This is a genomic window from Xanthomonas boreopolis, from assembly GCF_046529185.1.
GTDB classification, from domain to species: Bacteria; Pseudomonadota; Gammaproteobacteria; order Xanthomonadales; family Xanthomonadaceae; genus Pseudomonas_S; species Pseudomonas_S boreopolis.
Genome location: NZ_CP097162.1, coordinates 2214351 through 2324419 on the forward strand (window position 1 = coordinate 2214351; position 110069 = coordinate 2324419).

The window sequence follows — 110069 nt, forward strand, 5'->3', positions numbered from 1 at the left end:
GGATGCGCTGGAACAGCATCGTGGTGTACTCGACCAGGTGCGCCAGCAGCATCGAGCCGGTGGCGAACAGCAGGACCGTCAGCGCGACCGCCTTGGAGACGAAGGCGATGGTCGGTTCGTTGAGCTGGGTCGCGGCCTGCACGATGCCGACGACGATGCCGACCACCAGGATGGCGAGCAGGATCGGGCCGGCGATCCACAGCACGGTGACCAGCCCGCCGCGGAGCTCGGTGAGAGCGATTTCGGGACTCATGGTTCGGGACTCGGGATGGGAAACCCGGGAAGGACGAGCTGCCGGGTCGCGCCCGGGGCCGCGGCCTCACACCGCATTGAAACTGGCCGCCAACGTGCCGACCACCAGCACCCAGCCGTCCACCAGCACGAACAGCAGGATCTTGAACGGGGCCGACACCAGCATCGGCGACATCATCATCATGCCCATCGACATCAGCACGCTGGCCACGACCAGGTCGATGATCACGAAGGGGATGAAGATCAGGAAGCCGATCTCGAAGGCGGTCTTCAGCTCGCTGGTGACGAACGAGGCGACCAGCACCGGGAACGGCACCGCGTCCGGGCCGGCGTACTTGCCGTCGCCGGCCATGCCGGCGAAGGTCATCAGGTCGGTCTCGCGCACCTGCGCCAGCATGAAGGCGCGCAGCGGCTGGGTGGTCAGCGTCCAGGCGGTCTGGAAGTCGATCCGGCCGTCGAGGTAGGGCTGTAGGCCGGCGCTCCACATCTTCTGCCACACCGGCATCATCACCAGCGCGGTCAGGAACAGCGCCAGGCCCAGCAGCACCTGGTTGGACGGGGTCTGGCCGGTGCCCAGCGCCTGCCGCAGCAGGCCGAGCACGATGGTGATGCGGGTGAAGGCGGTCAGCACCAGCAGCATCGACGGCAGCAGGGTGATCGCCGTCATCAGCAGCAGCGTCTGCAGCGGCAGGCTCACCGGCTGGTTGCCGATGCGCCCGACGTTGACGTTGGGCAGCGAAGGTATCTGGTTGGCGCCGGCCGCCGGCGCGGGTTCTATCGAGGCCGGCTGCGCAGCGGCCGCAGCGGCCTGCGCCATCGCCGGTACGGCCGCCGGGGCCGCCATCGCGGCGGGCGCCAGCATCGTCGCCAACAGGATCAGCACCAGCCTGAGGCTGCGCCTCCAACGGTTCCAGCGGAGCAGCATGTCAGGAATCCTTGCGCAGCTTCTGCGACAGCAGGCGCGCGAAATCGGGGAGTCGTTTCAGGTCCGGCAGCGCCGGGGCCGGGGCCTGCGGCAACGGCTCGGGCAGGGTGTGCAACGTGCGGATGCCGCCCGCGGCGACGCCCAGCAGCAACTGCTCGCCGTTGACCTCGACGACCACCACGCGTTCCTTCGGGCCGAGCGGCAGGCTGGCGACCAGCTTCAGGCCGGCGGCGGGACGGAAGCCGCTGCCGGGCATGCGCTTGAGCAGCCAGCCGAGGCCGACGATCAGGCCCAGCACCAGCAGCAGCGCGAACACCGCGCCGAACACGCCGGGCGAGGACGGCGCCTGGCTGCCGACCTTGGCCGTCTGGGCGCCTGTCGCCACCGTGGCCAGGAGCCATGCGCTCACCGCAGCCTCCGGATGCGCTCGCTCGGGCTGACCACGTCGGTCAGGCGGATGCCGAAGCGGTCGTTGATGACGACCACCTCGCCGTGCGCGATGAGCGTGCCGTTGACGTACACGTCCAGCGGCTCGCCGGCGCCGCGGTCCAGTTCCACCACCGAGCCCTGGTTGAGCTGCAGCAGGTTGCGGATCGGGATGCGCGCGCGGCCGACTTCCAGCGACAGCGTCACCGGCACGTCCAGGATCACGTCCAGGTTGAGGTCGGCCGCGGCCGGGTCGTGCTCGGCCTGGAGGTTGTCGAACTGCGCCGCGGGCGCTTCGGTATGGTTCATGGCAGGGAGTCCTGTGGAACGGCGGCACGCGCCGGGGCAGTGGCGGCGGGCGGTTTCACCGCGGTGATCTTCACGGCGTTGTTGCCGTTGGCGACGCCGAATTCGCCGGTGAACACGGGGATGTCCTCCACGCACAGCGGCACCTGCGCGGGCAGCTCGATCGGCAGGATGTCGCCGACCTTCAGCCGGGTGAGCTGGCGCAGGCTGATGCGCTTGCTGGCCAGCACGCTGGAGAGGGTGACCTCGGCGATGTCGAGCTGCTCGCGCAGCGACACGTTCCAGCTCTCGTCGCGGTCGTTGCGGTCGCTCTGGATGCCGGCGTCGAGCACGTCGCGGATCGGCTCCAGCATCGAGTAGGGCAAGGTGACGTGGATCTCGCCGCCGCCGCCTTCCAGCTCGACGTGGAAGCGGCAGACCACCACGTACTCGCGCGGCGTCACGATGTTGGCGAAGTGCGGGTTGATCTCCGAGTTGATGTACTCGAAGTCCACGTCCATCACCGGGGCCCAGGCTTCCTTCAGGTCGGCGAAGGTCTGCTTGAGCAGCAACTGGATCACCCGCATTTCGGTGGCGGTGAACTCGCGACCCTCGATGCGGGTGGGGTAGCGGCCGTCGCCGCCGAAGAAGTTGTCGACCACGGTGAACACCAGGGTCGGCTCGAACACGATCAGGCCGGTGCCGCGCAGCGGCTTGAAGCGGATCAGGTTGAGGTTGGTCGGCACGTACAGCGAGTGCATGTACTCGTTGAACTTGATCAGGTCGATGCCGCGCACCGACAGGTCGGCCGAACGCCGGATCAGGTTGAACAGGCCGATCCGCCACAGGCGCGCGAAGCGCTCGTTGACCATCTCCAGGGTCGGCATGCGGCCGCGAATGATCCGGTCCTGGCTGGACAGGTCGTACGGCCGGGCCTCGCCCGGGGCAGGCTCCGGCTCGGTGCTGACCGCGCCGGAATCGACGCCGTGCAGCAGGGCGTCGATCTCGTCCTGGGAAAGCAGGTCGTTGATGCTCATTACTGGGTCACGAAGCTGGTGAACAGCAGGTCTTCAACGCACTTCTTGCCGGTCTCGGCGGTCATCACCCGCTGCGCCTCGGCCAGCGCGGCCTTCTGCAGCTTCAGCCGCCCCGCGACGTCGGCGATCTCGGTGGATTGCACGCCCGACAGCAGCATCAGCAGGTGGGCACGGATCGCCGGCGCGTTCTCGACGATGGACTTCATCTGGTCCGGATTGCGGGTCATCAGCTGGATCTCGACCTGCAGGTAGCGCGGGCCGTCGATCGGCCCGTTGAGATTGACCACGAACGGCGGATCCATCGGGAAGTACTGCGCCGGCGCCGGCAGCGCGGCGGCTTTCCCGGCGGCCTTGGCCTGGCCGGCCTTGCCGTCCTGCTGGGCGTAGAACCACGCGCCGCCGCCCGCCGCGGCGGCCGCGACGACGGCCGCCGCGGCGACCAGCACGAGGGTCTTGCCGCTTCCTTTGGGCTTGTCCTGGGCGTCGGTCTTCTTGTTCTTGTCGGCGGCAGTGGCCACGTGCAGGTTCCGGAAACAGTCTGCCGTGGCGGATGCAATCCGCGTGCCAGCGCCGGCGCGTCGGGTTTCCGGCGTCGCCATGCCCGCCGCCGCGGGTATGACGGACGACGAGCGGGTGGCCGCGGCTCAGCGCCCTTCGACCAGGATCGCGCGGAAGTCGTTGACGTTGGTCAGGGTCGGGCCGGTGGCGACGGCGTCGCCCAGGGCGCCGAAGAAGCCGTGGCCGTCGTTGGCGTCCAGGTGCTGCTTGGGACGCAGGCCCAGCTCCCAGGCGCGGGCCAGGGTGTCCGGGGACAGGTAGGCGCCGGCGATCTCCTCCTGGCCGTCCACGCCGTCGGTGTCGCCGGCCAGCGCATGGATGCCCGGCAGCCCATCGAGCGCGATGCCCAGCGAGAGCAGGAATTCCACGTTGCGGCCGCCGCGGCCCGGGCCGCGCACGGTGACGGTGGTTTCGCCGCCGCTGATCAGCACGCAGGGGGCGGCCATGGGCTGGCCATGGCGCTGCACCTGGCGGGCCAGGGCCGCCAGCACCTTGCCGACCTCGCGCGATTCGCCTTCGATGCTGTCGCTCAACAGGTAAGGGGTGACGCCGGCTTGACGGGCGACCTCGGCGGCCGCTTCGAGCGCGCGTTGCGGGGTGGCGACGATGTGGGATGCGTGGCCGCGCAGGCGCGGGTCGTCCGGCTTGACCGATTCGCCGGCGCCGCTTTCCAGCGCGGCCAGGGCGGCCGGCGGCAGCGCGATGCCGTAGCGGCGCACGATCGCCAGCGCATCGGCGCAGGTGGTGGGATCGCCGAGAGTGGGGCCGGAGGCGATGTCCTCGGGGTGGTCGCCGGGGATGTCGGAGATCATCAGCGTCACCACCTTGGCCGGATGGCAGGCCGCGGCCAGGCGTCCGCCCTTGATCGCGGACAGGTGGCGGCGCACGCAGTTCATCTCGCGGATGGTGGCGCCGGACTTCAGCAGGTCCTGGTTGATGCGCTGCTTGTCCTCCAGCGTGATGCCGTCGAGCGGCAACGCCAGCAGCGCCGAGCCGCCGCCGGAGATCAGGCACAGCACGGTGTCGTCGGCGCCCAGGCCCTCGACCAGCGCCTTGATGCGCCGCGCGGCCTGCATGCCGGCCGCGTCCGGCACCGGATGCGCGGCCTGGACGATCTCGATGCGCTCGCACGGCACCTCGTAGCCGTAGCGCGTGACCACCAGCCCGTCGAGCGGGCCGTCCCAGTGGGCTTCGACCGCCTGGGCCATCGCCGCGGAGGCCTTGCCGGCGCCGATCACCACCAGCCGCCCCTTCGGCGGGGACGGCAGGTAGGCGGGAATGCAGTGGGCCGGCTGGGCGGCGGCGATGGCGGCCCGGAACATGCGCTCGAGCAGCACGCGCTGGGGCGTTGCATGCCGTGGCATCGGATCGATCATGGTGGCAGGCGCTCCCGGCGGTTCAACGGTTGACGGTATTGGCCGGCACGCGCAGCACCAGCAATGCGCCCAGCAGCAACACGGCCGAGAGTATGTACAACGCCACGTCGGTGCCGCCGGTGGCGTCCTTGATCCAGCCCACCAGGAACGGGCTGACGAACCCGGCGACCTGGCCCAGCGAGTTGATCAGCGCCAGCCCGCCGGCGGCGGCCGCGCTGCCGAGGAAGGCGGTAGGCAGCGGCCAGAACATCGGCAGGCCCGACAGCGCGCCCATGGTGGCAAGGGACAGGCCGACGATGGCGAGCACGGCATTGCCGTCGGCCTGGGTGGCGAGCATCAACCCGCACAGGCCCATCAGCAGCGGACCGCTCAGGTGCCAGCGCCGTTCCTTGCGCGCATCGGCCGAACGCCCCACCCAGATCATGAACAGGCATGCGCAGAAGTACGGGATGGCGCTCACCCAGCCGACCGCCAACGGGCTCTGGAAGCCCAGCGACTTGACGATGGTGGGCAGCCAGAAGTTGATCGCGTACACGCCCATCTGGATGCAGAAGTACACCAGCCCCAGCATCCACACGCTGCCGTTGCGCAGCACGCTGGCGAAGGAATCGGTCGATTGCGTGGCCTGGCGGCGCTGGCGCTCGTCCTCGGCGAGTTCGGCCAGCAGCAGGCGTTTCTCGTCCGGGCGCAGCCAGTTGGCCTTCTCGATGCCGTCGTTCAGCAGCAGGTAGACCAGCACGCCCAGCGCCACCGTGGGCAGGCCCTGCAGCAGGAACATCCACTGCCAGCCGTCCAGGCCGTGGTGGCCGGCGAAGGTCTCCATCATCCAGCCCGAGAGCGGGCTGCCGAGCACGCCGGAGATCGGGATCGCCGACATGAACAGGCCCATTACCCGGCCGCGCCGCGAGGACGGGAACCACTGCGTGAAGTACAGCACGATGCCCGGGAAGAAACCCGCCTCGAACACGCCGGTGACGAAGCGCAGCACGTAGAACTCGAGCGGCGTGCTGACGAACATCAGCGCCGCCGACGCCGCGCCCCAGGCCACCATCAGCGTGCCGATCACCTTCCGCGCGCCGAGCCGGTGCAGCAGCAGGTTCGCCGGTACGCCGCTGAGCACGTAGCCGATGAAGAAGATGCCCGCGCCCAGGCCGTACACCGTCTCGCTCCATTGCAGCGCGTCGAGCATCTGCAACTTGGCGAAACCGACGTTGACCCGGTCCAGGTAGTTGAACAGGTAACAGACGAAGATGAAGGGGATCAGCCTCAGGGTGATCTTCCCGTAGGCCGCGTCGAGCGTTGCCGGGTCGGCCGGCCGCGACGTGCCGACACCCTCCTCGCGGATGTGCATGGTGGTCTCCTCCCAGAGAATGTGCCGCCCGGTCCGGATGGCGGGGCGGGCACGGGCCATCATAAGGAGGATGGTCGGCGCCTCCATCGGTCGCATGCACAAATAAACATGCCATCATCGGCTAATGATTGTGCATTTCGACGATGACCGCCTGGCCGTGCGGGAGCCCGCCCCGGAGGGGAGCGCATGACCATCGACCCGCAGATCGCGCAGGAAGTCGTGGCGCGCACCATGAAGATCATCCCCTACAACATCAACGTGATGGATGCGCGCGGGATCATCATCGCCAGCGGTACGCCCGAGCGCGTGGGCACCTTGCACGCCGGCGCCCAGCAGGCGCTGGCCCGCGGCGAGGCCGTGGAGATCGGCAACGGGTTGGGCGCCGACGCGCGGGGTACCAAGCCGGGCATCAACCTGCTGATGCGGGGCAGGGGCGAGGTGTGCGGCGTCGTCGGCATCACCGGCGACCCGGACGAGATCCGGCACTTCGCCGAGTTGGTGCGGGTGACCGCGGAAATGATCGTGGAGCAGGCGCTGTTGACCGGCGAGTTGCAGAAGCAGCTGCGCTACCGCGAGGAATTCGTCTTCCAACTGCTGCGGCCGACCGGCGTCTCCGCCGGGCACATGCAGGCCTGGGCCGCCCGGTTGAAGGTGGACCTGGGCACGCCGCACGCCGTCACCGTGCTCAGCCTGCAGGACGGACCGGCCGCGCCCGATGCGCAGCTCGCCAGCCTGCAGGCGGTGCAGGCTGCGTTGTCCGCACGCTGGCTGGGGCTGTTGCTGGCCGTCACTTCACCGCGGGAGCTGGCGCTGGTGGAGCCATGCGATGCCTCGGGCACGCGCGCGCAGTGCGCCGCGCGCGCGGCGGCGCGGCTGGCTGCGCTGGACAAGGTCGTCGCGCCGCTGCTGCCGCAAGGCTATTCACTCGGCATGGGCGCCGCGCTGGCGGGCTTGGAGGGCGTGGCCGTTTCCTGCCGCACCGCCCGCGACGTGTTGGCAATCGCCCGGGCGCGCAAGCTGAAGACGCACCTGGTCACCTACTACGACCTCAGCCTGCCGGTATTGCTGGCCGACCTGGATGCAGGGTGGAAACATGAGCAGTTGCGCCAGCCGATCGAGCTGCTGGCGCATGGCGACCAGAAGTCCGGCCAGCTGATCAAGACGCTGCGCAGTTGGCTGGCCCACAACCAGAACATGGCCCGCACCGCCGAGGCGCTGCGCATCCATCGCAACACGCTCAACTACCGGCTGCAGCGGATCCAGGAGATCACCGGGCTGGACCTGGACGACATCGACGATCTTTTGCTGCTGTATGTGGGGCTGGCGTTGAGTGTGGAGGGGCGGAGGCGATAAGAGCAGCGCTTGGGTCGGTCTCTTGGGTCTTTGCAGGCGCGGCCCGAGCCGCGGTGAGGCTTTCCCAGGGACGTGCCGATCGCGTCGCCGATGCAGATGCGGCGTCGATCATGCCGACGTCGCCACCACGAGCGGCGCACTGAGACATTTATTGCACTCGCAACGGGATCAGCCGCAAAGCTTCAGCTTCGATCTTTGGATAGCTTCGCTGGACGCCACGGACGTGGCGGACGCCGCCTCTCGCTCTGCGGGGGAATGCCGTTAATCCCAGAGAAGGAATCAAAATGAATCGCAAGAACGCGCTCTACCTTGCTTTGTTCTCCGCACTGTCCGGCACCGCGCTGGCGGCACCGCAGGAGATGAATACCGAACCGGTCACCACCGCGCCCCAGGCCGCCCGGCTTGGCGCGGCCGAGCTGAAGTCCACCACGCTGACCCGCGGCATCATCGCCACCCAAGCGGTGAACCTGGCTGCGCCTTCCAACGCTGAACTGTCGGCGGTCAAGCAGCGCCGTATCCAGCAGGTCAAGCATGGCCAACCGCTGCAGATCGGCTTTGCGCGCGCCCTAGCCCAGCCCACGGTCGCGCTGGGCAAGCTCGACTGGCAGATCGCCGCGGACGGTTCGCGGGTGGCGACGCTGAAGATCACCTCGGCCAACGCCGCCTCGCTGCGCGCGGCGCTGCAACTCAAGGGCACCGGCGCGGGGCGGCCCGAGTTGGTCACGCTGCGCTTCGCCGGTGATGATGGCCGAGTGTTCGAGCAGTCCGGCGACAGCTTCGCTGGCGACGAGACAGGCTGGTCGCCGGCCGTGGCCGGAGCGACCTTGCTGGTGGAGATCGAGCTGCCGGCCGGGCAATACCCGGAGAACTTCAGCCTGAGGATCCCGCAGCTCTCGCACCTGGACATCAGCCCGACCGCCAGCACGCGCGACATGCTGCGCATCGCCATCGGCGAGAGCGATTCGTGCCAGAACGACGTGGTCTGCCGCAGCAATCCCAGCACCGGGTTCACCAATGCCGCCAAAGCGGTGGCGCGGATGGTGTTCACCCAAGGCGGCAGTTCCTACCTGTGCACCGGCACCCTGCTCAACAACGGCAACTCGCCCAAGCGGGCGCTGTTCTGGACCGCTGCGCATTGCATCAGCACCCAGACCGTGGCCAATACATTGCAGACCTATTGGTTCTACGATGCGGCCACCTGCAACGGCAACACGGTCAGTTCGGCGGCGGTGACGCTGTCGGGCGGCGCCTACCTGCGGCATGCCAACACTACCCGCGACACCGCGCTGCTGGAACTCAAGAGCGCGCCGCCGAGCGGGGCCTTCTACGCCGGCTGGAATAGCGCCGCGATCGCCGCCACCGGTACCGCGATCGAGGGCATCCACCATCCGTCGGGCGACGTGAAGAAGTACTCGCTGGGCAGCGTGACCGGGTTGTCCACCTCGATCGATGGCAAGTCGCCGCTGTACCGAGTGGTGTGGACCGACGGCACTACTGAAGGTGGTTCCTCCGGCTCGGCCCTGTTCACTACCGCCTCGGGCAACTACCAACTGCGCGGCGGGCTATACGGCGGCTATTCGTATTGCAGTGCGCAGAGCGATCCGGACTACTACTCGCGCTTCTCGGACGTCTACTCGACGATCCAGAGCTACCTGGCGCAGTAGCGCGCGACCGCCTGGAATCCGGTCCGATGCATGCGCGCCGGACCGGGTTCCATGTCACGCGTAGGCGTCGAGCAAGCCGTGCTGCCGCAGCGTCGCCGCCGGGATCGCGATGCTGGCGACGCCGTCCAGCGCGATGTCGTCCGGATGGGGAGGGGCATCGCCGCGTGCGTCCGCCGGGCGCCCCTGCGACTGCTGCCCGCCGACATCGGCGTGCGCGAGCTGGAAGCCGTGTTGCCCCAGCATCTCGCGCAGGCGCGGGATGCTCTGCTCCAGCGCCTGGCGCACGTCGGCGTGGGCACTGGTGAAGTTCGCCTGGACCTTGTCGCCGTCGAGCTGCAGGCGGACTTCGACCGGGCCCAGGTCGTCCGGGGCGATCTTGATATGGGCATGGCCGATCTTCTGGTCGGCCAGCCAGCTCAGGCGCGTGCCGATCGCATCGTCGAAGCCTTCGTGCAGGTGCGGCGCCGGAGTGGGCGAACCGTCGAACACGGCCGCCTCGCCGCGGACCACGCCCGCGTGGCCGGCCGGCGCATGCAGGGCGAACAAGGTGCCGGCATCCGGCGCCTGGACGCCGCTCGCCTGGCCAGCGACCACGGCATCCGGCTTGCCCGGCGCGAGCTCGGGAACGGCATTCGCCAGCGTGGCGGCGAAGTCCCCGGTGCCCGGCGCGACTGTCGCACCGTGCGCGGGAGTGGGCGCAGCGACGGCCGGGCCGGCCTGCAGCGCAGGCGACGCGGGCGCCCGCGCGCCCGTGGCCTGGACGACCGCCGCCTGGGCATCTCCCGGCGGCGTGCCGATGGCACCTGCCGGGGAGGGCTGCACGGCCTGGGGTGCCGCCAGCAGGTTCTCCAGGCCGCCCAGCCCGGCCGGTGGCCAGGGGGCGTCCGCGGCTTGCGAGTCCGTATCGGGGCGGGTGTCGCCCGGCACGTCGCCATCGGCCGGCGCCTGCGGATCCTGGGCGCGCTCGGTGGTCCGGCGAGGGGAGGCGGTGCGTGCGTCCTCCCGGGCGGAAGCGGCGCGGTCGGGTTCCTGGCCGCGTTCGTCCGGGCGCGACGGACGCGCATCCGTGCGGGAACGGGAGGGAGCGTCGCGCTCGGTGCCGGCCATTTCGCCGCGGGCCTGTTGTGCATCGCGCGGCGTGCCGGGCGTGGGCAACGTGCGCGGCCGTGGCGCCAGGGGTTGCCGCGGTGGCGCGGGCGACTGCAGCAGGGCCGAGAAATCGCGGCCGTCGTCGTTATGGCCGGCATCGCTCCCGAGCAGGGAACTCGTCCCGAGCCCGGCGATTCCCAACGGCAAGGTCTTCATGGGCCTTCTCCGGTTTCGTTGTCGCCGTCGCGGGCGGCGGCGCGGGCACGGCGTGCGCCCAGGTCGTCCAGTTCGCGCTGCTCGCGCCGCCCCATCGCCTGCGCTTCCTGCGCGCGGTAGCTGGCAGCCAGCTGCTCCAGCACCTGTTTCTCGCGGCTGGCCAGCAGCAGCCGGGCGCGTTCGGCCTCGACCTTGCTGCGGTTGAGGTCCACGGTCTGCATCTGCTGCTGCACGGCGCTGTCCAGGCGGTCGAGGAAGGCGCGGCGGTTGGACAGGGCGGCGGCGCTGGTGGCCGCCATCTGGCCGTTGGCGTATTCCTCGGCGTAGCGGCGCAGCTCTTCCAGGCGCGCCACGTGGGTCTCCAGCACGCGCTGGCGCTCGGCCAGGTCGCGGGCGACCTCGTCCTCGTGTTCCTGCGCGCGGCGCAGCAGCGGATCGATGCGGCGGGATTGCATCATGGCGGTGTTTCCTCGTTACGCGACTTCACGTTCGACCAGTTGCTTCAAGGCAGCCAGGCTGTGGGGCAGGTCGGCGGCGCGGGCGACGTCCTGCCCCAGGAACTCGACGATCTCCGGCCAGCGCAGCAACGCTTCGTCGGTGGCCGGATCGTTGCCGCGCTGGTAGGCGCCGATCGCGATCAGGTCGCGGTTGGCGCTGTAGGCCGAGACCAGCCGCTTGAGCTTGCGGATGCGGCCGCGCCAGGTCTCGTCGGCGATGTCCTGGACCACGCGGCTGACCGAGGATTCCACGTCGATCGCCGGGTACAGGCCGGAGTCGGCGACCCGGCGCGAGAGCAGGATGTGGCCGTCGAGGATCGCGCGCGCGGCATCGGCGATCGGGTCCTGCGGGTCGTCGCCCTCGGTCAGCACGGTGTAGAAGGCGGTGATCGAACCACGGCCCTTGGCGCCGTTGCCGGCGCGCTCGACCAGCGCCGGCAGCTTGGCGAACACCGACGGCGGATAGCCGCGCGTGGTCGGCGGTTCGCCGACCGACAGGCCGATCTCGCGCTGGGCCTGGGCGAAGCGGGTCAGCGAGTCCATCAGCAGCAGCACGTTGAGGCCCTGGTCGCGGAACCACTCGGCGATCGCCGTGGCGCGGTAGGCGCCGTGCAGGCGCGCCAGCGGCGGCCGGTCGGCCGGCGCGGCGACCACCACGGCGCGGCGCAAGCCTTCCTCGCCGAGCGTGGTCTCGACGAAGTCGCGCACTTCGCGGCCGCGCTCGCCGATCAGGCCGACCACGATCACGTCGGCGGCGGTGTAGCGGGTCATCATGCCCAGCAGCGTCGACTTGCCGACGCCGGAGCCGGCGAATAGGCCGACGCGCTGGCCGCGGCCGATCGGCAGCAGCGCATTGATCGCGCGCACGCCGACATCGAGCGGCTGCGTGATCGGCTCGCGCGAGAGGGGGTTGATCGAGACGCCGGCCATGCCGGTGCTGCCTTCGCCGCGGATCGGGCCCTTGCCGTCGAGCGGCACGCCGTCGCTGTCGATCACGCGCCCGAGCAGGGCCTCGCCGACCTCGACGCCGCCGCGCTGGCGCGCCGGCACCACGCGGGCATTGGGCAGCAGGCCGTGCAGTTCGGCGCTGGGCATCAGGTAGGTGCGGTCGCCGGCGAAGCCGACCACTTCGGCCTCGACCCAGCCACCGTCCACGACCTCGACCTTGCAGGTCGCGCCCATCGGCGCTTCGCAACCGATCGCCTCCAGCGTCAGGCCGACCGCGCGGCGCAGGATGCCTTCGTGGATCAGGCCGCGCCCGTGCGCGTGGTCCAGTCCGATGCTGCCCAGCCGGGTCGCCAGGCGCAGGTTGCGCGCGGCGAGCCAGTCGGCGGGAGTGGCGCCCATCAGTGCGCTCATGGGGTGGCACCTTTCGTGAGCGGTGAAGCGGAGCGGAGGCGGGAGGACAGGGTCGATCGGAATGGCGGAAAGGAGATCGCCGTTGCCTTCTCCCGCTCGCGGGAGAAGGTGGCGCGCAGCGCTGGATGAGGGGATTGGCGGTTGTGTGGTGCATGCCCCCATCCGCCCTCCGGGCACCTTCCCCCGCAGGCGGGAGAAGGGACAAGCTCGGCGTGGGTTGTCTTTTTCATACCCTGGCCCCCGACTTGCGCAGTACCGTTTCCAGCGCGGCGCGCAGGCGCGCGTCGAGCGTGCCGTCGATGCGCACGGTCTCGGCGTGCACGCGCAGGTCGCCGCGGCTCAGGCCCATGTCCGGTGCCAGGCGTGCGCCCGACACCAGCGACAGCAGCGGCGTGAGCGCGGCGATGTCGTCCGGGTGCAGGCGCACCTCGACCTCGCGGCTGGCGCCGCCGACCGCATCGATGGCTTCGCTGACCAGGTCCGACAGCAATACGGGATCGGCCTCGTAGGCGCGGCCGACCAGCACGCCGGCGATGCGCACGGCCAGTTCGCCCAATGCGCCGACCACTTCGTTCTCCAGGCGGGCGAGGGGACGGCTGAAGTTGTCGAGGATGCCCTCGATCTGCGCGGTCAGCCGGCGCACCTCCGCCTGGCCCTGCGCATAGCCTTCGGCATGGCCGCGCTCGAAGCCCTCCTGGTGCGCCGCGTCCTGGATCGCCTGGATCTCCTCCAGCGTCGGCGGGCGCGGCGGGGGCGCTTCCTCGAACGGGTCCGGCGCGATGTCCGGTTCGGCCGGCTGCGGCGGCAACGCCAGGTCCGGTGCGATCCAGCGCACGACGTTGCTCATATCATCGCCTCCGCGCTGCCGCCGGCGAGCGAGATCGCGCCTTCGTCGGCCAGGCGGCGGACGATGGTGAGGATTTCCTTCTGCGCGGCCTCGACGTCGGACAGCCGCACCGGCCCGCGCGCCTCCATGTCCTCGAGCAGGATCTCGGCGGCGCGCTGGGACATGTTGCGGGTGATCTTGTCGCGGACGCGGGCGTCGGCGCCGCGCAAGGCCAGCCCGAGCTTGTCGCCGGACACCTCGCGCAGCAGCGTCTGGATCGCGCGGTCGTCCAGGTCAACCAGGTTGTCGAACACGAACATCTGGTCCTGGATCTTGCCGGCGAGTTCGGCATCGACCTTGCCGATCGCCTGCAACACGCCCTGGTCCTGGCCGGATTCCAGGAAGTTGAGGATGTTCGCAGCGCACTTCACGCCGCCGATGGTCGAGGACTTGAGGTTCTGGTTGCCGGCGAACTGGCGCTCCATGATCTCGTTGAGCTCGCTCAGCGCATTGGGCGGGATGCCGTCGAGCGTGGCGATGCGCAGCAGCACGTCGGCGCGGGTGCGCTCGGGCAGCAGCTTCAGCGCTTCGGCGGCCTGGTCGCTGTCCAGGTGCGCCATCACGATGGCGATGATCTGCGGGTGCTCGTTGCGCACGAGGTCGGCCACCGCGCGCGGGTCCATCCACTTGAGCGTGTCCAGGCCGGTGGTGTTGCGCCCGAGCAGGATGCGGTCGATCAGGCCGCTGGCCTTCTCGGCGCCGAGCGCCTGGATCAGCACGTTGCGGATGTAGTCGTCGGCGCCCACGCCCAGCGAGGTCTTGCCGGCGAGTTCGCCGTTGAAATCGTCCATCACCTGCTCGACCTGCTCGCGGGTGATCCCGGACATGGTCGCCATGGCGATGCCGATCTTCTGCACCTCCTTGGGCTCCATGTGCTTGAGCACCTCGGCCGCATCGGCCTCGCCGAGCGAGAGCAGCAGCACGGCGGCGCGCTGCACGCCGGTCAGGGGCTGCGCGTCAGGCTTCATTGGCCACCCATCCCTTCACGACCTGGGCCACCCGCTTGGAATCGGCCTTGACCGCCTCGCGCGCCTGGCGCAGGCGGTCCTCGTAGGCATCCGACGGCAGGGCGATGGCTTCCTTCCGCTTGTCAGCGGCGAGCTGCGCGGTGTCCTCGGCCAAGCCCGACAGCAACCCTTCGCCGTCCTCGTCGAGCATGCGCACGTCGGCGAGCTGCGGTTCGCGGCGGCCGTCCGCCTCGTCCTTGCGCCGGGCCGGCATCGCGCCGGCCAGCTGGCGCAGGGTGGGGCGCAGCACGCCGAAGGCGAGCACCAGCACCACCAGCGCGCCGACGCCCAGGCGCAGCCAGTTCTGCACGCGCGGGTCTTCCCACCAGGCCGGGCCTTCCTCGGCCATGGGCTTCTCGCGCACGAACGGCGCGTTCATCACCGACACCGTGTCGCCGCGATCGGCGTCGAAACCCACCGCCTGCTTCACCAGGGCCTCGATCCGGGTCAGCTCGGCCGCGCTCAGCGCCTGTTCGGTGATCTTGCCGTCGCTGCCCGGCCGCGGCACATGATCGACCAGCACCGCCACCGACACGCGCTTGATGCGGCCGGCCGGTTGGCGGGTGTGCTGCAGGGTGCGGTCCAGCTCGTAGTTGCGGGTGGCGCTCCGGGAACTCTCGGTCGGATTGGCCGCGGCGGCCTGCTGCGCCTGCGCCGCGGCGGGAGCGGCGCCATTGCCGGCATTGGCCGGGGCCGGCGCGCCGGCCTGGCCGGGCGGGGTGTTGCTGGCGGCGCCGGGCACGCCCTGCGGGCCGGGCACGTTGGAGCTGTTCTCGCTGACCTGTTCGCTGCGCAGCTTCGGCGGCTCGCCGTTGTACAGCTCGCGCGCTTCCTCGACCACCGAGAAGTCCATGTCCACGTTCACTTCCGGATTGACGCGGCCGGGGCCGGTCATCGGTTCGAGCAGTTCGCGGATGCGCTGGCCGTAGGACTGCTCCTGGCGGCGCACCTGCTCGAACTGCGCCGCGTTCATCGCCGCGTCGCTGTTGGGATCGGCGATGGTGAGCATGCGGCCGCTCTGGTCGACCACGGTGACGCGTTCCGGCGCGAGATCGGGGATGGAGGAGGCGACCAGGTGCACGATCGCATCGACCTGGTTGCGTTCCAGGGTCTGGCCGCCGCGCAGTTCCAGCACCACCGAGGCGCTGGCGACGTCGCGCTGGCGGGTGAAGGCGCTCGGCTTTGGGATCGCGAGGTGCACGCGCGCGTCGCGGACCGGGCGCAGCGTGGTGATGGTGCGCACCAGTTCGGTTTCGAGCGCGTGCTGGTAGCGCGCGTTCTCGACGAACTGGCTGACGCCGAAGCCGGGATCCTTTTCCATCAGCTCGAAGCCGAGCCTGCCGCTGTCGGTCAGGCCGGAACCAGCGAGCTTGAGCCGCGCGTCGTGCAGGTTGGCCTCGGGCACGGTGATCGCACCGGTGGCCGGGTCGATCTTGAACGGGATCTTGGCGGTGCGCAGCAGGTCGGTGGCCTCGGCCGTGGCCTTCTCGTCCAGGCCGGTATAGAGCGGCGTGTAGGCCGGCTTCTGCGACCAGAAGAACACCGCGAGTCCGGCCGCCACGGCAATGGCGACCATCGCCATCAGGCCGAGCCGGCGGGTGATCTGCAGGCTCTGGATGCGGTCGAACCACGCCCCGGCCTTCTCCGAGGTGTTGGCGAGGTTTTCCTTGCTCAGTGCGAGTGCCATCGCCTAGACCCTTACAGCGGCATGTTCATGACGTCCTGGTAGGCCTGGACGAGTCGATTGCGGACTTCCACGGTGGCGCGGAAGGCGATGGATGACTGCTGGGCGGCGACCATGACCTTGGCCAGGTCCGCGCTGGGATCGCCCATTTCGAACGCCTTGGCCAGCGCTCCGGACGCCTGCTGCGCCTGGTTCACGCCGCTGAGCGCGCCGCGCAAGGTCTCGGTGAAGCTGGGCGCAGCGGTGGCCTGCACGCCGTCCGGCCCCGGCAGGCCCTGGATGGCATTGCCGCGCGCGACGTCGCCGGTCGCCGTGGCGCCCGCCTGGCCGATCTGGCCCTGGTAACTGCGGATCTGCGAAAGGATCGAGGAAATGGAATCGCTCATCGGAATGACCATGCCGGTGGGGCACGGTCATTCATGCAAGCGGCGTGCCGGAATCGCGTCGGGATTCCGGCGGGGCCCGCATGGGATGGCGGGCTCGCCACGGCACGCGGCCATGGCCTCACCCCGGCAGCCACTGGGCCAGCCAGGCTTGGGCCTTGGTTTGGTCGAGCATCCAGTCGCGATGGATCGCCTCGCGCAATGCATCGCCCGCCTTCGCGGCCGCGTCCAGGTCGTGGACATGCATGCGGATGGCGTCCACCCAGTCGCGGAACCGGGGCTTGACCCGGGTCACGGGCAGGTCGCACTGGTACGGGCGCACGTCGCTGCACACCACCGGAAAACCGCAGGCGCCCAGCTCGAGCAGCCTGAGATTGCTCTTGCACTGGTTGAACAGATTGTCCTCCAGCGGCGCCAGGGCCAGGTCCAGGTTCAACGAGGCCAGTTTTGCCGGGTAGTCCTCGATCGGGACGCCAGGATGGAACTCGTGGACGTACGGGCGGATTCCGTCCGGGCACATGCCGAAGAACACCCATTCGACCTCGTCGGCCAGCGCCGCGACCACGTCGGCGATCATCTCCAGATCCCCGCGGTGGCCCGCGCCGCCGCCCCAGCCGACCCTTGGCTTGCGTCCCTGGCGGCGCAAGCCTTTCGCCTGGCCCCACCACGGCAGCGGCAGACGGTTCTCGACCACCCGGATGTCCGGGTGCAGGCCGTCCAATGCCTCGGCCAGGGCCGGCGTGGAGACGATGAAGCGGTCCACCAGCGTCAATGCCTTGCGCATGGTCTTGAGGATGTCCTTGGGCAAGGTCCCGTAGTGGGCGCTCTTCCTGGGAACGTTGGGCAGGTAGTCGTCCAGTTCGGCGACCTTGAAGCAACTGTTGAAGCGGATCACGCGCTTTTGTTGCTCGATCTGTTGTTCGGTCATCTGCCGCTGCAGCACCAGCGTGTCCGGGGCGAGCCGCTCCATCTCGACAGGCGACAGGTAGCGCTGGCTGACGATGGTCTCGGCCAGCCCGAATCCTTCGAGCGCGCGCGCCGGCTGGATGATGCGGTAGTGGCCGCAGCCGGCCTGGTCGGCCGGGGAAGCGAGCACCACCGGCAGCGGGCGCCAGCTCAGCGGGCGCCAGTTGAGCTGGGACTCCGTCTGCACCTGGAACGCCGCGCCGTTGAGGGTGAGGTTCCGGTTGTAGGCCGGGTCGTGGGCGATCATCGGCAGCCAGCGCTCGTAAAGCCGGTCCTGGTCGGCGACGGCGCTCCGGGCCTTTTCCTGGATGCTGCGCGCATCGACCCGCGCCAGGCTGGCGCCGCCCTCGTGCATCAGCAGCGCATGCGGCGTCCACACGACCAGATAGCCGGCCGCGCGCACCTTCAGGCACAGGTCCACGTCGTTGCCCGACACCTCGAAGCCTTCGTCCAGTCCGCCGAGCTCGTCGTAGAGCGACTTGCGGATCATCAGGCAGGCGCCGCTGACCGCGCTGTAGTCCTGGTCCACCTGCAGGCGGTGCATGTAGCCCGGCGCGTCCAGCGGCTGGCCGGCGAACGGGAACTCGGTCGGAGAACTCATGCCTAGTACGATGCCGGCATGCTGGATGCGGCCGTCGGGACGCAGCAGCCTGGCGCCGACCACCCCGACCTCCGGACGCTGGGCATGGTTGAGCAGCGCGTCCAGCCAGTCCTCTTGCAGCACCGCGGTGTCGTTGTTCAGCAGCAGCAGGTACTCGCCGCGCGCGTGCTGCGCGGCCAGGTTGTTCATCGCCGAATGGTTGAACGGATGCGGGTAGCGCAGCACCCGCAGCTGCGGGTTTCCCATCGCCTCGATCCCGTCCAGCCAGGTGCAGGCGTCGGCGTCGGTGCTGGCGTTGTCGACGATCAGGATCTCGTAGTTCTTGTAGGCGGTCTTTTCCAGCAGGCTTTCGACGCAGCGCGACAGCAGCCCGAACTGGTTGCGGGTCGGGATGACGATCGAGACGCCCGGAGTCGCCTGGTGGCCGTAGTGGATGCGGTAGCAACCGGGCAGGCCGGGCTCGATCCGCGCCTGGTCGTAGCCGCGATTGCGCAGGTGGGCCGCGATCGCGTCCAGTTCTTGCTGCCGGGTCGCGATCCGTTGCGGCGGAACCGCCAGCAGGGGCTCGTGGACATGGCCGAGCCCTTCGATGCCGCCGTGCTCGACCAGGCGCAGCAGCAGGTCCAGCTCGGCGGCCTCGCCGCGCGCCGGGTCGAGGCCGCCGGCCTGCAGGAACGCATCGGCATGGAACAGCCAGTGCTGCGCCATCGCCGACGGCATCGACAGCAGCAGGTCGAGGTTGAAGTCCGGGCGCAGCAGCGCCGACAGGCTGCCGTCCTCGCCGCACATGATCGCGTCGGCGCAGACCGCGCGGATGTCTGTGGCGCCGGCCAGGTCGCGCGCCAGCACCAGCAGGCCCGAGTCGAGGAAGCGTTCGCCTGCTTGCACGATCATCAGCCAGTCGTGCCGATGTGCGGCCGCCAGCGCATTGATCCGCGCCCATTGCTCGGCACGGTCGGCGCAGGGGTGCACGCTGGCGGCCACCGGCGCAGCCGGCGGCTGTGGCGCCAGCACGTGCGCCTGCATTGCCAACGGGCTGTCGGCCAGCGAGGCCAGGGTCGCGGCGAGCGCGACGTCGCCGGCATCGGCGGCGAGCACGAACAGCTGCAGCTGCGGCGTGCCGAGCCGCTGCACCCGGGCCTGCACCGATGCGCGCTGCGCGGGGCTGGCATGGCGTGCTTCGAGCCAGCGCTGCAGCGGCGCGGCGGGCGTCGGGACGTCGGCGGCACGCTGCTGGGTGACGTCGATGAAGCCGTCCAGCTGCTGCCAGAAGCGCGCCTCGCCGTCGGCGTGGAGCCGCCAGGCCGCGGCGGTCTCGGCGCGTGCGGCGGCCAGCGCCTGCGCATCGTCGCTCGACGCGAAGCCGCCGCCGAGATCGCGGCGGGTGGCCTCGGTGACCGCATAGCGCTCGTAGCCGGGCGCCGACAGCGCCACCACCGGGCAGCCGCACATGATCGCCAGCCGGCAGGTGGTGGAGGATTCGTAACTGTACAGCACGCGCGCGCGCCGGAAGGCGTCGGCCAGGGCCTCCAGCGGCAGCGGCGCGTCCATCGACAGCACCTCGATGTCCGGCGGCAGCGCCGAGAAGTCCACCGCCGCGCGCGGCACCCGGTTGAGATAGAGCAGGGCACGGGTGCGCGGCTGCGCCGGTTCCGGCGAGAACAGGCCGACGTCGACCATCGGCACAGTCAACAGCGGGCCGGGATGGGCCGGATCGACGAATTCCTCGCGGTGGTGGAAGTACAGGTCGTCCGGGCCGGCATCCAGCGCATTGCCGTTGAGCACGCCCTGGCGGTTGAGCATGTAGCGCACGCTGACCTCGGCGCCGAGCGGGTTGCCGCTGACGATTTCCGGGTAGATCGCGATGAATCGGCGCTTCTCGGCGAGGTGGCGTTCGCGGGTGGCCGCGTCCAGCAGCGGCGTCTTCAGCCGCGGATGGGTGACCGAGCAGCCGGTGACGTAGGCCTCGGCGCCCTCCAGGTTCAGCGCGTGGCACAGGTAGTGCACGCACTGGATGCCCGAGGAGGACTCGCGGTAGTCCGGCGCGAGCAGGTAGTAGGGATGGACGATGCGGCGGTGGAGGCGGCTGGGATGCATGGGCGGCGGTCAGTCGAGGATGAACAGCGGGCGGTTCAGGAATTCGCCCAGTTCGTTCTTGCGGTGGCCGTTGTCCGGTCCCAGCTCGCGGTACTCTATGCCGCCGTCGGCCAGCCGCTCGGCGACGCCGACGTGGCGCAGCCGCCAGCTGCCGCGTGCGCCTTGCTCGACGAACTCGACCATCTCGGCGATGCTGCCTTGCGCGAACAGCCCGGCGTCGCGCTCGCCCTTCCAGTTGAAGCCGAGCTGGAACACCAGCACGTCGCACCGCTCGCGCATGCGCCGCAGGCTGCGCAGGATCTCCTCGCGCGCGCCGGCGATGTTCAGGCCGCGGTCGCCGTAGTCGTCGCCGACATGGTGCAGCACGTTCAGCAGCAGCGCCACGTCGTGGTGCGCGCTGTCGCCCTGGAAGTCGTAGTAGCGCGGATGCACCTGCAGGCGTTCGCCCAGGCCCAGCGCCGCGGCCGCCTGCGCGAGGAACTCGGCATGGTCGCGGCTGCCCTCGTAGCCGGTGGCCCGGCTTGCGCCGGCCGCCAGCAGCTCCAGCAGGAAGAAGCCGCCGTTGCAGCCGATGTCCAGCACCGAGCGGCCGGCGACCCCGAGCCGCGCCAGCAGGTAGCGCAGGCGCTCGCGGTCGTGGCGGCGCAGTTCGCCGGGCGCGGGCGCCGGCAGCAGCGGCTGCAGCAGCGAAGGGATGTCCTGGTAGCAGGCGTGCTTGGAACCGCGGCGGGTGCGCGCGAAAGCCTCGCGCAGGGCGGTGGAGTCGTTCATGACGGGGATCCGGAGCCGGAGGGTGCGGGGTGCGGGGAGCGCAGGCGCGGCGGCGGCAGCAGCTCGCGCAGGAACAGCGGCAGGCTGTCCGGCCGCAGGTAGACGTCGCTGCAGGCCAGCGCCAGCAGGGTCGGAAGACGAAGTCCGGGATAGCGGCGCATGCGCCGCCCGGCGCGGCGCTCGGCCAGCCAGCCGCCCAGCCACAAGTAGCGCCCGCTGCGCGCGCCGGACGTCGCCAGCGGGCGCCCGTCGCAGGCCTCGGGCAGGAAACCGGCGCGGTCGGCCAGGGTCCACGGCCCCCAGAAGCGCGGGTTCACCTCGATCAGGTAGCTGCGCCCGTGCAGCAGCATCACCTCGACCATCGCGTAGCCGTGGTAGCCGATCGCGCGGAACATCGCCTGCAGCCGCTGCCGGGTGTCCGCGTCGGGGCATTCGCACAGCTCGGCGGCCACGATCGACTTGCCGTTGGCCTGCTGCGCCAGGTTGCGCTGGTAGGCGAAGCGGGCGTTGCCGCCGCGGTCGAAGTGCGCCAGGTAGTAGTAGCTGGCGCCGTCCAGGTAGCGCTGGAAGAAGTAGTGGTCCGGTTCGTGCGTGGCCAGGAAGCGTTCGAGCCGGGCGCGCTCGAAGATCAGTTCGGGGTACAGCTTGCGGCCACTGTCGGGCGCGAACTCGCATCGCGGCTTGGCGACCAGCGGCAATGCCTCGGCCACCGGCGCCTCCAGCATCGGCGGCGGCTCCAGCCCGAAGCGTGCGGCCAGCGCCAGCAGGCTGGCCTTGTCGGAGACCGCCAGGTAGATCGCCTCATCGACCAGCGGCACCTGCAGCCCGGCCTGCTCGAATTCGGCGCGATGGCGCAGCGCCAGGCGGTTGACCGATTCGGCGGTCGGCAGCAGCAGCAGGCGACGGCCGGGATGACGCGCGGCGATCGCGCGCACGCAGCGCAGCAGGTCCTGCAGTTCCAGCTGGTCGCTGCCGCGCTCGGCCTCGATCCAGGCGCGGTAGCGGGTATGCCGGATCGGGTCCGGCCCGGGCCGGGCGGCGATCGAGCAGCTCAGCCCGCGCCGCGCGAACGCACGGCACAGCGCCACCAGCGCCCGCTCGTTGGCGCCGGAGAACATCACGAAACGTTCGCCGGCCGCGCGCGCGCCGCACTCAGCCACCTGCGTGCCCGGCGTCGCGGACGATCGCGATGATCCGGTCCTGGGCCTCGGCCGTCAGGTCCGGGTACAGCGGCAGGCAGATCACCTGGCCGGCGATCGCCTGCGCGTGCGGCAGCCGCTCGGGTGCGGCCGAGGCCAGGCCCTTGTACATCGGGAACGCGCTGATCAACGGGTAGAAGTAGCGGCGCGCATGGATGCCCTGCTGCTTGAGCGCCTGGTAGAGCGCGTCGCGCGCGAGCGGGTACTCGGGCCGGACCAGGATCGGGAAGTAGGCGTGGTTGCGCCGCACCGCGCTGTTGACGACCGGCTCGATCCCGCGCACGCCGCGCAATCCCTCGCTGTAACGCTCGGATATCCGCGCCCGCCGCGCCAGCGCCTGGTCCAGGTGCTGCAGCTGGACCAGGCCGAAGGCGGCGTTGATCTCGCTCATCTTGCCGTTGATGCCCGGCGCCACCACGGTCACCTCGTCGACGAAGCCGAAGTTCTTGAGATGGTCGATGCGGCGCTTGGTGCGCGCGTCTGGGCTGACGATCGCGCCGCCCTCGAAGGTGTTGAACACCTTGGTGGCGTGGAAGCTGAGCACCGACAGGTCGCCGTGGCGGACGATGCTGCCGCCTTCGTCCTCGACCCCGAACGCATGCGCGGCGTCGTAGATCACCTTCAGCCCGTAGTTGTCGGCGATGGTCTCGATCGCCGCCACGTCGCAGGGCTGGCCGTAGCAGTGCACCGGCAGGATCGCGGTGGTCTGCGGGGTGATCGCCGCCTCGATCGCCGCCGGGTCCAGGTTCAGGGTGTGCGGGTCGATGTCGGCGAACACCGGCTTGATCCCGTTCCAGAGCAGCGCGTGCGAGGTCGCCACGAAGCTGTAGGGGGTGGTGATGACCTCGCCGGTGATGCGCAGCGCCTGCAGCGCGGTCACCAGCGCCAGGGTGCCGTTGGCGAACAGCGAGATGTGCTCCACCCCGAGGTGCTCGGCCAGCCGCTGCTCCAGCTCGCGGTGGAACGGGCCGTTGTTGGTCAGTACCCGGCGCTCCCAGATCCGTTCCAGGTAGGGCAGGAACTCGGCCAGCGGCGGCAGGCTGGGGCGGGTGACGTAGATCGGCTCGTCCGCCGGCGCCGCGGCCGGCGGCGGTGCGAACGCGGCCAGGCCCGGCAGCAGCGACAGGGGGGCGACGGGAGGGGACATGGGCGGAGCTCCGCGGGCGGGCCGGCCGCGGCTGCGGCCGGTTCGACCGTAGCGATGCAAGCCGCGTGCCACTGCCCGGGCGCCGGGAATCCGGCTTGTGGGAGGGACTTCAGCCCGACGGCCTCCACCGGCAAAGCCCTGTCGGGACTGAAGTCCCTCCCACAGGGGAGCCGGCACCGGCCGCGGCGCTCAGCCGCTCAGTTCGGTCTGCTCGCGGTCGATGCCGTACTTGCGCAGCTTCTCCACCAGGGTGGTGCGGCGCAGGCCCAGCAGCTGGGCGGCGTGGGCGACCACGCCCTGGGTGCGCTGCAACGCTTCGTTGATCAGGGCGAGTTCGATGTTCGCCATGTGGTCGCGCAGATCGATGCCGTCCTCGGGCAGGCTCGTCGCGGCGGCGGGAGGCTCGCGGGTCGATGCCGTCTCGCCGCCGGCCGGAGCGGCGGCGGGCTCGGCGGCCGGTGCCGTCGCGGGTTCCTCCACCGGGGTCGCCTTGAAATCGCCGCGGTAGCGCGCGGGCAGGTCCTGCACCCGCACCAGGCCGCCCGGATGCAGCACCGCCAGGCGCTCGACCAGGTTGGTCAGCTCGCGCACGTTGCCCGGCCAGTCGTACCCGCGCAGCGCCTGCAGCGCCTCGTCGGCGAAGCGGACCTCGCCGCGGCCGGTGCGCGCCAGCTGCGCGGCGATGGTCTGCACCAGCATCGGCAGGTCGTCGGCACGGTCGCGCAATGCCGGCATTTCGATCGGGAACACGTTGAGCCGGTAGAACAGGTCCTCGCGGAACTGGCCTTCGCCGATGCGGGCTTCCAGGTCGCGGTGGGTGGCGGCGATCACGCGCACGTTGCAGCGGATGGTCTGGTGGCCGCCGACGCGCTCGAAGCTGCGCTCCTGCAGCACGCGCAGCAGCTTGACCTGCATCGGCAGGCTCATGTCGCCGATCTCGTCGAGCAGCAGGGTGCCGCCCTCGGCCATCTCGAAGCGGCCCTTGCGCGCGCTCAGCGCGCCGGTGAAGGCGCCTTTCTCGTGGCCGAACAGCTCGCTTTCGAGCAGGTCCGGCGGGATCGCGCCGCAGTTGATCGCCACGAACGGGCCGTCGCGTCGCGGCGACTGCTGGTGGATCGCGCGGGCGACCACTTCCTTGCCGGTGCCGGACTCGCCCAGCACCAGCACGGTGGTGTCGAACGGGGCGACCTGGTCGATCAGCCGGCGCAGCCTGACCACCGCCTCGCTGTTGCCGGTCGGGCCGCTGGGCTCCTGCGCGCCGGCCTGGTGCTCGGCATCCAGCCGCTTCAGGCTGGCCCGGCGCAACAGGGCCTCCAGCTGGGCATGGCGCAACGGCGTCTCCAGCGGCCAGACATTGGCCTCGTGCATGCGATGGGCCGCGGCGAACGCCTGCGCGTCGCCGTCCATCAGCATCACCGGCGGCGGCAGCTTGGTGCCGGCCAGCCAGTCGAAGAACGCGTCGGCCTGCGCGGCGTCCTCGGCCGAGCCGACCATCACCGCCATCCATTCGTCGCCGCGGTGGCGGCCGGGGCTCAGGTCGGCGCCATCGCTGACCCAGCGCGGGTTGAAGTCCATGAACTCGAGCAGCGAGATGGTCCGCTCGGCGCGGACGGCGTCGCTGTCGATCAGCAGAATGCGCGATTCGCTCATGGGCGCATCCCGGTCAACCCCTCCAGGATCGGCATGACTTCCTGGATGTAGGACAGTTTGCTGACGAAGTTGTCGGCACCGGCGCGCAGGGCGTGCTCGCGGTGCTCGGCATCGTCGAAGTGGCTGGCGATCACGATGTAGGGCGGGTCGTCCTGGGTCTTGATCAGGCGGGTGGCCTGCAGGCCGCCCATTTCCGGCATCGCCAGGTCCATGAGCACCACCTTGGGGCGCAGCGCCTCGGAGCGCTCGATGGCCTCCAGGCCGTTGGCGGCGCTGCCGACGACATCCAGCCACTCGATCTTGCGGAAATGCCGCATCGCCGCGTTGATGAAGCCTTCGTGGTCGTCGACCAGCAGGACGGTCAGCTTGCTCATGTCAGTTCCCTTTGCTCATCCCGCGCGTGCCAGCAGCGGCTTGGTGTTGCGGCGGCGCTCGCGCGCGGGTGCGATGTCGAGTTGCTCGCGGTACTTGGCCACCGTCCTGCGCGCAATATTAACGCCTTGGCGGGCCAGCAGGCCGGCGATGGCCTCGTCGGCGAGCGGCCGGCCGGCCGGTTCGCTCTCGATCAGGCGCTTGACCATGGCCTTCACGGCGGCTCCGGAGACGCTCGCGCCCTCCAGCCGCACCGCGAAGAAATGCTTCAGTTCGAAGGTGCCGCGCGGGGTCTGCAGGTACTTTCCGGTGGTGATGCGCGAGACCGTCGATTCGTGCATGCCGATCGCGTCGGCGATCTCCTTCAGCGTCAGCGGCGCCATCGCCTCCTCGCCGCGGGCCAGGAACGCCGCCTGCCGCTCGACGATGGCGCGGGTGGCGCGCAACAGCGTCTCGTAGCGCATCGACAGGCCGCGGGTGAGCCAGCGCGCCTCCTGCAGCATCTCGCGCATGGCGGGCGAGGCGTCGGCATCGGCCAGGGCGCGCTCGTAGCCGGGGTGGATCCCGACCCGGTGCGTGGTGGCCGGGTTCAGCGCCACGCGCCACTGGCCGTCGGCGTGCCAGGCGACCACGTCGGGGATCACGTGGCCGTGGTCGCCGGCCAGCGTGTCCTCGCCCGGGCGCGGGCGCAGCGACAGGATCAGGCGCACCGCTTCGCGCACGTCCGCTTCCTCGGCATCAAGGCGGCGGGCGAGGGCGGGGTAATCGTGGCCGGCCAGCAGGTCGAGGCCGTCGGCGAGGATGCGGGTCGCCAGGGGCCGCGCGGCGACCGGCCCGGGCAGCGCCGACAGCTGGGCCAGCAGGCACTCGCGCAGGTCCGCCGCGGCCAGGCCGGCCGGTTCGCCGTGCAGCAGGCGCTGGCGGATCGCCTCGACGCGTTCGCCCGGCAGGTCGTGGCGGGCCGAGGCGAGCAGGGCGAGGGGCTCGCGCGCCTCCTGCAGGTAGCCGGCCTCGTCGGTGTGTTCCAGCCAGAACGCGGCGACCGCGAGTTCGCGCTCGTCCAGTTCCAGCGCCAGTGCCTGCAGCACGCGCAGGTGCAGGTCGGTGGACTCGCCCGCGGCGATGTGCTGCAGGCGGTCGTCCTCGCCGCCGTTCCAGCTGGCGCCTGCCACGTCCCACATCGAGCCCTCCGGAAGCTCGTCGAAGGCCGCCGTCTCCAGTGCCGCCCCGGCGGCATCGCCCTGCTCGGGCGCCTCGTCGCCGGGCTCTTCCAGTTCCAGCAGGGGGTTGGTCTCCAGGGCACGCCGGATTTCCAGCTCCAACTGCAACCCATCCAGTTGCAGCAGGCGGATCGACTGCAGCAGTTGCGGGGTGAGGTGGAGCTGTTGGCCCAGCTGGGCGGAAATGGTCGGCTTCATGCAAGGTCCCCATGGCGTGGCGGCACGCCGTGGAATGCATCTTGCATGTGGATGCGTCGGGGTTTTAATCGGGAGTTCTTGCAGGGGGTGACGTGGAATTCCCTACGTCGTGTAAGGAATTTCCCTACAAGGCATCCAGAAGTGTGATGGGCGCCGATTTGCCGGCGCGGCAGTCAGGTCAGCTCGCCGTGGTGCCGGGCGGCCAGCAGCACCAGATCGTTGGCGCGACGGCAACCCAGCGATTCCATCATCCGCGCCCGATGGGTCTCCACGGTCTTGACGCTGATGCCCAGGTCCGCGGCGATCTCCTTGTTGCTCTGGCCGCGCCCGATCTCGCGCAGGATCTCGCGCTGGCGCGGGGACAGGGCCGCGATGCCGACCGGCTTCTCGCGGCCGAGCAGCGGGGCGATCATCTTCGAGGAGATCTGCGGGCTCAGGAACACCTGGCCGGCGGTGGCGGCACGCAGGGCGAGTTCGAGTTCGAGCGGGGCGGCGTCCTTGACCACGAAGCCGATCGCGCCGCGGTCGAGCGCGTCGCGCACGTGCGCCGGGTCGTCGTGCATCGACATCATCACGATGCGGGTGCGGGGCACGGCGCGCAGCACGTCGCTCATCGCGTCCAGGCCGCTGCGTCCCGGCAGCGAGAGGTCCATCAGCACCACGTCGGGGCGGTGCAGGGTGGCCAGGTCGAGCGCCTGCTGGGCGTTGCTGGCCTCGGCGACGACATCGATGCCGGCGAAACCCTGCAGCAGGCGCGACAGTCCTGCGCGCACCAGCGTGTGATCGTCGACGATGATGACTCGCACGGTCGTTTCTCCCAGACGGATGGGAACCTTAGCCGAGCGGCCGGGTCACGCCAACCGGTGCCGGGTCACCGGGCCCGCCGCGCATCGGCGACCTGGCGCCGGTGCAGGCGGAACAGGTGCCGTTCCAGCGCCGCCTCCAGGCCGGGGCCGAGCTCGCCGAAACGCAGCCAGAGGAAGAAACCGCCGGTGCCGCTCGCCGCCTCGGCCACGACGGCGACCGGCAGCTCGATGTTCTCGGGGAGCCAGTCCGCCGGCTGTAGGCTGAGGGTGCCGGCGGCGCCGGGCATGGCGCCGCTGCGCGCGCCGGTTTCCAGGCGGATGCCGCGGCGCGACCAGCGCACCGGACGCAACGGCAGGGCCTGGCCGGATTGCCGCGCGAGGTGGCCGATCAAGGCCAGGACGAGGTCCAGCTTGGCTTCCATCCGGGCCACCGCCTGCGGCAGCTCGCCGCGATCCTCGCCCGGGTCGTCGCTGCGCAGGTCCTCGACCTGGGCGATGCTGCGCAGGACCGATTCGGCCGCGCCGGCGCGCGTGATCCCGGCGCCGGGCCGGAATTCCGCGGGCAACGCCAGTTCGCAACTCAGCGCGTCGGCGAACAGGCCCGATTCCGCCTCGTGCTGGATCGGCATGCTCATCGTCCCAGGCCCGCCTGCGTGTAGACGCGCGCGACGCGCGTGGATCGATGCTGTGCGCGCATCAGGTCGAGCAGCTGGCGCTGGCGCTGGCGCATCAACGCGACCACTTCCTGCTGTTCGGCTTGCAGCATGCGCACCTCGGCCTGGAAGGCGCGCGCATCGGGTTGGGCGCAGAACGCCTGTACGTGTTCGGTATGCAGTTCCAGCATCGCCGGCAGCGAGGCGAAATCGCCGCGCTCGAAGGTCGCGCGAATGGCCGAGATTTCCGCCCGCAGCGACGCGATCTTCATGATGCCCGTCCAGCGGCCCGCTGCTCGACCGGGATGGCGGCCCAGGCCGACTGGACCTCGCCGAGCAGGTCGAGGACCTCGGCCAGCGCCGCAGTGTCGTTGTGGAGGTTCGCCTCGGTCAGGCGCACCACGAGGTAGTCGTAGAGCGAGGAGAGATTGGCCGCGATCTCGCCACCGGCTTCATGGTCGAGCGAGCCGTTCAAATGCCCGATGATGGCGCAGGCTTCGCCGATCGCCTTGCCCTTGGCCGCGTGGTCGCGCTGGACCATGCAGGCCTGGGCCAGCCTGATGCGCTTGCTCGCTCCCTCGAACAGCAGCGCGATCAGCATGTGCGGATCGGCTTCGGCTACCCGGGCGGACACCTCGATGTTGCGGTATTGCTCTGCGTAGCGGCGGCTGGGTCCATACATGTTGATCATTCCTGCGATGGCGACCGGTCTGCGTGGAGACGCTGCCCGGCGCGGGCGGGCGGCTGGTACCCGGATATCGACCGGCCGGCGCGCATCTTGAGCGGAGGGGCCCCGGTCATTGCGAAAGCAGCCCGTTGAGGGCGCTGCCGTTGCTCTGCAGTTGCTGCACCATCGTTTCCATCGCCGTGTACTGGGCGGTGTAGAGCGCGCTGAGCTTGTCCATCTTGGCGTCCAGCGCGCTGGTCTGGTCCTGCAGGTCCTTCAACTGGTCGTTGAGGCTTTCGGTGCGCAGGGTGAGGCTGCCGGTATAGGCGTCGAGCTGGTTGCCGATGATCTTCCCGACCGGGGTGCCGAAGCTGCTGTCGGTACCGAACAGCTTGGCGGCGGCGCTGGGATCGCTGGAGATCGCGCTGTCGAAAGTCGCGGTATCGAAGCTCATCACGCCGTTCTTGTCGACGGTGATCCCCAGGCCCTTGAGGTCGATGACGTTCGCGCTGACCTGGTTGCGCAATTGCTGCTGCAGCGAGCGTACCAGCGAATCGCCGGTGAGCGCCGAGGCCGTCTGCGTGGTGCTGTTGTAGGCGCTGCTCGACTTGAGCAGGTTGATGGTGCTGTTGTAGGCGGTCACGAAGGCGCTGAGCGAGCTCTTGAGCGACTCGTTGTCCACCGCCAGGTCCAGGCTGTAGGTGGTGCCTTCCGCTGCCTTGGTCAGCGTGAGCGTCACTCCGGGAACCAGGTCTTCGACGCTGTTGCTGGCGGAGGTGCGCTCGAATCCATCCACGCGGACCACGGCATCGGCCGCGGCGACGGTCTCGGTGAGTTCTCCGCCGGCGGTCGTCAGGCTGTCCAGTCCGCCATCGCCGCCGCTGGCGGTGATGGTCAATGCATTGGCGGTGCCGGTATCCGCGGCGCTGAACACCAGGTGCTGGCCATCGCTGGCGGTGATCACGCTGGCGACCACGCCCTTGCCGCCGGCCGCCCTGTTGATCGCCGAGGCGATGCCGGTCAGGCTCGTGCCCTCGGCGATCTGGACATCCACGCTCTGATCGCCATAGCCGATCGTGAGGGTGCCGTAACCGACCGTGGCGCCGCTGGCATAGGCGGAGGAGGCGAGTTTCTGTGCGCTCGCGAGCGCGACCACCTCCACGTTGTACTTGCCGGGACTCGCGCCGGTGCCGGCGCTGGCGGTGAAGCCCGCGCCGGTTTGCGCGGTCGCGGTATAGGTAGGGGTGCTCGCGGCGCTGGTCAGCTTGTCGAGGGCGGTCTGGAGGCTGCTGAACGAGCTCTTGATCTGGCCGATCGCCGAGATCTTGGCGTTGACCGCCGTGGTCGCGCTGGCGATCCGCTTGTCGGCGGGCGCGCGGGCGGCCGCGACCAGGGCGGACACGGTACCGGGAATGTCGAAGCCTGAGCCGGTGACGGAGATTGCCATGTGCGGTTCCTCCAGGGAGGGCGAAGGGATATCGGCCGCCGGGGCCAGTGCTTGAGCTGCAGTTGCAATTTCCGTGCCGAGCGGGCGCCGCATCTGGAATGACACCCGCAGGAACGGCTTCTTGTGGGAGCGGCTTCAGCCGCGATGGGGCTTTCATGCAGATCCCTCTGCAACAGCCTGCGCATCCCTATGCGGGAGAGGCAAATGAGAAAGCCCCATCGCGGCTGAAGCCGCTCCCACAGAAGCGGGTAGTGAACGCGAGCAATGCGAAAGACCCCTCCTGGGAGGGGTCTTTCGTCTGCAGCGAGATGGTGCTCCGCGTATTACTGCAGCAGGCTCAGCACGTTCTGCGGCAGCGACTTGGCTTGTGCCAGCATCGCCGTGCCCGCCTGCTGGAGGATCTGCGTGCGGGTCAGCTCCGCGGTCTCCTTGGCGTAGTCGGCGTCCTGGATGCGGCTGCGTGCGGACGACAGGTTCTCCGAGCTGGTGTTCAGGTTGGAGATCACCGAGGTGAAGCGGTTCTGCACGGCACCCAGGTCGGCACGGGCGTTGTTGACGGTGTTCAGGAAACCGTCGAGCTTGGTGAGGACGTTGTCCGCATCGGGGGTGGCGGAGCCGTCGGCGACCGTACCGGCCAAGAGGATGTCGATACCTGCCGGGGTGCCGGCGCCTTCGTCCGCGGCCACGCTGACGGCGGTCAGCAGACCGCCCAGGCTCTCGACCTCGACCTTGATCTGATCGTTCTCGGTGGCATTGGCGCCGACCTGGATGGTCTTGCTCAGCGCGGGAGCGGTCGTTCCATCCTCGCCGACGAACAGCTTCTGGCCGTTGAAGTCGGTGTTCTTGATGACGCGGGCGATTTCCGCGCTCAACGCGGTGGCTTCCTTCTGCAGCGCGGCCTTGTCGTCGTCGGTGTTGGTGCCGTTGGCGGCCTGCACGGCCAGCTCGCGGATGCGCTGCAGGCTGTCGCCGATCGAGCCGAGCGCGCCTTCGGCGGTCTGGGCCAGCGAGATGCCGTCGTTGGCGTTGCGGGCGGCCACGTCCATGCCGCGGATCTGCGCGGTCATGCGCTGGCTGATGGCCAGGCCGGCGGCATCGTCCTTGGCGCTGTTGATGCGCAGGCCCGAGGACAGCCGCTGCACCGTGGTGGCCAGGCTGCTCGTGGTGCTGTTCAGATTGCGCTGCGAGTTCAGCGACAGGATGTTGGTGTTGATGACTTGTGCCATGGTGTTATCTCCAGTTGGGATGTGACCCGGCGGAGAGCTCCGGCCGGCTTTCGCAGCCAGCCGGGTGAACTACCCTCGCCTCTGCTGGAATGGATAACGGCGATGCGGCGACAAGCTTTAAGTTTTTTTGCGGAAATCTCGCTGTTTTTCAATCTGTTGCGGCGCCGCCCGGGACGCGCAGAAGATCAATAGCGGCAGCGGCCGCGGGAGCTTTAGGGATGCGCCGGAACGGTCGTTCGGGCCATGCCGGCCAATGCGATGGCCGCCGGCCGGGCAGGGAGCCCCGACGAAGGCGGCGAAGAGGATTGCGCCCCGCTTGCGCGGCCGGCCGAGACGGGTTCCGTCCCGGCGATCAGATCGTGTCGAACAACGACATCTGCTGAAAGCGTGCGAACACCTTCTGCGCCGCTTCCAGTGCGATGCTCTGCTGGCTGTAGCGACTCAGCGCCTCGGCATAGTCGAGGTCGCGTATGCCCGACAGATCGGTCTTGACCGCGACGGTGCGCGATTCGTTGAGCGAATTGGCGTTGTCGATCGCCGCCAGGTTCGAACCGCCTTGGGCGCGCACGTCGATGAAGTGCTCGGTGGCGGTGTCGATGTCGCGCAGCGAACTGCGCAGGGCATTGTCCTGCGCCGCCTTCTCGCTCGCCGAAGCGGGCGACGACTTGAGCGTGTCGTACAGCGCTTGCAGCGTGGCGAAGATGTCGCGGCTGCCGGAAGCGCCGACCTGGAAGCTGTCGCCAGGCGCCGGCTGGCCGCTCAACTGGAGCCGGGTGCCGGCGTACTCGATGGTCTGGCCGGAACTGTAGCTGCCGGTGACGGTGCCGGCGGGCCCCTGTATCTGGTAGCTGTCCGCCGAGGTGAACACGACCTGGTAGCTCGCCTGGTTCCAGGCCGATTGGTCGGTGATCCCGAAGTCGCCCACGATGCCCGTGCCGGTGTTGCCGGCAGCCGGCCGGGCGTCGAGCTGGCCATTGCCGGTGCGGATGCGCATGAACACCTCGCTTCCCGGCAGCGTGTCGCCGACCTGTTGGCCCGAGGCCACCTCGACCTTGCGCTGGTTCTGGTCGCCGCTGTAGGCCACGCCGCCATCCTTGATCAGGAACGGCGCGTTGCGGTCCTGGGTGCCGCCGAACAGGTGGTTGCCCATGCCATCGTCGGTGTTCGCCAATGCCAGCAGCTGATCGCGAATGCTGCCGACTTCGCTGGCGATGGATTGCCGGTCGGCGCCGGAGAGGCTGCCGGAGTTGGCCTGGACGGTCAGGTCGCGCACGCGCATCAACAGGTCTCCCGCTTGCGCCAGCACGCTTTCCTGCTGGTTGAGCCGGCTCTGCAGCGTCCGGGCGTTGGCGACGTACTGGTCCATGCGGGCGATCCCGCGATCCATCTGCTGGGCACGCCCGGCGCCGAGCGGATCGTCCGCGCCGGCGACCATCCGGGACCCGGTGGAGACCTGCTGGTAGGTCTTGGCCAGGTCGCGCTGCTTGGCCAGCATCAGGTTGAGCGAGTACTGGTACTGCCCATTGGTGGAGATGCGGGTGATGCCCATGGTCGGTCGCCCTATACGGCTTGCAGCAGGGTCTGGAAGATGTTGTCGGCGCTGGCGATGATCTTGGCCGCGGCCTGGTAGGCCTGTTGGTACTTGATCAGGTCCGCCGCCTCCTCGTCGAGGTTGACGCCGGAGACGGAATCGCGCGCCGCCACCGCCTGGTTGTGGATGGTCTGCTCCGACTCGTAGGCGTAGTTGGACTGGGCGGCCGCCGAGGCCACGCTCGTGGTGAAGCTCGATGCCGCGCCGTTGAGGCTGACCGAGCCGTCCGACATGAGCTTGGCCTCGTCCAGCACCGCCATCTTCAGCATGTTGGCGTTGTCGCTGGAGCCGGGCCCGGTGGCGGCGATGGTGAAGACATCGCCCGCGGCCGGGGCGCCGTCCAGCTTGAAGCTCCAGCCATTGGCGGCGATCGTCCCGCCAGGCGCGTAGGCGTACGGGCCGTTGCCGTCGATGGTGTACTGGTTGGCGTCGGTGAACTCGATCGTCGCGGCGTCGCGCAGGGCGGCGTTGCGGGGATCGGTCACCTCCAGCCCGGCCACCGTGGCGTTGCCGACGTTGTCCAGGTCCGCATGGCCCTGGACCGCACGGGCGGCGGCGACCAGCCCGGGATCGCGGGCCACCAACTGCAACGTGCCGGCACCGCCGCCGGCGTGCAGCAGGAAGCGGTCGCCGCTGGCCGCCGCGCCGCCGACATCGATCCGGATGCCATTGACCACCAGCGGGTCGCCGGCCGCGCCGCTGCCGGCGAGCGCAAGCGCCGCACCAGTGCTCGCGTTGGTCGCCGACCACGCCGTGCCGTCGAAACGCAGCAGGATGTCGGCGCTGTCGAGCTTGCCGATGTCCACCACGCTCGCCTGCATCGTCGCGGTGCCGGCATTGGCCGCATGGGGGCTGACCGCCGGCGGGGCGATCGAGAACAGGTCCTGGCCTGGCTTGCCGTAGAGGTCGGTACCGGCGGCCTGCGCATCGTTGATGCTGCCGTCGACCACCATCGCCAGGCGGCCCAGCTCGTTGCGCGCGGGGTCGAGCACGTCGCTGCGGAAATCCAGCAGGCCGCCGAGCGTGCCGCCCAGCACGTCCTTGCCGAGCGGGATCGTCTGCCCCTGGACCTGCAGCGCGAGGTTCAGGCGGTCGGACCGGTACGGATCGGCGACGGTTGTCAACGACATCGGCGTGGCGCCGACCACCAGTGCCTGGCCCCCGGAGGTGTAGACGTTGATCGAGCCATCGTCCTGGACGAACGTGTTGCCGCCGGTCAGGCCCACCAGTTGCTCGATCAGCTGGTCGCGCTTGTCGAGCGTCTCGGGCGAGGGGCCGCTGCCGCGCGAGATCTGCCGGTTGAGCTTGGCGATCTGGCTGGTGAGGTCGTTGACCTGTCGCACGCTGTCGCCGAGGCTGGCATCGACGTCGTGGGCCATGCCGTCCATCGCGGCATCCAGCTGCCGGAAGCGTCCCGCCAGCGCGTCGGCGCTCTGCAGCACCGCCTTGCGCGAGGTGTCGGACGCGGGATTGGCACTCAGTCCGCTCAGGCTGTCGAAGAAGCCGGACAGGGGGCCGCCGAGATTGGTGGCGCTGTCGGACATCAGCGTGTCGAGATCGCCGGCCTTGCCGGACAGCTGCTGCAGGCGGTTCAGCTCGCCGGTGCTGTTGAGCACGCGGTTGATGGCCAGCGAATCGGTGAGGCGCTTGATGTCCTGCACCTGCACGCCGCCGGTGCCGCGCGTGGCCAGCTCGGCCACCTGCCGGCTGTAGCCGGGGGTGCCGGCATTGGCGACGTTGTTGCCGATGGTGCCGAGCGAGCGCTGGTAGCTGAGCAGGGCGCTGGTGCCGGTGGCGAGCAGGCTGGACATGCGTTGGGCTCCTGGGATCCTCGTCAGCGGCTGGCGACGAGGTTGCCGGTGGCGGTGGACAGGGCGCGGTCCAGCGTGGGGCCGTTGGCGATGGCGTAGATCTTGCGGGCGTAGGCCGGATCGGTGGCGTAGCCGGCACGCTGCAGTTCGCTGGCGAATCGGCGCACGTCGTCGCCGGCGTTGAGCGCCTGCTGGTAGCGCGGATTGCTCTTGAGCAGCCTGACGTAGTCGTCGAAGCTCTCCGCCGGCGAGCGGTAGGCGCGGAAGTCGGCGCGTTCGGCGCGGCGCTCGCCGTTGACGTACTCGTGCGTCGAGGTGCTGACGCGCGCGCCCTGCCAGCCGGTGGCCTTGATCCCGAACAGGTTGTTGGCGCTGTTGCCGGCGCTGTCGCGGATGCCGCGGCGGCCCCAACCGGTCTCCAGCGCGGCCTGCGCGACCAGCGCACGCGGATCCACGCCGAGTTCCTTGGCGGCGCGGCGCGCGTGCGGCCAGATCCTGGCGACGAAGTGCTCGGGCGATCCCGCCGGGAACGCGCTGGGGTCGGTCTCGGCGACGCTCTGTACGTCGTCGCAGGCGCGCGAATCGACCAGCGCCGCCTCGTCCACCGCCACGGCGTTGCCGCGGCTGCGGTCCCCGCGCCCGGCGATCGCGTCGAGCGCGTCGGCGCTGGCCACGCCCGCCGGGAACCGCTTGTAGAACGCGGCCTGCGAACGCCGCTCCGACGGCGCGGGATCGACCATGCCATCGCTGCCGGCCTGCGTCCCGGCATCCGGGGACTGCCCGCCATTGAGCTGGCGCGCGATCAGCGGCGCCAGGCCGAGTCCCTTGCCCTGGCTGAGCAGGTCCGAGAGTTGGCGGTCGTACAAGTCGCGATAGGTCTGGTTCTGCTCCGGGAACATCGGGTCGCCCAGGCTGGCGTCGCGCATGCACTTGACCAGCATCTGGGTGAACTGGCTCTCGAGCTTGCGCGAGACCTCGTCGATGCGCTGCGGGGAGGGCTTCTGCTCGGCCGGCGCGAGCGAGAAGGCGGGGCGGGTGATGTTCATCAGATCACCTCCAGCTCCGCCTGCAGCGCGCCGACCTGCTTGAGCGCTTCGAGGATGGCGACCAGGTCGCCCGGCGCGGCGCCGATCTCGTTGACCGCCTTGACGATCTGGTCGAGGGTGACGCCCCCCTGGAACTTGAACATGTGGCTGCCTTCGGCGTTCGCGGTGATCTGCGATTGCGGCGTCACCACGGTCTGGCCGTTCGCGAAGGCGTTCGGCTGGCTGACGTTGAGCGATTCGCCCACCGTGACCGTCAGCGAGCCGTGCGAGACCGCGGCCGGCATCACCCGCACCGCCGAGCCGATCACCACCGTGCCGGTACGCGAGTTGATCACGATCTTGGCGGCGGCCTCGCCCGGGGTGAGCTCGAGGTTCTCCACTTGCGCGAGGAAGTTGATGCGTGCGCTCGAATCGGTCGGAGAGCGCAGCGCGACCGTGCCGCCATCGATGGCATGGGCGCTGCCGGGACCGAAGGTGGAATCCAATACCGCCACCAGCCGCGAGGCGGTGGTGAAGTCGGGCTGGTGCAGGTTGAGGGTGATCTCGCCGGTGCCGGCGAACACGTCGGGCAGGGCGCGCTCGACGATCGCGCCGCCGGGAATGCGCCCGACGCTGGGCACGTTCACCGAGACCCGCGAGCCGTCCCGGCCTTCGGCGCCGAAACCGCCGACCACCAGGTTGCCCTGGGCCAGCGCGTACACCTGGCCGTCGGCGCCCTTCAACGGCGCCATCAGCAGCGTACCGCCGCGCAGCGAGACCGAGTTGCCGATCGAGGACACGGTGACGTCGATCGGCTGGCCCGGCTTGGCGAAGGCGGGCAGGTCGGCGTGGATCGCCACCGCGGCCACGTTCTTCAGCTGCGGGTTGACGTTGCCCGGCACGTTGACGCCCAGCTCGTTGAGCAGGTTGCGCAGGCTCTGCACGGTGAACGGGGTCTGGCTGGTGCGGTCGCCGGTGCCGTCCAGGCCGACCACCAGGCCGTAGCCGACCAGGGGATTGCTGCGCACGCCGCCGACCTGCGCCAGATCCTTGACGCGCTCGGCATGGGCCGGCGCCAGGAAAACGCCCAGCATCGCGAGCGCGCAGAACGCCGCCCGGATCCGGCCCCTGGATCCCCGCACGGGGATGCGCGTGCCATTGCGGAGGACTCGCATCATGGCTCGCCTGCTCAGTACGGATACAGCGGTGAGTTGAAGAAGCGCGCCAGCGCGCCGGCCTGGTTGCTCTGCGAGAGCGTGCCGCGGCCGTTGTAGGAGATGCGCGCGTCGGCCACCAGGCTGGACGGCACGGTGTTGTCGCGCGAGATGTCGACCTCGCGCACCACGCCTTCCACCTGCACGAACTCGTTGCCCTGGTTCAGGCGCAGGTTCTTCTGCCCGCGCACGACCAGGTTGCCGTTGGGCAGGCGCCGGATCACCGTGACGGTGAGGTTGCCGTTGAGGCTGTTGCTCTGGCTGCTGGCGCCGGTGCCGCTGAAGTCGCGGCTGGCATCGACCTCGTTCTCGAGGATGTCGCGCCCGTTCCAGGTCGGATTGCGTCCGGCGATGGTGGGATTGGCCATGTCCAGCTTGGTGGTCTTCTGCGTGTTGGTCGAGGCGCGCGTCTGCGCGGCGGTGGTCTCGCTCAGCACGATCGTCAGCAGGTCGCCGACGTCGCGTGCGCGATGGTCCGAGTACAGGTTCAGGCGGCCGGGCGCGCCTTCGCGGTAGATCGCGCCGGCGGTCGGCGCGTACTCGATGGCGGTCTGCGGCAGCGGTTCTTCCTTCTTCTTGTCGCCTCCGCGGATGCCGGCCGAGAACAGCGGGAAGCTGACGCAACCGCTGAGCAACATCGAGGAGGCGAGGGCGCACAGCGCCAGGCGGCAGGTGCTCATGGAACGAGGCCTCAGGTGTTGTTGTTCAGGTAGCCGAGCATCGAGTCGGTGGTCGAGATCGCCTTGGCATTCATCTCGTAGGCGCGCTGCGTCTCGATCATGCTGACCAGCTGCTCGACCACGTTGACGTTGGAGCCTTCCAGCGCGCCCTGGACGATGCTGCCCAGCCCATCCAGCCCGGCCGTGCCGTTCTGCGCGGGGCCGGACGCGGTGGTCTCCACGTAGAGGTTCTGTCCCTTGGCCTGCAGGCCGGCGGGATTGATGAAGTCGGCGATGCTGATCGTGCCCACCTCGGTGGCGGCGGCCGAGCCGGCCACCTGCACGCTGACGGTGCCGTCGCTGCCGATGGTGATGCTCTGCGCGCCTTCGGGAATCTGGATGCCCGGCTGCACCGGATAGCCGCTGTTGGTGACGAGCTGGCCGTCGGCGTTGACGTGGAAGGTGCCGTCGCGCGTGTAGGCCGGGGTACCGTCGGGCAGCTGCACTTCGAAGAAGCCGCGGCCGCTGATCATCATGTCCAGCGCATTGCCGGTCTGCTGCTGGCTGCCTTGCTGGAAATCCTTGGAAGTGGCGACCACGCGGGTGCCGGTGCCGAGCTGCAGGCCGGTGGGTAGCGTGGTCTGCTGCGAAGTCGAGCCGCCCGGCTGGCGCACCTGGTGGTAGAGCAGGTCCTCGAAGCTGGCGCGGTCGCTCTTGAAACCGGTGGTGTTGGCATTGGCCAGGTTGTTGGAGACCACCGACATGCGCGTCTGCTGCGCGTCCAGTCCGGTCTTGGCGACCCACAAAGCCTGATTCATGACGTCGTTCCTCGATGCGGCGCCGGATGAGCGCCGTTGCCGTCGGTCATGCAAGGGGTGTTCCAAAAGCGGGGATCGGGGATTCGGGATCGGGGACTCGTCAAAGCAGGGGGGCGCGCGCCGCTCTTGCCGATCCCTAGTCCCCAATCCCCAATCCCGCCCCTCAGCCATTCAATCTCAGCAAGGTATTGGCCGACTGCGCGTTCTCGTCGCTGGCCTTGACCACCTTGACCTGCATCTCGAACTGGCGCTGCAGTTGGATCATGTGCACCAGGGCGGCGGCGGTGTCCACGTTGCTGCCTTCGACCATGCCCGTGGCCAGCACGTCGCCCATCGCGCGCGGCAGCGGCGTGCGCGGGTCGGCATTGCGCATCAGCCCGTCCAGGCCGCGCACGAGTTGCTTCTGCGTGGCGGTGACCGTGCGCAGCCGGCCGACGATCGCCATCGATTCCGGGCCCTGGCCCTGCGGGACGATGGAGATCGTGCCGTCGTTGCCGATCTCCATGGACTCGTGCGGCGGCACCGTCACCGGCATGCCGTTGTCGTCGAGCAGCGGGCGACCGCCGGACAGCAATTGTCCGTTCGGGGTCAGTTGCAGGTTGCCGGCACGCGTGTAGCCCTCCTGCCCGTCGCTGGACTGCACCGCCAGCCAGGCGTCCTGCACCAGCGAGACGTCGAGCGGATTGCCGGTGACCTGCTGTGGCCCGGGCCGGCCGTTGAAGCCGGTATCGCCGAGGATGGTGTCGTAGCGCGAGGCATGGCCCGGCCCCGCGATGCGGAAAGCCTGCGTGTTCGCCAGCGCTTCCTTGAAGCCGGCGGTGTCGGCGTTGGCGAGGTTGTGCGATACCGCGGTCTGCGCCTGCAGCGTGGCGCTGGCGCCGGTCATCGCGACGTAGGCGGCCTTGTCCATGTGGAAGGGATCCCGATCTCAGGCACCTGGAGGGGCGCCATCCCGACGTGGGCGGGGACGGCGGTCGTGGCAGGACGGATCAGCGGTTGATGTTGATCACCGTCTGGGTCAGCTCGTCCTGCGTGGTGATCATCTTGGCGTTGGCCTGGAAGTTGCGCTGCGCCACGATCATGTTCACCAACTGCTCGGTCAGGTCGACCGTCGAGGCTTCCAGCGCGCCGGATTGCAGGCTGCCGAAGTCGGCGCTGTCCGGCGCGCCGGTGCGCGGGGAACCCGCGGCGGCCGTCGCCGCCCAGCAGTTGTTGCCCTGCGGCGCCAGGCCCTGCTTGTTGTTGAAGGTCGTCAGGGCGATCTGGCCTAGCAAGGTCTTGTTGCCGTTGCTGAAGGTCGCATAGACCATGCCGTCCGGGTTGATCTCGAAGCGCGACAGGTTGCCGGTCGCATACCCGTCCTGGCTCAGGTTGTTGACCCCGAACGATTCGCCGAACTGCGCCGATCCGTTCACCGACAAGGTGAGCGGCAGGGGCGCCGCGCCGTTGGCCGGGGTGAAGGTGCCGAGCGCGACGGTGCCGTTGGCCGGTGCGATCAACGTGCCGCTGGGCGAGTACTGCAGCGTGGTGCCGCCCACCGGCGTCACGTCCGTGCCGTCGACATAGGTGTGCTGCGACCAGGTGTTGGCGCCGGTCTTCACGTAGTACATCGTCATCACGTGCGAGATGCCGAGCGAGTCGTACACGGTCACCGAGGTCGAGTAGTTGTAGCTGTCGGTATCGGCAGGATCGAAGGCTGCCGTGGGCGCCGTGGCATTGGCGGGCAGGGTCACGTTGGTGGTGACCGAGGTGGTGGCCTTCGGCGCGCTGCTGGTGCCGGTGAGCTGCAGGTTCTGCAGCTGCGAGGTGCTGACGGTCGCGCCGTCCGCGTTGGGCGCGAACACCTGCAGGTTGTAGCCTTCCGGCGTCACCACGTACCCGTTGGCGTCCATCTGGAAGTTGCCGGCGCGGGTATACAGCGTGGAGCCGTTCTTGGCCACGTTGAAGAAGCCTTCGCCCGAGATCGCCACGTCCAGGCTGTTCTGGGTGCTGTCGATGTTGCCCTGCTTGAACTGCTGGGCGATGTCGGCCACGCGCGTGCCGCTGCCGACCGCGTTGTTGGCGATGCCGTAGGTGCTGCCCATGAAGATGTCGGCGAACTCCGCGCGCGACTCCTTGAAGCCGGTGGTGGCGGAGTTGGCGATGTTGTTGGAGGTCACGTTGAGGTCGGTGTTGCTGGCGCGCAGGCCGGAGAGCGAAGTGTTGAAACCCATGGTGGTTCCTCGAGGGTAGGGGCAGCCGTGGTTCGGGGACGGGCCTAGCCGATGCGCAGTACCTTGGACAGCGGCAGGCGCTGGCCACCGGCGAGATTGAGCGTGGCGCCGTCCTTGTCGAGGCTGACGCTCTCGACCTTGGCGCTGCCGAAGGTTTCCAGCGACACCGGCTTGCCGTCGGCGCCGGGCTGGCTGGCGGCGAACCGGTAGTCGCCCGCGGGCAGGCGGTTGCCGGCCGCATCCTTGCCGTCCCATTCGATGCGCCGCGGCCCCGGGTTGCCGTCGGGCAGGCTCAGCGTCCGCACCGGGCTGCCGTTGCCGTCCTGGACCACCACCGTGACCGGGCCCTTGCCCGTGGCGGTGGCCGAAGCGACGGCATTGCCGTCCGCGCCCAGGGCGAGCGCGCCGCCCGGCACCTCCACCTGGCGCCCGATCAGGGCCGCGCCGCGCAAGGCCTGGTCGGTGCCGTTCGCGCTGAGGAACTGGTCGGCCTTCTTGTTGAGCTCGCCCAGTCCCTGCACGGTGGAGATCTGCGCCAACTGCGCCAGGAACGCGCCGTTGTCCATGGGATTGAGCGGGTCCTGGTTCTTCAGCTGCTGGGTCATCATCAGCAGGAAGTCGGCCTGGCCGAGCTTGTCCTTCTGCGCCTTGTCGTCGGCCTGCTGGCGTTCGGCGGCGCTCTTCTTGCCGGCGCCGGTCAGGCCCAGGCTGGAAAGCGCGTCCATGGAAATCGCGTTCATCGTGGTGGCTCCCGGGCGGCTCAGCGGCCCATGGTCAAGGTGGCCAAGGTGAGGTCCTTGGCGGTGTTCAGCACTTCCACGCCGGCCTGGTAGCTGCGCGAGGCGGAGATCAGGTTGACCATCTGCGCGACCGGATCCACGTCCGGCGCATAGACGTAGCCATCCGCGTCGGCGAGCGGATGGCCGGGTTCGTAGCGCTTGATCGGCGGCACGTTGCTCTGGGTGATCTCCTTGACGCGCACCCCCGTGAGGCTGGAGTCCTCGCGGCTGGGCTGGGCCTGGAAGATCGGTTCGATCGGCCGGTAGGCCTGCTCCGGGGTGGAGGCGACCGAATCGGCATTGGCCAGGTTCGAGGCGATCGTGCTCAATCGCACCGACTGCGCCTGCAGCGCGGAGCCGGCGACATCGAAGATCGGCAGGTTGCTCATGGCGCCGCTCCCTTATTGGCCGGTGATCGCGGTCAACATGCTCTTGACCTTGGATTCGAGGAAGGACAGCGATGCCCGGTATTCCAGCGCGGCGCGGCCATAGGCGGCGCGCTCCAGGTCGGGATCGACGGTGTTGCCGTCCAGGCTCGGCTGGGTGCTTTCGCGGTTGAACAGGAACGGGCCGGGCCCCTGGTCGGGAATCGCGACATGCCGCTCGTCGGTCGTCGCCAATGGCCCCTGCCGGCGCATCGAGGCTTGCAGGGCGGCGTCGAAGTCCAGGTCCTTGGCCTTGTATCCGGGCGTGTCCGCATTGCTCAGGTTGCTGGCGATGAGCTTCAGCCGCTCCTCGCGCAAGGGAAGCGCGGCGCCATGGACGCCGAAGTAGGCCGAGATCGGGTTGGACATGGCACCCCCTGGTAATGACTCACCAGGGAGCAGGCAAGCGGCGTGCCAAACCGGGAGCGGGCCGGGCGTTAAAGATCGCCCGGCCCCGTGCCGCTATCCCTTCACGGATTGTTCGCGGACCGGTTTGGCCCGCGGTCCAGAAGCCTGGAACCCTTGGCGGGCCCCGGCATTTTCGGGAGAGAAGCAGTGGGCATCGTTTCGTCTGTGGCGAACCACACCCTGGGCGCGGGCTGGCGGGCAGTGAAGGACACCGTGCAAGGCGCCATGAAGGGGGAAATGGAAGACATCGCCAAGATCGCGGTCGCGGCGGGCATGGCCACCGGTTCGATCCCGCTGGCCACCGGCGCGGTGGCGTTGGCCGGCGATGCCGCGCTCGGGGCGCTGGTCGACGTATTCGCCTGAGCCCGGCCGGTTCGTCATTTTTCCGGCGCAGGGCGTCGCGCGCGCCGGCCTGCCTTCGCCGATTGGCCGCGCGGGGTTCGTTCTTGCGGCCCGTCAGGCCGGTTCGGCCACCATCCTCAACCGGGCTAGCACGTACTCGGCCAGCTCGTGCGCGCTGTACTTCGCCACGAAGGCATTGGCGCCGACCTGCTCGACCATCGCATTGTTGAACACGCCGGACAGGGAGGTGTGCAGCAATACGTACAGGCCGGCCAGGCCCGGGTTGCGCCGGATTTCCGTCGTGAGCGTGTAGCCGTCCATGGCCGGCATCTCGATGTCGGAGATGACCATGGCGTAGCGCTCGGCCGGGTCCTCGCCGGAGGCCAGCACCTGCTGCAGGTGGTCCAGCGCCTGGCGCCCGTCCGAGAGCAGGGTGGCGCCCACGCCGAGCTGGTCGAGCACGCTGCGGATCTGCTGGCGCGCCACGCGCGAGTCGTCGACCACCAGCACCTGCAGTTGGCGTCCGGCGGTGTCCAGCATCAGCGAGGGGTCGAGCTGGATGTCGGTCTCGACCTGGGCGATGTCGGCCAGCACGCTTTCCACGTCGATGACCTGGATCAGCTCGCCCTGGAAACGCGTGACCGCGGTCAGGTAGGTGGCTTCGGCCCCCAGCTCCGGCGGCGGGTGGATGTCCTCCACCGCGATGTTGACGATGCGCTCGACCTCGCTGACCAGGAAGCCCTGCACCGAGCGGTTGAATTCCGCGACCACCAGGTAGCCGGGGGTGGCCTCGGCCTCCGAGCGGCGCTCGGGATGGCCGATCACCCAACCCAGGTCCAGCACCGGCACCGAGCGTCCGCGCACGTCGGCCACGCCGGCGAACTCGGAAGGCAGCCCCGGCACCTGGAACAGGGGCGGGCGCCGCAGCACTTCCTGCACCTTGAATACGTTCACGCCAAAAAGCTGGCGACCGCCGAGGCGGAACAGCAGCAATGCCAGGCGATTGTGCCCGGCCAGGCGGGTACGCTGGTCGATCCGGTTGAGCAGGTCGTATGACATGCAGCCGTTATCGACATGCCGGCGGCGCAACTTGAGGGCCGCGACCCGCCCGTTCCGGCACGCGGCTTGCACGGCCAGGGCGAACTGCTGCCCCGGAGTCCCCGATGCGTCCGATCCTGCTGCTGCTCCTGATGGCGACCGCGCCCGCCTGGGCGAACGGTTTCCAGCCGGTGGACTCGATCCGCGCCGCCGCGCTGTCCACGCTCGGTCCCGGCATGGACGCCGAAGCCACGCTGGACGCCGGGCTGCGCATGCCGGCCTGCGCGGCGCCGTTGCAGGCCCAGCCCACCGGCAGCAACACCGTCGAGGTCGCCTGTCCGGGCGGCTGGCGGCTGTTCGTGCCGGTCAAGGTCCGGCGCAACCAGGACGTACTCGTGCTCAACCGCGGCATCGCCGCTGGAGAAACCATCGGCTTGGCCGATATCGGCATCGAGAAGCGCGACGCCGCCCGCATCGCCGGGGCGGTGCTGGCCGATCCTGCCGAGGCGGTCGGCAAGGTCGCCCGCCGCGTGCTGCAGGCCGGCACGCTGCTGTCCGCCGGCGACCTGGTCTCGCCGCGCCTGGTCCGGCGCGGGGATACCGTCGAACTGGTGTCCCGCCGCAGCGGGCTGGAGGTGCGCATGCGCGGGCGTGCCCTGTCCGACGCCGGCCAGGACGAGCGCGTATCGGTGGAGAATGCCTCTTCGCGCCGGATCGTCCAGGGCACGGTCGATGCCAACGGCGCGGTGGTCGTCTCGCGCTGACAAATTCCCCTAAAGTCCGTTCGCATCCGGCCGCTAACCCTTGCGAACCGTAAAGGACCCAGCCTCATGAGCCAGAAAATCGACGGCAGTCTCCCTGTATCCGCCACCGCGCGGAGCAGCAGCGTGAGCAAGGTCTCGTCGGCCGGCGAGGACCGCTCCTCGCCGATCGCCGCCGCGAGCGCTGGCGACAGCCTCCGCCTGACCGGCGAGGCCTCCCACCTGCAGGCCGTGCAACGCAACCTCTCGCAGGCGCCGGCGATCGACGCCAACCGCGTGCAGGCGGTCAAGGACGCCTTGCAGAGCGGCAGCTACAAGGTCAACGCCGACACGATCGCCAGCCGCCTGCTCGACCTGGACAAGCAGCTTGGCGGATGAGCCTGCCGGTGAGCGAGCCACTGCAATGCCTGAGCGACGCGCTCGCCGATGAACGGCGTGCGCTGCTGGAGCACGACGTGGAAGGCCTGATGCAGGCCGTCCAGCGCAAGCTCGAAGCCCTCCGGGAGCTCGAGGCGCATGTCCCGCAAGGGCAGCAACAGCGACTGCGCGAACTGGCCGAGGCCAATCGCGCCAATGGCGCGCTGCTGGCGCGTCGCCGCCGCGAGGTCAACTGGGCCTTGCGCCATCTCGGCCGCAGCGAGAGCGCGCCGGCATACGACGCCAACGGACAGTCGAACTCCCTGCAGGCCAGCCGGCCCCTCGCGGTGGCCTGATCCCGGATTCAGATTCACATTTGAATCCGCGCACATGGATGTGCGCTGCTTTTGCGAAGGACTCGCACTATAGTGGGAGGATCGTTGCATCCGTCCCGCACCGTGACCGATATCCCGTTCCTCGACCCCGCACTGCTGCCTTCTCCCAATACCTTGCGCGCCTTCAGCGAACGGACGCTGGAGGGCATCGTGTTGTTCCGCGCCGATGGCCGGCTGGTCTTCGCCAATGCGGTGGCCCGCGAAGCGCTCGAACAGGAGAAGGCCAGGAGCGACGGCGATTTCGAGAGGCACGTCGCGCGCCTGCTTCCGGCCGACGCGATGGCGCAGGCGCGCGACAAGGGCCACTGGAGCGGCAGCCTGCCGATCGGCGACCGCGTGGTGATCGCGCACCTGTATTTCCACGAGGACGACGGCGTCGGGCACTACCTGACGATCTTCCACAACCTGGAAGGGCAGCAGGACTACGAGCGCGAACTGCAGCAGCGCCACGCCGAGCTGCGGCAGGCCTACATGCGGCTCAACGGCGCCCAGGACAAGCTGCTGCAGTCGGAGAAGATGGCCTCGATCGGCCAGCTCGCCGCCGGCGTGGCGCACGAGATCAACAACCCGATCGGCTACGTGCATTCCAACCTGGGCAGCCTGCAGGAGTACCTGCGCAGCCTGTTCACGCTGATCGAGGCCTACGAGCGCGCCTTGCGCGCGCCCGACCCCAAGGCGCTGATCCCGGAGATCGACGACATCCGCAACCGCGCCGACATCGACTTCATCACCCGCGACCTGCCGCAGCTGATGGCCGAGTCGCGCGAAGGCATCGAGCGGGTGACGCGGATCGTGCGCGACCTCAAGGACTTCTCGTACTCGGACCGTTCCGAGTCGTGGAAGCTGGTGGACCTGCACGCCGGGCTGGAATCGACCATCAACATCATCTGGAACGAGCTCAAGTACAAGGTGACGCTGGAACGCCGCTATGGCGAACTGCCGCTGGTGGAATGCCTGCCCTCCGAGCTCAACCAGGTCTACATGAACCTGCTGCTCAACGCCGGGCAGGCCATCGCCGAACGCGGCACGATCACCGTGGCCACCGGCAAGGAAGGCAACGACCACGTGTGGATCGAGTTCAAGGACAGCGGCAGCGGCATCCCGGCCGACCTGCAGCAGCGCATCTTCGACCCGTTCTTCACCACCAAGCCGGTCGGCAGCGGCACCGGGCTGGGCCTGTCGATCTCCTACGGCATCATCAACAAGCACCATGGCCGCATCGACGTGGACAGCGCGCCGGGGCAGGGCGCGACGTTCCGCATCGTGTTGCCGGTACGGCAGCCGCGGTGAAGGCCGGGACCTGGGTTCGATAACCCGGGTCCCGGGAAAGCGGCGAGCCGACCCCGGATCGGGTGCCGTTGTAGGCGGGACTGAAGTCCCCCACAAAAAAGCCAAAAAAAGCATCAGGTCGCTTGACAGCCCGATCCGGGCAAAGATGCTTTTCACGAATCACGAATCACGAATCACGAATCACGAATCACGAATCACGAATCACGAATCACGAATCACGAATCACGAATCACGAATCACGGCCTCACCCCACCTGCCCATCCCGCCGCTGCTCGTCATGGGTGCGGAACGCCTGCCGGATGTGCTCGCGCAGCTCGTCGTCGTTCCACGGCTTGGTCAGGAACCGGTAGATCGCGCCGCGATTGATCGCCTCGGTGACGGTGGCCAGGTCGGTGTATCCGGACAGCACCAGCCGCACCGTATCCGGGTAGAGCATCTTCACCCGGCCCAGGAACTCGGTGCCGCTCATGTCGGACATGCGCTGGTCGGACAGGATCACCTGCACGTCATTGGTGGCGAGCAGGTCGAACGCATCGCGCACGTTGCCGGCGGCGAGGATGCGATAGCCGTCGCGCCGGAACAGGCGCACCAGCGAACGCAGCACGTTCTCCTCGTCGTCCAGCAGCAGCAACGTGCGGTCCGGCCGGCTCTCGGCGAACGATTCCGGCCGCAGGTAGCGCCGGCGCAGCGCCATGCCGGCCGACTCGGCCGACATCGGCTCGCCGAACAGGTAGCCCTGGAAGATGTCGCAGTCGTTGCGGCGCAGGAAACCGAGCTGCGCCTGCGACTCCACGCCGTTGGCGATCACCGTCATGCCGAGCTGGTGGCCCATCGCGATGATCGCGCGGGCGATCGCCGCCTCGCGGCTGCCGGCCGGGGCGCTCTTGATGAAGCTGCGGTCGATCTTCAGCCGGTCCACCGGATAGCGCACCAGCGCGCTCAGGCTCGAATCGCCCGTGCCGAAGTTGTCCAGGCTCAGGCTGATGCCCTCGTGGCGCAGGTTGGCCATCGTCTCGTGGACGAAATTGACGTTGTTGGTCAGCGCGCTCTCGTTGATCTCCAGCGTCAGCAGCTGCGGCGGCACGCCGGCGGCCTGCAGCATCGCCATCACCTCGCCGAAGAAGCTCGGGCGCAGCAGCTGCAGCGTGGAGACGTTGACCGCGATGCTGAAGTCGTCGAAGCCCTGGTCGCGCCACAGGCGCGCCTGCCGGATCGAGTTCTGCAGCACCCACTCGCCGATCTGCACGATCACGCCGAGTCGCTCGGCCGTGCGCATGAAGCGCTCGGGCACCAGCGTGCCCAGCGTGGGCGACTGCCAGCGCAGCAGCGCCTCCATGCCGACGATGCGGCCGTCGCGCGCGCTCACCAGCGGCTGGTAGCGCAGGCGCAGCTCGCCGTGCGGGATCGCATCGACGATCTGGCGCGCGATGATGCTCTCGCTGTGCGCGCTGGACACCGGGTTGCGCGAGTAGACGCGGACCGTGTTGCCGCCCTCGCGCCCGGCCTGGTAGCAGGCCTCCTCGGCGAAATCCAGCAGCATGGAAAGCTGGGTGGCGTCTTCCGGGCACAGCGCCACGCCGACCTTGCCGGTCATGAACAGCGTGTAGGGCAGCACCGACAGCGGCAGCTCGAGCTGCAGGCGGATTTCCTCGGCCAGTTCCTCGGGCGAGGCCATGCCGTCGCCGCGCTGGACCACGACCACCATCTCGTCGCTGCCATGGCGCCACAGGCGGCCGCGGTCGCCGAGGTGCTCCTGCAGCCGCTGCGCGATCAGGGCCAGCGCCTCGTCGCCGACCTCCACGCTCATGTTCTCGTTGATCGACGCGAAATGGTCGATGTCCACGTGCATCACCGCCAGGGCCGGCCCGCCCGAGGCGGCGGCGTCGACGAGGCGGGTCAGTTCCGGATTGCTCGAACCCAGGCGCAGCGGGCGCGGCGTGTCCAGTCCGGAGGGAAGGGCGGAATTCCACATGGCGTTCAACGTCCGCTGTCGGGGTCGAGGGTTTCGCCCGCGGGAGGATAGGGCAGCAGCAGCGACACGCGCGTGCCGGCGCCGGGGGACGAATCGATCCGCAGGGTGCCGCCAGCGGTCTGCGCACGCTCGCGCATGACGATCAGGCCCAGGCCGCGCGGCCCGTCCGGATCGAAGCCGTCGCCGTCGTCCGCGACCTGCAGGGCCAACTGGTCGCCCTGGGGGCGCAGCGTGAGCGTCACCTCGCCGGCGCAGGCATGCCGCATCGCATTGGTCAGGCTTTCCTGGGCGATGCGGAAGCAGGCCTGCTCCACTTCGTTGCCGGGCCGGTACGGCAACGGCGCGATATCCAGTTCCAGGCGGACCTGGGAGGAGCGGAACAGCATCGTGGCCTGCCAGCGCAGCGCGGCCTCCAGCCCGAGCGCGTCCAGCTGCGGCGGGCGCAACAGCATGGACAGGTTGCGCAACTTGTTGACGGTGCTGTCGGCCAGTTCCACCACGCTCATCAGGTCCTCGCGCCGGCGCGCCTCGTCGCTCTCGTCGGCGGCGGCGCAGGCCGACAGCTTCATCGCGGTGATCGCCTGGCCGATGTCGTCGTGCAGGTCGCGCGAGATGGCGCGGCGCTCGTCTTCCTGCAGCGAGAACAGCCGGCGCGCCATCGCCTGCAGCTCTGCGTTGCTCTCGGCCAACGCGCCGCGCATGCGCTCCGGTTCGCTGAGGTCGTTCGCCACCACCAGCCGGGCCGGGCCGGAAGGCAGCAGCAGCTGGCTGCTGCGTATCTCGGCATGGCGCAATCCTTCGCGGGTGCGCAGGTCGTGGGCGACCACGCAGCCTTCCGCGCCGCCGGCGCGCACCCGCGCGACGAGCGCCTCCAGCGTTCCGGCGCGGTCGTCCGGCCAGAGCGAATGCAGCGTCCACTGCAGGAACTCCTGGCGCGGCACGCCGAAGAAGGCCAGCGCCGCCGGATTGGCATCCAGGATGCGCAGCGTGTCCAGATCGTAGACCCAGGCCGGGCAGGGCAGGGCCTGGAACCGTTCGCGCGACAGCGCTTCGGCCCGTGCCGTCTCGGCATGCGCGCGCCAGAACCGGCCGGCCAGCCAGCGCATGCCCAGGTACAGGGCGGCGCCGGTCGCCAGGATGAAAACGAGGAGCTCGACGCCGGATACCGGGGCGGCCGGACCCGCGAAGGCGCGCCTCGCCCACGCCCAGAGCCCGACCAGCAGCGCGTAGCCGGCCGCGATTCCCAGGATCCCGCCGAGCAACCGCGAGCGCAGGCGCGTGGCCGGCAACGGCTGCGCCGCGGTGGAAAGTGGCGAACGTGGCATCGTGCTTCCAGACATCATCCCCATTCCATCTTAGAGCGTTTGCGGCGAGATGCATCGTCCGGCGACGGCACCGACCGGTGCCGCATGCTTTCTCGATCCCCCGGGCTGCCTCCGCCCGCCGCGGCACCTGGCGCACCGCGACCGTGGCGCGATTGAAGCGGCCGTGCTCCCCTCAACTATTGAGATCGACGGCCGCTATCCATCCAGATCCCCCGTGGGGGCATGGTATTCGGAGCCGTCGAGCGTGGATTCAGGCGTCATTGCAAGCTTGCTCCAGCACCCCCTGACCTCGGCGGTGGTGGTGCTGGACGCGCTCGGCCGGCCGCTGGCGGCCAACCGGGTGGCGCAATCGCTGGGACTGCCGGCGACGCTGCGCGCCTACCGCGACGGGCTGGCCGGCTGCCGCAGCCAGCTCGCCGACGGCAGCGACATGACGCCGTGCGTGCTGCCGGGCGGCGGCGGGCGCAGGATCGAAGGGTGGCTGCGCGCGGTACGCGACGAGAACGGCGAAACCATCGCCTACACCCTGAGCGTGCCCGAGCCGATCGGCGCCGAGGGCACCAGCCGCTGGGAAATCGGCCTGGACAGCGCCGAGCACGGCCTGTGGGACTGGGACATCCCGACCGACGCCGTCTACCGTTCCGAGCGCTGGATGCGCATGCTCGGCTACGACGACCAGACCCTCCCGCACAACCTGGCCGCGCTGTCCGGGATGATCCATCCGGACGACTATCCCCGCGTCGGCGAGGCGGTGCGCGCCCACCTCGAAGGTCGCAGCGACACCTACAGCGCCGAGTTCCGCCTGCGCCAGAAGGACGGCCAGTGGCGCTGGATCCTCGATCGCGGCCGGATCGTCTCCCGTACCGCCGAGGGCCGGCCGTTGCGCATGGTCGGCACCCATACCGACATCCACCAGCAGAAGCTGCTCGAACAGCAGTTGCGCGAGCAACAGGCGCAGCTGGAGGAGGCGCAGCGCATCGCCAGCATGGGCAGTTGGTCGTGGGAGCTGCAGCACGACCTGTTCCGGCTCTCGCCCGATTTCCGCCACCAGGCGCGGCTGGGCGAGGTGCCGCTGGAACGCGGGCGCGACCTGCTGCGCCTGTGCCCGCCCGGCGCGCGGGCCCAATTGCGTACCGCCTGGCGCAAGATCCGGCGCGAGGGCGCTCCGGTCCACTTCGAGATCGAGCTTGGCGCGCAGGCGTCCGTCCAGCACCTGCGCGTCTGGGCGCAACCCGTGTTCGACGGCGATGGCGGCATCAGCCGCATCGCCGGGCAGGTGCAGAACGTGACCGAGCAGCGCCAGACCGATGCCTTGATCCGCTGGCGCACCGAGCTGCTCAACCGGGTATCCGCGCTCGGCCGCATCGGCGGCTGCGAGATCGAGGTCCAGACCCGCCGCATGCAATGGACCGAGGAGTGCTATCGCATCCACGGCTTGCGCAAGGAGCCGATCACGCTCGACCAGGCGCTGTCGCTGTACACCCAGGACTCGCGCGATGCGTTCGAGGGCGCGCTGGTGCGGCTCGCCGAGGGCGGCTTGCCGGAACAGCTGGAGCTGTGTTTCTACCGCAGCTCCGGCCAGCGCGTCTGGGTGCAGGTGCTGATCGAGATGGACCGCCGCGACGGCCTGCCGCCGCGCTTCATCGCCCTGTTCCGCGACATCACCCGCGAGCGCGAGGCGAACGAGCGCATCGAGCTGCTGGCCCACTACGACCGGCTGACCGGCCTGCCCAACCGCTTCCTGCTGCGCGAGCAGGCCGAGAAGGCCATGCGCGAGGCCCGCGACGACGGCACGACGCTGGCGATGCTGCTGGTCGACCTGGACGGCTTCAAGAGCATCAACGATTCCTTCGGCCATGCCACCGGCGATACCCTGCTCAAGCTGGCCGCCACGCGCCTGCACCAGAACCTGCGCAACAGCGACCTGTTCGGGCGCTTCAGCGACGACGAGTTCGTCGTCGTGCTGCGCGGCCTGGCCGCGCCGGAGGACGCCGGCCACGTCGCGCGCAAACTGATCGGCGCGCTGGGCGAGCCGCTGCGCAGGGACCACATCACGCTCAAGATCGGCGCCAGCATCGGCATCGCGGTGCAGGACGAGAACCTGCCGGACTTCGACAGCCTGCTGCGCGCCGCCGACGCGGCCATGTACGCCGCCAAGGAATCCGGCCGCAATACCTACCACTACTACAGCCAGGACGTGCTGCTGCGCGCGCAGCGCCGCCTGGAGCTCGAGCACGCCCTGCACGGCGCGCTGGACCGCGACGAGTTCACGCTGGTCTACCAGCCCCTGGTCAGCACCGAGGAAGGCGCCGCGCCCGCGATCGAGGCGCTGATGCGCTGGCACCGGCCCGGCCACGGCTTCTGCAGCCCGGCCGAGTTCATCCCGATCGCCGAGGAGTGCGGCGAGATCGCCCGCCTGGGCGACTGGGCGCTGGGCGAGGCCTGCCGCCAGGCCGTGGCCTGGGACAAGGCCGGGCTGAATTTCAGCCGCATCGCGGTGAACGTCTCGGCCATGCAGTTGCGCGACCGCGGATTCGCCGAGCGCGTGCTCGCCATCTGCCACGCCAACGACTGGCCGCCGTCGCGGCTGGAACTCGAACTGACCGAGTCGGCGCTGATCCGGGATACCGACGCATTGCGCCGCACCTTCGAGCTGTTCGAGCAGAACGGCGTGCTGCTGGCGGTGGACGACTTCGGCACCGGCTTCTCGAACCTGCATTACCTCAACCGCTTCCCGGTACAGCGCCTGAAGATCGATCGCAGCTTCGTGCAAGGCATGCTCGACGACACCAACACCGCCGAGGTGACCCAGGCCATCGTGCACCTGGGCCATGCGCTCGGCATGCAGGTGGTGGCCGAGGGCGTGGAGACGGGGCAGGAGGATGCGCTGTTGCGCCAGCAAGGATGCGACGAGATCCAGGGCTACTTCTATTCCAGGCCGCTGGTGCCGCGCGACATGGCGCAATGGCTGCGCGAGGCCGAGGTCGGCAGCCGCCTCGGCCGGCGCCTGACCCTGGCGGGCAGCTGAGGCGCGAGGTCGCGCGGCGCGTCCGGCCGAGCGGAAATCCTGCTGGAAGGGTGCCGGGCGGGCCTATGTTCGCGCCATCGCGGCGCAAGCCGCCCGGGGTGGCCGCTATGCCTGCGGCAGTTCGTCGCCGGCAAGGCTGAGGTCCCACGCCAACGCGAGCAGCAGTTCGTCGTGGGCGGGGTCCATCGCCTGGCCCGACTGCAGCCGGGCCAACTCGCGCCGGGCCAGGCGTTCCAACGCTTCCAACGCGGGCGGCAATGCGGCCGGCGAATGCGACGGCTTCGGGTCGTGATGCATGGCATCGCGGCCTTGCTCGATGGATCCGTCGGCGGCTGGAGGCGCGAGGCTCATGGGGACATGGGAAGGAAAGAACCAGGCAGGCCCCCGGCATGCGACCGGGGACCTGCGGCGGCCGCGGGGCCATCCGGCATCGCGGTCAGAACAGTTCCACGGTGCCGGCGCCGAGGTTCTGCTGCGCCACCGGCTTGTGCGGCGGCCGCTCCCATTCGGCGCGCAATTCGCGCAGGCGCGAGCCCAGCTTCTGCAGCGCGGCGACGAGGTCGCTGTCGAAGGCGCCGCCATTGCGGTGCAGCAGCTCCTGCAAGGCGACCGCCTCGCGGTTGATCACGGTCAGGCGATCGAGGTGGGTGTGCACGCTGCCGAGGGTCTGGTTGGCGATGTCCTCGAACTGCAGCGCGCGTACCGCCTCGGCGACGCTGGCATCGATCGAGCGCGCGCATTCGGAGATCTCGCGCATGCCTTCGCCGAGCGAGGAGTTGATCGCGGCCACGCTGTCCAGCATCGCGGCGGCCTCGTGGCGCGCCTCGCGCGAGCGGTCCTGGTGGCGCGAGGCCATGTGCGAGACGGTTTCGCGCACCTTGGCGATCGCGTCCTTGGAGCTGTGCGCCAGCTTGCGGATCTGTTCGTTGAAGGTGGTGGAGCGCTCCGACAGGTTGCGTACCTCGTCGGCGACCACCGCGAAGCCGCGCCCGGCCTCGCCGGCGCGGGCGGCCTCGATCGCCGCGTTCAGTGCCAGCAGGTTGGTCTGGTCGGCGATCGACTTGACGTCCTCCAGCAACGAGAAGATGCCGTCCAGGTGCTGGGCCATCTCGTCGATGTGGTGCACCGTGGTCGCGCTCTGGCCGCTGACCTGTTCCAGCGCTTCCACCAGTTGTTCCATCCGCGAACTGGCGTGCTGGGCGAAGCGGGTCACGTCGACGCCCGCACCGCCGTCCTCGCCGGCCCGGTCGATGATCCGGGCCAGCGCATGGCTCTGCTGGCGCGACTTGCGGTTCATCGCATCGAAGCTGCCGCCCAGGCCCGCCACCGCCTGCCGGATCAGTTCGCGGGCGCGCTCGACCTCGACCCGCGAGCCCTCGACCTCGTTGGTGACGAAGCTGCGCAGCTCGTTCAGCAACTGGTCCTGCTCGCGCAGCACGCGCGCCTGGTCGGGGTGGCGGCGCGACTGGGACCACGAGCTCCAGCCGGCGAACCCGAGCCAGCTCAGGACCATGGTCACCAACAGCGCCCAGCGGACGGGACCCGGCCAGCCAAACGCCTCGGCAAGCACGAACACGAGCGTAAGCACCAGCGGTGCGGCCATCCGGATGAAGGAGCGTGAATACATGGGCGTTCTCAGCAGAATCACGCTTGCTGTATCGGCCGTCCGTCATGGCTCTTTAGAATCTTCTGCCGATTCTCCGCCCGCTGTCCCGGCATCCCGATGCGACAGAGCCTGCCTGGTCGGAGGGCAGGGCGCCGCGACGCCGCGGAAGCCCGCCCGGCAAGGGCCGATCAGCGCAATGCCCGTTCCACCGCGGCGAGCATGGCGCGCTTGGAGAACAGGAAATCCCACAGGTTGCCGCCCATCTGCCGCCACAGCACCGCCGAGCGCACCGCCGCCAGCAGCAGGGCGCGGATCTCCGAGACCACGCCGGCCTGGCCGAGGTAGTGCGGATTGCCCTGGACCATCACCCGCGGACGCAGGTGGCTGATGGTATCGGCGTAGAGCGCGCCGAGCGCGGCCAACACGTCCGGATGCGCGCTGTCGCCCAGTTCGCGGGCCCGGTCGGCGGCCCTGCCGATGCCGGCGACCACCGCGTTCACCGTCGCCGGCTCCTTCACGAAACGCCGTTCCAGTTGCAGCACGGCCAGCGCCAGCCGGGGCAGGACCTCGTCGCGGGCCTGGTTGTGGAAATAGTCGTGCAGCAGCCGCAGCCCCGGGGCCACGTCCCGGACCGACCCGTACACCGCCTCGGTCGAGCTGGCGTCGATGCGGAACACGCTGTCCATCGCCGTGCGCACCGTGGATGCCTCCGAGTGCCCGGTCTCGGCGATGCGCCGGACCTGTTGCAGCGCCTGGGCCAGGCCGGCCAATGCCAGCACGCGTTCGTCCATCGATGAACTCATCGAACACTTACCTCGTTTTCCGAAAGAGGGCACCCGCGCATGGATGCGCGGCGCTTTTGTGGAGGATTCACGGCGAATCCCCGGCCAGCTGCCGTTCCAGCGGCGCATCGGTGGCGGCGATCACGGCGCCGCCCAGGCATTCCGCCCCGTCGTACAGGACCAGCGACTGCCCCGGGGTGACCGCCCGCTGCGGGCGGGCGAAGCGCACGCTGACCGTGCCATCGTCCTCCACCTCGACCGTGCACGGCTCGTCGGCCTGGCGGTAGCGGGTCTGCGCGGTGCACTCGAAGCGGCGCGCCGGCGGGCGGCCGGCGACCCAGTGGGCCGGCTCCGAGCGCAGCCAGCTCGACTGCAGCCAGGCGCTGTCGCGGTCCTGGTCCACGTACAGGATGTTGTTGGGGACGTCCTTGCCGACCACGTACCACGGCGCGGCCGGGCGGCCGCGCACGCCGCCGATGTTCAGGCCCTCGCGCTGGCCGAGGGTGAAGTAGAACACTCCCGGATGCTCGGCGATCCGCCGCCCCTGCGGGTCGCGGATCTCGCCGGGCCGGGCCGGCAGGTAGCGGCCGAGGAATTCGCGGAAATCGCGTTCGCCGATGAAGCAGATGCCGGTGGAGTCCTTCTTGGCATGCGTCGGCAGCCCGGCCTCGCGGGCGATCCGGCGCAGGTCGGTCTTCTCCAGCTCGCCGATCGGGAACAAGGTCGCCGCCAGCTGCTCCTGGCCGAGCTGGTGCAGGAAGTAGCTCTGGTCCTTGCCGCGGTCGGCGCCGCGCAGCAGTTTCCAGCGGCCGCCGGCATGCGCGACCCGGGCATAGTGCCCGGTGGCGATGCGCTCGGCGCCCAGTTCGCGGGCGGCGTCCAGGAAATGCTTGAACTTCACCTCGCGGTTGCACAGCACGTCGGGATTGGGCGTGCGGCCGGCCGCGTACTCCGCCAGGAAGTGCTCGAACACCCCGGCCCAGTACTCGCTGGAGAAATTCCGGAAATGGAAGGGGATGCCCAGCACGCCGCAGACCGCGACCGCATCGCGGCGGTCGTCCTCGGCCCGGCACTCGCCGCTGCCGTCGTCCTCCCAGTTCTGCATGAACAGCCCGGCCACGGCCTCGCCGCGCTGGACCAGGCGCAACGCGGCGACGGACGAGTCCACGCCCCCGGACACGCCGACGATGATCCGCGGGGTGCTCATGGCACGTGCCGTACCGCCGACAGCGGGTGGCGCTGGCCGGAGAGCCAGTCCCGCACGACCTGCCGCACCAGCGGGCTGCGCAGGCGCGGCCCGGCGGCCTCCAGTTCGGCCGGGGTCATCCAGAGCGCCCGGACGATCCCGGCATCCAGCTCGCGCTCCGGCGCGTGCGAGAGCGGCTCGGCCGCGTAGGCGAAGCGCAGGAAGGTCTGGCCGCTGGCCGCGGTCCACAGGTAGCTGCCGACGAAGTGCGTGCAGCGCACGGTCCAGCCGGTCTCCTCCAGGGTCTCGCGCACGGCCGCCTGTTCCAGGCTCTCGCCCGGTTCGAGGTGGCCCGCCGGCTGGTTGATCACCAGCCGGCCGCCGATGGACTCCTCGACCAGCAGCAGCCTGCCGTCCCGTACCACCACCGTGGCCACGGTGACGTCGGGCGACCAGCGATCCTCAGTGGCCGCCATCAGAACCGGTCCTCCCCGGGCGTCAGCTCGGCTTCCATCGCGTCGGCCGAGCGGGTCGCCGCCTCGATGGCGTCGGCCAGCGTCTGGTCGTCCGCGTCGGGGGGCAGCTTGATCACGAACGCCGCGGTGCCGTCCTGGTTCACCCAACCTCCCAGGATGCTGTCGTAGGCATCGGCGAGCAGGCGGTTGGCGATCCTGGCAGGCAGCTCCGGCTGTTGGCCGGCGTAGCCCACCGACCAGATCTCGCGCACCTTCACGCTGCCGTAGCTCTCGATCGCCGAGCGCACGTAGGTGAGCTGATTGCGTTCGTGGCCTTGCGCATCCTTCCCGAGGCCGAACAGGATCCGGTAATCGCCGTTGTCGTCGGCGGCCGCCTCGTAGCCCAGGCGCTGCAGCTGCGCGCCGAGCCCGGCGTCCGGCACGGCGGCCGATGCGAACGCGGGCGCGGCTGCGGCCAACAGCAACGCAAGGGAACGGACGGGCTTCATGGGCAAGACGGGTAATGGGTGGCAAGACCGCAAATTGTGCGGCCCGTGCGGTGAATCGTCCAATGACGGCCGTTCCCACCTGCTCGGCGGCGAGCACCGCACCTTATAATTGTCCGCATGTCCCGCAAGACCGCCCACGAACACGATCATGGCCTGCTGGTGGAGCCCGGCAAGCCGGAAGTCGCGCCGCCGCCGCGCTACCAGGTGCTCCTGCTCAACGACGACTACACGCCGATGGACTTCGTCGTGACCGTCCTGCAGCAGTTCTTCTCGATGGACCTGGAGAAGGCGACCCAGGTGATGCTGCACGTCCACACCCGCGGCCGGGGCGTCTGCGGGGTCTATACCCGCGAGGTCGCCGAGACCAAGGTCGCCCAGGTGAACGAGTTCTCCCGGATCAACCAGCACCCCTTGCTGTGCACGATGGAGCAGGCCTAGGCGCCGCCCCGAGAAAGCCCGCGCCAGGCATGCGCGGGGATGCGACGGGGCGGGGATCCGCCTGCCCTAACGCAACGTAAACATGGCAATCCGATAGGGTTGTGGAAAATCCCAGCCGAAGCCGCATATTGTTGGCAACTGCCGTCGGAGTTCCCCATGTTCAGCAAAGACCTCGAGCAAACCATCGGCCAGTGCTACAAGCGGGCCCGCGAGGCTCGCCATGAGTTCATGACGGTCGAGCACCTGCTGCTCGCCTTGCTCGACAACCCGTCCGCCCAGGCCGTGCTGAAGGCATGCGGGGCCGATTCCGTGCGGCTGCACAACGACCTGGAGCAGGCCATCGAGGCCTCGGTGTCGCGCCTGCCCGAGGACGACGGCCGCGACACCCAGCCGACCCTCGGCTTCCAGCGCGTGCTGCAGCGGGCTGTCTACCACGTCCAGTCCTCCGGCAAGAAGGAGGTCACCGGCGCCAACGTGCTGGTGGCGATCTTCGGCGAGAAGGACTCGCATGCGGTGTATTTCCTGAACCAGCAGGACATCACCCGCCTGGACATCGTCAACTACATCTCCCACGGCATCGCCAAGCTGGGCGAGGAGGGCGAGGGCCCGTCCTCCGAAGGCGAGGGCAAGGCCGAGGGCGGCGAGGGCGAAGGCAAGGGCGACGCCCTGAGCGAATTCGCCACCAACCTCAACGAACAGGCCCGCGCCGGGCGGATCGACCCGCTGGTCGGGCGCGCCGACGAGATCGAACGCACCATCCAGGTGCTGTGCCGCCGCCGCAAGAACAACCCGCTCTACGTCGGCGAGGCCGGCGTCGGCAAGACCGCGATCGCGGAAGGCCTGGCCAAGCGCATCGTCGAGGGTTCCGTGCCCGAGGTGCTGGCCGATGCGGTGATCTACTCGCTCGACCTGGGCGCGCTGGTCGCCGGCACCAAGTACCGGGGCGACTTCGAGAAGCGCCTGAAGGGCGTGCTGACCGCGTTGAAGAAGGTGCCCAACGCGGTGCTGTTCATCGACGAGATCCACACCATCATCGGCGCCGGCTCGGCCTCGGGCGGCACCATGGACGCCTCCAACCTGATCAAGCCGGCCCTGGCGTCGGGCGAGTTGCGCTGCATCGGCTCGACCACGTTCCAGGAATACCGCGGCATCTTCGAGAAGGACCGTGCGCTGGCGCGGCGCTTCCAGAAGATCGACATCATCGAGCCGACGGTGGGCGAGGCCTACCAGATCCTGCAGGGCCTCAAGCCCAAGTACGAGGCGCACCACGGCGTGACCTACGCCGACGACGCCCTGCAGGCCGCGGTGGACCTGTCGGTCAAGCACATCGCCGACCGCCTGCTGCCGGACAAGGCCATCGACGTGATCGACGAGGCCGGCGCGCGGCAGCGCCTGTTGCCGGCCGGCCAGCGCAAGGAGCTGATCGACATCGAGGAGATCGAGACGATCGTGGCCAAGATGGCCCGCATCCCGGCCAAGCAGGTCAGCGCGACCGACAAGGACGTGCTGCAGCACCTGGAGCGCAACCTGAAGATGGTGATCTTCGGGCAGGACCCGGCGATCGAGACGCTGGCCTCGGCGATCAAGCTCGCGCGCAGCGGCCTGGGCAATCCCGAGAAGCCGATCGGCAACTTCCTGTTCGCCGGCCCGACCGGCGTCGGCAAGACCGAGGTGACCAAGCAGCTCGCGCTGCAGCTGGGCATCGAGCTGGTGCGCTTCGACATGTCCGAGTACATGGAACCGCATTCGGTGAGCCGCCTGATCGGCGCCCCCCCGGGCTACGTCGGCTTCGACCAGGGCGGCCTGCTGACCGAGAAGATCGTCAAGACCCCGCACTGCGTGCTGCTGCTCGACGAGGTGGAAAAGGCGCACCCGGACATCTTCAACATCCTGCTGCAGGTCATGGACCGCGGCGTGCTGACCGATACCAACGGGCGCGAGGCGAATTTCAAGAACGTGATCATCGTGATGACCACGAACGCCGGCGCCACCCAGGCCTCGCGCCGCACGATCGGCTTCACCAAGCAGGACCACAGCACGGACGCGATGGAGGTGATCCGCAAGAGCTTCACCCCGGAGTTCCGCAATCGCCTCGATGCGATCGTGCAGTTCCAGCCGCTGGGCTTCGACCACATCCTGCGGGTCGTGGACAAGTTCCTGATCGAGCTGGAAGCGCTGCTGCAGGAGAAGCACGTCAGCCTGTCGGCCACGCCGACCGCGCGCGACTGGCTGGCGCAGCACGGGTTCGACCCGCTGATGGGCGCGCGCCCGATGACCCGGGTGATCCAGGACAAGGTCAAGCGTCCGCTGGCCGACGAACTGCTGTTCGGCAAGCTGGTCAATGGCGGCAAGGTCAGCATCGACGTGAAGGACGACGAGCTGGTGGTCGAGGCGCAGGCCGAGCCGGAGCGGCTGCTGCCGGCGACGGTCGAATAATCCGCGCACGCAAAAGCCAGCGGTGCCGGAGGGCGCCGCTGGCGGCAATTCTCACCAAGCGGAAGGTGGCCATGGGCCGCCTTCTTCATGCGACCGCGCCGGGCGCGATCACTTCATGCGGTAGGTGATACGGCCCTTGGTGAGGTCGTACGGGGTCATCTCGACCTTCACGCGGTCGCCGGTCAGGATGCGGATGTAGTTCTTGCGCATGCGCCCGGAGATGTGGGCGATGATCTCGTGCCCGTTCTCCAGCTTGACCCGGAAGGTGGTGTTGGGCAGCGTCTCGCTGACAGTGCCCTCGAATTCGATGGAATCGTCTTTCGACATGTAGTCCTGTGTGTCGCAGGGGGCCGCAAGGCCCGAGGGGAAAAGGGAATTTTACGCCCCGCCGCCGATGGGTGCAAAGTTTGCGTTAACCGGTCGTGGAACAGGCGAGCGCCGCGGCCGGCAGTTCGCCGAAGCGCCCGGTCCAGGGGCCCGGTCTTTCGGGCTGGGCGACCAGCGCGCGGACCTGCTCGAGGAACGCCTGCCGAGGCCACGATTCCGCCCCCAGGCTGAGCAGGTGCGGGTTCTCGACCTGCGCGTCGATCAGCGGCCAGCCCCATTCCCCCAGGCGCCGGGCAAGCGCGGCGAGCGCCACCTTGGAGCCTCCGCTGCGCCGGCTGAACATGCTCTCGCCGAAGAACGCCCGCCCGATCGCCACCCCGTAGATGCCGCCGACCAGTTCCTCCCGGTCGAAGACTTCCACCGAGTGCGCGTGCCCCAGCCGATGCAGCGCCAGATAGGCCTCGCGCATGCCCGTGGTGATCCAGGTGCCGTCCTGCCCGGGCCTCGGCGTGCCGGCGCAGGCCTCGACGACCGCGGCGAAGCAGGTGTCGGCCCGTACCCGCCAGTCGCTGCGGCGCAGCCCGCGGCGGAACTTCGATGCCAGCCGGACGCCGTCGGTACGGAACACCATGCGCGGGTCCGGCGACCACCACAGGATCGGCTGGCCATCGGAGAACCAGGGGAAGATCCCTTCCGCATAGGCATTGAGCAGGCGCTGGGGAGTGAGGTCGCCGCCGACGGCCAGCAGGCCGTCCGGTTGCGCCAGCGCATCTTCCGCCGGCGGGAACGGAGCATCGGGCGCGGGCGAAAGCAGGTAGGGGCGTATGGGGCGCATGCGCGGCATTATCGCGCCGACGGCGCGGCGGGGCTGCACCGGTGTTCGCGCGGGTCTCGGCCGGACAAGCAGGGAGCTAGCGTGCCGTTCCGGCCGCCTTGAACGGCGCGTGCTCGGCCAATCCCCGCGCGTAGCGCGCCACGGCGACGCGCTCCTCCCGGCACCATTCGGCGAGCGGCACCCGGAAGCCCTCGTCGGCGATCCAGTGGCGGCTGCGCACCAACGTGGGCAGGAAGCCCCGGGCCAGCTTGTGCTCGCCTTGCGCCCCTGGCTCGAAGCGGGCCAATCCCTCGCGCAGGCAGTACTCGATGCCCTGGTAGTAGCAGGTCTCGAAATGCAGGCCGGGCAGCGCTTCGCCGCCCCAGTAGCGCCCATACAGCGTATCGGCGCCGCGCAGGCACAGCGCGCCCGCCAGGGGCGCGCCGTCGCGCTCGGCGAGGAAGATCACCAGCTGCCGCGGTGCCGTCTCCGCCAGGTGCCGCAGGAACCGGAGAGTGAGCGCCGGCGAATTGCCGTACTCGTGGAAGGTCTTGAGATAGAAGCCGAACATCGCCTCCAGGTCGCGACCGCTCGCTTCGTCGCCATGCACGACCCGGAAGCCGATGCCGGCGTGCCGCACCTTGGCGCGCTCCTGCCGGATGTTCTTGCGGTGCTTGTGGTCCATCGCGGCGAGGAAGGACTCGAAATCGGTCCAGTCGCCCGGATTGCGCCAGTGGTACTGGACATCCTCGCGCAGCAGCCAGTCCTCGCCGAAGCATCCGTCCTCGTCGGCCTCGTGGAAATTCACGTGGGCGGAAGAGAGCGCCTCCCGTTCGACCAGCCCGCGCATGGCCTGCAGCAGGAAGCCGCGCCTCCGCGGGTCGCGCGCCAGCAGGCGCGGCCCGGTGACTGGCGAGTAGGGCACCGCGCACAGCCACTTGGGATAGTAGTCCCGGCCGTAGTGGGCATAGGCATTGGCCCAGGCGTGGTCGAACACGAACTCGCCATGCGAATTGGTCTTCAGGTAGCCCGGCGCGGCGGCCACCAGCGCATCGTCCTCCCACAGGGTGAGATGCCAGGGCTGCCAGCCCCAGTCGGGGCGCAGGCAGCCGCCTTGCTCCAGCCCGGCCAGGAAGGCATGCGAAACGAAGGGGTTGCGGCCGTCGTGCAGCGCATCCCAGCTTGCGGCAGGGATGTCCGTGAGCCGGTGGAGGACCCGGGCTTCCATCATGCCTGCAGCGTCATCCCGGCACGGACGGCGCGGATGGCGGCGATCCGCGGCGGGGTCGCCGCCATCTCCCGGAAACGCACCGGTTGCGGCTCATGCGGAGCCTCCACCATTCCCGGGAATGGCGGAGGGCATGCCTCAGCCGCCGGCCTGGTCCAGGAAACGCTCGGCATCGAGTGCCGCCATGCAACCGAAGCCGGCCGAGGTGATGGCCTGGCGATAATGCTGGTCGGCCACGTCGCCGGCGGCGAACACGCCTTCCACCGAGGTCTGGGTGGCGTTGCCGCCCAGGCCGGAGCGGATCTCGATGTAGCCGTTGTTCATGGTCAACTGGCCCTCGAACAACGCGGTGTTGGGGTGGTGGCCGATCGCGACGAAGAAGCCGTGGGCGTCGATGTCGCGGGTGCTGCCGTCGAGGGTGGACTTCACCCGTACGCCGGTCACGCCCATGTCGTTGCCGAGCACCTCCTCGACGGTGTGGTTCCAGACGAACTCCACCTTGCCGGCCGCGGCCTTGGCGTGCAGCCGGTCCTGCAGGATCTTCTCGGCGCGCAGGCCGTCGCGGCGGTGCACCAGGTACACCTTGCGGGCGATGTTGGTCAGGTACAGCGCCTCTTCGACCGCGGTGTTGCCGCCGCCGACGACGACCACGTCCTGGTCGCGATAGAAGAAGCCGTCGCAGGTGGCGCAGGCGGAAACGCCGCGGCCCTTGAACTTCTCCTCCGACTCGATGCCCAGGTACTTGGCGGAGGCGCCGGTGGCGATGATCAACGCATCGGCGGTGTACTCGCCGCTGTCGCCGACCAGCCTGAACGGACGCTGCGACAGGTCGGCGGTATGGATGTGGTCGAAGATCACCTCGGTCTCGAAGCGCTCGGCATGCTCCTGCAACTGGGCCATCAACTGCGGTCCCTGCAGGTCGTGCGGCCCGCCCGGCCAGTTCTCGATCTCCGTCGTGGTCATCAGCTGGCCGCCCTGCTGCAGGCCGGTGATCACCACGGGCTTGAGGTTGGCGCGGGCGGCATAGACGGCGGCGGTCCAGCCGGCGGGGCCGGAACCGAGGATCAGCAGGCGGGAGTGCTTGGAGGTGCTCATGTAGACTCGCGAAAAAGGGAAGGACCCGCGGCGCAGAGCGCTGCGGGCCGTGAGCGGCATAGAGTGGATGCCGCTAGCGGGTGAATCAAGGCGAGCCGATGGAACTCTGTGGCGGGCGTTCGTTCGGGGCCCGCCTGGACGGAGGAAGCGCCGGAGCGGCGCCCCGATGTCCCGGAGGCTTGCCCGGCGATCCCGTCCTGCACGCTGAAACAATGGCTTGATTCGTTTATTATCAACCACTAACAGTAATTTCCTGAGGTCTGGCTGCAGGTGGCGAAACAGGTTCCGGAACGTGGCAAGCCCAGCGAGGGCAAGGCGTCGCGCAAGACCGCGGCCGCGGACAACCCGCGCCGGCAGAAGCTATGGCGCGACCTGGCGCTGATCGCGGTCGCGCCGCTGCTGCTGTACCTGCTCGCCAGCCTGTTCACCTATTCGGCGAACGACCCGGGCTGGTCCCATACCGGCAGCGTGGTCGCGCCGGTGCACAACATGGGTGGCCTGGTGGGCGCCTGGATCGCCGACGTGCTGCTGCAGCTGTTCGGCTACGTGGCCTTCCTGCTGCCGCTGGTGCTGGGCGGCGTCGCCTGGATCGCGCTGTTCGGCGGAGGCGACAAGGACGGGCAGGAGGGCGATCTCGGGCCGGCCCTGCGCCTGGTGGGGATGGTCGGGTTCCTGATTTCCTCGACCGGATTCCTGCACCTGCACCTGTTCCACGGCGACGTGGCCGGGGCCGGCGGCATCCTCGGCAAGCTGGTCTGCAACTCGCTGCGGGCCGGATTCGGCACGCTCGGCGCCAACCTGTTCATCGTGGTGCTGCTGCTGGCCTCGATCACCCTGGCGACCGGCTTGTCCTGGCTGGCGGTGATGGAGCGGATCGGCCGCAGCGTGATGGCGCTGGGGCCGTTGCTGCAGAAGGGCAGCAAGCAGGCCAACGAGTGGCAGCAGACCCGCGCGATGCGCGAGGAGCGCGAGGAAGTCCGCAAGGTCGAGGCGGTGAAGCAGGCCAAGCGCGAGCCGGTCAAGATCGAACTGCCGTCGACGCCGGTGGTGGAGAAGAGCGAGCGCGCCAAGCGCGACACCCAGATCCCGATGTTCCAGGGCGTCAACAAGGACGGCTCCGACCTGCCGCCGCTGGCGCTGCTGGACGATCCCAAGCCGCAGCCGAAGGGCTACGACGAGGAGACGCTGGAAACCCTGTCGCGCCAGATCGAGTTCAAGCTCAAGGATTTCCGCATCGACGCGCAGGTGGTCGGCGCCTATCCCGGCCCGGTCATCACCCGCTTCGAGATCGAGCCGGCGCCCGGCGTGAAGGTCAGCCAGATCAGCTCGCTCGACAAGGACATCGCGCGCGGGCTGTCGGTGAAGTCGGTGCGCGTGGTCGACGTGATCCCGGGCAAGTCGGTGATCGGCCTGGAGATCCCCAACGTCACCCGCGAGATGATCTTCCTCTCCGAGCTGCTGCGCTCGAAGGAATACGACAAGTCGGCCAGCCCGCTGACGCTGGCGCTGGGCAAGGACATCGCCGGCCGCCCGACCGTGGCCGACCTGGCGCGCATGCCGCACCTGCTGGTCGCCGGCACCACCGGCTCGGGCAAGTCGGTGGCGGTCAACGCGATGGTGCTGAGCCTGCTGTACAAGGCCTCGCACAAGGACCTGCGGATGCTGATGATCGACCCGAAGATGCTCGAGCTGAGCGTCTACCAGGGCATCCCGCACCTGCTGGCGCCGGTGGTCACCGACATGAAGGAGGCCGCCAACGGCCTGCGCTGGTGCGTGGCCGAGATGGAGCGCCGCTACAAGCTGATGAGCGCGGTCGGCGTGCGCAACCTGGCCGGCTTCAACAAGAAGGTCAAGGACGCCGAGGACGCCGGCCAGCCGCTGATGGACCCGCTGTTCCGGCCCAACCCGGAACTGGGCGAGGCGCCGCGGCCGCTGGAGACGCTGCCGTTCATCGTCATCTTCATCGACGAATTCGCCGACATGATGATGATCGTCGGCAAGAAGGTCGAGGAACTCATCGCCCGCCTGGCGCAGAAGGCGCGTGCGGCCGGCATCCACCTGATCCTGGCCACCCAGCGCCCGTCGGTGGACGTGATCACCGGCCTGATCAAGGCCAACGTCCCGACCCGCATCGCCTTCCAGGTCAGCTCCAAGATCGACTCGCGCACGATCCTGGACCAGTCCGGCGCCGAGACCCTGCTCGGCCACGGCGACATGCTGTACCTGCCGCCCGGTACCGCCATGCCCGAGCGCGTGCATGGCGCCTTCGTCAGCGACGACGAGGTGCACCGGGTGGTCGAGCACCTCAAGGCCAGCGGCCCCACCTGCTACATCGACGGCGTGCTGGACGAGGTGCAGACGATGGGCGACGGCGTGGTGGTCGGCGCCACCGGCCTGCCGGAGAGCGGCGGCGGCGGGGACGAATCCGACCCGCTCTACGACGAGGCCCTGCGCATCGTCACCGAGACCCGGCGCGCCTCGATCTCCGGCGTGCAGCGCCGCCTGAAGATCGGCTACAACCGCGCCGCGCGCCTGATCGAGGCCATGGAAGCGGCCGGCGTGGTCAGCGCCCCCGAGCACAATGGCGATCGCACCGTGCTGGCGCCGCCCCCGCCCAAGTAGGGCAGGGACGCGATGCATGCCGGCCCGCTCCCGACCGAGCGCATCCCGCGCCCCGACATGAGATTCCCGGTGTTTCGATTCCTGGTGGTCCTGGTCCTGTTCGCCGCCGTGCCAGCGGCCCTGGCGCAAACTTCTCCCGGCGGCAGCACCACGCAGGCCGAGAGCGACTTCAGTTTCGTCCGCTACCGGGCCGACTACGAGGTGCGCGACGACGCCTCCAGCGTGGAGACCGACAGCTACGAGATCCTGCTGAGGACCAAGGCGGCGGTGGAGCGCTTCAGCCAGGTCCGGCTGAGCTACAGCGAGAAGATGGAAAGGCTGGAGGTGCTGGAGGCCTACACCATCACCGCCGAAGGGCTGCGCCAGGACGTGGCGGCCGACAAGATCTACACGCAGGAAAGCTATTCCAGCGCGTCCGCGGCGATGTACGCCGACCGCAAGGTCAAGGTCGTGGTGTTCCCGAACCTCGCCCCGGGCGCGCGCATCGTCTACCGCATCCGCCGTACCCAGGACACGCCGTATTTCCCCGGCTACTTCGGGCTGTGGGAAACCTTCAGCGTGTTCGCCCGCTACGACGATGCACAGGTCACGCTGACCGCGCCCAGGTCGCTGCCGATCCACCTGTACACGCGCGGGGTCGAAGGCGCCCGCAAGCCGGAAATCCGCGACGGCAAGGCACACTGGCAATGGCGCTATCGCCGCCAGGCCCCGTTGCAGACCCAGAACTGGGCCGCGGCGCTGTGGGAATTCAGCCCCACCATCATGGCCAGCACGTTCGACCGCTGGTCGCAGATGGGCCTGGCCTACCACGTGAAGGGCGGGGAGGCCGCGCGCGTCACCCCGCGCATCGAGGCGCTGGCCGAGCAGATCACCGCCGGCATCGGCGACCGGCGCGGGCAGGCGGCGGCCCTGTACGAGTGGGTGGCGCGCAACATCCGCTACGTCGCGGTGTACCTGGGCAACGGCGGCCTGGAGCCGAACAGCGCCGACAGCATCCTCGACAACCACTACGGCGACTGCAAGGACCATACGGTGGTCCTGGAAGCGCTGCTGGCGGCGAAGGGCATCGCCAGCACGCCGGTACTGATCGGTGCCGACGGCGGCCCGACCCTGCCGGAGATCCCGGTGCTCGGGCGTTTCAACCACGCCATCACCTACATCCCCGAGTTCGACCTGTACGTCGACTCGACCAATCCCTATGCGCGCTTCGGCCAGCTCCCGGCCGGCGACCTGGGCGCCCCGGTGGTGCATACGCTCGACGGCAGGGTCGCGCGCACGCCGCCCAACGATGGCCGGCTCAACCGCTACCTGGCGCGCACCGAGTACCGTTTCGACGAAGCCGGCAACGTCACCGGCACCACCACGCTGGACAGCGGCCAGACCGGCGAGGTCGGCGTGCGCGCGATGTTCGTCCAGCTCAACGCGCAGAACCGCCGGCGCATCGAGGAATCGATCATCGCGCAATCCGGTTTCGACGGGACCGGCGAACTGGTGCTGCAGGGCGACCCGCTCGACCTGGACGCGCCGTTCAACTACAGCTATCGCTTCCAGGCCCGCGACTACGTCGATTTCTCGGTGGTCGGCGGCATGACCCTGCCGGACATGCCGGGCGCCGAGTCCGCGCGGGGCCTATACGCGGTGACCTCCGCCGAGGCCAACCAGGTGCCGTTCTACTGCAACGACAGCCTGCGCGAAGAGACCTACGTGCTGCGCTTCCCCGACGGCGTGCCGGTGATCGCCATCCCGCGCAGCAGCCGTTTCCGCAATCGCGCCGGCGAGTACAGCGTGGAATGGAGCCGGGAAGGGCAGACCGTGACCGCCGTGCACCGCCTGCACCGGCTCGCCGTGCACGGCGCCGACGCGATCTGCCGGCCCGAGGACTACCCGGCCTTCCGCGAGCTGTACCAGCAGGTCCGGCGCGGGTTCCGGGGGCAGATCCTCTACGGCGACCTGTCGCGCGTGCAGACCGCCGCGGCTCGCTGAACGGGTCCATCCGGCGGCGCTCGCCCATTCATCCTCGAACCGTCACAATTTGCACCTGACCAGTGCATCAGGATCCCGTCCGCCATGCTTCGCACGCTCCGCTACGCCGTTCTCGCCACCTCGCTGCTGGCCGGCAGCGCCTTCGCCGGCGCCCGCGCCGAGCTGGATGCCTTCACCCGCGGCCTGAAAGGTCTGGACGGACAGTTCAGCCAACAGGTGACCGACCAGAACGGCAAGCTCAAGGAACGCTCCAGCGGCCGGGTCGCGCTGTCGGCGCCGCGCCTGTTCCGCTGGGAGTACGACAAGCCGTACAAGCAGCTGATCGTGGCCGACGGCCGCAAGGTGTGGGTGTTCGATCCCGACCTGGAGCAGGCCACCGTGCGCGCCCAGGGCGCCGAGGAGCAGAACAGTCCGCTGACCGCGCTGATCGATCCGTCGAAGCTGGACCGGCAGTACGACGTCAGCGAGGAGGCCACGCCCCGCGACGGCCTGCAGTGGCTGTCGCTGACGCCGAAGGTGGACACCGAGGCCAGCTTCCAGATCGCCTCGCTCGGCTTCGGCAAGGACGGGCTGGAGAGGATGGAAGTGGTCGATGCGGTCGGCCAGCGCACCGCGATCAGCTTCAGCGGCTGGAAGCGCAACCCGGCGTTCGCGGCCGATACCTTCAAGTTCACGCCCGGCAAGGGCGTGGACGTGGTCGGCGACGAGCGCTGAGGCCGCTTGCGGCCCTTGGCGGTCCAGCGGCCGCGCCGGAGCCGCCGCGATAGAATGAAGCGTGGCAAGAAACCGCTTCCCGACTCCTGAGAACGACCTGCTGAGCGTCGACCGCGAGCACCTGCGGCCGCTCGCCGAGCGGATGCGGCCGCGCACGCTCGACGAGATGGTCGGGCAGAAGCGCCTGCTGGCGCCCAACAGCGCGTTGCGCCGCGCGGTCGAGTCCGGGCGCGTGCACTCGATGATCCTGTGGGGACCGCCCGGCTGCGGCAAGACCACGTTGTCGCTGCTGCTGGCCCAGTATGCGGATGCCGAATTCCGCGCGATCTCGGCGGTGCTGTCCGGCCTGCCGGAGGTGCGCCAGGTGCTGGCCGAGGCCGCGCAGCGCTTCGCCGAGGGCCGCCGCACCGTGCTGTTCGTGGACGAGGTCCACCGTTTCAACAAAGCGCAGCAGGATGCATTCCTGCCGCACATCGAGCGCGGCACGATCCTGTTCGTCGGCGCGACCACCGAGAATCCCTCGTTCGAGCTGAACTCCGCGCTGTTGTCGCGCTGCCGCGTGCACGTGCTGGAAGCGGTGTCGCCGCAGGACATCGTCGAGGCGCTGCAGCGGGCGCTGGCCGACGAGGAGCGCGGCCTGGGCGGGCAGGGCATCGTGGTATCCAGCGAAGCGCTGCTGGAGATCGCCACCGCCGCCGACGGCGACGTGCGCCGCGCGCTCACCCTGCTGGAGATCGCCGCCGAACTGGCCCAGGACGAGGGCGGGCAGGTCACCGCGGCGACGCTGGCCCAGGTGCTGGCCGACCGCACCCGGCGTTTCGACAAGGGCGGCGAACAGTTCTACGACCAGATCTCGGCGCTGCACAAATCGGTGCGCAGCTCCAATCCGGACGCCGCGCTGTACTGGCTCACGCGCATGCTCGACGGCGGCTGCGACCCGGCCTACCTGGCGCGGCGCCTGACCCGGATGGCGATCGAGGACATCGGCCTGGCCGACCCGCGCGCGCAGTCGATGGCGCTGGAGGCCTGGGACATCTACGAGCGCCTCGGGAGCCCCGAGGGCGAACTCGCCTTCGCCCAGTTGGTGCTCTACCTGGCCAGCACCGCCAAGTCCAACGCCGGCTACGCGGCGTTCAACCAGGCCAAGGCCGAAGTCCGCGAGAGCGGCACGCTGGAAGTGCCGCTGCACCTGCGCAATGCGCCGACCAAGCTGATGAAGAACCTCGGCTATGGCGCCGAATACCAGTACGACCACGACGTCGAAGGCGGCATCGCGCTGGACCAGACCGGCTTCCCCGATGCGATGGGCGAGCGCGTCTACTACCAGCCGGTGCCGCGCGGACTGGAGATCAAGCTCAAGGAGAAGCTGGACCGGCTGCGCGAGGCGAGGGCCCAGGCCCGGGCTGACAAGGCCGCCCGGCCGAAGCGATAATCGGCGGCCACGGGAGATGGCATTCCTCCTCGAACCGCCCGTTCCACGGGCTGATGATGCCTGCCAGGCCCCGCCGGGGCGGCAGGCGCTTGCCCCGGCATCGATCCCCACGGAGACCACGATGCTGCGCCCGTCCATTCCCGCCATACCCGAAACCGCCTTCGCAGCGAGGCCCGCATGAATCCGGCCGTGTGGTGGCAATCCCTGTTGCTGGCGATGGCTGGCGGCGCGCTCGGCTCCGGCCTGCGCTTCATGATCGGCTCCAGCCTGCTGCAGCGCTTCGGCGCCGGCTTTCCCTGGGGCACCCTCGCGGTCAACCTGCTCGGCTCGTTCGTCGCCGGCTTCCTGATGGCCTGGCTGGACGCGCGCGGCCCGTCGAGCTGGCCGTGGCGGGCGCTGCTGATCGTCGGCGTGATGGGCGGCCTGACCACGTTCTCGTCGCTGATGATGGAGTGCCTGGTGTTCGCGCGGACCGACCGCTCGCCGATGATCGCGCTCTATCTCGCCATCACGCTGCTGGCGGGCCTGCTGCTGGTATTCCTGGGCGCCAGGGCGGGGCAGGCGATGATTCCGCGCTGAAGCCCGGCGTGGGATATAGCGGGAGCTGGCTTTTGTGGGAGCGGCTTCAGCCGCGATGAAGCTTCCCGGTAACCCCATCGCGGCTGAAGCCGCTCCCACAAAAGCCAGCACCGCGGCACTCACACAAAAAAGCGGGGTGGAGAACCGGTGTTCTCCACCCCGCCGCTCCGCTGCCGACGCGCCTTGCCCTCCCGGCAGGCGCGCGGCGCTGGCCTTACAGCGCCTCGATGATACCTGCTGCGCCCATGCCGGTGCCGATGCACATGGTCACCATGCCGTACTTCTGCTGGCGGCGGCGCAGGCCGTGCACGAGGGTGGCGGTACGGATCGCACCGGTCGCACCCAGCGGGTGGCCGAGGGCGATCGCGCCGCCGAGCGGGTTGACCTTGGACGGGTCGAGCTGGCTGTCGCGGATCACCGCCAGCGATTGCGCGGCGAACGCCTCGTTCAGTTCGATCCAGTCCAGCTGGTCCTTGCTGAGGCCAGCCTGCTTGAGCGCCTTCGGGATCGCGGCGATCGGGCCGATGCCCATCACTTCCGGGCGCACGCCGGCCACCGAGAAGCTGACGAAGCGGGCCAGCGGGGTCAGGCCGTAGTCCTTGATCGCCTGCTCGGACGCGAGCAGCACCGCGGCGGCGCCGTCGCTGGTCTGCGACGAGTTGCCGGCGGTCACGCTGCCGCCGAACTGGCCGTTGCGGAACACCGGGCGCAGCTTGGCCAGGCCTTCCAGCGAGGTGTCCGGACGCGGGCCTTCGTCGGTGTCCACGATCCGCTTCTTCAGCTGGACCGTGTTGCCGGCGAGGTCGGGCAGGTGCGAAAGGATCTCGTAGGGGCTGATCTCGTCCTTGAACTCGCCCGCGGCGATCGCGGCCAGCGCCTTCTGGTGCGAGGCGAGAGCGAACGCGTCCTGGTCCTCGCGCGAGACCTTCCATTCCTCGGCGACCTTCTCGGCGGTGATGCCCATGCCGTAGGCGATGGCCACGTGGTCGTCGGCGAACACCGACGGCGACAGCGCCACCTTGTTGCCCATCATCGGCACCATCGACATCGACTCGGTGCCGCCGGCCAGCATCAGGTCGGCGTTGCCCAGGCGGATCTCGTTGGCCGCCAGCGCCACGGCCTGCAGGCCGGAGGAGCAGAAGCGGTTGATGGTCTGCCCGGCCACGGTGTTCGGCAGGCCGGCCAGCAGCACGCCGATGCGCGCCACGTTCATGCCTTGCTCGCCCTCGGGCATCGCGCAGCCGATGATGGCGTCGTCGATGCGCGAGGTGTCGATGCCCGGCGCCTGCGCGATCACGGCCTTGAGCACGTGGGCGAGCATGTCGTCGGGGCGGGTGTTGCGGAACATGCCCTTGGGCGCCTTGCCGACCGGGGTACGGGTCGCGGCGACGATGTAGGCATCCTGGATCTGCTTGCTCATTTGCCTTTCTCCGAAAGCCGGGATTGGGGGATTCGGGATTGGGGATTCGTGGAAGCGAATCCTCATGTCCGACGAACTTTTCCCAATGCCCGGCAGTAATGGGGATGTCTCGGGATCAGGGATGCGCTTTTGCGAATCCCCAATCCCGAATCACGAATCTCAGTTCCTAAGCGGCTTGCCGGTCTTGAGCATGTGGGCGATGCGGGCCTGGGTCTTTTCCTGCTGCGCCAGCTCGACGAAGTGCTTGCGTTCCAGCTTCAGCAACCACTCCTCGTCGACCAGCGAACCGCGGTCCACTTCGCCGCCGCACACGACCGTGGCGATGCGCGCGGCGATCTCGTAGTCGTATTCGCTGACGAAGCGGCCTTCCAGCATGTTCACCAGCAGCATCTTGAAGGTGGCGATGCCGACGTCGCCGGCGACCCGGATGCGGTTGGCCGGCAGCGGCGGGCGATAGCCGCCTTCGGCCAGCGCCAGCGCTTCGGCCTTGGCGATGTGCAGCAGCTCGTAGCCGTTGAAGACGACCTTGTCGTTGGCGCGGACCAGGCCCAGCTCCTTGGCGTTGATCGCCGAGGTGGACACCTTGGCCATCGCCACGGTCTCGAAGGTCTTCTTCAGCTCGGCGAACACGTCGCCGTTCGGGCCGGCCGCCTGCGAAGCGCGCACCGCCAGCTCCTTCAGGCCGCCGCCGGCCGGCAGCAGGCCCACGCCGGCCTCGACCAGGCCGATGTAGCTCTCCAGCGCCGCCACCGTCCTGGCGCTGTGCATCTGGAATTCGCAGCCGCCGCCCAGCGCGAGGCCGCGCACCGCGGCCACCACCGGCACCAGCGAGTACTTGATGCGCTGGCTGGTGCGCTGGAAGTTGGCCACCATCTGCTCGAACTGGTCGACCTTGCCGGCCTGCAGCAGGCCGAGCGCGCCGGCCAGGTCCGCGCCGGCGGAGAACGGCTCCTTGTCCTGCCAGATCACCAGGCCCTTGAACTGCTTCTCGGCGATGCCGATCGCTTCCTGCAGGCCGTCCAGCACCTGGTCGGAGACGGTGTTCATCTTGGTCTTGAAGCCGACCACGCCGATGCCGTCGCCGTCGGTCCACAGCCGCACGCCGTCGTTCTCGAACACGGTCTGGCCGCGGTCGAACTTCTCGCCCAGCAGCGGGTCCGGGAAGCGCTGGCGCCGGTACACCGGCAGCGCCGAACGCGGCACCACGCCATCGCTGCCCGGGCTGTAGCTGCCCTCGGCCGAATGCACGCCGTCGCGGCCATCCAGCACCCATGCCGGCAGCGGCGCGTCGCTCATGGCCTTGCCGGCGGCGATGTCCTCGGCGATCCACTGCGCGACCTGCTTCCAGCCCGCCGCCTGCCAGGTCTCGAACGGACCGAGCGACCAGCCGTAGCCCCAGCGGATCGCGAGGTCCACGTCGCGCGCGGTCCGGGCGATGTCGGCCAAGTGGTAGGCGCTGTAGTGGAACAGGTCGCGGAACGTCGCCCACAGGAACTGCGCCTGCGGGTGCCGGCTGTCGCGCAGCTTGGCGAACTTCTCGGCCGGGTTCTTGATCTTCAGGATCTCGACCACTTCCGGCGCGGCGCCGCGGTCGGCCGGGCGATAGTCCTGCTTCTCCAAGTCGAGGACCACGATGTCCTTGCCGACCTTGCGGAAGATGCCGGCACCGGCCTTCTGGCCCAGCGCGCCCTTGGCGATCAGCGCGTCCAGCCAGGCCGGGGACTTGAAGTACTTGTGCCACGGATCGTCGGGCAGGGTGTCGGCCATGGTCTTGATGACGTGCGCCATCGTGTCCAGGCCGACCACGTCGGACGTGCGGTACGTGGCCGACTTCGGGCGGCCCACCAGCGGACCGGTCAGGCCGTCGACCTCGTCGAAGCCCAGGCCGGACTGCTGGGTGTGGTGGATCGTCGACAGGATCGAGAACACGCCGATCCGGTTGCCGATGAAGTTCGGGGTGTCCTTGGCATAGACCACGCCCTTGCCGAGCTGGGTGGTCAGGAAGGTTTCGAGGCCTTCCAGCACCGCCTTGTCGGTGGTGTCGGCCGGGATCAGCTCGGCCAGGTGCATGTAGCGCGGCGGGTTGAAGAAGTGCACGCCGCAGAAACGGTGGCGCAGCTGCTCCGGCAGCACCTCGGCCAGCTTGTTGATGCCCAGGCCGGAGGTGTTGGAGGCCAGCACGGCGTGGTCGGCCACGAACGGCGCGATCTTGGCGTACAGGTCCTGCTTCCAGTCCATCCGCTCGGCGATGGCCTCGATGATCAGGTCGCAGCCCTTGAGCAGTTCCAGGTCGCTGCCGTAGTTGGCCGGCGTGATCGCCTCGGCCAACGACTGGCTGGCCAGCGGCGCCGGGCTGAGCTTGCCGAGGTTGGCGATCGCCTTGAGCACGATGCCGTTGGCGGGACCTTCCTTGGCCGGCAGGTCGAACAGGACGGTGTCGACACCGGCGTTGGTGAGGTGCGCCGCGATCTGCGCCCCCATGACGCCGGCACCGAGCACGGCGGCGCGGCGAACTAGCAAGGGATTGGACATATCGATGAACCTTTGGTGGATGACGACTATGGATTGGAGGCGGCCAGGAACCCCGCCTCGGCGAAACGGATGAGCTCGCGCGCCGCGTGGGCGCGGTGTTCGGCCTCGCTGACGCCGGCAGGACGCTTGATCAGGCCGAAGTCGGCCATCGCGTAGGTCAGCGCGCCGGCCAGGAAGTCCAGGCGCCAGTACAGCTCCTCCTTGCTCAGGCCCGGCACGCAGGCGGCGATCGCCTTGGCGAACTCCCGCAGCACGTGGCCGTAGTGGTCGGAGAGGAACTTGCGCAGGTTGTCGTTCTTCTCGGCATAGGCGCGCGCGATCACGCGCACGAACGCGCCGCCGCTGTGGCCTTCCTGCGCCATGGCCAAGGCGGGTTCGACGAAGGCGGCCAGCACCGCGCCCAGGTCGCCCGGGCGGTCGCGGCGGGCCGCTTCCAGCTGGCTGAGCCGGGCGGCGGTCATCTCATCCATGCGCCGGCGGAACACCTCGTTGACCAGGTTCTCCTTGGAGCCGAAGTGGTAATTGACCGCGGCGATGTTGACGTCCGCATGGCTGGTCACCTGGCGCAGCGAGGTGCCGGCGAAACCGTGCTGGGCGAACAGCTCCTCGGCGGCGCCGAGGATCCGGTCCTTGGTCGAGAAATGGGCGGGCTTGGCCATTGAAACGGACGACTGAATCAAACGATTGTTTGATCTTACGCCTGTCCGGAGCCCCCGGCATTTTGCAATGCAACATGATTCAGCCAAGGGCGTGCAAAGCCTTGCCGGGCACGATAGAATTCGCGCCTCGCAAAGTTAGGCTAAGCCCGCGTTTTGACGCGGGTTTTTTTCATGTTAACCTCGGGCCTTTCAAGTGGCCCGCCCAACGGAGATCTTTTCCATGGCGCTGGAGCGCACCCTTTCGATCATCAAGCCGGACGCCGTCGCCAAGAACGTCATCGGCGAAATCTACAGCCGCTTCGAGAAGGCCGGCCTGAAGGTCGTGGCCGCCAAGTACAAGCAGCTGTCGCGCCGCGAGGCCGAGGGCTTCTACGCGGTGCACCGCGAGCGCCCGTTCTTCAACGCGCTGGTCGAATTCATGATCTCCGGCCCGGTGATGATCCAGGTGCTGGAAGGCGAGAACGCCGTGGCCGCCCATCGCGAGCTGCTGGGCGCCACCAATCCGAAGGAAGCCAAGCCGGGCACGATCCGCGCCGACTTCGCCGAGTCGATCGACGCCAATGCGGCGCACGGTTCCGACTCGGTCGAGAACGCCGCGATCGAGGTGGCCTACTTCTTCGCCGCCACGGAAGTGGTTTCGCGCTGAGGTCGCGTTGACGTGAACGAGATCGTGTCGATTCCTGGCGTGACGACCACCGGCGAGCCCGTCGCCGGCGCGCCGGCGCGCAAGCAGAACCTGCTCGATCTCGATCGCGCCGGGCTGGAGCGCTTCTTCGAGGAGACCCTCGGCGAGAAGCGCTACCGCGCCCACCAGGTGATGAAGTGGATCCACCACCGCTACGTCACCGAGTTCGGCCAGATGACCGACCTCGGCAAGGCCCTGCGCGCCAAGCTGGAGCGGCACGCCGAGGTCGTCGTCCCCAACGTCGTGTTCGACAAGCCCTCCGCCGACGGCACCCACAAGTGGCTGCTGGCGATGGGCGCGGATGGCAAGAACGCCATCGAGACCGTGTACATCCCGGACAAGGGCAGGGGCACGCTGTGCGTGTCCTCGCAGGTCGGCTGCGGGCTGAACTGCACGTTCTGCTCGACCGCGACCCAGGGCTTCAACCGCAACCTGACCACCGCCGAGATCATCGGCCAGGTCTGGGTGGCCGCGCGCCACCTCGGCAACGTGCCGCACCAACAGCGCCGCCTCACCAACGTGGTGATGATGGGCATGGGCGAGCCACTGATGAACTTCGACAACGTCGTGCGCGCGATGAGCATCATGCGCGACGACCTCGGTTACGGCCTGGCCAACAAGCGCGTGACCCTGTCGACGTCCGGTCTGGTGCCGATGATCGACCGCCTCTCCGCCGAGAGCGACGTCTCGCTGGCGGTGTCGCTGCACGCGCCGAACGACGAACTGCGCGAGACCCTGGTCCCGCTCAACAGGAAATACCCGATCGCCGAGCTGATGGCCTCGTGCGTGCGCTACCTGCGCAGCAGCCACAAGCGCGAATCGGTGACCTTCGAATACACCCTGATGAAGGGAATCAACGACCAGCCCGAGCACGCCCGCCAACTGGCCCGGCTGATGCGCCAGTTCGAGAACGCGGTGCAGGCCAAGGACTCGGCCAAGGTCAACCTGATCCCGTTCAACCCGTTCCCCGGCACGCGCTACGAGCGCTCCGGGGAAGCCGAGATCCGCGCGTTCCAGAAGATCCTGCTGGACGCGCAGGTCCTGACGATGGTGCGCCGGACCCGCGGCGACGACATCGATGCCGCCTGCGGCCAGCTGAAGGGGCAGGTCATGGACCGCACCCGCCGGCAGGCCGAGTTCCGCCGTTCGCTGGAAGGCCAGGCCAGTCGAGATGCCGCGGCGTGACGTTGCGCTCGCTCTGATCCTCCTGGCCGCAGCGCTCTGCGCCGGTTGCGGCACCGCCTCGCGCAACGGCAAACCCGGCAAGGTCAGGAACGTCGAACAGGTCGCGCCGCGCTACGGCCTGCGCGACAGCGCCGAGACCCGCAACCGGATCGCCCTGCAAGAAAGGCTGGGCCTGGCCGTCAACCGCCTGCAGACCGGCGAGTACGACGATGCCGAGAGGCTGGCCCGGGACGTGCTGAAGCGTGACCCGAAGTCGGTGGACGCCTATACCGTACTGGCGGTCGTCGCCAGCCAGCGCGGCGACGGGCAGGCCGCCGGGGATTACTATCGCAAGACCACGGAGCTGGCCCCCGGGCAGGGGGACGTGCTCAACAACTACGGGGCCTGGCTGTGCGCCAACGGCTATCCGGCCGAGGCGCTGGTGTGGTTCGATCGCGCGATGTCCGACCCGCGCTACGGCAGTCCGGCCTCGGCCCTGGCCAATGCCGGGGGCTGTGCGTTGCAGGCGGGGCAGAACGAACGCGGCCTGCGCGACCTGCGCAGGGCGCTGGAACTGGACCCGGCCAACGCCTATGCGCTGGAGTCGATGGCCCGCAACGAATATGCGCACGGTCGCTATTTCGAAGCCCGGGCATTCTCCGAGCGCAGGCTGGCGGCTGCGCCGGCCACGGTTTCCGTGTTACAACTGGCTATTCAGATTGAAATGGGGCTTGGCGACAAGGTAGCTGCCGGCCGGTACCAACAGCGGTTGGGCAAGGAGTTTCCTGAAACAGCAGCCGCGCATCCGGGGGGCTAAAGCGTTGTGATCAGCGATTCCAATCCAAACCCTTTCGAGAACCAGAAGGGATGCGGACAATGCCTTCGCGAGGCGCGCGAACGCGCGGGCCTGACGCTCGAAGGCGCGGCGGCGCAGCTGCGCATGCCGATCCAGGTCGTGCGGGCCCTGGAGCAGGAGGATTGGCAGAAGCTCGGCGCGCCGGTGTTCGTGCGCGGGCAGCTGCGCAGTTACGCCCGGCTGCTCAAGGTGGACCTGGAGCCGCTCCTCGAGGCCGCGCCGATCGCCCCGGTCGAGCCGGTGAAGCTGGTCAGCCATACCCATACCCCGAAGATGCGACGGGTGCTGGAAAGCACCGCGAGGCGAGCGGTGTACGTGGTCATGACCGGCGTCCTGGCCATTCCGGTCTGGTACGCCACGCGCAGCCATTTCGACGGGCGCGCCCCGAGCACCGCCTCGCTGGACGAGGTGCCGCCGGAGGCCGCCGCTCCCGCGCCGCCGGACGGAAGCGCCGCGCCGGCGCCCGCTGCCGAGGCCAGGAAGCCGGTGGCGACCCCGTACATCGCCTCGATGGCCCCGGTCCCGCGGCCGGAACCGGCGCACGACGAGGGCCTGACCCTGCAGTTCAATGGCGACAGCTGGGTGCAGATCTCCGCGCCGGACGGCAGCATCGTCGAGAAGGCGTTGGTCAAGGCCGGCGAACAGCGCCAGTACGCGGCGGGGCAGGTCGCGCGCGTGGTCCTGGGCAATGCGTCCGCGGTCGAGGTTCAGCAAGCAGGCAGTATCGTCGACGTGAAGCCGTTCCAGCGAGCCAATGTGGCCCGTTTTGCGGTATCCTCCGACGGCTCCGTGGTACCGGCTTCAGAGTAGGTCGGACTGCGGTTTTTCGTTTCTCCCTTTTGGTTTGATGCTTCGCGTCCCGTGATGGCGAAGCGAGAGTACGCATGGCGATCGACGAGTTGCTGGACGAACACGAACAGGGCGAACGCGTCCGTTCGTGGCTAAGGAAGAACGGCGTGGCCCTGCTGGGCGGCGTCGCGGCGGGATTGGCCCTGATCCTGGGCGGGCAGTGGTGGAGCAAGCATCGCACCGATGCGCTTGCCCAGGCGCATGCCCAGTACGAGGCCGTGGTGAAGAGCATCGAGGCCAAGGACCTCGACAAGGCCGGCAAGGACATGGCCGCGCTGGCGTCCGGCCAATCCGGGATCTACGGCGAACTCGCCGCGCTCCGGCTGGCCAAGGCCCAGGTCGATGCCGGCAAGACCGAAGACGCCATCCAGGTGCTGCGCAACGTGCAGTCCGACGACCAGTTCAAGCTGATCGTGGACCAGCGCCTGGCCCGCCTGCTGATCGAAACCGGCAAGGCCGCCGAGGCGCAGGCGCTGCTGGCTTCCGCGAACGACGGCATCAGCCTCGAGATCCGCGCCGATGCCGCGGTGGCCCAGAACAAGCGCGACGAGGCCCGCGACCTGTACACCAAGGCCCTGGTCCTGGTGGACGTGGCCTCGCCGCAGCGCCGCCTGCTCGAGACCAAGCTGGCCGACGTGGGCGGTACCGTGCCCGATCCGGCCCAACCGATTTGATGAAGCAGGTGGCCATGTTCAGACGTATTGCAATCATCGCCCTGATGGGCACCGCGCTGGCCGGCTGCAGCACCATGAAGGGCTGGTTCGCCGGCAAGGACGCGGCCGCCAAGAAGGCGCAGGAACCTGCCGAGCTGGTGAAGTTCGAGCCGACCGTCAAGGTCGACAAGATCTGGTCCACCGGCGTGGGCAAGGGCGAGGAACGTCGCGGCGTGCGCCAGCGCCCCGTGGTCGCCGACGGCCGCGTGTACGCGGCGGCGACGTCGGGTTCGATCTATGCGCTGGACCTGCAGACCGGCAAGAAGATCTGGGAGTACGAGGCCAAGAAGGAGCGCAAGGAGCGCCTCAAGGCCGAGGACGATGTCCCCAGCCAGGTCGAGAGCGAATCCAAGGAAGGCCTGTCCAAGGAAGAGAAGGCCTCCCGCAAGGAGCGCCTGCGCAACGAGAAGCAGCAGCGCAAGGAGCGCAAGGCGCTGGCCAAGAAGCGTCCGCTGCCGCGCTTCGCCGGCGGCCCCGGCGTGGGCGACGGCCTGGTCGTCGTGGGCTCGCTGGAAGGCGACGTGATCGCCCTCGATGCCGCCAACGGCACCGAGAAGTGGCGCGCCAAGGTTCCCAACGAAGTGATCACCGCTCCGGCCGTCGCGCAGAACCTCGTGTTCGTGCGCAGCAACGACGGGCGCGTCACCGCGTTCGACGCCGCCACCGGCGAACGCCGCTGGTTCCACGACCAGGAAGGCCCGACGCTGTCGGTGCGCGGCAATGCCGCGATCACCCTCGGCCCGGGCGTGCTGTTCGTCGGCAACGACGACGGCACCATCACCACCCTGGCGATGCAGGACGGCCGCCCGTTGTGGGAGCAAACCGTCGGCGTGCCGGAAGGGCGTACCGAACTCGAGCGCATGGCCGACGTCGACGGCACCCCGGTGCTGGAGGGCACGACCCTGTACGTGACCAGCTTCAAGAACGAGACGCTGGCCATCGAAGGCCCGACCGGCCGTCCGTTGTGGAGCCGCGACCATGGCGGTCCCGGCACCGTCGGCGTTTCCTCCAGCCTGGTCGTGGTCGCCGACAACGCGGGCACGGTGTGGGGGCTGGACAAGAATTCCGGTTCCGCCATGTGGTCCCAGGATGCGCTGGCCCGCCGTTCCCTGACCGGCGTGGCGATCCAGGGCGACTATGCGGTGGTGGGCGACTACAAGGGCTACCTGCACTGGCTGAACCTGAGCGACGGCAAGCTCGCGGCCCGCGCCCGCGCCGGCCGCGACACGTTGGTCGCGCAACCGGTGGTCGCCGACGGCATACTGATCGTCCAGAACACCGATGGCGACCTGACCGCCTTCCGGCTGGCCCACTAAGGAACCGTGCGATGCTGCCCCTGGTCGCCCTGGTAGGACGGCCGAATGTCGGCAAGTCCACGCTATTCAACGCATTGACCCGCAGCCGTGACGCCCTGGTCCACGACCAGCCCGGCGTCACGCGCGACCGCCATTACGGCGTCTGCCGGCTCGACGAGGCCGCTCCCTTCATCGTGGTCGATACCGGCGGCATCGCCGGCGAAGAGGAAGGCCTCGCCGGCGCCACCGCGCGCCAGGCGCGTGCGGCGGCGGGCGAAGCGGACCTGGTCCTGTTCGTCGTCGATGGCCGCGAAGGCGCTTCCGCGCTGGACGACGAGATCCTGGCCTGGCTGCGCAAGCTGTCGCGGCCGACCCTGCTGGTCATCAACAAGATCGACGGCACGAACGAGGAAGCCGTGCGCGCGGAGTTCGCGCGTTATGGCTTTGCCGATGTCCTGGCGATCTCCGCCGCGCACCGGCAGGGCATCGACGAGGTGCTCGACGAGGTGCGGGCCCGGTTGCCCAAGGAAGGGGCAGGGGAGCTGCTCGACGACGATCCCTCGCGGATGCGCGTGGCGTTCGTCGGCCGTCCCAACGTGGGCAAGTCCACCCTGGTGAACCGCCTGCTCGGCGAGGAGCGGATGATCGCTTCCGACGTGCCGGGCACCACCCGCGACTCGATCGCCGTGGACCTGGAACGCGATGGCCGCCAGTACCGCCTGATCGACACCGCCGGCCTGCGGCGCAAGTCCAAGGTCGAGGAGGCGGTCGAGAAGTTCAGCGCCTTCAAGACCCTGCAGGCGATCGAACAGTGCCAGGTCGCCGTGCTGTTGCTGGACGCCAGCGAGGGCGTCACCGACCAGGATGCCACCGTGCTCGGCGCGATCCTCGATGCGGGCCGTGCGCTGGTCGTGGCGATCAACAAGTGGGACGGCTTGACCGACTACCAGCGCGAGCAGGCCGAAGACCTGCTGTCGCGCAAGCTCGGTTTCGTGAACTGGGCGGAAGCCGTGCGCATCTCGGCCAAGCACGGTTCGGGGCTGCGCGAGCTGTTCAAGGCCATCCATCGCGCCCATGCCTCGGCGACCCGCGAGTTCAGCACGAGCGAGGTCAACAAGGCGCTGGAAATCGCCTACGAGACCAATCCGCCGCCGAGCATCCGCGGCCATGTCTCCAAGCTTCGCTACGTGCATCCCGGCGGCACCAATCCACCGACGTTCATCGTGCACGGCACGCGCCTGAAGGTCCTGCCGGAGTCGTACAAGCGCTACCTGGAGAACTTCTTCCGCAAGCGCTTCAAACTGGTCGGCACGCCGGTGCGCTTCATGTTCCGGGAAGGCGCCAACCCGTACGAAGGCAAGAAGAACGAACTGACCGAGCGCCAGATCGCGCGCAAGCGCCGGCTGATACGGCACGTCAAACGGAGCAAGTGAAGCGGCCCCGGGCCTCCGGGCGCGAACCGTCGCGGGCAGGGGGCGGGGGGCGGGGCCGCGTCGCTCACTCAGCCAGCAGGCGTTCCGGGAAGGTGTAGACGTTGTATCCGTCCTGGCGCGCGAAGCCGACCAGGCACACGCCGGCACCGCGGGCCAGGTCGACCGCCAGCGCGGTCGGCGCCGAGACCGCCGCCATGAAGCCGATGCCAGCCCTGGCGGCCTTGGTCACCATCTCGTAGCTGGCGCGGCTCGAGATCACCAGCATCCCGGCTGCCGGCGCAATGCCGGCCCGGTGCATCGCGCCGACGAGCTTGTCCAACGCATTGTGCCGGCCGACATCCTCGCGCACGAGCACGATGTGGCCTTCGCGGTCGGCCCAGGCGGCGGCATGGGTCGCGCCGCTCACCGCGTTCATCGGCTGGTGCGCTCCCAGCATGGCCAGGGCACGCCGCAAGGCACCGACGCCGACGCCCGGACGGTCCTGCACCAGGGGCGGCGGCCGCAGCACGTCCTCCAGCAAGCGCGTGCCGCAAACCCCGCAGCCTCCGCGGCCAGGCAACAACCGCGAGGTCGCATCATCGAGCGCAGCCGCAGGGGCATCGGCAGCGACCGTCATCGCCAGTTCGATGCCTTCCAGCTGCTGCCGCGTCTCCACCTGCAGCAGCTGCGATGGACGCTGGATGAGTCCTTCGCTGAGGGAAAAGCCCAGCGCGAAGTCGTCCAGATCGCAGGGAGTGGCCATCATCACCGCGAACGGGTGGCCGTTGTAGACCATCGCGACCGGCACTTCCTCGGCCACGGCGTCGACGAACTGTTGCTCCTGATCCCCGCGACGGCGCAGAACGGAACGGGGAACGCAGCCGGGTACCTGGGACTGCGCGGACTTGCTGGGCTCGGGCATGGAGCTATGTACGGATGAAGAGAACTCCAAGGGTATAGCTTCGTAGCCCATGCCCGTACTTTACATAATATACATTATGCGAAATTTCGTCAGGGCCCGCGTGCGCTGGCTGTGGCTCTGGCTCACTTCTCGCCTTCCCCGGAAGTCCCCACGGAAACGGAACTTGCCGTCCTGGTCCGGCCACCTTGTTGCGCCAAGGGCGAACAATGTCCCAACGCCTGCGCCGCTTGCAACAAACTATTGAAGGTCACGCCCAGCCATGCGCCTCGGACGCCTGACTCGCAATGACTACTGCGGAGAAGAACTTGGACCAGAAAGCTGACAGTCTGCGCCGCGTTTCCACCGTTTCTCCGGCCCATCTCATGAACCGTCCGATTCTTTTTCTGACGGCCCTCATCCTCGTCGCCGTCGCATCTCCGGCCGTTCCGGCGACACAGACAGCACCGGCGGATCCTGCCCACAATCCGCTTATCTGGGCCGACGTTCCGGATATGGCCATCATCCGTGTAGGAAAAACCTACTACATGAGCAGCACGACGATGCACATGAGTCCGGGCCTGCCGATCATGAAGTCGACGGACCTGGTCAACTGGCGTATGGCCTCCTACGCCTATGAAACCCTTGCCGACAACGAAGCGCTGCGCCTCGAGAACGGTAAAAACGCCTACGGTCGCGGCTCTTGGGCCAGCAGCCTGCGGTATCACGACGGCGTGTTCCATGCCTCGACTTTCTCCGCCACCACCGGACGCACCCACATCTACACCACGCGCGATCCGGATCGCGGCCCTTGGAAAGAGACGAGTTTCGAACCCGCGATGCATGACCACAGCTTGTTTTTCGACGACGACGGTCGCGTCTACATGGTTTATGGGAGCGGTCGCATCATGCTGACCGAACTGCAACCCGACCTTTCCGGAATCAAGCCCGGCGGCGTGAACCAAGTTCTCATCGAAAACGTCAATGCCGTCTTCGGCACCGACTTGGGCGGGCTCAATGGCGAGGGCTCACAGCTTTCCAAGATCAACGGCCGCTACTACCTCTTCAACATCGCCTCACCCGGAAGCCGCTGGGCGCGCACCGTCATCGTCCACCGCGCCGACACCATCACCGGCCCCTACGAGGGCCGCATTGCGCTCGATGATCGCGGCATCGCCCAGGGCGGCCTCATCGATACCCCGGACGGCAAATGGTTTGCCTATCTCTTCAAGGACCAAGGCGCCGTCGGTCGCATCCCCTACCTCGTACCCGTGACCTGGAAGGACGGCTGGCCCGTGCTCGGCCAAGACGGCAAGGTGCCCATGACGCTCGACATTCCCGCGGGTGGACAGGGCATCTCCGGCGTCTCCGGCATCGTTGCTTCCGACGAATTCGACCGCCGCCCCGGCGACCCCGCCCTGCCCCTCGCCTGGCAATGGAATCACAACCCGGAGCCCCGCGACTGGTCGCTCGCCAAGCGCCCGGGGTACCTGAGCTTGGTCACAAGCCGGATCGTTTCCACTTTACCCGAGGCTCCCAATACTCTCACCCAGCGCACATTTGGCCCGGACAGTTTCGCCACCACCCGCATCGACGTGAGCGGCATGAAAGACGGCGATTGGGCCGGCCTGGCCGCTTTTCAGAAGAACTATGGTTTTGTAGGCGTAAAGATGAGCGACGGCGCCAGATACCTTGTCATGGTGAGCGCCGACTCCGATCATCCCGAAGAGATCGCCTCGGTTCCCCTCTCGGGAAACGCCGTTCACCTCAAGGTCGAATGCGAATTCGAGCCAGCGCCTGAAGTGGCTCGCTTCTCCTACAGCCTCGACGGCAAATCCTGGACTCCCGTTGGTCGCCCGTCGCGTCTAACCTATTCCTATCCAGCGCATTTCATGGGTTATCGCTTCGGCCTCTTCTATTATTCGACCAAAACCGCCGGCGGCCGTGTGGACTTTGACTACTACCGGATCGGACAAAGCGGCGGCGCCCGCTGACACGGTACGGTCTTAACCTGGAGCCGCCCTGGTCACGTTAGAGCAAGCTACTGCCAAGCTGAAGCAACGGCTTGGACCTATGGCGTGCTCCTGGCGCTGCTCGCTGGTCTTTAATGGTCTGGATGGCGGGTGGCATAACCGATCACGGTCGAGAAAGGTGCCACCCAGATCCTGTCGGAATGGGCTTTGAGATAGGCGAGGAGCTGGGCATGGGCTTCTGCGGACACGGAGAGGTAGTCGCCGCCCACACCGTGGAAACCGAGTACGACCACCCCGCCCTTGCGCTCGGCATCCTGGACAGCGGCGATCAGGTCGGCACCGGTCGCGTCGGAGGGGAAAAAGCGGCTCGGCACATCCATGGGATCGAGAGGGCGCTCTGTTGGATCCGCGGCACGGGTATAGCGCGTCAGTCCGCTAGCGCGCAGCTCCGGAAGATAGTCGACGCCTCCGGCCAAGTGCTGGCCACAAGGAGTCGCATAGCTGTGCTGCAGCTTGCCGTCAATCGCCGTCAGCATCGTGTTCATGGTGCGTATCTCTGCCAGCATGGTGTCGATGTCGTAGGCTTCGCTGGTGTCGATCTTCTTCGCGGGCGGATAGTTGGCCTGTGGGCAAGCATGGCGAATGGTGTGGTTGCCGAGTTCGTGGCCTTCGGCAGCGGCAGATCGCCAGCGCGCAATCTGCTCCGGAGTAATCTTGCTGCCGATCAGGAAGAAGGTTCCTTTGAGGCCGGCGGCATCGAGTGCCGGAATCGCGTTGTCGAGTTGGGAGACGAGCGCATCGTCATAGGTCAGCACCACGGCTGCCTGCTTGCCGTCCGGCCAGGGCCCGGCCACAGCCTGGGTAGCCGTCATGGCGATTGCAAGAAGAACCGATCCGATTCGCATCGTTGTCCTCAGTATTCGATTGGCGACGATGCCATCAGCCGCCGCGCGCTTTGCCGCCCTTGCGTTTCGCCGCCTTCATCCGGTCCGCCAGCTGTTGCTGGTACGCGGCCATCACTGCCGGCAGCAACCCGGGAAAGCGCTCGTTGATTTCCGCGCAGCGCGTGGTGTTGCGCATCTCCACGCCCTGGCGTTCGCTGCGGATCAGGCCAGCTTCGCGCAAGGCACGGAAATGCTGCGAGAGCGTGGATTTCGGAATCTCGCGGTCGTCCAGCTGCAGGAACGCCGAGCAGCTCGTGCCCTTCTCAGAAGCGGCAAGCCCGGCATAGATGGCCACCCGCACCGGGTCGGCCAGGACGTGGAGGATGCCTTCCACGGTGACGTCTTCGATCGAGGGATGAACTAGCGGTCTCATGGCTGCAATCTTAGCAGCCCTTGACTTATGGTTCTTTAGTTCATATGTTTCGAACTATTGAATTTATGAACCGGGCAATTCGCCCTTCCATCACCTGACAGGAAATCCGTCATGAGCAAGCTCAAAGGCAAAGTCGCGCTGGTCACCGGCGCATCCAAGGGCATCGGCGCCGGCATCGCCAAGGCGCTGGCCGCCGAAGGCGCGGCCGTGGTCGTCAACTACGCCTCCAGCAAGGCCGGCGCCGACGCCGTGGTCGAGGCCATCACCAAGGCCGGAGGCAAGGCCGTGGCCGTTAAGGGCGACGTGGCCAAGGCTGCCGACGCCCAGGCCATTGCCGATGCCGCCGTGAAGGAATTCGGTCGCCTGGACATCCTGGTGAACAATTCCGGCGTCTACGAGTTCGCGCCGCTGGAGCAGATCACCGAAGAGCATTACCACAAGCAATTCAACGTCAATGTGCTGGGGCTGCTGCTGACCACCCAGGCCGCCGCCAAGCATATGAACGATGGCGGCAGCATCATCAATATCGGTTCGCTGGTCACCCGCATCGTGCCGCCGGGCGGTTCGGTCTACACCGCCACCAAGGGCGCGGTCGACGCCATCACCGGCGTGCTGTCGCGCGAACTGGGCCCGCGCAAGATCCGCGTCAATGCGCTGAACCCGGGCATGGTGGAGACCGAGGGCACGGTAGCCGCCGGATTCATCGGTTCGGACTTCCACCAGGGCGCCATCGCGCAGACCCCGCTGGGTCGTATCGGCCAGCCGGACGATATCGCGTCGATCGCGGTATTCCTGGCTTCCGACGATTCGTACTGGCTGACCGGCGAGAAGCTGTACGCCGCGGGCGGCGCGCGCTGACCCGATCGGTCCGCGTTGGCAGGCTGGGGAGTGCCATGGGCTCCCCAGCCTGCTCCGGTGGTTGCCGTCCGCGAGTTGGCTTCGCGCAATGCAATCTGCGCCAACCCGGTTCACGCCTACCCGGGCCAAGGACAGCAGCGCGTCGCCGTACCTATGCAGCCTGCTGACTCGCAAGGCCGCAGCGGAGCACCATGGCAAGAAAGCCTGGAATTACCCAGGCCTTCGAAACGATGGCAGAAAAGGGATCAAAGCTGTACCGCGAAAAGTGGCGCTGCAATCGCTTGCGTGACCTGGGGCGGGAAAAGATCGATGCCATCGAATTGGCCCAGGCATGCGGTTTCTCCGCTTGCCACTGCAGCCGTCAGGGCTCGGGGAGCATCCACTCTTTCAAGAGCCGTCGCCAGCGCTTGCGGAGATGCGCGCCGCAAGGATGCGTCTCGGCCGATCATCTCCAGCAACTCAATGGTGTCAGCCATTCCACCCTCCTCTTGTCATCCATCGGTCGAGTTCGTGCGGCGGCCCGACGGCAACCGGCGCGCCGCGCCTTCATACCACAATCGATACTCGGTCGTTTGTCAGCAGGCTGGCTTCCTGGCCGCATCCCGGAGCCCAGGCCGAACCGGCGCGTCGTTCCCGTCCCTGCGCAGGAAATGGTCGTGCGAGATCCAGATCACACTGCGATCGGCCTGCCATAGATCTCGTGCAAAACCGCCGCACGGCGCATGAACTCTTCGTCTCGCTGGATCGCTTCCGCTGGCGGCACGACGACGGTTTCTTCCGCAGTCATGGGGATCTTGGCGATGTCGCGCAGCGCCACTTTGCGGACGCGTGGCCCTTCGATGGGCAAGATGGCCGCACGATAGACGATGACTTCATGATCGATCGGGTAGTCCAGGCTCAGCCGATCGACAAGGAGTTGCCTGTAAGCGGCAGAGGCATCCACCCTGGAAATGGATTCATTGGCGATCATGGCGACCTGCCACAGCACGAGGTAAGCGGTCCGATCCAGCCGGCGCTTGAAAAAGACCAGTTGATTCACTTCGAAATGCTGGCAGCCGTGACTCCCGGGATCGATACCAAGGTCCGCGTAAAGGCAATCTTCGGCGGAAATGCCCGGTTCCATGAATGCGTCGTATCCTTCGGAGCGCGCTACTTCAATGACCTTGTGCGGCGACCAGGCAAATACGCCCGGATGTCCATAAAAGGCGCCGCAGACCTTCTTGCCTGCACGCACTTCCGCCATCATCAGGTCAACCCATTCCTTGTAGGTCTCTGATCGGGGTTTTCCTTCGCCATAGTAGGGTTGCAGGCTGCGGACGTCCTTGTGCATGCGTTGCAGCCATTGCTCCACGATGCCGTTGGACACCCCGGCGAATACGACGTCGGCCTGCTCGATATGGCTTCGCGCGATCGGCGTGAGATGCGAGCCCAGCGTCATCCCCAGGCCGACACAGACGATGCTGCCCCGAGATGTTTCGCTGGCCGGGATGTTCAAGGTCGTGCTCATTGCCTGCCTTTCGTTCCAGCGAGGGGCGTTGCCGGGAATGTTGTATGAGAGCGGCGTATGCCCGCAACTGGCCGTTGGGAGCGGAACTCCCGGTTGCATACCCATATGGGATTACTTGCACGCCTCCCAAACCCGGTTGTCCCAATGGCTCGAGAACTCGAAGGTCCGCTTGAGCCCTGCCCTGTCGTAAGCCGCCTTGCGGGCCGCCTTTTCCGCCTCGCATGGGTTGCCTGACCGCGGCTCGCGCAGCCTTGCACGGCTCGGCTGCGCCGGGATTCGGCGGGCAGCCGCGTTGCGTGCGGCGATCTCGCGGCCGATCGCGGCTTGCCGCGCCACGAACGACCGGCTGGGCTCCGGATCGGGAGGCGCAGCCCATGCTTTCTCGTTACTGGATTGCGAGGGACAAGGCGCGGACTGGTAGGTCGCATCGCCACGCGAGTCGACGCACTTGTAGACCATCTGTGCCGACGCTGGCCCGGCGATCCCTGCGAATACGAACAGCAACGAACAGATGCGAACGTCCATGATCACCTCCTTGTGGAAGAATCATACCTTTCCCAGGGCCAGGCTTTCCTGGAGACGGGCCCGGCAATCAACGGCCGTGCGATCGGAACCATGCCCGGCCATGACTCGAGCCCGTAGCCGGATTGGAGATACGACATGATCCCCTTCAACGTAGAACGCATCGACCACATCGTGCTGCGCGTGTCCGACCTGCAGCGGAGCATCGAGTTCTATGGCCAGGTGCTGGGATGCGCGGTGGACCGGAACCGGCCCGACCTGGGCCTGGTCCATCTGCGCGCGGGTGCTTCGATGATCGATCTCGTGGACATCAACGGTCCGCTCGGGGTACGCGGCGGACGCGCGCCGGGCGACGAGGGCCGCAACGTCGACCACGTGTGCCTTCGTGTCGACCGGTTCGACGAGGCGAGGATCCACGAGCACCTGGCGCGTTTCAGACTGATGGCCGATGCCGCTCAGCGTCGGTACGGCGCCGAGGGAACGGGTTATTCCCTCTACTTCCCCGATCCCGATGGGAACCAGGTGGAGATCAAGGGACCTTCGGAAACCTGATCCCTCCCGCCAGGCAGGCTGCGTCGAGGCCGCCGTCGCGGCGGAAGCGCACGAGGCGATATCCAGGGGCGAAGATCGACAGGTCGGCTCCGGCCTGGGCCGGACTACTTCGACATCGTCCTGCCCTGCGGCGGCGGCATCACGCTGAGCGTCCACGTCCTGCGCTCGGCGCAGCCGCTGCTGGCAGATGTGGCGCCGCTGCCGTCCCCTTGCACGGGCGCGTTCTTCAGGAGCCCGGCCTTTTCAGGTACTTCCTGATGGCGGCACGCTGGCGGGCGTCCAGGCCGCCGCCATGCTGCCGGAGCAGCTGCAGGATCCGGGCATGGGCCGCCAGCGTCCGGCGCTGCAATTCCATCGTGGCGGCCTTCTCCAGGGCGATCAGGTCCCGCAAGGTCGGGTTGGGCGGAGCATTCTTCATGGGTGATCCGGTGACGATGGCAGTCCCGGTGCGATTGTCTTGCATCCAGCAGGCCGGGCACCACCGCCCTGCCCGCGTATCGGGGCCGACGCCACCGCGGTACGCAGCGCCCCCTCGGCCGTCCCATCGCGAATATCGATATCGAAATCGCCTCCGATGGATAACCGAACGAGCATGGGCCACACCGATCATCGCGTTGGGTTTCGGAGCAATCCGCGGCGCCAGGCACGGGAATCTTCCTGGCATGGACATATATCCAGCCAGAATGATGCGACGCAAGTTGACAGGCCATCCGCATGAACCGAAGGTGCGCGTCCACGGCGCGTCCTGCTGCATGCATGCGCGCCACGGGGACGATGCTCCTGTTGCGGCCACATCGCCCCGGCAGCTCGAATGGTTTCCCGAAGTTTTCGAAATGACCGGCGACCAGAATATCCACGCGCAACGCGATCGGCGTGGAGCTCGCTGCCGGGCAATGCCGTGCCCGAGATCTCCCGCCTTGCCGGGCCTGTCGACGGCGCGACCACAACCTGAGGATTCTCCAACTCCGATGAACATCGAGTTCCGTCGACGCATCGCAACGGCGCAGGCCATGCACCGCCCCCCTGGCAGCCGTGCTAGCCATGGCGCTGGTGGCGTCTCCCGCTTCGGCGGAGATCCGCAAGCTTTCGCAGGATTGGCGCTTCCATGCCGGCGAGGTCGCAGGCGCGGAGCGCGCCGGCTTTGCCGACCGGTCTTGGCAAAGCGTAGTGGTGCCGCACGATTTCTCGATCATGGATACGCCGGATGGACGCCCGCCGTTCGATCGCGACACGCCCAGCGGCCAGGACTCGGGCTACCTGCCCGGCGGCATCGGCTGGTATCGGCGGCACGTCGACCTGTCCGCGGACGACGCCGGCCGCATCGTCCGGCTGAACTTCGAAGCGGTGTACATGGATGCCGACATCTGGGTGAACGGCGAACACCTGAAGCGGCATCGCTACGGCTACACCGCGTTCTCGGTCGACCTGACCGGCAAGGTCCGGCCCGGCGACAACGTCATCGTCGTGCGCGTCAACCATGTGGATCCGTCTTCGCGCTGGTATGCGGGCTCGGGCCTCATCCGGCCGGTCGCGCTCGAAATCCTCGATCCGGTCCACATCGAACCCGAGAGTGTGTTCGTCACCACGCCGGTGGCCGGCGAGGACCGGGGCGTGGTCGCGGTGGCTGCCGCCCTCGTCAACCGCTCGGGCAAGGCGCAGTCCGCCGAGTGGGTGGCGCGGGTGGTGTCGGCCAGCGGCGAAACGGTGGCCGAGGCCAGGCGGACCGAGGCATTGCCCGCGGGCGCGCGCGCCGAGCGATCGCAGCAGCTCGCCGTGGCCAATCCGCGTTTGTGGTCGCCGGACGCTCCCAACCTCTATACGCTGGTCCAACAGATCCGCATCGGCGGTGCGACCGTCGACGAGCGGCGCACCCGCTTCGGCATCCGCACGATCGCGCTGGACGCCGCGGACGGCCTGCGCATCAACGGCCGCAAGGTGCTGTTGCGAGGCGGCAACATCCACCACGACAACTACATGATCGGCGCCGCCGGCATGCCGGACGCGGATGCGCGCAAGGTCGCCCTGATGAAGGCCGCCGGGTACAACGCCATCCGCAGCGCGCACAATCCGGCCAGCCAGGCCACGCTCGACGCCGCGGACGAACTGGGCATGCTGGTGATCGACGAGGCGTTCGACAGCTGGAGCAAGAGCAAGAAGCCGCAGGACTATTCGCGCTTCTTCGCCGAGGACTGGCCGCAGGACATCGACAGCCTCGTCGTCAGCGGCCGCAACCACCCCAGCGTGCTGTTCTGGAGCATCGGCAACGAAATCCCCGAGGACGGCACGCCCGAAGGCGTCGAGAGCGCCCGCAGGCTGGCCGAGCGCGTGCGCAGCCTCGACCCGACGCGTCCGGTCACCCAGGGCATCAACGCCGATCCGCCCAGGAGTACCCGGCAGGCCGGCGTGCTCGGCGTGGCCGGCTACAACTACCACGTGCACCTCTTCGCCGAGGAGCACGAGCGGCTCCCCGGGCTGGCGATGTACACCTCCGAGTCCACGTCGAAGGAGTTCTTCCGCTACTGGCGTGCCGTCGAGACCATGCCGTGGGTGATCGGCGATTTCGTCTGGACCGCGGTGGACTATCTGGGCGAGGCCGGCATCGGCTGGATGGGATACAGCCAGGACTGGCAGAAACTCGGCCCCTACCCCTGGCACCTGGCCTACAGCGGCGAGATCGACGCGACCGGGCGCCTGCGTCCGGCGGCCTATTACCGCCAGGTCGTCTGGAAGACCGGCATGGTGCCGATATCGGCATTCGTCCGGCAGCCGCGAGGCACCGAGGATCTGCCCGATCGCCACCTGTATCCGGTCGTGCAGCCGCACCTCGACTGGTCGCTGGACGATGTCCATCCCAGTTGGACCTGGCCCGGCCAGGAAGGCCGGCGCCAGGAAGTGCAGGTCTACTCCGAGTTCCCGGAAGTGGAGCTGTTCCTCAACGGCAAGAGCCTCGGTCGCAAGCCGGTCGGCCAGGACAGCGAATACAAGGCGCTCTACGAGGTGCCCTACGCGCCCGGGCGCCTGCTCGCCGTGGGCTACCGCGACGGACGCGAGGCCGGGCGCTGGGAGTTGCGCACGGCCGGTGCCCCCGCCGTCGCCGAGGCCTCCTCCGACCGATCGCGGCTCCGGGCCAACGGCGAGGACCTGGCGTACATCGCCGTGGAATTGCGCGATGCCGACGGCACGCCCATCTATGCCCGGAAGGACGACAGGCAGGTGCGCGTGCGCGTGACCGGGGCGGGAACGCTGGCCGGCATCGGCAACGGCAATCCCGTGGACGTTTCCAGCTTCCAGTCGGGCGAACGCAAGACCTTCCATGGCCGGGTGGTCGCGGTGGTCCGCGCTAGCGTCCGGGCCGGCCCGATCACCGTGGACATCGACGTGGAAGGCCTGTCCTCGCGCCGGATAAGGCTCGATGCGGTGACGCCCTGAGCTTCCGCCCTGCCCGCCTAGCGCCGGCCTTCGCTCCGGAACCGACTCGGCGGCATTCCCATCGTCCGGCCGAACACCGCCGAGAATGCGGATTGGGTGCGGTATCCAACTGCCAGCGCCACGTCCAGGATCGCGTGGCGCGTGTGCAGGAGCAACTGTGCAGCCGCCTGCATCCGGAGCTGGGTCAGTTTCGCGTAGGGCGGCATGCCCGTGGCAGCCTTGAAGGCGCTACAGAAATGGAAGCGGCTGAGACCGACCAGGTCCGCCAGTTCCTGCAGGGAGATATCGCCATCCAGGTGCGCCTGCATGTAGTCCACCACGCGCCCTACCTGGCTGGCTGGCAATCCCTTCGCCGGCGGCGCGGCCAGGCGCGCCAGCGACGAATGTGCCCTGAGCAGATGCAGGCAGGCCAGTTCCACGCCGTGTTCGAGGAACAACAGCGAATGGTGGGAAGGTTGCTGCACCTCCGAGCAGATGAGCCGCAGGATGTGAGCCATTCGTTCGTCGGCGACGTCGTTGCCGTAGCGGATCTCGAACGATCGTCCTTCCGCGGCGTGATCGGCGCACTGGCGGAAGCGTTCGCTGCCGAGATAGACGTTCGACACTAGCGCATGGCCGTCGAAGTGCCAGTGTCCGCCCAGCCCCCGGGGAATGACGGTGACCGCGCCCGCGACCGGATACGAGAGGCCCTGCCGTCCTTCGACGCGGGCCCGCATCCGGCCCGTCCCGCGGTGGGCCAGCGAGAGGATGTGGACATCCATCGGCACCAGGTCGCCGTCGAAGGGCCGGCACACGTACAGGCCCGACAGGCGCGTGCCACCACGCAGGACGATCGGCAGCACCGGAGGCGGTACGCCCACCAGGGTCGAGATCACTTCCGGAGCGTCCGACAGCGGCATGGCTCTCCCCTCGGCGGCCGATCCGGCGCATGATCGGGCCGGCGCCGCCCGGATACAATGGCCGAGGACGGGCGGAGAAGCCTTCCACGGCCCTGTCGTGGACATGAGATCGTATCGTTTCCCGAAGCATCTTCTCGCTCTCCGATGAGCCGGCCCCAGCCGACCGCCGCCGCCGCCGAGGTCGCCCGCATCGCCGGGCGCGTGCCGCCGCTCATGCCCGAACTGTTCCAGGCCGGTACCCGCCTGACCGGGCGCTGGGACAACGGCGCCTTCGACGTCGACCTGCAACCGACGCGCGAGCACATCGTATCTGTGACCTACGGCGGCCAAGGCACGGCCGCGGCATCGATCGACGGCAAGCGGCTCGCCGGGCCGGTGCGGCCCGGCAGCATCACCATCTCGGCCAGTGGCCACGGCGGTCGCTGGTGCACGACCGGGTCGCGACGCGTTTCCAATGTGTTCCTGGCGCCCGAACGGCTGATAGGTTGCGTCGATGAGTTCGCGGAGGGACGCGCCTTCGAACTGTTGGATCGCGTGCACGAACCCGACGAACGGCTGGCATGCGTCATGGGCCTGCTGGCGGACGAGGCCGACGCACCCGGCCTGTATCCGCTGCTGTTCATCGAACAGGCGCTGGACCTTCTTTGCCTGTACTTGCTGCGCAGCCATTCCACCCTTGCTGCGCCGGCCCCTCCCCGCGTTGCGCCGCTCGCAGCCTGGCAAGTGCGCAGGGTGACGCAATACATGCGCGAACGCCTGGGCCACGAGATCGCCCTCCAGGAACTGGCGGGGCTGGTCTCGATGAGCCGTTTCCATTTCTGCCGGGCGTTCCGGCAAGCGACGGGAATGGCGCCCCACGCCTGCCTGGTGCACCTGAGGATGCAGGCGGCGTGCAGGTTGCTGGTCACCACGCGGCTGCCGCTCGGTACGGTGGCGGCGAGCGTCGGCTATTCGAGCCCCGCTTCGTTCGCCGTGGCATTCCGGCGGGTCGTCGGGGTGTCGCCCTCCACCTACCGCGAACGCGGCTGATCCCGTCGCTCCGGGGCCACAAGCGCAATATCGCCAATGCCGGCCGCAATATCGCGACGATGCCTGTGCAGCGCCGCCGCTAGGCTTTGCCCGGCCCCTGACCGGGCCGTGCCACGACGTGGCATCGCACCCCGATGGCGACGGCCAGGATGAATCCTCCTTCCGACCTCTTGCAGGATCCCGCCGCCATCGGTCCCAGCGGCCCGGCGATGGTGCCGTGCGGGCAGGAGGCATGCGGCCCGGAACCGGACGTGCGCGACGAACCCGAAGTGGACGCCGCCGGAGCGCTCGGCCGGCTGCTCGGGCAGACGCTGCCGCTGGCCGGCTGGTCGTCGCGGCGGGGTGTGCGCTATACGCCGCGCTGGAAGCACCCTCCCCGGCGCGGGTGCTTGCCGGCGCTCGGCGAGCACGTGGTCGCCGTGACCTATAGCGGCATCGCCACCGTCATCTTGGAACGCGACGGGGTGCGCCGGACCGGCCAGTTGCGCCATGGCACCGTCACCTTGCTTCCCGCCGGGACGGAGGGACAGGTCGATTTTTCCGGGGGGCACGAATGCTCTTACGTGTTGATCCCGCCGTCGGCGCTGGAGCCCGGCGACCTGGTCCAGGTCGATGGCACGCCACGATTGCAGCTGGCGCTCGCCGATCCGGTCCTGTTCCGGCTGGTGGAGATGCTGGCGGCCATGCCGCCGGACGACGGACGCGATCCCGGCTTCCGGGAACAGTGCGCGGCATTGATCTGCACGCACCTGCTCAACCGCCACTGCTCGCCTGTCCGGTTGCCGACGGCGGTCGCGCCGGGACTGGCCAACTGGCAGCTGCGGCGGATCGAGGAGTTCATGCGGGGGCGCCTGCACGCGCCCCTGAGCCTGCAGGACATGGCGGCCCAGGTGGGCCTGAGCCGGCATTACCTGTGCACCGCGTTCCGGCGTTCGACCGGCCTGGCCCCCTACGAGTACCTGACCTTGCTGCGGATGGGGCGTGCCAAGGAACTGCTGGCGACCAGCGAAGGCTCCATCGGCGAGATCGCGGTGGCCGTGGGATACGGCACGCCCTCGGCATTCGCGGCCTCGTTCCGCCGGTCCACCGGCCTGACGCCGCGGGCCTATCGCGATCGGGCGCGCGACGGGGGGAGCAGCCCTCCCGGCCACCTGCCGCCGCACGAAGCCGGACACGTCCCGTGCCAGATGCCTTGATGACCGCCGCCGTATCGTCCGGGATTGGGCTGGCTGTCGGAATGTTGCGCCGGCAGCGCGTCGGCCGCGCATCCGCAGCATCGGCTGCGGCATAGTCGCGCCGCCTCCGCGACATCAAGGAACTGCCATGGCCACCCTGTTCGGCAACCTGCGGGGCCTTGCCCTGCTCCTGGGCACTGCGGCGGCAACGCCCGTCGCCGGCGCCTCCGAGTCCCACACTCCGCAGGAAGCGCGGAATCTGGCCGTCGCACAGGCGGCATTCGAGCGCTGGCGCCAGGGCACCGGCAGCCCGTACGACCTGCTCGCCGACGACGTGCGCTGGACGATCACCGGGCGATCGGCCGCATCCAAGGAATATCCCAGCCGGGAAGCGTTCATGGCCGAAGTGATCCGGCCCTTCAACGCCCGGATGCGCGAACCGCTGCGCCCCACCCTACGGCAGATCCTCGCCGACGGCGAACACGTCGCGATCTTCTTCGACGCGCAGGGCATGGCGCGCGACGGCCTGCCCTACGTCAATACCTACGCATGGTTGTGGCGGATGCGCGACGGGAAGATCGTCGAGGCGCGTGCCTACTACGACAGCATCGCCTTCGACGAGCTGTGGCAGCGGGTCCGGCCGTGACCCTTGCGGACCATCCGTGCCGTAGCGGCTTGCCGGCGCGAGGTCGTTCCGCGTCCGGCCTGCCGGTTGCGATGGCGGCCATGCGGAGAGATCGCGCATGCCGCCGCGCGCATCGTGCGAGGCGCGCGACTGTCTCCCCTAGGGAACACGGCCCAGCGCCGTCGGGATGCCGCCAACCGCGAGGGATTGCGTCGCCTGTTTCGGCATTACGCTCCCCCGCTTTCGGGCATTGACCCCGCGGGCCTGCATTTCTTAGCGTCGGGACGGGGCGCAAAACGCGCTCCATTCCGCCCCATCCACGCATCTTTTCTGGGAGCATTGCCATGCGCGCCGCGAGAATGCATGCCTACAACACGCCGCTCGTCATCGATGACGCACCGGTGCCGGAGATCGAACCAAACGAAGTATTAGTACGCGTCCAGGCGGCCGGCATGTGCCGCACCGACGTGCAATTGCTGGATGGATACTTCCGCGAATACGGACTGGAACTGAGCTTCCCGGCCACGCCCGGCCACGAGATCGCCGGCGTCATCGAGCGCTTGGGCGGCGCGGTGCCCGCATCGGCCGGGCTCGCCCAGGGCGACCAGGTCGTCGTCGTCGGTGGTTTCGGCTGCGGGGCCTGCCCGCAGTGCCGTGTGGGCAACCACCAGATCTGCGGACACGGGCGCTGGCCGGGGTTCGGCCCGTATGGCGGTTACGCGGAGTTCGTGCCGGTGCCGTACCAATGGCTGATCCGCTTGAGCCGCGAGGACCACCTCAAGCCGGAAGAACTCGCGCCGCTCACCGACGCCGGGCTGACGCCGTACCGGGGCGCGAAGAAGCTTCAGGCCGCCGGCGTACTGCGTGCGGACAACGTCGTCGCCGTCAGCGGCATCGGCGGCCTGGGAACCTATGGCGTGCAATACGCCAAGCTGCTTTCCGGCGGCGCCACGGTGGTGGCGCTGGCGCGCTCGGACGAAAAGCTCCGCACCGCGCGCGAACTGGGCGCGGACGTCGCCATCAACGTACGCGGCAAATCCACGGCCGACGTGCGCAAGGAACTGCAGCACGCCACCGGCCACGCCGAGTTCCATGGCGTACTCGATTGCTCCGGCGCCGAGGAAGCCATCCGGCTCGGCTTCGACATGCTGGCGACCTCCGGCGCGTTCGTTTCCGTCGGTCTCATGGGTACGCGGGTGGATATTCCACTGTTCCCCTTCGTCGCCCGGGAATACAGCTACCACGGTTCATTCTGGGGCAATTACGTGGATCTCGGCGAAGTGGTCGAGCTTGCCCGGAAGAAGTTGATCAGACACGAGATCAACACGGTCCGGCTCGAGGACGTGAACGAGAGCCTGGATCGGCTGCGCGATGGCGACTTCGTCGGGCGAGCGGTGATCACTTACCAGTGAGTCCCGCGCGAGCGGCCCGGCATGCTGCCGTGGACGGCTTCCGTTCCCGCGTGCGCAGCCGGCCCGCAACGCCACGCCCGCGGACGATGCGCGGAAGCGAGCCGTGCAGGAGCCGTGAGCACGAGGATGGGCCCGCTTACACCCTGTCTTGGCGGCGCGGTGACTCGTGCTTAGCCGCCTTCTCCTCATCCTGTTCGCGTCGAGGCAATCCAGCCCGACACGTCCTTATGAGGAGATATCGATATGGCCAACAACACCCGCAACCGCGGCTTCGCGTCGATGGACGAGGAGAAACAGAGGGAGATCGCCAGCAAGGGCGGCAAGGCGGCCCACGCCAGCGGCAACGCCCATGAGTTCGATTCGCGGGAGGCGAGCGAAGCCGGAAGGAAGGGCGGCCAGGCGGTGAGCCAGAACCGGGAACACATGGCCGCCATCGGCAGCAAGGGGGGACGCAGCTGAGCCCGATGCATGTGTCCGTTCCGTCGGCCCCCGGCGCTGCCGGGATGTCGATACGGCAAAGGCCCGCTGAAGGCGGGCCTTCTTCATGTCCGACAACCTGCTTCTTTACTGGCCGCCCGCCTTCGGTACCTACAGGCCCGCCCGCTCAATCCGGCGCCTTCGCGGGAATGAACGGCGAGACCGGGTCGCTGGCGGGGAACGTCTCGTCCAATGCCTCGTCCTGGCGCGCGTTCTGCTGCACGCCTTCGGCGGCCTTGAGGTCGCGAGCGCGCTGCAGGTGGTCCAGCAGCAGCCCGCGGGTACGCGCGAGGCGCGATTTCACCGCATCGCTCGAACTGGCCGGAAGAAGCTCCTCGTCCAGGAGACGCAAGGCGCGTTCGTGGCTGTCGACCATCGCGTGCACATAGGCGGCCTGGAAACCCGCGCCGGCGGCGCGCTGCAAGGCGTCCACCCAATCGCCGTCGCCCCCGCCTTCCGCCGGAGCACCTGCGCGATCGCGCAGGCGGCACGCTTCGCCACGGTTGCGACCGTGCACGGCGAGCATGTGCTCGGCGTAGACCTTCACTGGAGGGTCCAGGGATTGCGACAACGCCAGTTGCGCGGCCCGGACCTGGTCGTCGTCGATATCGGCGAGCCGCGCCAGCACCTCGCCGTCCTGCCCGACCGCATCGTCCTCTCGCGAATCCCGGGGAGCGGCGATCTTGCCCTTGCGAAACGCGGCCAACAAGGCCGCCGTGGCCCCGATGGCGGCGACGATGGCCCAGGTGGTTCGGGTGCGCATGGCGGCGTGCCTCCAACTCCAATGGCCGGCACGAGTGCCGGCCGGTTCCGGGAACTACGCTACGGCGCGGACCTCAGGCGGCGCGGCTTTGCTGGGCAGCCTCGGCGTTGCCTCCGCTCTTGGCCAGCATCGTCAGCTTCTCGTCGGTCGCTTTCTCTTCCTTCAGCGTTTCCAGCAGCAGCGGGAGCGCGTCCTTGTAGCCGAGCTGCTTGGCGAGCGCGGCAAGCGTGCCGTAGGCGGCGATCTCGTAGTGCTCGACCTTCTGCGCCCCGCCGATCAGCGCGGCGTCGCGCAACGGACCGGCCTCGACGCTCTCGATGATCTCCTTGCCCTCCTCGATCAAACCCTCCATCGCCGCGCACTTGATCCGCTTCAACCGGATGCCGAGCGCCTCGACCACCTGGTCGATGCGTTCGATCTGCCCCTGGGTTTCCTCCAGGTGGGTCTCGAAGGCCGTCGACAGGTCCGGGTTGTCCGAGGCCCGCGCCAGCTTCGGCAAGGCGCGCGTCAGTTGCTTCTCGGCGCTGTAGATGTCGGACAGCTCATGGATGAAGAGGTCTTCGATGTTCTTGATGGCCATGTTTCGCTCCTGGATGGTCGGTGGTGCCGCGATGGCGGCATGTCGATGCCTTCGTTGCAGGCTAGGCATCCCACCGTTACGCACGGCGCAATGCCGCGTGATCCGGTCGCGATGACCGGCGCGGGCGGTCGTCATGCGTGCATAACGCCGGCGACCGGGCTCCGCTCACGATCCCTGGACACCGGGCCATGCAGGATCCCCGGCACCTGGCAACCTGGCCTCGGGCACCGCTCCATCGCCACGCCAGTTCCACCTTTCGAGCCGACCCAGGAAATCCGAATGAGTCCGCCGCGTGCGCCCTCCCGCCCAGCCCTGCTGGTCATCGACATGATCGGCCGGTTCGACTTTCCCGAGGCCGAGGCGATGGCCGCCAGCGTACGCAAGGCCACGCAGGCGATCGCAGCCCTGCTGGAGGTCTGTCGCCGCCGCGAAGTCCCGGTGATCTTCGCCAACGACAATTTCGCCCAGTGGAAGGTCGACTTCCGCGGCTTGATCGCGTCGGCGCGGGAAAGCGGTGGACTCGGGCTGGAGGTGGCCGACCGGCTGCACCCGACCGAGGACGATTACTACGTGCTCAAGCCCAAGCACTCGGCCTTCCTGGCGACCCCGCTGCCGGTGCTGCTGGCCAAGTTGCAGGTAGGCACGCTGTACCTGTCCGGCATGACCGCGGACTCGTGCGTGCTGGCCACCGCCCTGGACGGCAATGCGCGCGAGTACCGGGTGCGCGTGATACGCCAGGCCGTGGCCGGGCTGTCGGGGCCGTTGCGCCAGGCGATGGAACTGATGCAGCTATCGCCCGCGGTGGACGTCGTGGACATGCAGGACGCCATGCGCGCATTCGAGCGCAATCGCCGGTGAGCAGCAGCGGCGAACCGAATGCCAACCTAGGCCGTCCGCGTGGTTCCGCGACGCCGGGCGCCGGCGCCGCCCGCGGAAGCTCATGAGGTGGCGCCGGCAAGCATGGCCGGGACCGGCTCGTTCTTCGCCGCGGCTTGCAGCGAGCGGCCGCCCCACTCGCTGCGCAGGTAGGACATGGCCTGCGCTCCCGGCATGCGCAGCCAATCGGCGATCGGGACGCCCTGGATGTACAGCGGACGATAGAGCGGCGCGCGCGAGGAACTGCCCACCAGCAGCGAGAACGCGCTGCGCGGGTGGTGCCCGAGCTCGTTGACGCTGCACAGGCCCGCCGCGAACACCTGCTCGCCGTCCTCCGTCAGCCACGCGATCGCGCGCGGGCCGCGCCCGTGCTCGTCGGCCGCGGTAAGACTGAACCCCAGCAGCGGGACCGCGCAGCGCTGGGTTTCCCAGATCGCCAGGTCCGCGCGCGCAAGACGGGCGGGTTCCTGCATCAGGACCAAGTCGATCTGGTCGGGCAATGGGCGCCCGAAGCTCGCTTCCTCGGCCTTGGCTTCCTCGCGATGGGGCAACAGGATGCTGCCGATGCCGCCTGCGCCGATTTCCAGCCAGGCCCGTGGATTGTGCGGAGAGCTTTGCAGGATGCGTGTGATCATCGAACGGTGTCCTCCTTCGTGGGGTATTCCGGGTGGAATCCGTAACGCCTCGAAGGCCTGATGAAGATCACCAAGCCTTCGCTTCGTCCAGGAATCCGCGCGTACATTCTTTCGTGGCAAGAGGAAAGATGGCGTCGGCATACCGTGAAGCGGCGTACTCACATGCGTGCCGCCGAGACGCCTCATGAACGGCGGGTTCTACAAGGTGTCGGGCGTGCGGCGGTCGTTTCATCCGGAATTTTCGGCTCGAATTTCCCGCCTGGAACGATCCGCGCATGTCCGCATCGATCAACTCATTCCAGGGACCTATCCATGTTCATGCACAACAAGCGACTGATGTACACGGTGCGCGTGGCTGCGCCGAATCCCGACCTGGCCTCGCTGATGCTCGAGCAGTTCGGCGGCCCGCAGGGCGAACTGGCGGCGGCGATGCGCTATTTCACCCAGGCGCTCGGCGACGAGGATCCCGGACGCAAGGACATGCTCTACGACATCGCCACGGAAGAGCTGAGCCACCTGGAAATCATCGGGTCGATCGTCGCCATGCTCAATCGCGGTCCCAAGGCCATCCTCTCCGAAGGCATGGAAGAAGCCATGGAGATGCGCAACCTCACGCGCAACAGCACCAGCCATACCCAGCAGATCCTCTACGGGGGAGGCCCCGCGCTGGTCAACTCGGCCGGCGTCCCCTGGACGGCGGCCTACGTCGATTCGATCGGCGAGCCGACCTGCGACCTGCGCTCCAACATCGCCGCCGAGGCGCGCGCGAAGATCGTCTACGAGCGCCTGATCAACGTCACCGACGATCCCGGCATCCGCGATGCCCTCACCTTCCTGATGACGCGCGAGATAGCGCACCAGAAGTCGTTCGAGAAGGCGCTTTACGCGATCGATCCCAACTTCCCGCCCGGCAAGCTGCCCGGCCATCCCGCCTTCACCGACAAGTACTACAACATGTCGCAGGGCGACGGCGATCTCTCCGGCCCATGGAACCAGGGCGAGCAATGGGAAGTGGTGTCGGATCGCGATGCGCAGGCCGCGGTGGATGGCCAGGGCGGCAACGCGGTCGTGGGCCTGTCCGCGACCGAGACGCAGGCGTTGGATGCGATGAGCATGCGCACGATGTCGCATCCCGAGCTGGACGAGGTGACCGGTGCCGACCTGGGCGCCGGGCCCGGCGCCGGCGCGACCACCGGCAGCTCCGCGCGACGCTCGTGACCGCCCGCGGGCGCGCAGCCCACAAAGCCGGCGAACGGTGAATTCACCCCGCCTTCACGGCGTGGCGACGGTCCCGTGATCGGCCGCCGCGCCATGCTGGGCATCGTGCATCCCGCGGCCCCAGCGGTTCGCGCCTGCCACTGCCGTGCCCACCGGAGGTCCAATGGACGCACTGCTGCTGTCCCGGGTGCAGTTCGCCTTTGTCATCTCGTTCCATGTGTTGTTTCCGGCCTTCACGATCGGGCTGGCCTCGTGGCTGGCGTTCGTCGAATGGCGCTGGCTGCGCACGCACGATGCGTTGTGGAAGAACCTGTACTTCTTCTGGATGCGCATCTTCGCCGTGTCGTTCGGCATGGGCGTGGTCAGCGGCATCGTGATGGCGTTCCAGCTCGGCGCCAACTGGCCGGAACTGAGCCGCATCGCCGGCAGCGTGATCGGGCCATTGCTGACCTACGAAGTGCTCACCGCGTTCTTCCTGGAAGCCAGCTTCCTGGGCGTGATGCTGTTCGGCTGGGGGCGCATCCCCGAGCGCCTGCACTTCGTATCCACCTGCATGGTGGCGCTCGGGACGCTGTTCTCGACCTTCTGGATCCTCTCCTCCAACAGTTGGTTGCATACGCCGGCCGGCTACGCGGTGGAAGGCGGTGTGGTGGTGCCGAAGGACTGGTGGCAGGTCATCTTCAACCCGTCGTTCCCGTACCGGCTCACGCACATGGCGCTGGGGGCGTTCATCACGACCTGCTTCGTGATCGGCGGCGTGGGAGCGTGGTACCTGCGCAAGGGCATCCATGTCGAGGCCGGCGCACGCATGCTGAAGCTCGCCGTCGCCTTCGCCGCGATCGCCGTGCCGCTGCAGATCGTCGCGGGCGACCAGCACGGCCTGAACACCCTCGAGCACCAGCCCATCAAGGTCGCCGCGATCGAAGCGCACTGGCATCCGACCGAACCGGGCGCCGGCGTGCCGTTGGTGCTGTTCGCGCTCCCGGACAGCGAGGAGGAGCGCAACCGCCATGAAATCGCGGTGCCGCGGCTGGGCAGCCTCATCCTCACCCACAGCCCCGATGGCGACATCCCGCCGCTCACCTCGGTGCCTGCATCGGAAAGACCGCCGGTGACGCCGGTGTTCTTCGCGTTCCGCGTCATGGTCGGCCTGGGATTGCTGATGCTGGCGTTGGCATGGCTGTCGGCGCTGACCTGGTGGCGCGGCCGCCTGCTGCAGAGCCGCTGGCTGCTCGCCGCTTGGAACGCGATGCTGCCCGCCGGCTTCGTGGCGCTGGTGGCCGGATGGTTCGTCACCGAGATCGGGCGCCAGCCCTACGTGGTGTACGGGTTGCTGCACACTGCCGACGCGGTCGGTACGCAGAGCGCGGCGATGGTGGCCACGTCCCTGGCCGTCTACATCGCAGGTTACGCGTTCGTGTTCGGGTGGGGCGTGTGGTACCTGCTCAAGCTGGTGCGCCGGGGCCCGCAACCCGAACAGGACGGGCCGGACCTGCAAGGCGGCGAGCACACCCCTGCCCGCCCGCTCTCGGCCGCCGATACGCGCGAGGAGGAGATGCCGTGATGGACGTGGGGACCTGGCTGCCGGTGGCGTGGTTCGGCGTGATCGGATTCGGCGTGTTGATGTACGTCGTACTGGACGGTTTCGTGCTGGGGCTCGGCATCCTGGCTCCGTTCGCACGCGACCAGCGCGAGCTGGACCTGATGATGAACACCGCCGCGCCGATCTGGGACGGCAACGAGACCTGGCTCGTGCTCGGCGGCGCCGGGTTGTTCGCCGCGTTCCCGATGGCCTATGCGTTGATCCTGTCCGGCCTGTACCTGCCGGTGCTGTTGATGGTGATGGCGCTGGTATTCCGCGGCGTGGCCTTCGAGTTCCGCTTCAAGGCGCAGCGTTCGCGTGGATTGTGGGGCGCATCGTTCTCCATCGGCTCGATCCTCACCGCGTTCGCCCAGGGCGTGATCCTGGGCGCGCTGGTGGAAGGCATGCCGGTCCAGGACGGCAAGTACGTCGCCGGCGTGTTCGGCTGGTTCAGCCCCTTCTCCATGCTGACCGGCATCGCGCTGGTGTTCGGCTACGCGTTGCTGGGCAGTACCTGGCTGATCCTCAAGACCGAGGATCCCACGCGCGGGCTGGCCTGCGGGCTCACCCGGGTGCTGGTCTGGGTGGTGACCGCCTTCCTCGGCCTGGTCAGCGCCTGGCTGCCGTTCCTCAACTCGCGCGTGATGGCGCGCTGGTTCCAGGACGGCAATTTCTGGTGGCTCTCGCCCATCCCCTTGTGCGCGCTGCTGGCCGCGGCGCTGATCTGGCGCTCGACGCGGCAATCGGGTTCCGATGCCCGCGCCTTCGTCTGCACGCTCGCCCTGTTCGCGCTCGGCTTCGCCGGGCTCGTGCTGGGCATGTGGCCCTACCTGGTTCCCCCGACCTATACGCTGTGGGAAGCCGCCGCGCCGCGCTCCTCGCAGGTCTTCTCGATGGTCGGCCTGATCGTGCTGCTGCCGTTGATCCTGGGCTATACCGCGTGGTCGTACCGCGTGTTCCGCGGCAAGGTCCGGCACGGCAGCGGCTATCACTAGCCCGCGCGCCGTAAAGCGGCGCGCATCTTCGCGACACCTGCACATCGCCATGGCGAGCGCTTCATCCGGGCCCGGCCATGCTTCCCGCCGCATGCAACCACATCGCACCGTCATCTACCAGGTCGACCCCTACTTGTTCCGCGACAGCACGGGGCATGGCTGGGGCACGCTCGACGGCATCGCCGAGAAACTGGATTACCTGCAATGGCTGGGCGTCAGCCATCTCTGGCTGCTGCCGTTCTTCCGCAGCGCCGGGCGCGATGGCGGCTACGACGTCCTCGACCACTGCGCCATCGATCCGCGCCTTGGCGACGAGGCCTCGTTCGCGCGGCTGGTGCGGGCCGCGCGCGAGCGCGGCATCGGCATCATCGTGGAACTGGTGATGCAGCACACTTCCGAACTGCATCCATGGTTCCAGGCAGCGCGCGCCGGTGACGCGGAAATGCAAGGGCGCTACATCTGGACCGACGCACCGGCCGCGATCGGCCCCGCCCCGATGTTCCCGCCCGTCCAACCCGGCGTCTGGAGCTGGGATCCCTTCGTGCGCCGTTACTACCGGCACATGTTCTACGCGCACGAGCCGGACCTGGAATGCGGCAATCCCGCCGTGCGCCGCGAGATGGGCAGGATCATGGCCCATTGGCTGGATCGCGGCGCCTGCGGCTTCCGCATCGACGCGGTGCCCTACATGGTGGAACGCGCCTGCCTCGCAGTGCCGGAGGAAGGAGGACGCTGGCTGTTGAACGAACTGAGCCGCCACGTCGCTGGCCGGCTCGACGAGCCCGTCCTGATCGGAGAGGCCGATGTGCCCGCGGCCGAGTACGGCAACTACGTGGCCGGCGGCCGGCTCTCGCACCTGCTGGATTTCCATCTCAACAACCATCTTTTCCTGGCCCTGGCGCGCGAGGATGCAGGCGAAATCACCCGTACCCTGGCCGAGTACGGCGATACGGCCCTGGCAACGACCCGCATCGCCTGGTTGCGCAACAACGACGAACTGGACCTGGAACAACTCACGCCGGACGAGCGCGGCGAGGTGATGGACCGCTTCGCGCCGGAGCCATGGATGCGCATCTACGGACGCGGTATCCGCCGGCGGCTCGCGCCGATGCTCGATGGCGATCGCGACGCGTTGGCGATGGCGCACGCCCTGCTGCTGTCGCTGGGCCAGGTGCCGGTGCTGCGCTACGGCGACGAGATCGGGCTCGGCGACGACCTGGACCTGCCCGAGCGCAACGCCGTGCGCGTTCCCATGCAGTGGCACGCCGGGGCGGGCGCCGGTTTCTGCGACCATCCCGCGCACGCCTGGCGCAGGCCGCAGCGCGACGGGCGGTTCGGCTACGCGCACTGCAACGTCGCCGCCCAGCGCGGGCAGCCATCGCTGCTGGAAGACGTCCGGGCACTGCTGCAGGTCCGGCGCGACCTGCCCGCCTTGAGCGCGGCGCCGCAAGCGTGCGCCTTCGCGCCCTCCCAGTTGCTGGCCCTGCGCTTCGCGGGAAGCGACCAGGACGTCGTGGCCCTGGTGAATCTCTCCGCGCGCCCGCTCCGGCTCGAGCGGCAGGCGCTGGGAACCGGCGATTTCGCCCTCGCCCGCCACGTCCGCTGCGCCGACGACACGGTGGAGATCGGGGGCTACGGCTATGGCTGGTACCTGCGCGACCAGGCGCCGGCCAGCGACGGCAGCACCTGAGCGCCGAAGACGTCGATGAACGCTTCCTGTTGGCGGCCGACGTTGTGCAGGTACAGCCGCTCGAACCCGAGTTCGCGATACGTACTCAGCCACTCGGCATGGCGCAGCGGGTCGGAGGAAATGTTCACCGCCTGCTCGATCCCGGCCGGATCCAGCCGGTCCGCGAGCGCGGCGAAGTCCTCGGGCCGGACCAGGTCGGCGGCTATCGCGGGAGGCGCCAGGTTCGCGCGCCACTGGGCCAGGGCCTCGGCACGCGCCTGCGCATCGGTCGCGGCGTAGCACAGCTTCACTTGGAGGAACATCGGCTTGCCGATGCCTCCCCCTTCGCGGAACGCGGCGACGATCTCGCGCAACTTCGGCAACGGCGCACTGACGGTGATCAGGCCATCGGCCCACCCTCCGAGCCAACGCGCCGTCTCCGCGCCGAGCGCGGCACCGAGCAGCAGCGGCGGCCGGGGCGGCAGCGTGTACAGGCGCGCCTCGCGTATGCGTATTTCGCCGTCGCAATCGACGCGCTCGCCGCGCCAGAGCCGGCGCATGGCCTCCGCGCTGGCGTGCAGGCGGGCGTTGCGCGCGGGCTTGTCCGGCCACGGCTCGCCGGTGACGTGCTCGTTCAGCGCCTCGCCGCTGCCGACCGCCAGCCAGAACCGCTCCGGATACATCCGTGCCAGCGTGGCCGCCGCCTGCGCGATCACCGCCGGGTGGTAGCGGCCGAAGGGACAGGTGACCAATCCCAGCGACAGCGGAACGCTGGCCAGCACCGCTCCGGCCCAGCTCCAGGCGTGCCCCGACTGGCCCTGCGCCGGCGTCCACGGATGGAAATGGTCCGATCCGCTCAATCCGCCGAAGCCCGCCGCGGCGGCGCGCGCGGCCAGCGCCAGCAGATGCGCGGGATCGAACTGCTCGTGCGAGGCGTGGTATCCGATCATCGCGGCCCACCACGCCGTCCACACGCGCCTTGACGCACGGGCAACGGACGCGGCGTTACACCGGCCGCATGCACCCGATAGGCAGCCACCGCTGGGCCATCGCGGAAGGCTACATCCCGGGCTGGAGCAACGGCCCGGCGCCGCAGATGGAAAGCCACGAGACCTGTTGCCTGCTGAACGCGGGCGACGCCGATGCGCATGTGCGGATCACCTTGTTCTTCGAGGATCGCGAGCCGGTGGGACCGTACCGCGTGACGGTGCCGGCCCGGCGCACCCGCCACGTCCGCTTCAACGACCTGGACGATCCGGAATCTATCCCGCACGGCGTGGGCTTCGCGTCATTGATCGAATCCGACGTGCCCCTGGTCGTGCAGCACACGCGCCTGGATTCGCGCCAGGCCGCCAATGCGTTGATGACGACGATCGCGCATCCGCTGCCGTAGCCATACGGCGGCCCAGGCAAGCTTGCGAGGTGCGACGGGAGAACGATCCGCCAACGGGACCGCGAATCGCCACTGCATCCGGGCCCTGTCATGCGCGCCATCGAATTTTCGAGCGCGGAACGAAAAAGGGAGGCGCGCCGCGCCTCCCACCATGAATTTATAGCATCCGCGGGGCCTTGCGGCAACGCCCGAGGCGGACACTAGAATCGCCGCCCTGTCGACTGGGCAGGGCACACGAGGCGAGCAGGATGACGCAGGAAGACGAGTGGTTCCCGGTTTCCCACGAGAACTGCGATCTGGTGAAAGGGCCGTTCTATCACGGGACGAAGGCAAGCCTGTCCGTCGGCGATCTTCTGACCGCCGGCTTCACGTCCAACTACCGCGACGGCGTCGTGATGAATCACATCTACTTCACGACCCTGCCGAAGGGAGCGGGCCTGGCCGCGGAGATCGCCCGGGGCGACGGTCGGCCGCGGGTCTACGTGGTGGTCCCTACCGGAAAATTCGAGGACGACCCGAACGTCACGAACAAGAAGTTCCCGGGCAACCCGACCCGCTCGTACAGGAGCGAGCATCCGTTGAGGATCATCGGCGAACTCGAGAGCTGGGAACCCTACGACCCGGAGTTCATCCAGCAGTTGAGGAACTTCGTCAAGACCGGCACCGGCGAGATCATCAACTGACAAGGGTCCCAGGATCGCGATCTGCGGAGAGAGCCGCCTGGCAGCCCGGCGCGAAGCGCGGCGCGCATGTCCGCACGGTCGCAGCTTCTTTGCAGGCCGCCGCCGCTGCGTCCACGTCGAGGAGACACCCCCTGCGCATGCGCTTTACTTCGGCGCACACACACTGCCGGCATCGCCCCTGCAGGAGTTCTCCATGGCCCTTCCCGACTATCCGTTCCCGCCCTTCAAGCGCCAGCAGCAGTCCTTCCCCGGCAAGACCGACAAGATGGAACCCCGCCCCGACCATGGCGAGGACAGCTACGTCGGGAGCGGGCAGCTGGAGGGCAAGCGAGCCCTGATCACCGGCGGCGACAGTGGGATAGGCGCCGCGGTGGCGATCGCCTACGCCCGCG

Annotated in this window: 106 protein-coding genes and 1 riboswitch (2 of these 107 cut by a window edge); of the genes, 39 read left to right on the top strand and 67 right to left on the bottom strand. The window is 68.7% G+C overall.

From position 1 onward, the window contains the following. The 8 genes from M3M27_RS09715 to M3M27_RS09750 all read right to left on the bottom strand — a co-directional run. A protein-coding gene (locus M3M27_RS09715; RefSeq protein WP_140721494.1) for a flagellar biosynthetic protein FliQ crosses the window boundary here: on the bottom strand, positions 1-253 show its 5' portion. The gene continues 17 nt to the left of window position 1, outside the view; the window shows 253 of its 270 coding nt (coding positions 1-253); the start codon lies at positions 251-253; the stop codon falls past the left edge of the window. Positions 254-319: 66 nt separating this feature from the next. Further along, complete coding sequence (fliP, locus tag M3M27_RS09720) at positions 320-1177, bottom strand: flagellar type III secretion system pore protein FliP (protein ID WP_434027904.1); 858 nt, start codon at positions 1175-1177, stop codon at positions 320-322. Between the two features lies 1 nt (position 1178). Continuing rightward, positions 1179-1586, bottom strand: a complete 408-nt coding sequence (gene fliO, locus M3M27_RS09725; RefSeq protein WP_434027906.1) for a flagellar biosynthetic protein FliO — start codon at positions 1584-1586, stop codon at positions 1179-1181. Next, positions 1583-1912, bottom strand: a complete 330-nt coding sequence (gene fliN, locus M3M27_RS09730; RefSeq protein WP_140721485.1) for a flagellar motor switch protein FliN — start codon at positions 1910-1912, stop codon at positions 1583-1585. Before fliN ends, fliO begins: the two co-directional genes overlap by 4 nt. Further along, positions 1909-2925 carry a flagellar motor switch protein FliM gene (gene fliM / locus M3M27_RS09735; RefSeq protein WP_140721482.1) on the bottom strand — a complete coding sequence of 339 codons (1017 nt, stop codon included), beginning with the start codon at positions 2923-2925 and terminating at the stop codon, positions 1909-1911. The genes fliN and fliM overlap by 4 nt, the downstream gene beginning before the upstream one ends. Further along, positions 2925-3443, bottom strand: a complete 519-nt coding sequence (locus M3M27_RS09740; RefSeq protein ID WP_218569585.1) for a flagellar basal body-associated FliL family protein — start codon at positions 3441-3443, stop codon at positions 2925-2927. The genes fliM and M3M27_RS09740 overlap by 1 nt, the downstream gene beginning before the upstream one ends. Before the next feature lie 126 nt (positions 3444-3569). Continuing rightward, positions 3570-4847, bottom strand: a complete 1278-nt coding sequence (locus M3M27_RS09745) for a glycerate kinase type-2 family protein (protein ID WP_434027907.1) — start codon at positions 4845-4847, stop codon at positions 3570-3572. Positions 4848-4881: 34 nt separating this feature from the next. Then, positions 4882-6210, bottom strand: coding sequence for an MFS transporter (locus tag M3M27_RS09750; RefSeq protein ID WP_434027908.1), 1329 nt, complete (start codon positions 6208-6210; stop codon positions 4882-4884). A 186-nt stretch (positions 6211-6396) separates the two neighbouring features. Between M3M27_RS09750 and M3M27_RS09755 the strand changes: the two genes are divergently transcribed. Together M3M27_RS09755 and M3M27_RS09760 are read left to right on the top strand one after the other, a co-directional pair. Further along, positions 6397-7563 (top strand): sugar diacid recognition domain-containing protein, encoded by a 1167-nt coding sequence (locus M3M27_RS09755; RefSeq protein ID WP_434027909.1) that lies wholly within the window; start codon positions 6397-6399, stop codon positions 7561-7563. A gap of 284 nt (positions 7564-7847) precedes the next feature. Then, complete coding sequence (locus tag M3M27_RS09760; RefSeq protein WP_434027910.1) at positions 7848-9227, top strand: trypsin-like serine peptidase; 1380 nt, start codon at positions 7848-7850, stop codon at positions 9225-9227. Between the two features lie 54 nt (positions 9228-9281). On the opposite strand, the gene M3M27_RS09765 is transcribed toward M3M27_RS09760, so the two are convergent. The 31 genes from M3M27_RS09765 to flgB form a co-directional block, all read right to left on the bottom strand. Next, positions 9282-10532 (bottom strand): flagellar hook-length control protein FliK, encoded by a 1251-nt coding sequence (locus M3M27_RS09765; protein ID WP_434027911.1) that lies wholly within the window; start codon positions 10530-10532, stop codon positions 9282-9284. Beyond that, positions 10529-10990: a flagellar export protein FliJ gene (gene fliJ / locus M3M27_RS09770; RefSeq protein WP_140721460.1), complete on the bottom strand. Its 462-nt coding sequence runs from the start codon at positions 10988-10990 to the stop codon at positions 10529-10531. The genes M3M27_RS09765 and fliJ overlap by 4 nt, the downstream gene beginning before the upstream one ends. Positions 10991-11005: 15 nt before the next feature. Continuing rightward, positions 11006-12388: a flagellar protein export ATPase FliI gene (fliI, locus tag M3M27_RS09775; protein ID WP_434027912.1), complete on the bottom strand. Its 1383-nt coding sequence runs from the start codon at positions 12386-12388 to the stop codon at positions 11006-11008. A gap of 226 nt (positions 12389-12614) precedes the next feature. Then, entirely contained in the window at positions 12615-13235 is a 621-nt protein-coding gene (locus M3M27_RS09780; RefSeq protein WP_434027914.1) for a FliH/SctL family protein, read from the bottom strand. Then, positions 13232-14221 (bottom strand): flagellar motor switch protein FliG, encoded by a 990-nt coding sequence (fliG, locus tag M3M27_RS09785; protein ID WP_140721974.1) that lies wholly within the window; start codon positions 14219-14221, stop codon positions 13232-13234. The genes M3M27_RS09780 and fliG overlap by 4 nt, the downstream gene beginning before the upstream one ends. A 10-nt stretch (positions 14222-14231) precedes the next feature. Next, entirely contained in the window at positions 14232-15968 is a 1737-nt protein-coding gene (gene fliF, locus M3M27_RS09790) for a flagellar basal-body MS-ring/collar protein FliF (RefSeq protein WP_140721451.1), read from the bottom strand. 11 nt (positions 15969-15979) lie between these two features. Further along, on the bottom strand, positions 15980-16351 hold the full coding sequence (fliE, locus tag M3M27_RS09795; RefSeq protein WP_140721448.1) for a flagellar hook-basal body complex protein FliE: 372 nt from the start codon (positions 16349-16351) through the stop codon (positions 15980-15982). A gap of 118 nt (positions 16352-16469) precedes the next feature. Continuing rightward, a complete protein-coding gene (locus M3M27_RS09800) occupies positions 16470-20012 on the bottom strand; it encodes a glycosyltransferase (protein ID WP_434027915.1) in 3543 nt (1180 codons plus the stop codon). A gap of 9 nt (positions 20013-20021) precedes the next feature. Beyond that, the gene (locus M3M27_RS09805) at positions 20022-20783 is read right to left on the bottom strand and encodes a class I SAM-dependent methyltransferase (RefSeq protein ID WP_434027916.1); all 762 of its coding nucleotides are present in this window, start codon (positions 20781-20783) and stop codon (positions 20022-20024) included. Continuing rightward, the gene (locus M3M27_RS09810) at positions 20780-21943 is read right to left on the bottom strand and encodes a hypothetical protein (protein ID WP_434027917.1); all 1164 of its coding nucleotides are present in this window, start codon (positions 21941-21943) and stop codon (positions 20780-20782) included. Before M3M27_RS09810 ends, M3M27_RS09805 begins: the two co-directional genes overlap by 4 nt. Next, positions 21936-23129, bottom strand: a complete 1194-nt coding sequence (locus M3M27_RS09815; RefSeq protein ID WP_434027918.1) for a DegT/DnrJ/EryC1/StrS family aminotransferase — start codon at positions 23127-23129, stop codon at positions 21936-21938. The genes M3M27_RS09810 and M3M27_RS09815 overlap by 8 nt, the downstream gene beginning before the upstream one ends. A gap of 189 nt (positions 23130-23318) precedes the next feature. Further along, positions 23319-24779, bottom strand: a complete 1461-nt coding sequence (locus tag M3M27_RS09820; RefSeq protein WP_434027919.1) for a sigma-54 dependent transcriptional regulator — start codon at positions 24777-24779, stop codon at positions 23319-23321. Further along, positions 24776-25153: a response regulator gene (locus M3M27_RS09825; RefSeq protein WP_140721440.1), complete on the bottom strand. Its 378-nt coding sequence runs from the start codon at positions 25151-25153 to the stop codon at positions 24776-24778. The genes M3M27_RS09820 and M3M27_RS09825 overlap by 4 nt, the downstream gene beginning before the upstream one ends. 15 nt (positions 25154-25168) lie before the next feature. After that, complete coding sequence (gene rpoN / locus M3M27_RS09830) at positions 25169-26569, bottom strand: RNA polymerase factor sigma-54 (protein ID WP_140721438.1); 1401 nt, start codon at positions 26567-26569, stop codon at positions 25169-25171. A gap of 173 nt (positions 26570-26742) precedes the next feature. Beyond that, entirely contained in the window at positions 26743-27375 is a 633-nt protein-coding gene (locus M3M27_RS09835; RefSeq protein WP_140721436.1) for a response regulator, read from the bottom strand. 65 nt (positions 27376-27440) lie between these two features. Beyond that, on the bottom strand, positions 27441-28010 hold the full coding sequence (locus M3M27_RS09840) for a PilZ domain-containing protein (RefSeq protein WP_434027920.1): 570 nt from the start codon (positions 28008-28010) through the stop codon (positions 27441-27443). Then, the gene (locus tag M3M27_RS09845; RefSeq protein WP_140721432.1) at positions 28007-28300 is read right to left on the bottom strand and encodes a hypothetical protein; all 294 of its coding nucleotides are present in this window, start codon (positions 28298-28300) and stop codon (positions 28007-28009) included. Before M3M27_RS09845 ends, M3M27_RS09840 begins: the two co-directional genes overlap by 4 nt. Beyond that, complete coding sequence (fliS, locus tag M3M27_RS09850; RefSeq protein WP_140721430.1) at positions 28297-28710, bottom strand: flagellar export chaperone FliS; 414 nt, start codon at positions 28708-28710, stop codon at positions 28297-28299. Before fliS ends, M3M27_RS09845 begins: the two co-directional genes overlap by 4 nt. Positions 28711-28825: 115 nt before the next feature. Continuing rightward, positions 28826-30142 (bottom strand): flagellar filament capping protein FliD, encoded by a 1317-nt coding sequence (fliD, locus tag M3M27_RS09855; protein WP_434027921.1) that lies wholly within the window; start codon positions 30140-30142, stop codon positions 28826-28828. A gap of 323 nt (positions 30143-30465) precedes the next feature. Continuing rightward, positions 30466-31368 carry a flagellin gene (locus tag M3M27_RS09860; RefSeq protein WP_434027922.1) on the bottom strand — a complete coding sequence of 301 codons (903 nt, stop codon included), beginning with the start codon at positions 31366-31368 and terminating at the stop codon, positions 30466-30468. Positions 31369-31720: 352 nt separating this feature from the next. After that, a complete protein-coding gene (gene flgL / locus M3M27_RS09865) occupies positions 31721-32917 on the bottom strand; it encodes a flagellar hook-associated protein FlgL (RefSeq protein WP_434027923.1) in 1197 nt (398 codons plus the stop codon). Between the two features lie 11 nt (positions 32918-32928). Continuing rightward, positions 32929-34770 (bottom strand): flagellar hook-associated protein FlgK, encoded by a 1842-nt coding sequence (flgK, locus tag M3M27_RS09870; RefSeq protein WP_434027924.1) that lies wholly within the window; start codon positions 34768-34770, stop codon positions 32929-32931. Between the two features lie 23 nt (positions 34771-34793). Further along, positions 34794-35816, bottom strand: a complete 1023-nt coding sequence (flgJ, locus tag M3M27_RS09875) for a flagellar assembly peptidoglycan hydrolase FlgJ (protein ID WP_434027925.1) — start codon at positions 35814-35816, stop codon at positions 34794-34796. Further along, complete coding sequence (locus tag M3M27_RS09880) at positions 35816-36889, bottom strand: flagellar basal body P-ring protein FlgI (protein WP_256661886.1); 1074 nt, start codon at positions 36887-36889, stop codon at positions 35816-35818. The genes flgJ and M3M27_RS09880 overlap by 1 nt, the downstream gene beginning before the upstream one ends. Before the next feature lie 95 nt (positions 36890-36984). Next, a complete protein-coding gene (gene flgH, locus M3M27_RS09885; RefSeq protein ID WP_140721414.1) occupies positions 36985-37689 on the bottom strand; it encodes a flagellar basal body L-ring protein FlgH in 705 nt (234 codons plus the stop codon). An 11-nt stretch (positions 37690-37700) separates the two neighbouring features. Then, positions 37701-38486 carry a flagellar basal-body rod protein FlgG gene (gene flgG, locus M3M27_RS09890; RefSeq protein WP_140721411.1) on the bottom strand — a complete coding sequence of 262 codons (786 nt, stop codon included), beginning with the start codon at positions 38484-38486 and terminating at the stop codon, positions 37701-37703. A 163-nt stretch (positions 38487-38649) separates the two neighbouring features. Next, complete coding sequence (locus tag M3M27_RS09895) at positions 38650-39396, bottom strand: flagellar basal body rod protein FlgF (RefSeq protein WP_434025592.1); 747 nt, start codon at positions 39394-39396, stop codon at positions 38650-38652. Positions 39397-39475: 79 nt separating this feature from the next. Next, positions 39476-40699 carry a flagellar hook protein FlgE gene (gene flgE, locus M3M27_RS09900; protein WP_140721403.1) on the bottom strand — a complete coding sequence of 408 codons (1224 nt, stop codon included), beginning with the start codon at positions 40697-40699 and terminating at the stop codon, positions 39476-39478. A gap of 44 nt (positions 40700-40743) precedes the next feature. Continuing rightward, positions 40744-41439 (bottom strand): flagellar hook assembly protein FlgD, encoded by a 696-nt coding sequence (locus M3M27_RS09905; protein WP_434025593.1) that lies wholly within the window; start codon positions 41437-41439, stop codon positions 40744-40746. Positions 41440-41459: 20 nt separating this feature from the next. Further along, entirely contained in the window at positions 41460-41867 is a 408-nt protein-coding gene (gene flgC / locus M3M27_RS09910) for a flagellar basal body rod protein FlgC (RefSeq protein WP_140721396.1), read from the bottom strand. A gap of 12 nt (positions 41868-41879) precedes the next feature. Then, on the bottom strand, positions 41880-42272 hold the full coding sequence (flgB, locus tag M3M27_RS09915) for a flagellar basal body rod protein FlgB (protein ID WP_140721393.1): 393 nt from the start codon (positions 42270-42272) through the stop codon (positions 41880-41882). A gap of 276 nt (positions 42273-42548) precedes the next feature. Between flgB and M3M27_RS09920 the strand changes: the two genes are divergently transcribed. Further along, positions 42549-42674, top strand: coding sequence for a hypothetical protein (locus M3M27_RS09920; protein ID WP_434025594.1), 126 nt, complete (start codon positions 42549-42551; stop codon positions 42672-42674). 93 nt (positions 42675-42767) lie between these two features. On the opposite strand, the gene M3M27_RS09925 is transcribed toward M3M27_RS09920, so the two are convergent. Then, a complete protein-coding gene (locus M3M27_RS09925) occupies positions 42768-43712 on the bottom strand; it encodes a chemotaxis protein CheV (RefSeq protein ID WP_140721390.1) in 945 nt (314 codons plus the stop codon). Between the two features lie 104 nt (positions 43713-43816). Between M3M27_RS09925 and flgA the strand changes: the two genes are divergently transcribed. The 4 genes from flgA (at position 43817) to M3M27_RS09945 (ending at position 46494) form a co-directional block, all read left to right on the top strand. Beyond that, positions 43817-44455 (top strand): flagellar basal body P-ring formation chaperone FlgA, encoded by a 639-nt coding sequence (gene flgA / locus M3M27_RS09930; RefSeq protein ID WP_434025595.1) that lies wholly within the window; start codon positions 43817-43819, stop codon positions 44453-44455. 66 nt (positions 44456-44521) lie between these two features. After that, positions 44522-44830 (top strand): flagellar biosynthesis anti-sigma factor FlgM, encoded by a 309-nt coding sequence (gene flgM, locus M3M27_RS09935; protein WP_140721384.1) that lies wholly within the window; start codon positions 44522-44524, stop codon positions 44828-44830. A gap of 2 nt (positions 44831-44832) precedes the next feature. Then, positions 44833-45165, top strand: a complete 333-nt coding sequence (locus tag M3M27_RS09940) for a flagellar protein FlgN (protein WP_177497684.1) — start codon at positions 44833-44835, stop codon at positions 45163-45165. Positions 45166-45267: 102 nt separating this feature from the next. Then, positions 45268-46494: an ATP-binding protein gene (locus M3M27_RS09945; protein ID WP_434027997.1), complete on the top strand. Its 1227-nt coding sequence runs from the start codon at positions 45268-45270 to the stop codon at positions 46492-46494. A 244-nt stretch (positions 46495-46738) separates the two neighbouring features. Here the strand turns inward: M3M27_RS09945 and M3M27_RS09950 are convergent, their stop codons facing one another. Together M3M27_RS09950 and M3M27_RS09955 are read right to left on the bottom strand one after the other, a co-directional pair. Beyond that, the gene (locus tag M3M27_RS09950; protein WP_140721370.1) at positions 46739-48466 is read right to left on the bottom strand and encodes an EAL domain-containing protein; all 1728 of its coding nucleotides are present in this window, start codon (positions 48464-48466) and stop codon (positions 46739-46741) included. 5 nt (positions 48467-48471) lie between these two features. Then, positions 48472-49815, bottom strand: coding sequence for an ATP-binding protein (locus M3M27_RS09955; RefSeq protein ID WP_434025596.1), 1344 nt, complete (start codon positions 49813-49815; stop codon positions 48472-48474). 220 nt (positions 49816-50035) lie between these two features. Between M3M27_RS09955 and M3M27_RS09960 the strand changes: the two genes are divergently transcribed. Next, the gene (locus M3M27_RS09960) at positions 50036-52819 is read left to right on the top strand and encodes a bifunctional diguanylate cyclase/phosphodiesterase (RefSeq protein ID WP_434025597.1); all 2784 of its coding nucleotides are present in this window, start codon (positions 50036-50038) and stop codon (positions 52817-52819) included. Between the two features lie 105 nt (positions 52820-52924). Here the strand turns inward: M3M27_RS09960 and M3M27_RS09965 are convergent, their stop codons facing one another. The 6 genes from M3M27_RS09965 to M3M27_RS09990 all read right to left on the bottom strand — a co-directional run bounded on the left by M3M27_RS09965 (position 52925) and on the right by M3M27_RS09990 (position 57357). Further along, the gene (locus M3M27_RS09965; RefSeq protein WP_434025598.1) at positions 52925-53170 is read right to left on the bottom strand and encodes a hypothetical protein; all 246 of its coding nucleotides are present in this window, start codon (positions 53168-53170) and stop codon (positions 52925-52927) included. 85 nt (positions 53171-53255) lie between these two features. After that, positions 53256-54446 carry a methyl-accepting chemotaxis protein gene (locus tag M3M27_RS09970; protein ID WP_140721361.1) on the bottom strand — a complete coding sequence of 397 codons (1191 nt, stop codon included), beginning with the start codon at positions 54444-54446 and terminating at the stop codon, positions 53256-53258. Between the two features lie 167 nt (positions 54447-54613). After that, on the bottom strand, positions 54614-55228 hold the full coding sequence (gene hflD, locus M3M27_RS09975; RefSeq protein ID WP_140721358.1) for a high frequency lysogenization protein HflD: 615 nt from the start codon (positions 55226-55228) through the stop codon (positions 54614-54616). A 67-nt stretch (positions 55229-55295) separates the two neighbouring features. Beyond that, a complete protein-coding gene (gene mnmA, locus M3M27_RS09980; protein ID WP_140721355.1) occupies positions 55296-56414 on the bottom strand; it encodes a tRNA 2-thiouridine(34) synthase MnmA in 1119 nt (372 codons plus the stop codon). Beyond that, positions 56411-56869: an NUDIX hydrolase gene (locus M3M27_RS09985; RefSeq protein WP_140721352.1), complete on the bottom strand. Its 459-nt coding sequence runs from the start codon at positions 56867-56869 to the stop codon at positions 56411-56413. Before M3M27_RS09985 ends, mnmA begins: the two co-directional genes overlap by 4 nt. After that, complete coding sequence (locus M3M27_RS09990) at positions 56869-57357, bottom strand: hypothetical protein (RefSeq protein WP_434025599.1); 489 nt, start codon at positions 57355-57357, stop codon at positions 56869-56871. The genes M3M27_RS09985 and M3M27_RS09990 overlap by 1 nt, the downstream gene beginning before the upstream one ends. Positions 57358-57474: 117 nt before the next feature. Between M3M27_RS09990 and clpS the strand changes: the two genes are divergently transcribed. Together clpS and clpA are read left to right on the top strand one after the other, a co-directional pair. Beyond that, positions 57475-57795: an ATP-dependent Clp protease adapter ClpS gene (gene clpS, locus M3M27_RS09995; RefSeq protein ID WP_140721346.1), complete on the top strand. Its 321-nt coding sequence runs from the start codon at positions 57475-57477 to the stop codon at positions 57793-57795. Between the two features lie 156 nt (positions 57796-57951). After that, complete coding sequence (clpA, locus tag M3M27_RS10000) at positions 57952-60231, top strand: ATP-dependent Clp protease ATP-binding subunit ClpA (protein WP_140721343.1); 2280 nt, start codon at positions 57952-57954, stop codon at positions 60229-60231. A 108-nt stretch (positions 60232-60339) separates the two neighbouring features. On the opposite strand, the gene infA is transcribed toward clpA, so the two are convergent. From infA to trxB, 4 genes are all read right to left on the bottom strand, one after another. Next, complete coding sequence (gene infA, locus M3M27_RS10005) at positions 60340-60558, bottom strand: translation initiation factor IF-1 (RefSeq protein WP_004425677.1); 219 nt, start codon at positions 60556-60558, stop codon at positions 60340-60342. An 85-nt stretch (positions 60559-60643) separates the two neighbouring features. Then, positions 60644-61393 (bottom strand): leucyl/phenylalanyl-tRNA--protein transferase, encoded by a 750-nt coding sequence (gene aat, locus M3M27_RS10010; protein ID WP_434025600.1) that lies wholly within the window; start codon positions 61391-61393, stop codon positions 60644-60646. Positions 61394-61469: 76 nt separating this feature from the next. Beyond that, positions 61470-62603 carry a GNAT family N-acetyltransferase gene (locus tag M3M27_RS10015; RefSeq protein ID WP_434025601.1) on the bottom strand — a complete coding sequence of 378 codons (1134 nt, stop codon included), beginning with the start codon at positions 62601-62603 and terminating at the stop codon, positions 61470-61472. A gap of 135 nt (positions 62604-62738) precedes the next feature. Then, positions 62739-63695, bottom strand: coding sequence for a thioredoxin-disulfide reductase (trxB, locus tag M3M27_RS10020; RefSeq protein WP_434025602.1), 957 nt, complete (start codon positions 63693-63695; stop codon positions 62739-62741). A 270-nt stretch (positions 63696-63965) separates the two neighbouring features. Between trxB and M3M27_RS10025 the strand changes: the two genes are divergently transcribed. The 5 genes from M3M27_RS10025 to crcB all read left to right on the top strand — a co-directional run bounded on the left by M3M27_RS10025 (position 63966) and on the right by crcB (position 71025). Then, positions 63966-66317: a DNA translocase FtsK gene (locus tag M3M27_RS10025; protein WP_434025603.1), complete on the top strand. Its 2352-nt coding sequence runs from the start codon at positions 63966-63968 to the stop codon at positions 66315-66317. Positions 66318-66374: 57 nt separating this feature from the next. After that, entirely contained in the window at positions 66375-68300 is a 1926-nt protein-coding gene (locus M3M27_RS10030; RefSeq protein ID WP_140721326.1) for a DUF3857 and transglutaminase domain-containing protein, read from the top strand. An 84-nt stretch (positions 68301-68384) separates the two neighbouring features. Next, positions 68385-69014, top strand: a complete 630-nt coding sequence (lolA, locus tag M3M27_RS10035) for an outer membrane lipoprotein chaperone LolA (protein ID WP_434025604.1) — start codon at positions 68385-68387, stop codon at positions 69012-69014. A 142-nt stretch (positions 69015-69156) separates the two neighbouring features. Then, positions 69157-70446: a replication-associated recombination protein A gene (locus tag M3M27_RS10040; protein ID WP_434027999.1), complete on the top strand. Its 1290-nt coding sequence runs from the start codon at positions 69157-69159 to the stop codon at positions 70444-70446. Positions 70447-70449: 3 nt separating this feature from the next. After that, positions 70450-70516, top strand: a riboswitch (Fluoride riboswitch). 107 nt (positions 70517-70623) lie between these two features. Continuing rightward, positions 70624-71025: a fluoride efflux transporter CrcB gene (gene crcB, locus M3M27_RS10045; protein WP_140721317.1), complete on the top strand. Its 402-nt coding sequence runs from the start codon at positions 70624-70626 to the stop codon at positions 71023-71025. A gap of 214 nt (positions 71026-71239) precedes the next feature. On the opposite strand, the gene M3M27_RS10050 is transcribed toward crcB, so the two are convergent. The 3 genes from M3M27_RS10050 to M3M27_RS10060 all read right to left on the bottom strand — a co-directional run bounded on the left by M3M27_RS10050 (position 71240) and on the right by M3M27_RS10060 (position 75636). Beyond that, complete coding sequence (locus tag M3M27_RS10050; RefSeq protein WP_140721314.1) at positions 71240-72445, bottom strand: acetyl-CoA C-acyltransferase; 1206 nt, start codon at positions 72443-72445, stop codon at positions 71240-71242. A gap of 159 nt (positions 72446-72604) precedes the next feature. After that, positions 72605-74977 (bottom strand): 3-hydroxyacyl-CoA dehydrogenase/enoyl-CoA hydratase family protein, encoded by a 2373-nt coding sequence (locus tag M3M27_RS10055; protein ID WP_434025605.1) that lies wholly within the window; start codon positions 74975-74977, stop codon positions 72605-72607. Between the two features lie 26 nt (positions 74978-75003). Next, on the bottom strand, positions 75004-75636 hold the full coding sequence (locus tag M3M27_RS10060) for a TetR/AcrR family transcriptional regulator (protein ID WP_140721307.1): 633 nt from the start codon (positions 75634-75636) through the stop codon (positions 75004-75006). Positions 75637-75856: 220 nt separating this feature from the next. Between M3M27_RS10060 and ndk the strand changes: the two genes are divergently transcribed. The 7 genes from ndk to der all read left to right on the top strand — a co-directional run bounded on the left by ndk (position 75857) and on the right by der (position 82631). Beyond that, positions 75857-76282 (top strand): nucleoside-diphosphate kinase, encoded by a 426-nt coding sequence (ndk, locus tag M3M27_RS10065; protein WP_434025606.1) that lies wholly within the window; start codon positions 75857-75859, stop codon positions 76280-76282. Between the two features lie 21 nt (positions 76283-76303). After that, positions 76304-77506 (top strand): 23S rRNA (adenine(2503)-C(2))-methyltransferase RlmN, encoded by a 1203-nt coding sequence (rlmN, locus tag M3M27_RS10070; protein WP_256661896.1) that lies wholly within the window; start codon positions 76304-76306, stop codon positions 77504-77506. Between the two features lie 13 nt (positions 77507-77519). Then, positions 77520-78302, top strand: a complete 783-nt coding sequence (gene pilW, locus M3M27_RS10075; RefSeq protein ID WP_434028000.1) for a type IV pilus biogenesis/stability protein PilW — start codon at positions 77520-77522, stop codon at positions 78300-78302. A gap of 6 nt (positions 78303-78308) precedes the next feature. Beyond that, entirely contained in the window at positions 78309-79151 is an 843-nt protein-coding gene (locus M3M27_RS10080; RefSeq protein WP_434025607.1) for a helix-turn-helix domain-containing protein, read from the top strand. A gap of 74 nt (positions 79152-79225) precedes the next feature. Continuing rightward, entirely contained in the window at positions 79226-79864 is a 639-nt protein-coding gene (locus M3M27_RS10085) for a YfgM family protein (protein ID WP_434025608.1), read from the top strand. Beyond that, on the top strand, positions 79864-81219 hold the full coding sequence (bamB, locus tag M3M27_RS10090; protein ID WP_140721287.1) for an outer membrane protein assembly factor BamB: 1356 nt from the start codon (positions 79864-79866) through the stop codon (positions 81217-81219). Before M3M27_RS10085 ends, bamB begins: the two co-directional genes overlap by 1 nt. An 11-nt stretch (positions 81220-81230) precedes the next feature. Further along, a complete protein-coding gene (gene der, locus M3M27_RS10095; RefSeq protein ID WP_434025609.1) occupies positions 81231-82631 on the top strand; it encodes a ribosome biogenesis GTPase Der in 1401 nt (466 codons plus the stop codon). A gap of 64 nt (positions 82632-82695) precedes the next feature. Here der and fdhD read toward each other — a convergent pair whose 3' ends face one another. Continuing rightward, on the bottom strand, positions 82696-83532 hold the full coding sequence (gene fdhD / locus M3M27_RS10100; RefSeq protein WP_434028001.1) for a formate dehydrogenase accessory sulfurtransferase FdhD: 837 nt from the start codon (positions 83530-83532) through the stop codon (positions 82696-82698). A gap of 305 nt (positions 83533-83837) precedes the next feature. Between fdhD and M3M27_RS10105 the strand changes: the two genes are divergently transcribed. Then, positions 83838-85502, top strand: coding sequence for a glycoside hydrolase family 43 protein (locus tag M3M27_RS10105; protein ID WP_434025610.1), 1665 nt, complete (start codon positions 83838-83840; stop codon positions 85500-85502). Between the two features lie 110 nt (positions 85503-85612). On the opposite strand, the gene M3M27_RS10110 is transcribed toward M3M27_RS10105, so the two are convergent. Both M3M27_RS10110 and M3M27_RS10115 read right to left on the bottom strand, forming a co-directional pair. Further along, positions 85613-86386, bottom strand: a complete 774-nt coding sequence (locus M3M27_RS10110; RefSeq protein WP_434025611.1) for a polysaccharide deacetylase family protein — start codon at positions 86384-86386, stop codon at positions 85613-85615. A 34-nt stretch (positions 86387-86420) separates the two neighbouring features. Further along, entirely contained in the window at positions 86421-86759 is a 339-nt protein-coding gene (locus M3M27_RS10115; protein WP_218569579.1) for an ArsR/SmtB family transcription factor, read from the bottom strand. A 150-nt stretch (positions 86760-86909) separates the two neighbouring features. Here M3M27_RS10115 and M3M27_RS10120 point away from each other — a divergent pair, with 150 nt between their 5' ends. After that, positions 86910-87656: a glucose 1-dehydrogenase gene (locus M3M27_RS10120; protein ID WP_434025612.1), complete on the top strand. Its 747-nt coding sequence runs from the start codon at positions 86910-86912 to the stop codon at positions 87654-87656. A 245-nt stretch (positions 87657-87901) separates the two neighbouring features. Here the strand turns inward: M3M27_RS10120 and M3M27_RS10125 are convergent, their stop codons facing one another. The 3 genes from M3M27_RS10125 to M3M27_RS10135 all read right to left on the bottom strand — a co-directional run bounded on the left by M3M27_RS10125 (position 87902) and on the right by M3M27_RS10135 (position 89688). Continuing rightward, complete coding sequence (locus M3M27_RS10125) at positions 87902-88132, bottom strand: hypothetical protein (protein ID WP_434025613.1); 231 nt, start codon at positions 88130-88132, stop codon at positions 87902-87904. Positions 88133-88326: 194 nt separating this feature from the next. Continuing rightward, entirely contained in the window at positions 88327-89163 is an 837-nt protein-coding gene (locus tag M3M27_RS10130) for an SAM-dependent methyltransferase (RefSeq protein ID WP_140721261.1), read from the bottom strand. Positions 89164-89274: 111 nt separating this feature from the next. Continuing rightward, positions 89275-89688: a DUF4124 domain-containing protein gene (locus tag M3M27_RS10135; RefSeq protein ID WP_434025614.1), complete on the bottom strand. Its 414-nt coding sequence runs from the start codon at positions 89686-89688 to the stop codon at positions 89275-89277. Positions 89689-89823: 135 nt separating this feature from the next. Between M3M27_RS10135 and M3M27_RS10140 the strand changes: the two genes are divergently transcribed. Continuing rightward, complete coding sequence (locus tag M3M27_RS10140; RefSeq protein WP_434025615.1) at positions 89824-90237, top strand: VOC family protein; 414 nt, start codon at positions 89824-89826, stop codon at positions 90235-90237. Positions 90238-90463: 226 nt separating this feature from the next. Here M3M27_RS10140 and M3M27_RS10145 read toward each other — a convergent pair whose 3' ends face one another. Then, complete coding sequence (locus M3M27_RS10145) at positions 90464-90655, bottom strand: hypothetical protein (RefSeq protein ID WP_434025616.1); 192 nt, start codon at positions 90653-90655, stop codon at positions 90464-90466. Positions 90656-91278: 623 nt separating this feature from the next. On the opposite strand from M3M27_RS10145, the gene M3M27_RS10150 reads away from it, so the two are divergent. Continuing rightward, complete coding sequence (locus M3M27_RS10150; RefSeq protein ID WP_434025617.1) at positions 91279-93666, top strand: glycoside hydrolase family 2 TIM barrel-domain containing protein; 2388 nt, start codon at positions 91279-91281, stop codon at positions 93664-93666. 17 nt (positions 93667-93683) lie between these two features. Here M3M27_RS10150 and M3M27_RS10155 read toward each other — a convergent pair whose 3' ends face one another. Continuing rightward, positions 93684-94565, bottom strand: coding sequence for a helix-turn-helix transcriptional regulator (locus tag M3M27_RS10155; protein WP_177497643.1), 882 nt, complete (start codon positions 94563-94565; stop codon positions 93684-93686). A gap of 144 nt (positions 94566-94709) precedes the next feature. Here M3M27_RS10155 and M3M27_RS10160 point away from each other — a divergent pair, with 144 nt between their 5' ends. The 5 genes from M3M27_RS10160 to M3M27_RS10180 all read left to right on the top strand — a co-directional run bounded on the left by M3M27_RS10160 (position 94710) and on the right by M3M27_RS10180 (position 99265). Then, positions 94710-95594, top strand: coding sequence for a helix-turn-helix domain-containing protein (locus M3M27_RS10160; protein WP_434025618.1), 885 nt, complete (start codon positions 94710-94712; stop codon positions 95592-95594). A gap of 251 nt (positions 95595-95845) precedes the next feature. Next, on the top strand, positions 95846-96790 hold the full coding sequence (locus M3M27_RS10165; protein WP_434025619.1) for a helix-turn-helix transcriptional regulator: 945 nt from the start codon (positions 95846-95848) through the stop codon (positions 96788-96790). 127 nt (positions 96791-96917) lie between these two features. After that, entirely contained in the window at positions 96918-97415 is a 498-nt protein-coding gene (locus M3M27_RS10170; protein WP_140721240.1) for a nuclear transport factor 2 family protein, read from the top strand. 323 nt (positions 97416-97738) lie between these two features. Next, positions 97739-98806 (top strand): NAD(P)-dependent alcohol dehydrogenase, encoded by a 1068-nt coding sequence (locus tag M3M27_RS10175; protein ID WP_177497637.1) that lies wholly within the window; start codon positions 97739-97741, stop codon positions 98804-98806. 243 nt (positions 98807-99049) lie between these two features. Further along, positions 99050-99265: a KGG domain-containing protein gene (locus M3M27_RS10180; RefSeq protein WP_140721233.1), complete on the top strand. Its 216-nt coding sequence runs from the start codon at positions 99050-99052 to the stop codon at positions 99263-99265. A 145-nt stretch (positions 99266-99410) separates the two neighbouring features. On the opposite strand, the gene M3M27_RS10185 is transcribed toward M3M27_RS10180, so the two are convergent. Further along, on the bottom strand, positions 99411-100046 hold the full coding sequence (locus M3M27_RS10185) for a DUF4142 domain-containing protein (RefSeq protein WP_434025620.1): 636 nt from the start codon (positions 100044-100046) through the stop codon (positions 99411-99413). A 73-nt stretch (positions 100047-100119) separates the two neighbouring features. Then, positions 100120-100626, bottom strand: coding sequence for a ferritin-like domain-containing protein (locus M3M27_RS10190; RefSeq protein ID WP_140721225.1), 507 nt, complete (start codon positions 100624-100626; stop codon positions 100120-100122). A gap of 279 nt (positions 100627-100905) precedes the next feature. Between M3M27_RS10190 and M3M27_RS10195 the strand changes: the two genes are divergently transcribed. Beyond that, on the top strand, positions 100906-101484 hold the full coding sequence (locus tag M3M27_RS10195; protein ID WP_434025621.1) for an isochorismatase family cysteine hydrolase: 579 nt from the start codon (positions 100906-100908) through the stop codon (positions 101482-101484). Positions 101485-101564: 80 nt separating this feature from the next. Here the strand turns inward: M3M27_RS10195 and M3M27_RS10200 are convergent, their stop codons facing one another. After that, on the bottom strand, positions 101565-102137 hold the full coding sequence (locus tag M3M27_RS10200) for a hypothetical protein (RefSeq protein WP_140721218.1): 573 nt from the start codon (positions 102135-102137) through the stop codon (positions 101565-101567). A 312-nt stretch (positions 102138-102449) separates the two neighbouring features. Between M3M27_RS10200 and M3M27_RS10205 the strand changes: the two genes are divergently transcribed. The 4 genes from M3M27_RS10205 (at position 102450) to M3M27_RS10220 (ending at position 107622) form a co-directional block, all read left to right on the top strand. Continuing rightward, complete coding sequence (locus M3M27_RS10205; RefSeq protein WP_434025622.1) at positions 102450-103355, top strand: manganese catalase family protein; 906 nt, start codon at positions 102450-102452, stop codon at positions 103353-103355. Positions 103356-103518: 163 nt separating this feature from the next. Then, positions 103519-104919 carry a cytochrome ubiquinol oxidase subunit I gene (locus tag M3M27_RS10210; RefSeq protein ID WP_434025623.1) on the top strand — a complete coding sequence of 467 codons (1401 nt, stop codon included), beginning with the start codon at positions 103519-103521 and terminating at the stop codon, positions 104917-104919. Next, positions 104919-105932: a cytochrome d ubiquinol oxidase subunit II gene (cydB, locus tag M3M27_RS10215; RefSeq protein ID WP_140721208.1), complete on the top strand. Its 1014-nt coding sequence runs from the start codon at positions 104919-104921 to the stop codon at positions 105930-105932. The genes M3M27_RS10210 and cydB overlap by 1 nt, the downstream gene beginning before the upstream one ends. Before the next feature lie 91 nt (positions 105933-106023). Continuing rightward, positions 106024-107622, top strand: a complete 1599-nt coding sequence (locus tag M3M27_RS10220; RefSeq protein ID WP_434025624.1) for an alpha-amylase family glycosyl hydrolase — start codon at positions 106024-106026, stop codon at positions 107620-107622. Here the strand turns inward: M3M27_RS10220 and M3M27_RS10225 are convergent. Next, positions 107571-108551, bottom strand: coding sequence for a TIGR03885 family FMN-dependent LLM class oxidoreductase (locus tag M3M27_RS10225; protein ID WP_434025625.1), 981 nt, complete (start codon positions 108549-108551; stop codon positions 107571-107573). The genes M3M27_RS10220 and M3M27_RS10225 overlap by 52 nt on opposite strands. A 68-nt stretch (positions 108552-108619) precedes the next feature. On the opposite strand from M3M27_RS10225, the gene M3M27_RS10230 reads away from it, so the two are divergent. From M3M27_RS10230 to M3M27_RS10240, 3 genes are all read left to right on the top strand, one after another. Continuing rightward, positions 108620-108994, top strand: coding sequence for a sensory rhodopsin transducer (locus M3M27_RS10230; protein ID WP_140721199.1), 375 nt, complete (start codon positions 108620-108622; stop codon positions 108992-108994). A 248-nt stretch (positions 108995-109242) separates the two neighbouring features. Further along, positions 109243-109677 (top strand): NAD(+)--rifampin ADP-ribosyltransferase, encoded by a 435-nt coding sequence (gene arr / locus M3M27_RS10235; RefSeq protein ID WP_434025626.1) that lies wholly within the window; start codon positions 109243-109245, stop codon positions 109675-109677. Positions 109678-109870: 193 nt separating this feature from the next. Continuing rightward, positions 109871-110069: the 5' end (the start) of an SDR family oxidoreductase gene (locus M3M27_RS10240; RefSeq protein ID WP_140721192.1), read on the top strand. Its footprint extends 668 nt past the window's final position; only the first 199 of its 867 coding nucleotides appear in the window; the start codon lies at positions 109871-109873; its stop codon lies off the right edge, out of view.

Excerpts from the sequence above, each read along its gene's own strand:
- lolA (WP_434025604.1), top strand. The coding sequence starts at position 68,385 with ATGCTTCGCACGCTCCGCTACGCCGTTCTCGCCACCTCGCTGCTGGCC.
- flgJ (WP_434027925.1), bottom strand. The coding sequence starts at position 35,816 with ATGAACATCACCCGCCCCGCCTTCTCGCTCGCGCCGGCCGAGCAGAAG.
- M3M27_RS09760 (WP_434027910.1), top strand. The coding sequence starts at position 7,848 with ATGAATCGCAAGAACGCGCTCTACCTTGCTTTGTTCTCCGCACTGTCC.
- M3M27_RS10155 (WP_177497643.1), bottom strand. The coding sequence starts at position 94,565 with ATGCCGCTGTCGGACGCTCCGGAAGTGATCTCGACCCTGGTGGGCGTA.
- fliP (WP_434027904.1), bottom strand. The coding sequence starts at position 1,177 with ATGCTGCTCCGCTGGAACCGTTGGAGGCGCAGCCTCAGGCTGGTGCTG.
- rpoN (WP_140721438.1), bottom strand. The coding sequence starts at position 26,569 with ATGAAGCCGACCATTTCCGCCCAGCTGGGCCAACAGCTCCACCTCACC.
- M3M27_RS09805 (WP_434027916.1), bottom strand. The coding sequence starts at position 20,783 with ATGAACGACTCCACCGCCCTGCGCGAGGCTTTCGCGCGCACCCGCCGC.
- fliM (WP_140721482.1), bottom strand. The coding sequence starts at position 2,925 with ATGAGCATCAACGACCTGCTTTCCCAGGACGAGATCGACGCCCTGCTG.
- fliI (WP_434027912.1), bottom strand. The coding sequence starts at position 12,388 with ATGAGCGCACTGATGGGCGCCACTCCCGCCGACTGGCTCGCCGCGCGC.
- fliE (WP_140721448.1), bottom strand. The coding sequence starts at position 16,351 with ATGAGCGATTCCATTTCCTCGATCCTTTCGCAGATCCGCAGTTACCAG.
- M3M27_RS09745 (WP_434027907.1), bottom strand. The coding sequence starts at position 4,847 with ATGCCACGGCATGCAACGCCCCAGCGCGTGCTGCTCGAGCGCATGTTC.
- mnmA (WP_140721355.1), bottom strand. The coding sequence starts at position 56,414 with ATGAGCACCCCGCGGATCATCGTCGGCGTGTCCGGGGGCGTGGACTCG.
- cydB (WP_140721208.1), top strand. The coding sequence starts at position 104,919 with ATGGACGTGGGGACCTGGCTGCCGGTGGCGTGGTTCGGCGTGATCGGA.
- flgH (WP_140721414.1), bottom strand. The coding sequence starts at position 37,689 with ATGAGCACCTGCCGCCTGGCGCTGTGCGCCCTCGCCTCCTCGATGTTG.
- M3M27_RS09920 (WP_434025594.1), top strand. The coding sequence starts at position 42,549 with ATGGAAGACATCGCCAAGATCGCGGTCGCGGCGGGCATGGCCACCGGT.
- M3M27_RS10210 (WP_434025623.1), top strand. The coding sequence starts at position 103,519 with ATGGACGCACTGCTGCTGTCCCGGGTGCAGTTCGCCTTTGTCATCTCG.
- M3M27_RS10130 (WP_140721261.1), bottom strand. The coding sequence starts at position 89,163 with ATGAGCACGACCTTGAACATCCCGGCCAGCGAAACATCTCGGGGCAGC.
- M3M27_RS10175 (WP_177497637.1), top strand. The coding sequence starts at position 97,739 with ATGCGCGCCGCGAGAATGCATGCCTACAACACGCCGCTCGTCATCGAT.
- M3M27_RS10195 (WP_434025621.1), top strand. The coding sequence starts at position 100,906 with ATGAGTCCGCCGCGTGCGCCCTCCCGCCCAGCCCTGCTGGTCATCGAC.
- M3M27_RS10040 (WP_434027999.1), top strand. The coding sequence starts at position 69,157 with ATGCGGCCGCGCACGCTCGACGAGATGGTCGGGCAGAAGCGCCTGCTG.
- fdhD (WP_434028001.1), bottom strand. The coding sequence starts at position 83,532 with ATGCCCGAGCCCAGCAAGTCCGCGCAGTCCCAGGTACCCGGCTGCGTT.
- M3M27_RS09955 (WP_434025596.1), bottom strand. The coding sequence starts at position 49,815 with ATGGGGATGATGTCTGGAAGCACGATGCCACGTTCGCCACTTTCCACC.
- M3M27_RS10205 (WP_434025622.1), top strand. The coding sequence starts at position 102,450 with ATGTTCATGCACAACAAGCGACTGATGTACACGGTGCGCGTGGCTGCG.
- M3M27_RS09780 (WP_434027914.1), bottom strand. The coding sequence starts at position 13,235 with ATGAGCAACGTCGTGCGCTGGATCGCACCGGACCTGGCGTTGCCGCCG.
- M3M27_RS10060 (WP_140721307.1), bottom strand. The coding sequence starts at position 75,636 with ATGGCCAAGCCCGCCCATTTCTCGACCAAGGACCGGATCCTCGGCGCC.
- M3M27_RS10160 (WP_434025618.1), top strand. The coding sequence starts at position 94,710 with ATGAGCCGGCCCCAGCCGACCGCCGCCGCCGCCGAGGTCGCCCGCATC.
- flgM (WP_140721384.1), top strand. The coding sequence starts at position 44,522 with ATGAGCCAGAAAATCGACGGCAGTCTCCCTGTATCCGCCACCGCGCGG.
- M3M27_RS10110 (WP_434025611.1), bottom strand. The coding sequence starts at position 86,386 with ATGCGAATCGGATCGGTTCTTCTTGCAATCGCCATGACGGCTACCCAG.
- M3M27_RS09860 (WP_434027922.1), bottom strand. The coding sequence starts at position 31,368 with ATGGCACAAGTCATCAACACCAACATCCTGTCGCTGAACTCGCAGCGC.
- aat (WP_434025600.1), bottom strand. The coding sequence starts at position 61,393 with ATGCGCCCCATACGCCCCTACCTGCTTTCGCCCGCGCCCGATGCTCCG.
- M3M27_RS09825 (WP_140721440.1), bottom strand. The coding sequence starts at position 25,153 with ATGAGCAAGCTGACCGTCCTGCTGGTCGACGACCACGAAGGCTTCATC.
- M3M27_RS10180 (WP_140721233.1), top strand. The coding sequence starts at position 99,050 with ATGGCCAACAACACCCGCAACCGCGGCTTCGCGTCGATGGACGAGGAG.
- M3M27_RS10120 (WP_434025612.1), top strand. The coding sequence starts at position 86,910 with ATGAGCAAGCTCAAAGGCAAAGTCGCGCTGGTCACCGGCGCATCCAAG.
- M3M27_RS09990 (WP_434025599.1), bottom strand. The coding sequence starts at position 57,357 with ATGAAGCCCGTCCGTTCCCTTGCGTTGCTGTTGGCCGCAGCCGCGCCC.
- M3M27_RS09925 (WP_140721390.1), bottom strand. The coding sequence starts at position 43,712 with ATGTCATACGACCTGCTCAACCGGATCGACCAGCGTACCCGCCTGGCC.
- ndk (WP_434025606.1), top strand. The coding sequence starts at position 75,857 with ATGGCGCTGGAGCGCACCCTTTCGATCATCAAGCCGGACGCCGTCGCC.
- M3M27_RS10220 (WP_434025624.1), top strand. The coding sequence starts at position 106,024 with ATGCAACCACATCGCACCGTCATCTACCAGGTCGACCCCTACTTGTTC.
- flgG (WP_140721411.1), bottom strand. The coding sequence starts at position 38,486 with ATGAATCAGGCTTTGTGGGTCGCCAAGACCGGACTGGACGCGCAGCAG.
- M3M27_RS10135 (WP_434025614.1), bottom strand. The coding sequence starts at position 89,688 with ATGGACGTTCGCATCTGTTCGTTGCTGTTCGTATTCGCAGGGATCGCC.
- M3M27_RS09820 (WP_434027919.1), bottom strand. The coding sequence starts at position 24,779 with ATGAGCGAATCGCGCATTCTGCTGATCGACAGCGACGCCGTCCGCGCC.
- bamB (WP_140721287.1), top strand. The coding sequence starts at position 79,864 with ATGAAGCAGGTGGCCATGTTCAGACGTATTGCAATCATCGCCCTGATG.
- M3M27_RS09905 (WP_434025593.1), bottom strand. The coding sequence starts at position 41,439 with ATGAACGCGATTTCCATGGACGCGCTTTCCAGCCTGGGCCTGACCGGC.
- M3M27_RS10170 (WP_140721240.1), top strand. The coding sequence starts at position 96,918 with ATGGCCACCCTGTTCGGCAACCTGCGGGGCCTTGCCCTGCTCCTGGGC.
- M3M27_RS09845 (WP_140721432.1), bottom strand. The coding sequence starts at position 28,300 with ATGAAGATCGCGTCGCTGCGGGCGGAAATCTCGGCCATTCGCGCGACC.
- flgE (WP_140721403.1), bottom strand. The coding sequence starts at position 40,699 with ATGGGTTTCAACACTTCGCTCTCCGGCCTGCGCGCCAGCAACACCGAC.
- arr (WP_434025626.1), top strand. The coding sequence starts at position 109,243 with ATGACGCAGGAAGACGAGTGGTTCCCGGTTTCCCACGAGAACTGCGAT.
- der (WP_434025609.1), top strand. The coding sequence starts at position 81,231 with ATGCTGCCCCTGGTCGCCCTGGTAGGACGGCCGAATGTCGGCAAGTCC.
- flgL (WP_434027923.1), bottom strand. The coding sequence starts at position 32,917 with ATGGGCATCACCCGCATCTCCACCAATGGGCAGTACCAGTACTCGCTC.
- M3M27_RS09765 (WP_434027911.1), bottom strand. The coding sequence starts at position 10,532 with ATGAAGACCTTGCCGTTGGGAATCGCCGGGCTCGGGACGAGTTCCCTG.
- M3M27_RS10055 (WP_434025605.1), bottom strand. The coding sequence starts at position 74,977 with ATGTCCAATCCCTTGCTAGTTCGCCGCGCCGCCGTGCTCGGTGCCGGC.
- fliD (WP_434027921.1), bottom strand. The coding sequence starts at position 30,142 with ATGGCAATCTCCGTCACCGGCTCAGGCTTCGACATTCCCGGTACCGTG.
- M3M27_RS10200 (WP_140721218.1), bottom strand. The coding sequence starts at position 102,137 with ATGATCACACGCATCCTGCAAAGCTCTCCGCACAATCCACGGGCCTGG.
- fliN (WP_140721485.1), bottom strand. The coding sequence starts at position 1,912 with ATGAACCATACCGAAGCGCCCGCGGCGCAGTTCGACAACCTCCAGGCC.
- M3M27_RS10145 (WP_434025616.1), bottom strand. The coding sequence starts at position 90,655 with ATGAAGAATGCTCCGCCCAACCCGACCTTGCGGGACCTGATCGCCCTG.
- M3M27_RS10230 (WP_140721199.1), top strand. The coding sequence starts at position 108,620 with ATGCACCCGATAGGCAGCCACCGCTGGGCCATCGCGGAAGGCTACATC.
- M3M27_RS10225 (WP_434025625.1), bottom strand. The coding sequence starts at position 108,551 with ATGATCGGATACCACGCCTCGCACGAGCAGTTCGATCCCGCGCATCTG.
- flgC (WP_140721396.1), bottom strand. The coding sequence starts at position 41,867 with ATGAGCAACCTGCCGATCTTCGATGTCGCCGGCTCCGCGCTGCAGGCG.
- flgB (WP_140721393.1), bottom strand. The coding sequence starts at position 42,272 with ATGTCCAACCCGATCTCGGCCTACTTCGGCGTCCATGGCGCCGCGCTT.
- fliF (WP_140721451.1), bottom strand. The coding sequence starts at position 15,968 with ATGGCACTCGCACTGAGCAAGGAAAACCTCGCCAACACCTCGGAGAAG.
- M3M27_RS10085 (WP_434025608.1), top strand. The coding sequence starts at position 79,226 with ATGGCGATCGACGAGTTGCTGGACGAACACGAACAGGGCGAACGCGTC.
- clpA (WP_140721343.1), top strand. The coding sequence starts at position 57,952 with ATGTTCAGCAAAGACCTCGAGCAAACCATCGGCCAGTGCTACAAGCGG.
- M3M27_RS10150 (WP_434025617.1), top strand. The coding sequence starts at position 91,279 with ATGGCGCTGGTGGCGTCTCCCGCTTCGGCGGAGATCCGCAAGCTTTCG.
- M3M27_RS10190 (WP_140721225.1), bottom strand. The coding sequence starts at position 100,626 with ATGGCCATCAAGAACATCGAAGACCTCTTCATCCATGAGCTGTCCGAC.
- infA (WP_004425677.1), bottom strand. The coding sequence starts at position 60,558 with ATGTCGAAAGACGATTCCATCGAATTCGAGGGCACTGTCAGCGAGACG.
- M3M27_RS09800 (WP_434027915.1), bottom strand. The coding sequence starts at position 20,012 with ATGCATCCCAGCCGCCTCCACCGCCGCATCGTCCATCCCTACTACCTG.
- M3M27_RS09750 (WP_434027908.1), bottom strand. The coding sequence starts at position 6,210 with ATGCACATCCGCGAGGAGGGTGTCGGCACGTCGCGGCCGGCCGACCCG.
- flgK (WP_434027924.1), bottom strand. The coding sequence starts at position 34,770 with ATGTCCAGCCTGCTCGCCACCGGCACCAGCGCCCTGCTCAGCTACCAG.
- M3M27_RS09970 (WP_140721361.1), bottom strand. The coding sequence starts at position 54,446 with ATGTATTCACGCTCCTTCATCCGGATGGCCGCACCGCTGGTGCTTACG.
- clpS (WP_140721346.1), top strand. The coding sequence starts at position 57,475 with ATGTCCCGCAAGACCGCCCACGAACACGATCATGGCCTGCTGGTGGAG.
- M3M27_RS09840 (WP_434027920.1), bottom strand. The coding sequence starts at position 28,010 with ATGAGCATGCCGATCCAGCACGAGGCGGAATCGGGCCTGTTCGCCGAC.
- M3M27_RS09880 (WP_256661886.1), bottom strand. The coding sequence starts at position 36,889 with ATGCTGGGCGTTTTCCTGGCGCCGGCCCATGCCGAGCGCGTCAAGGAT.
- M3M27_RS09755 (WP_434027909.1), top strand. The coding sequence starts at position 6,397 with ATGACCATCGACCCGCAGATCGCGCAGGAAGTCGTGGCGCGCACCATG.
- M3M27_RS10140 (WP_434025615.1), top strand. The coding sequence starts at position 89,824 with ATGATCCCCTTCAACGTAGAACGCATCGACCACATCGTGCTGCGCGTG.
- flgA (WP_434025595.1), top strand. The coding sequence starts at position 43,817 with ATGCGTCCGATCCTGCTGCTGCTCCTGATGGCGACCGCGCCCGCCTGG.
- M3M27_RS10125 (WP_434025613.1), bottom strand. The coding sequence starts at position 88,132 with ATGGCTGACACCATTGAGTTGCTGGAGATGATCGGCCGAGACGCATCC.
- fliJ (WP_140721460.1), bottom strand. The coding sequence starts at position 10,990 with ATGATGCAATCCCGCCGCATCGATCCGCTGCTGCGCCGCGCGCAGGAA.
- crcB (WP_140721317.1), top strand. The coding sequence starts at position 70,624 with ATGAATCCGGCCGTGTGGTGGCAATCCCTGTTGCTGGCGATGGCTGGC.
- trxB (WP_434025602.1), bottom strand. The coding sequence starts at position 63,695 with ATGAGCACCTCCAAGCACTCCCGCCTGCTGATCCTCGGTTCCGGCCCC.
- M3M27_RS10030 (WP_140721326.1), top strand. The coding sequence starts at position 66,375 with ATGAGATTCCCGGTGTTTCGATTCCTGGTGGTCCTGGTCCTGTTCGCC.
- M3M27_RS09965 (WP_434025598.1), bottom strand. The coding sequence starts at position 53,170 with ATGAGCCTCGCGCCTCCAGCCGCCGACGGATCCATCGAGCAAGGCCGC.
- M3M27_RS10050 (WP_140721314.1), bottom strand. The coding sequence starts at position 72,445 with ATGAGCAAGCAGATCCAGGATGCCTACATCGTCGCCGCGACCCGTACC.
- hflD (WP_140721358.1), bottom strand. The coding sequence starts at position 55,228 with ATGAGTTCATCGATGGACGAACGCGTGCTGGCATTGGCCGGCCTGGCC.
- M3M27_RS09950 (WP_140721370.1), bottom strand. The coding sequence starts at position 48,466 with ATGTGGAATTCCGCCCTTCCCTCCGGACTGGACACGCCGCGCCCGCTG.
- fliS (WP_140721430.1), bottom strand. The coding sequence starts at position 28,710 with ATGTATGGACCCAGCCGCCGCTACGCAGAGCAATACCGCAACATCGAG.
- M3M27_RS09815 (WP_434027918.1), bottom strand. The coding sequence starts at position 23,129 with ATGTCCCCTCCCGTCGCCCCCCTGTCGCTGCTGCCGGGCCTGGCCGCG.
- M3M27_RS09985 (WP_140721352.1), bottom strand. The coding sequence starts at position 56,869 with ATGGCGGCCACTGAGGATCGCTGGTCGCCCGACGTCACCGTGGCCACG.
- M3M27_RS10015 (WP_434025601.1), bottom strand. The coding sequence starts at position 62,603 with ATGATGGAAGCCCGGGTCCTCCACCGGCTCACGGACATCCCTGCCGCA.
- M3M27_RS09895 (WP_434025592.1), bottom strand. The coding sequence starts at position 39,396 with ATGGACAAGGCCGCCTACGTCGCGATGACCGGCGCCAGCGCCACGCTG.
- M3M27_RS10185 (WP_434025620.1), bottom strand. The coding sequence starts at position 100,046 with ATGCGCACCCGAACCACCTGGGCCATCGTCGCCGCCATCGGGGCCACG.